General features: G+C 37.5%; 101 protein-coding genes and 1 pseudogene (2 of these 102 cut by a window edge). 77 read left to right on the top strand and 25 right to left on the bottom strand.

What is annotated here, in order from left to right; translation table 11 throughout:
* Both NSQ59_RS26720 and NSQ59_RS26715 read right to left on the bottom strand, forming a co-directional pair.
* Nucleotides 1-585, bottom strand: partial view of a sigma-54-dependent transcriptional regulator gene (locus NSQ59_RS26720; RefSeq protein WP_055741570.1) — the 5' portion only. It extends 780 nt beyond the left edge of the window; 585 of the gene's 1,365 nt are visible here — the first part of the coding sequence; the start codon lies at nucleotides 583-585; its stop codon lies beyond the left edge, outside the window.
* Entirely contained in the window at nucleotides 582-2,507 is a 1,926-nt protein-coding gene (locus NSQ59_RS26715) for a transporter substrate-binding domain-containing protein (RefSeq protein WP_340833078.1), read from the bottom strand. Before NSQ59_RS26715 ends, NSQ59_RS26720 begins: the two co-directional genes overlap by 4 nt.
* 243 nt (nucleotides 2,508-2,750) lie before the next feature.
* Between NSQ59_RS26715 and NSQ59_RS26710 the strand changes: the two genes are divergently transcribed.
* The 3 genes from NSQ59_RS26710 to NSQ59_RS26700 all read left to right on the top strand — a co-directional run bounded on the left by NSQ59_RS26710 (nucleotide 2,751) and on the right by NSQ59_RS26700 (nucleotide 5,702).
* A complete protein-coding gene (locus NSQ59_RS26710) occupies nucleotides 2,751-4,271 on the top strand; it encodes a multicopper oxidase family protein (RefSeq protein ID WP_126648535.1) in 1,521 nt (506 codons plus the stop codon).
* Nucleotides 4,272-4,427: 156 nt separating this feature from the next.
* Nucleotides 4,428-5,423, top strand: coding sequence for a hypothetical protein (locus NSQ59_RS26705; protein WP_055741567.1), 996 nt, complete (start codon nucleotides 4,428-4,430; stop codon nucleotides 5,421-5,423).
* Nucleotides 5,424-5,438: 15 nt separating this feature from the next.
* On the top strand, nucleotides 5,439-5,702 hold the full coding sequence (locus NSQ59_RS26700; protein ID WP_055741566.1) for a helix-turn-helix domain-containing protein: 264 nt from the start codon (nucleotides 5,439-5,441) through the stop codon (nucleotides 5,700-5,702).
* Between the two features lie 64 nt (nucleotides 5,703-5,766).
* Here NSQ59_RS26700 and NSQ59_RS26695 read toward each other — a convergent pair whose 3' ends face one another.
* Entirely contained in the window at nucleotides 5,767-7,242 is a 1,476-nt protein-coding gene (locus NSQ59_RS26695; protein ID WP_340833077.1) for a methyl-accepting chemotaxis protein, read from the bottom strand.
* A gap of 295 nt (nucleotides 7,243-7,537) precedes the next feature.
* Between NSQ59_RS26695 and licT the strand changes: the two genes are divergently transcribed.
* The 13 genes from licT to NSQ59_RS26630 all read left to right on the top strand — a co-directional run bounded on the left by licT (nucleotide 7,538) and on the right by NSQ59_RS26630 (nucleotide 21,280).
* Nucleotides 7,538-8,386, top strand: coding sequence for a BglG family transcription antiterminator LicT (gene licT, locus NSQ59_RS26690; RefSeq protein ID WP_055741883.1), 849 nt, complete (start codon nucleotides 7,538-7,540; stop codon nucleotides 8,384-8,386).
* A 315-nt stretch (nucleotides 8,387-8,701) separates the two neighbouring features.
* Nucleotides 8,702-10,642, top strand: a complete 1,941-nt coding sequence (locus NSQ59_RS26685) for a beta-glucoside-specific PTS transporter subunit IIABC (RefSeq protein WP_340833076.1) — start codon at nucleotides 8,702-8,704, stop codon at nucleotides 10,640-10,642.
* A 76-nt stretch (nucleotides 10,643-10,718) separates the two neighbouring features.
* A complete protein-coding gene (ascB, locus tag NSQ59_RS26680) occupies nucleotides 10,719-12,155 on the top strand; it encodes a 6-phospho-beta-glucosidase (RefSeq protein ID WP_340833075.1) in 1,437 nt (478 codons plus the stop codon).
* A gap of 61 nt (nucleotides 12,156-12,216) precedes the next feature.
* Nucleotides 12,217-13,002, top strand: coding sequence for a histidine phosphatase family protein (locus tag NSQ59_RS26675; protein ID WP_183102015.1), 786 nt, complete (start codon nucleotides 12,217-12,219; stop codon nucleotides 13,000-13,002).
* 94 nt (nucleotides 13,003-13,096) lie between these two features.
* The gene (locus tag NSQ59_RS26670; protein ID WP_340833074.1) at nucleotides 13,097-14,539 is read left to right on the top strand and encodes a glycoside hydrolase family 1 protein; all 1,443 of its coding nucleotides are present in this window, start codon (nucleotides 13,097-13,099) and stop codon (nucleotides 14,537-14,539) included.
* A 287-nt stretch (nucleotides 14,540-14,826) separates the two neighbouring features.
* The gene (locus NSQ59_RS26665) at nucleotides 14,827-15,159 is read left to right on the top strand and encodes a PTS lactose/cellobiose transporter subunit IIA (protein WP_055741561.1); all 333 of its coding nucleotides are present in this window, start codon (nucleotides 14,827-14,829) and stop codon (nucleotides 15,157-15,159) included.
* Nucleotides 15,156-16,109, top strand: a complete 954-nt coding sequence (locus NSQ59_RS26660; protein ID WP_183101887.1) for an isoaspartyl peptidase/L-asparaginase — start codon at nucleotides 15,156-15,158, stop codon at nucleotides 16,107-16,109. Before NSQ59_RS26665 ends, NSQ59_RS26660 begins: the two co-directional genes overlap by 4 nt.
* A gap of 33 nt (nucleotides 16,110-16,142) precedes the next feature.
* Nucleotides 16,143-16,862, top strand: a complete 720-nt coding sequence (locus tag NSQ59_RS26655; RefSeq protein WP_200915632.1) for a GntR family transcriptional regulator, LSA1692 subfamily — start codon at nucleotides 16,143-16,145, stop codon at nucleotides 16,860-16,862.
* Nucleotides 16,863-16,977: 115 nt separating this feature from the next.
* On the top strand, nucleotides 16,978-17,304 hold the full coding sequence (locus tag NSQ59_RS26650; RefSeq protein WP_055741880.1) for a PTS sugar transporter subunit IIB: 327 nt from the start codon (nucleotides 16,978-16,980) through the stop codon (nucleotides 17,302-17,304).
* Between the two features lie 34 nt (nucleotides 17,305-17,338).
* Nucleotides 17,339-18,694 (top strand): PTS cellobiose transporter subunit IIC, encoded by a 1,356-nt coding sequence (gene celB / locus NSQ59_RS26645; protein WP_340833073.1) that lies wholly within the window; start codon nucleotides 17,339-17,341, stop codon nucleotides 18,692-18,694.
* Nucleotides 18,695-18,705: 11 nt separating this feature from the next.
* Nucleotides 18,706-19,224: a GrdB-related putative oxidoreductase gene (locus NSQ59_RS26640; protein WP_126647238.1), complete on the top strand. Its 519-nt coding sequence runs from the start codon at nucleotides 18,706-18,708 to the stop codon at nucleotides 19,222-19,224.
* Between the two features lie 19 nt (nucleotides 19,225-19,243).
* Nucleotides 19,244-20,542, top strand: a complete 1,299-nt coding sequence (locus NSQ59_RS26635; RefSeq protein WP_340833072.1) for a Sapep family Mn(2+)-dependent dipeptidase — start codon at nucleotides 19,244-19,246, stop codon at nucleotides 20,540-20,542.
* Between the two features lie 90 nt (nucleotides 20,543-20,632).
* Nucleotides 20,633-21,280: a copper homeostasis protein CutC gene (locus NSQ59_RS26630; RefSeq protein WP_055741556.1), complete on the top strand. Its 648-nt coding sequence runs from the start codon at nucleotides 20,633-20,635 to the stop codon at nucleotides 21,278-21,280.
* Nucleotides 21,281-21,343: 63 nt separating this feature from the next.
* Here the strand turns inward: NSQ59_RS26630 and guaC are convergent, their stop codons facing one another.
* On the bottom strand, nucleotides 21,344-22,327 hold the full coding sequence (gene guaC / locus NSQ59_RS26625) for a GMP reductase (protein ID WP_340833071.1): 984 nt from the start codon (nucleotides 22,325-22,327) through the stop codon (nucleotides 21,344-21,346).
* Between the two features lie 145 nt (nucleotides 22,328-22,472).
* The gene (locus NSQ59_RS26620; protein ID WP_126647236.1) at nucleotides 22,473-23,099 is read right to left on the bottom strand and encodes a TetR/AcrR family transcriptional regulator; all 627 of its coding nucleotides are present in this window, start codon (nucleotides 23,097-23,099) and stop codon (nucleotides 22,473-22,475) included.
* 129 nt (nucleotides 23,100-23,228) lie between these two features.
* On the opposite strand from NSQ59_RS26620, the gene NSQ59_RS26615 reads away from it, so the two are divergent.
* Nucleotides 23,229-25,445 carry an MMPL family transporter gene (locus tag NSQ59_RS26615; RefSeq protein ID WP_126647235.1) on the top strand — a complete coding sequence of 739 codons (2,217 nt, stop codon included), beginning with the start codon at nucleotides 23,229-23,231 and terminating at the stop codon, nucleotides 25,443-25,445.
* A gap of 386 nt (nucleotides 25,446-25,831) precedes the next feature.
* On the opposite strand, the gene NSQ59_RS26610 is transcribed toward NSQ59_RS26615, so the two are convergent.
* On the bottom strand, nucleotides 25,832-26,902 hold the full coding sequence (locus NSQ59_RS26610) for a sulfite oxidase (RefSeq protein ID WP_055741552.1): 1,071 nt from the start codon (nucleotides 26,900-26,902) through the stop codon (nucleotides 25,832-25,834).
* Nucleotides 26,903-27,049: 147 nt separating this feature from the next.
* Between NSQ59_RS26610 and NSQ59_RS26605 the strand changes: the two genes are divergently transcribed.
* From NSQ59_RS26605 to NSQ59_RS26590, 4 genes are all read left to right on the top strand, one after another.
* Entirely contained in the window at nucleotides 27,050-28,216 is a 1,167-nt protein-coding gene (locus NSQ59_RS26605) for a M20 family metallopeptidase (RefSeq protein WP_340833070.1), read from the top strand.
* Between the two features lie 194 nt (nucleotides 28,217-28,410).
* Complete coding sequence (locus NSQ59_RS26600; protein WP_055741550.1) at nucleotides 28,411-29,181, top strand: basic amino acid ABC transporter substrate-binding protein; 771 nt, start codon at nucleotides 28,411-28,413, stop codon at nucleotides 29,179-29,181.
* A 60-nt stretch (nucleotides 29,182-29,241) separates the two neighbouring features.
* Nucleotides 29,242-29,901 (top strand): amino acid ABC transporter permease, encoded by a 660-nt coding sequence (locus NSQ59_RS26595; RefSeq protein ID WP_055741549.1) that lies wholly within the window; start codon nucleotides 29,242-29,244, stop codon nucleotides 29,899-29,901.
* Nucleotides 29,894-30,616: an amino acid ABC transporter ATP-binding protein gene (locus NSQ59_RS26590; protein ID WP_055741548.1), complete on the top strand. Its 723-nt coding sequence runs from the start codon at nucleotides 29,894-29,896 to the stop codon at nucleotides 30,614-30,616. Before NSQ59_RS26595 ends, NSQ59_RS26590 begins: the two co-directional genes overlap by 8 nt.
* 201 nt (nucleotides 30,617-30,817) lie before the next feature.
* Here the strand turns inward: NSQ59_RS26590 and NSQ59_RS26585 are convergent, their stop codons facing one another.
* Nucleotides 30,818-32,422 (bottom strand): FMN-binding glutamate synthase family protein, encoded by a 1,605-nt coding sequence (locus NSQ59_RS26585; protein WP_340833069.1) that lies wholly within the window; start codon nucleotides 32,420-32,422, stop codon nucleotides 30,818-30,820.
* A 280-nt stretch (nucleotides 32,423-32,702) separates the two neighbouring features.
* On the opposite strand from NSQ59_RS26585, the gene NSQ59_RS26580 reads away from it, so the two are divergent.
* The 5 genes from NSQ59_RS26580 (at nucleotide 32,703) to NSQ59_RS26560 (ending at nucleotide 38,604) form a co-directional block, all read left to right on the top strand.
* On the top strand, nucleotides 32,703-34,337 hold the full coding sequence (locus tag NSQ59_RS26580) for an acetolactate synthase large subunit (protein ID WP_340833067.1): 1,635 nt from the start codon (nucleotides 32,703-32,705) through the stop codon (nucleotides 34,335-34,337).
* 19 nt (nucleotides 34,338-34,356) lie between these two features.
* Nucleotides 34,357-35,790 (top strand): aldehyde dehydrogenase family protein, encoded by a 1,434-nt coding sequence (locus NSQ59_RS26575; RefSeq protein WP_340833066.1) that lies wholly within the window; start codon nucleotides 34,357-34,359, stop codon nucleotides 35,788-35,790.
* Between the two features lie 360 nt (nucleotides 35,791-36,150).
* The gene (locus NSQ59_RS26570) at nucleotides 36,151-36,573 is read left to right on the top strand and encodes a DUF4064 domain-containing protein (protein ID WP_055741544.1); all 423 of its coding nucleotides are present in this window, start codon (nucleotides 36,151-36,153) and stop codon (nucleotides 36,571-36,573) included.
* Between the two features lie 252 nt (nucleotides 36,574-36,825).
* Nucleotides 36,826-37,275, top strand: coding sequence for a CBS domain-containing protein (locus NSQ59_RS26565; RefSeq protein WP_055741543.1), 450 nt, complete (start codon nucleotides 36,826-36,828; stop codon nucleotides 37,273-37,275).
* An 87-nt stretch (nucleotides 37,276-37,362) separates the two neighbouring features.
* Complete coding sequence (locus NSQ59_RS26560; protein WP_055741542.1) at nucleotides 37,363-38,604, top strand: MFS transporter; 1,242 nt, start codon at nucleotides 37,363-37,365, stop codon at nucleotides 38,602-38,604.
* A gap of 391 nt (nucleotides 38,605-38,995) precedes the next feature.
* Here the strand turns inward: NSQ59_RS26560 and NSQ59_RS26555 are convergent, their stop codons facing one another.
* Nucleotides 38,996-39,268 carry an acylphosphatase gene (locus NSQ59_RS26555; protein ID WP_055741541.1) on the bottom strand — a complete coding sequence of 91 codons (273 nt, stop codon included), beginning with the start codon at nucleotides 39,266-39,268 and terminating at the stop codon, nucleotides 38,996-38,998.
* Nucleotides 39,269-39,367: 99 nt separating this feature from the next.
* On the opposite strand from NSQ59_RS26555, the gene NSQ59_RS26550 reads away from it, so the two are divergent.
* From NSQ59_RS26550 to NSQ59_RS26540, 3 genes are all read left to right on the top strand, one after another.
* Entirely contained in the window at nucleotides 39,368-39,853 is a 486-nt protein-coding gene (locus NSQ59_RS26550; RefSeq protein ID WP_055741540.1) for a PaaI family thioesterase, read from the top strand.
* A gap of 348 nt (nucleotides 39,854-40,201) precedes the next feature.
* Complete coding sequence (locus NSQ59_RS26545) at nucleotides 40,202-41,383, top strand: ParM/StbA family protein (protein ID WP_055741539.1); 1,182 nt, start codon at nucleotides 40,202-40,204, stop codon at nucleotides 41,381-41,383.
* A 9-nt stretch (nucleotides 41,384-41,392) separates the two neighbouring features.
* Nucleotides 41,393-41,971 carry a hypothetical protein gene (locus NSQ59_RS26540; protein ID WP_055741538.1) on the top strand — a complete coding sequence of 193 codons (579 nt, stop codon included), beginning with the start codon at nucleotides 41,393-41,395 and terminating at the stop codon, nucleotides 41,969-41,971.
* A gap of 46 nt (nucleotides 41,972-42,017) precedes the next feature.
* Here the strand turns inward: NSQ59_RS26540 and NSQ59_RS26535 are convergent, their stop codons facing one another.
* From NSQ59_RS26535 to NSQ59_RS26485, 11 genes are all read right to left on the bottom strand, one after another.
* The gene (locus tag NSQ59_RS26535) at nucleotides 42,018-42,386 is read right to left on the bottom strand and encodes a VOC family protein (RefSeq protein ID WP_055741537.1); all 369 of its coding nucleotides are present in this window, start codon (nucleotides 42,384-42,386) and stop codon (nucleotides 42,018-42,020) included.
* A gap of 175 nt (nucleotides 42,387-42,561) precedes the next feature.
* Entirely contained in the window at nucleotides 42,562-42,684 is a 123-nt protein-coding gene (locus tag NSQ59_RS26530) for a DUF4023 family protein (RefSeq protein WP_340833064.1), read from the bottom strand.
* Between the two features lie 89 nt (nucleotides 42,685-42,773).
* Nucleotides 42,774-44,048 (bottom strand): MFS transporter, encoded by a 1,275-nt coding sequence (locus tag NSQ59_RS26525; RefSeq protein WP_340833063.1) that lies wholly within the window; start codon nucleotides 44,046-44,048, stop codon nucleotides 42,774-42,776.
* Nucleotides 44,049-44,077: 29 nt separating this feature from the next.
* On the bottom strand, nucleotides 44,078-45,382 hold the full coding sequence (locus NSQ59_RS26520; protein ID WP_340833062.1) for an alkaline phosphatase family protein: 1,305 nt from the start codon (nucleotides 45,380-45,382) through the stop codon (nucleotides 44,078-44,080).
* A gap of 214 nt (nucleotides 45,383-45,596) precedes the next feature.
* Nucleotides 45,597-46,613 (bottom strand): fatty acid desaturase, encoded by a 1,017-nt coding sequence (locus NSQ59_RS26515; protein WP_055741534.1) that lies wholly within the window; start codon nucleotides 46,611-46,613, stop codon nucleotides 45,597-45,599.
* 676 nt (nucleotides 46,614-47,289) lie between these two features.
* Nucleotides 47,290-47,700, bottom strand: a complete 411-nt coding sequence (locus tag NSQ59_RS26510; RefSeq protein WP_055741532.1) for a permease prefix domain 1-containing protein — start codon at nucleotides 47,698-47,700, stop codon at nucleotides 47,290-47,292.
* The gene (locus NSQ59_RS26505) at nucleotides 47,697-48,026 is read right to left on the bottom strand and encodes a PadR family transcriptional regulator (protein WP_055741531.1); all 330 of its coding nucleotides are present in this window, start codon (nucleotides 48,024-48,026) and stop codon (nucleotides 47,697-47,699) included. Before NSQ59_RS26505 ends, NSQ59_RS26510 begins: the two co-directional genes overlap by 4 nt.
* Before the next feature lie 259 nt (nucleotides 48,027-48,285).
* Nucleotides 48,286-49,518, bottom strand: coding sequence for a peptidase T (gene pepT, locus NSQ59_RS26500; protein ID WP_055741530.1), 1,233 nt, complete (start codon nucleotides 49,516-49,518; stop codon nucleotides 48,286-48,288).
* 82 nt (nucleotides 49,519-49,600) lie between these two features.
* A complete protein-coding gene (locus NSQ59_RS26495) occupies nucleotides 49,601-50,956 on the bottom strand; it encodes an MATE family efflux transporter (protein ID WP_055741529.1) in 1,356 nt (451 codons plus the stop codon).
* A 372-nt stretch (nucleotides 50,957-51,328) separates the two neighbouring features.
* Complete coding sequence (locus NSQ59_RS26490; protein WP_055741528.1) at nucleotides 51,329-51,727, bottom strand: DoxX family protein; 399 nt, start codon at nucleotides 51,725-51,727, stop codon at nucleotides 51,329-51,331.
* Between the two features lie 149 nt (nucleotides 51,728-51,876).
* A complete protein-coding gene (locus NSQ59_RS26485) occupies nucleotides 51,877-52,920 on the bottom strand; it encodes a hypothetical protein (protein WP_340833061.1) in 1,044 nt (347 codons plus the stop codon).
* Between the two features lie 416 nt (nucleotides 52,921-53,336).
* Between NSQ59_RS26485 and NSQ59_RS26480 the strand changes: the two genes are divergently transcribed.
* Nucleotides 53,337-55,052 carry an ABC transporter ATP-binding protein gene (locus tag NSQ59_RS26480; protein ID WP_055741526.1) on the top strand — a complete coding sequence of 572 codons (1,716 nt, stop codon included), beginning with the start codon at nucleotides 53,337-53,339 and terminating at the stop codon, nucleotides 55,050-55,052.
* Nucleotides 55,053-55,257: 205 nt separating this feature from the next.
* On the opposite strand, the gene NSQ59_RS26475 is transcribed toward NSQ59_RS26480, so the two are convergent.
* The gene (locus NSQ59_RS26475) at nucleotides 55,258-55,839 is read right to left on the bottom strand and encodes a GNAT family N-acetyltransferase (RefSeq protein WP_126647217.1); all 582 of its coding nucleotides are present in this window, start codon (nucleotides 55,837-55,839) and stop codon (nucleotides 55,258-55,260) included.
* A 158-nt stretch (nucleotides 55,840-55,997) separates the two neighbouring features.
* Between NSQ59_RS26475 and NSQ59_RS26470 the strand changes: the two genes are divergently transcribed.
* The 7 genes and pseudogenes from NSQ59_RS26470 (at nucleotide 55,998) to NSQ59_RS26445 (ending at nucleotide 65,020) form a co-directional block, all read left to right on the top strand.
* Entirely contained in the window at nucleotides 55,998-57,725 is a 1,728-nt protein-coding gene (locus tag NSQ59_RS26470; protein ID WP_126647216.1) for an ABC transporter ATP-binding protein, read from the top strand.
* A gap of 1 nt (nucleotide 57,726) precedes the next feature.
* Nucleotides 57,727-59,586: an ABC transporter ATP-binding protein gene (locus tag NSQ59_RS26465; protein WP_340833060.1), complete on the top strand. Its 1,860-nt coding sequence runs from the start codon at nucleotides 57,727-57,729 to the stop codon at nucleotides 59,584-59,586.
* A 550-nt stretch (nucleotides 59,587-60,136) separates the two neighbouring features.
* Nucleotides 60,137-62,554 (top strand): immune inhibitor A domain-containing protein, encoded by a 2,418-nt coding sequence (locus NSQ59_RS26460; RefSeq protein WP_055741522.1) that lies wholly within the window; start codon nucleotides 60,137-60,139, stop codon nucleotides 62,552-62,554.
* A gap of 105 nt (nucleotides 62,555-62,659) precedes the next feature.
* Complete coding sequence (locus tag NSQ59_RS26455; RefSeq protein ID WP_055741521.1) at nucleotides 62,660-62,839, top strand: small acid-soluble spore protein H; 180 nt, start codon at nucleotides 62,660-62,662, stop codon at nucleotides 62,837-62,839.
* A gap of 91 nt (nucleotides 62,840-62,930) precedes the next feature.
* A pseudogene (locus NSQ59_RS28045) lies at nucleotides 62,931-63,027 on the top strand (molybdate ABC transporter substrate-binding protein); the annotation flags it as partial.
* A gap of 108 nt (nucleotides 63,028-63,135) precedes the next feature.
* On the top strand, nucleotides 63,136-63,801 hold the full coding sequence (modB, locus tag NSQ59_RS26450) for a molybdate ABC transporter permease subunit (protein ID WP_055741520.1): 666 nt from the start codon (nucleotides 63,136-63,138) through the stop codon (nucleotides 63,799-63,801).
* Nucleotides 63,802-63,823: 22 nt separating this feature from the next.
* On the top strand, nucleotides 63,824-65,020 hold the full coding sequence (locus NSQ59_RS26445) for a class I SAM-dependent rRNA methyltransferase (protein ID WP_055741519.1): 1,197 nt from the start codon (nucleotides 63,824-63,826) through the stop codon (nucleotides 65,018-65,020).
* Nucleotides 65,021-65,200: 180 nt separating this feature from the next.
* On the opposite strand, the gene NSQ59_RS26440 is transcribed toward NSQ59_RS26445, so the two are convergent.
* Nucleotides 65,201-65,668, bottom strand: coding sequence for a hypothetical protein (locus NSQ59_RS26440; RefSeq protein WP_055741518.1), 468 nt, complete (start codon nucleotides 65,666-65,668; stop codon nucleotides 65,201-65,203).
* Between the two features lie 93 nt (nucleotides 65,669-65,761).
* Between NSQ59_RS26440 and NSQ59_RS26435 the strand changes: the two genes are divergently transcribed.
* From NSQ59_RS26435 to NSQ59_RS26385, 11 genes are all read left to right on the top strand, one after another.
* On the top strand, nucleotides 65,762-67,249 hold the full coding sequence (locus NSQ59_RS26435; protein WP_055741517.1) for an amidase: 1,488 nt from the start codon (nucleotides 65,762-65,764) through the stop codon (nucleotides 67,247-67,249).
* A 38-nt stretch (nucleotides 67,250-67,287) separates the two neighbouring features.
* Nucleotides 67,288-67,779 carry a hypothetical protein gene (locus tag NSQ59_RS26430; RefSeq protein WP_055741516.1) on the top strand — a complete coding sequence of 164 codons (492 nt, stop codon included), beginning with the start codon at nucleotides 67,288-67,290 and terminating at the stop codon, nucleotides 67,777-67,779.
* A gap of 167 nt (nucleotides 67,780-67,946) precedes the next feature.
* Nucleotides 67,947-69,020: an NAD(P)/FAD-dependent oxidoreductase gene (locus tag NSQ59_RS26425; protein ID WP_235950802.1), complete on the top strand. Its 1,074-nt coding sequence runs from the start codon at nucleotides 67,947-67,949 to the stop codon at nucleotides 69,018-69,020.
* A 224-nt stretch (nucleotides 69,021-69,244) separates the two neighbouring features.
* Nucleotides 69,245-69,787 carry a bifunctional transcriptional activator/DNA repair enzyme AdaA gene (locus NSQ59_RS26420; protein WP_055741878.1) on the top strand — a complete coding sequence of 181 codons (543 nt, stop codon included), beginning with the start codon at nucleotides 69,245-69,247 and terminating at the stop codon, nucleotides 69,785-69,787.
* A complete protein-coding gene (locus NSQ59_RS26415; RefSeq protein ID WP_055741515.1) occupies nucleotides 69,774-70,691 on the top strand; it encodes a DNA-3-methyladenine glycosylase family protein in 918 nt (305 codons plus the stop codon). The genes NSQ59_RS26420 and NSQ59_RS26415 overlap by 14 nt, the downstream gene beginning before the upstream one ends.
* Nucleotides 70,675-71,157 (top strand): methylated-DNA--[protein]-cysteine S-methyltransferase, encoded by a 483-nt coding sequence (locus NSQ59_RS26410; RefSeq protein ID WP_055741514.1) that lies wholly within the window; start codon nucleotides 70,675-70,677, stop codon nucleotides 71,155-71,157. Before NSQ59_RS26415 ends, NSQ59_RS26410 begins: the two co-directional genes overlap by 17 nt.
* Nucleotides 71,158-71,593: 436 nt before the next feature.
* On the top strand, nucleotides 71,594-72,628 hold the full coding sequence (locus NSQ59_RS26405) for a SepM family pheromone-processing serine protease (RefSeq protein WP_055741877.1): 1,035 nt from the start codon (nucleotides 71,594-71,596) through the stop codon (nucleotides 72,626-72,628).
* 115 nt (nucleotides 72,629-72,743) lie between these two features.
* The gene (locus NSQ59_RS26400; RefSeq protein WP_340833059.1) at nucleotides 72,744-74,507 is read left to right on the top strand and encodes an ABC transporter ATP-binding protein; all 1,764 of its coding nucleotides are present in this window, start codon (nucleotides 72,744-72,746) and stop codon (nucleotides 74,505-74,507) included.
* A gap of 21 nt (nucleotides 74,508-74,528) precedes the next feature.
* Nucleotides 74,529-75,203, top strand: a complete 675-nt coding sequence (locus tag NSQ59_RS26395) for a response regulator transcription factor (RefSeq protein ID WP_055741512.1) — start codon at nucleotides 74,529-74,531, stop codon at nucleotides 75,201-75,203.
* Nucleotides 75,200-76,255 carry a sensor histidine kinase gene (locus NSQ59_RS26390; protein ID WP_055741511.1) on the top strand — a complete coding sequence of 352 codons (1,056 nt, stop codon included), beginning with the start codon at nucleotides 75,200-75,202 and terminating at the stop codon, nucleotides 76,253-76,255. Before NSQ59_RS26395 ends, NSQ59_RS26390 begins: the two co-directional genes overlap by 4 nt.
* Nucleotides 76,256-76,415: 160 nt before the next feature.
* Nucleotides 76,416-78,086, top strand: a complete 1,671-nt coding sequence (locus NSQ59_RS26385; protein WP_126647205.1) for a methyl-accepting chemotaxis protein — start codon at nucleotides 76,416-76,418, stop codon at nucleotides 78,084-78,086.
* Nucleotides 78,087-78,145: 59 nt separating this feature from the next.
* Here NSQ59_RS26385 and NSQ59_RS26380 read toward each other — a convergent pair whose 3' ends face one another.
* Both NSQ59_RS26380 and NSQ59_RS26375 read right to left on the bottom strand, forming a co-directional pair.
* The gene (locus NSQ59_RS26380; RefSeq protein ID WP_340833058.1) at nucleotides 78,146-78,964 is read right to left on the bottom strand and encodes an HAD family hydrolase; all 819 of its coding nucleotides are present in this window, start codon (nucleotides 78,962-78,964) and stop codon (nucleotides 78,146-78,148) included.
* A gap of 26 nt (nucleotides 78,965-78,990) precedes the next feature.
* Nucleotides 78,991-80,505 (bottom strand): sensor domain-containing diguanylate cyclase, encoded by a 1,515-nt coding sequence (locus NSQ59_RS26375; protein WP_055741508.1) that lies wholly within the window; start codon nucleotides 80,503-80,505, stop codon nucleotides 78,991-78,993.
* A 489-nt stretch (nucleotides 80,506-80,994) separates the two neighbouring features.
* On the opposite strand from NSQ59_RS26375, the gene dltX reads away from it, so the two are divergent.
* The 20 genes from dltX to phnE (NSQ59_RS26275) all read left to right on the top strand — a co-directional run bounded on the left by dltX (nucleotide 80,995) and on the right by phnE (NSQ59_RS26275) (nucleotide 102,732).
* Nucleotides 80,995-81,141 (top strand): teichoic acid D-Ala incorporation-associated protein DltX, encoded by a 147-nt coding sequence (gene dltX, locus NSQ59_RS26370; protein WP_083489482.1) that lies wholly within the window; start codon nucleotides 80,995-80,997, stop codon nucleotides 81,139-81,141.
* Nucleotides 81,142-81,159: 18 nt separating this feature from the next.
* Complete coding sequence (gene dltA, locus NSQ59_RS26365; RefSeq protein ID WP_055741507.1) at nucleotides 81,160-82,680, top strand: D-alanine--poly(phosphoribitol) ligase subunit DltA; 1,521 nt, start codon at nucleotides 81,160-81,162, stop codon at nucleotides 82,678-82,680.
* Nucleotides 82,677-83,843, top strand: coding sequence for a D-alanyl-lipoteichoic acid biosynthesis protein DltB (gene dltB, locus NSQ59_RS26360; RefSeq protein ID WP_055741506.1), 1,167 nt, complete (start codon nucleotides 82,677-82,679; stop codon nucleotides 83,841-83,843). Before dltA ends, dltB begins: the two co-directional genes overlap by 4 nt.
* A gap of 98 nt (nucleotides 83,844-83,941) precedes the next feature.
* Complete coding sequence (dltC, locus tag NSQ59_RS26355; RefSeq protein WP_055741505.1) at nucleotides 83,942-84,175, top strand: D-alanine--poly(phosphoribitol) ligase subunit 2; 234 nt, start codon at nucleotides 83,942-83,944, stop codon at nucleotides 84,173-84,175.
* A complete protein-coding gene (gene dltD / locus NSQ59_RS26350; RefSeq protein WP_055741504.1) occupies nucleotides 84,172-85,359 on the top strand; it encodes a D-alanyl-lipoteichoic acid biosynthesis protein DltD in 1,188 nt (395 codons plus the stop codon). The genes dltC and dltD overlap by 4 nt, the downstream gene beginning before the upstream one ends.
* A 361-nt stretch (nucleotides 85,360-85,720) precedes the next feature.
* A complete protein-coding gene (locus NSQ59_RS26345; protein ID WP_055741503.1) occupies nucleotides 85,721-87,166 on the top strand; it encodes an amino acid permease in 1,446 nt (481 codons plus the stop codon).
* Between the two features lie 273 nt (nucleotides 87,167-87,439).
* Complete coding sequence (locus NSQ59_RS26340) at nucleotides 87,440-88,627, top strand: serine hydrolase domain-containing protein (RefSeq protein ID WP_055741502.1); 1,188 nt, start codon at nucleotides 87,440-87,442, stop codon at nucleotides 88,625-88,627.
* A 252-nt stretch (nucleotides 88,628-88,879) separates the two neighbouring features.
* A complete protein-coding gene (locus NSQ59_RS26335; RefSeq protein WP_055741501.1) occupies nucleotides 88,880-89,347 on the top strand; it encodes a MarR family winged helix-turn-helix transcriptional regulator in 468 nt (155 codons plus the stop codon).
* A gap of 9 nt (nucleotides 89,348-89,356) precedes the next feature.
* Nucleotides 89,357-91,084 (top strand): ABC transporter ATP-binding protein, encoded by a 1,728-nt coding sequence (locus NSQ59_RS26330; protein WP_055741500.1) that lies wholly within the window; start codon nucleotides 89,357-89,359, stop codon nucleotides 91,082-91,084.
* Nucleotides 91,081-92,970, top strand: a complete 1,890-nt coding sequence (locus NSQ59_RS26325) for an ABC transporter ATP-binding protein (RefSeq protein ID WP_055741499.1) — start codon at nucleotides 91,081-91,083, stop codon at nucleotides 92,968-92,970. The genes NSQ59_RS26330 and NSQ59_RS26325 overlap by 4 nt, the downstream gene beginning before the upstream one ends.
* 186 nt (nucleotides 92,971-93,156) lie before the next feature.
* The gene (locus tag NSQ59_RS26320) at nucleotides 93,157-93,468 is read left to right on the top strand and encodes a helix-turn-helix domain-containing protein (protein ID WP_055741498.1); all 312 of its coding nucleotides are present in this window, start codon (nucleotides 93,157-93,159) and stop codon (nucleotides 93,466-93,468) included.
* Nucleotides 93,469-93,542: 74 nt separating this feature from the next.
* The gene (locus tag NSQ59_RS26315) at nucleotides 93,543-94,421 is read left to right on the top strand and encodes an IS3 family transposase (protein ID WP_244885895.1); all 879 of its coding nucleotides are present in this window, start codon (nucleotides 93,543-93,545) and stop codon (nucleotides 94,419-94,421) included.
* Between the two features lie 770 nt (nucleotides 94,422-95,191).
* A complete protein-coding gene (locus NSQ59_RS26310) occupies nucleotides 95,192-95,947 on the top strand; it encodes a threonine/serine exporter family protein (RefSeq protein ID WP_055741496.1) in 756 nt (251 codons plus the stop codon).
* 39 nt (nucleotides 95,948-95,986) lie between these two features.
* A complete protein-coding gene (locus NSQ59_RS26305) occupies nucleotides 95,987-96,430 on the top strand; it encodes a threonine/serine exporter family protein (protein ID WP_055741875.1) in 444 nt (147 codons plus the stop codon).
* A 190-nt stretch (nucleotides 96,431-96,620) separates the two neighbouring features.
* Entirely contained in the window at nucleotides 96,621-98,468 is a 1,848-nt protein-coding gene (asnB, locus tag NSQ59_RS26300; RefSeq protein ID WP_340833057.1) for an asparagine synthase (glutamine-hydrolyzing), read from the top strand.
* 128 nt (nucleotides 98,469-98,596) lie between these two features.
* Nucleotides 98,597-99,844 (top strand): DEAD/DEAH box helicase, encoded by a 1,248-nt coding sequence (locus NSQ59_RS26295; RefSeq protein WP_083489478.1) that lies wholly within the window; start codon nucleotides 98,597-98,599, stop codon nucleotides 99,842-99,844.
* A gap of 71 nt (nucleotides 99,845-99,915) precedes the next feature.
* Entirely contained in the window at nucleotides 99,916-100,053 is a 138-nt protein-coding gene (locus tag NSQ59_RS26290) for a hypothetical protein (protein ID WP_163258634.1), read from the top strand.
* Between the two features lie 338 nt (nucleotides 100,054-100,391).
* Complete coding sequence (gene phnC, locus NSQ59_RS26285) at nucleotides 100,392-101,162, top strand: phosphonate ABC transporter ATP-binding protein (RefSeq protein WP_055741494.1); 771 nt, start codon at nucleotides 100,392-100,394, stop codon at nucleotides 101,160-101,162.
* On the top strand, nucleotides 101,162-101,938 hold the full coding sequence (gene phnE, locus NSQ59_RS26280) for a phosphonate ABC transporter, permease protein PhnE (RefSeq protein WP_055741493.1): 777 nt from the start codon (nucleotides 101,162-101,164) through the stop codon (nucleotides 101,936-101,938). Before phnC ends, phnE (NSQ59_RS26280) begins: the two co-directional genes overlap by 1 nt.
* Entirely contained in the window at nucleotides 101,935-102,732 is a 798-nt protein-coding gene (gene phnE / locus NSQ59_RS26275; protein WP_055741492.1) for a phosphonate ABC transporter, permease protein PhnE, read from the top strand. The genes phnE (NSQ59_RS26280) and phnE (NSQ59_RS26275) overlap by 4 nt, the downstream gene beginning before the upstream one ends.
* Nucleotides 102,733-102,831: 99 nt before the next feature.
* Here the strand turns inward: phnE (NSQ59_RS26275) and NSQ59_RS26270 are convergent, their stop codons facing one another.
* The gene (locus tag NSQ59_RS26270) at nucleotides 102,832-103,758 is read right to left on the bottom strand and encodes a phosphate/phosphite/phosphonate ABC transporter substrate-binding protein (protein WP_055741491.1); all 927 of its coding nucleotides are present in this window, start codon (nucleotides 103,756-103,758) and stop codon (nucleotides 102,832-102,834) included.
* Between the two features lie 291 nt (nucleotides 103,759-104,049).
* Here NSQ59_RS26270 and NSQ59_RS26265 point away from each other — a divergent pair, with 291 nt between their 5' ends.
* From NSQ59_RS26265 to NSQ59_RS26250, 4 genes are all read left to right on the top strand, one after another.
* Nucleotides 104,050-105,624 (top strand): bifunctional metallophosphatase/5'-nucleotidase, encoded by a 1,575-nt coding sequence (locus tag NSQ59_RS26265; RefSeq protein ID WP_083489477.1) that lies wholly within the window; start codon nucleotides 104,050-104,052, stop codon nucleotides 105,622-105,624.
* Nucleotides 105,625-105,788: 164 nt separating this feature from the next.
* Complete coding sequence (locus NSQ59_RS26260; protein ID WP_055741489.1) at nucleotides 105,789-107,177, top strand: L-cystine transporter; 1,389 nt, start codon at nucleotides 105,789-105,791, stop codon at nucleotides 107,175-107,177.
* A 144-nt stretch (nucleotides 107,178-107,321) separates the two neighbouring features.
* Entirely contained in the window at nucleotides 107,322-107,834 is a 513-nt protein-coding gene (locus NSQ59_RS26255) for a GNAT family N-acetyltransferase (protein ID WP_340833056.1), read from the top strand.
* Nucleotides 107,835-107,845: 11 nt separating this feature from the next.
* Nucleotides 107,846-108,028 carry an SE1832 family protein gene (locus NSQ59_RS26250; protein ID WP_055741487.1) on the top strand — a complete coding sequence of 61 codons (183 nt, stop codon included), beginning with the start codon at nucleotides 107,846-107,848 and terminating at the stop codon, nucleotides 108,026-108,028.
* 141 nt (nucleotides 108,029-108,169) lie between these two features.
* Here the strand turns inward: NSQ59_RS26250 and NSQ59_RS26245 are convergent, their stop codons facing one another.
* Nucleotides 108,170-109,009 carry an alpha/beta fold hydrolase gene (locus NSQ59_RS26245; RefSeq protein ID WP_161809296.1) on the bottom strand — a complete coding sequence of 280 codons (840 nt, stop codon included), beginning with the start codon at nucleotides 109,007-109,009 and terminating at the stop codon, nucleotides 108,170-108,172.
* A 170-nt stretch (nucleotides 109,010-109,179) separates the two neighbouring features.
* Between NSQ59_RS26245 and NSQ59_RS26240 the strand changes: the two genes are divergently transcribed.
* The 5 genes from NSQ59_RS26240 to NSQ59_RS26220 form a co-directional block, all read left to right on the top strand.
* Nucleotides 109,180-110,268: a PRK06851 family protein gene (locus NSQ59_RS26240; protein ID WP_055741486.1), complete on the top strand. Its 1,089-nt coding sequence runs from the start codon at nucleotides 109,180-109,182 to the stop codon at nucleotides 110,266-110,268.
* Between the two features lie 569 nt (nucleotides 110,269-110,837).
* The gene (locus NSQ59_RS26235; protein WP_340833055.1) at nucleotides 110,838-112,016 is read left to right on the top strand and encodes a MalY/PatB family protein; all 1,179 of its coding nucleotides are present in this window, start codon (nucleotides 110,838-110,840) and stop codon (nucleotides 112,014-112,016) included.
* A gap of 350 nt (nucleotides 112,017-112,366) precedes the next feature.
* The gene (locus NSQ59_RS26230) at nucleotides 112,367-113,215 is read left to right on the top strand and encodes a MurR/RpiR family transcriptional regulator (protein ID WP_055741484.1); all 849 of its coding nucleotides are present in this window, start codon (nucleotides 112,367-112,369) and stop codon (nucleotides 113,213-113,215) included.
* Between the two features lie 133 nt (nucleotides 113,216-113,348).
* A complete protein-coding gene (gene murQ / locus NSQ59_RS26225) occupies nucleotides 113,349-114,233 on the top strand; it encodes an N-acetylmuramic acid 6-phosphate etherase (RefSeq protein WP_055741483.1) in 885 nt (294 codons plus the stop codon).
* Between the two features lie 16 nt (nucleotides 114,234-114,249).
* Nucleotides 114,250-115,343, top strand: the 5' portion of a protein-coding gene (locus NSQ59_RS26220; protein ID WP_126647192.1) for a PTS transporter subunit EIIC. The gene runs 280 nt beyond the window's last position; only the first 1,094 of its 1,374 coding nucleotides appear in the window; its start codon is at nucleotides 114,250-114,252; its stop codon lies off the right edge, out of view.

Raw genomic sequence — 115,343 nt, 5'->3', positions numbered from 1 at the left:
GACAGAAAACGCACTTTTTTGGCGATTTCCTTGAAAATGAATGGCACGGGCCACCAGTTCTTTTCCAGTTCCGCTTTCTCCCATAATCAGAATATTGGAGGGAATATCCTTTACCTTTTCAATCAATTGGAATACCTTCTGCATGCTCTCACATTTACCAATTAAACCTGCATAGGTTTCTTGCTGACGAACTGCTTGACTTAACACTTGGACTTGATGGTGCAGGTGTTGAAAAGTAAGAGCTTTTGTTAAAAGGAGTTTTACCTCCTCGAGATTCAGCGGTTTGGTCAGATAATGATAGGCACCTGCTTTAACTGCCTCAACAGTAGATTCAATCGTTCCATAAGCGGTCATGATAATCACAACTGTTTCTGGCTTCTTTTCTTTTATGTTTTTGAGGAGGTCAATTCCATTTGTCTTACCTAGATTAAGATCTAGTAAAATACCATCTATATTCTCGGTTTCTAGTATTTTTAAACCCTTTTCAGGATCCGTTTCAGTCCAAATCCTGTATTCATCCTCAAGAGCGAATGAAAGAGAGGAACATATTGCCTTTTCATCATCAATGATAAGAATATTCTTCATGATGCATCTCCTCCGTTAATAAAAAATAGGGTAAAAGTGGTACCTTTATATTTCGTACTATTTACTTCTATATGTCCGCCATGCTCTTGCATAATTTTTTGACATATATATAGACCTAAACCAATCCCTTGACTCTTTGTGGTATAAAATGGTTGGAATAAATGGGGAATGTCCTGTTCTTTTATTCCAACTCCAGAATCAGTAATATCAACCTGAATTAATTGTTTATTTATTGCTGCATGAAATCTCAATTGCTTTTTCTTCGATTCTTTCATTGCCTGGGTGGCATTTAGAACCAGATTGATAAGAACTTGTTTGATACGATTTGGATCCATTAACACATTTATGGTCGTAGGGATATGAATCTCTGTCTCTATCCCTTCATTATGGAACTGCTTCTTAAACAGCCCTGTAATGGATTGAACCAACTCGTTAAGATTTATCCATTCCAGATTCATAGATTTTTCCCTTGAATAATCCAGTAAATCCTCGATAATTCGGTTCATCCTCTCCACTTCCTCAGGTACATGCTGGACAAGCTCAGACTGGAAGCGTGGGTCATTAATTTTTCTTGGAAGCATTTCCGTAAAGGTTTTTATAGCAGTAAGCGGATTGCGGATTTCATGGGCAATACCGGCGACAAGTTGGCCGAGTGCCCGCATTTTTTCCTGTGCAATTAGCCGCGCCTGCAAGTGTTTTTGTTCCGTTCGGTCTTGTATACAAAGTATGCCTCCCACTATTTCTCCAATTCCGTTTTGTAAGGAAGCAATATAATATTGAAGAATACGATCTGTACCATCATCAAGATGAATCTCTCCATGAAGCATACGCTGTTCACCTATTTCCATCACCTTTTGCAGAGGGAGCTGAGGCAGAAAATCAAAGATGTTTGTTTCCGAAGGGTTTCCTCTAATTCCTAACAGGTTACTGGCAATATGATTGATTAGGATAATACTACCTCTAGGATTAAAGGAAAGAATTCCATTATCTACACTATCTAACACCTTTGATTGAAAAGCATAACTATCTGCCAATGCAGCTGTCTGCCTGTTAACTTCCTTTTTTAAACGTTTATTCCAATAAAAAATTCCTACTAGAATAGCAAAAATCACTCCTGTTAGGATAAGCAATATGTAGACTAATTTTCGCCACCAGCCAATTTCCAACGCACCGTATGGCTCTAGATATTGGGAATATAAGCGTTCATAAGTACCGTTACGATGAAGCGCTGCCAATCCATTATTTAAATCTTTTAATAGTTTATAATTCCCTTCACGTACAGCAAAGGCATAATCCGATGGCGGGATTAATCCTGTACGAACTCTATAATTCATTCGGTTTTTGGTGTGCTGAAGGATATACTCAACTGTCGGGCGGTTTCCTAAAAATACATCTGCTCTACCTAGAAACAGCATGTCCATTGCGTCCAATTGGTTAAAGGTCTCCAGCATTTCACTTCCTCTAATATTCTCGAGTTGGGAAATAACAGTGTCATCTCGCTGAACCGCTACAACTTTGCCCTTCAAATCATTTACACTTGAAATGTCCCGAATAGAGGATGGGATGACCACTGTTTTTGGTATTGTCAGGTAAGTGTCACTGAAATCAAAAAACGTGTCGCGAGTACTTGTATATTCTAATCCGGCTATTAAATCAAGTTTTCCTTCTTTTAACATTTCGATGGCATCATCCAATTCAAGGGGAAAAAACTTAATCTTGTATCCTTGTTGCGTGGCAATATTCTGAATAAGTTCGATTTCGAATCCCGATGCTTCCCCTTTTGGGCCTAAGTAGGAAAGGGGAGGAGCATCCTTGTCAAAGCCGACACGAATAACATGAACCTCTTTTGCTTTTGCATCGAGAGAAAAGCTTGGGAAAAGAAGTACTGTAATAAAAAGCAAAATTAAACATAAATATCGCAAAAAAGGGACCTCCCATTTCAAATGGAAAACCTATTGAAAATACTATAAATTTATATTTTTAGAATAGTCATACCCTATATTTTAACATGCTTCTCGGAAATCAAACAGGGTTGGGACGGTAGGGTAAACGGAGGTGACATTCATGTTTACCTAAAAAACAACTTAATTGGAAAATACGCCCACCCCTAAATGGGTTTGTGTGCATCTAATATTAAGAAGAATGATGGAGTGGAGTTGAGGATGATGACACGCAAGCTCGAAAAATTTGTTGATCAGCTTCCTGCTATTAATACAATTAAGCCTTTAGAGGTGAAAAATAAAAGAGCTTTTTATGAGATTAAAATGGAGGAATTTACGCAGAAGCTTCATAGGGACCTGGAACCGACTCGTTTATGGGGATATAATCGTCAATTTCCGGGCCCGATGTTTGATGTTAACAAAGGAGAACCAATAGACGTAAAATGGATGAATAACCTTCCAGGAAAACATTTGCTTCCGCTTGATGAATCAATTATCCACCATGACCCGGAGGTAAGAACGGTGACTCATCTGCATGGAAGTGAGACAAGGTCGGACAGTGATGGTTATCCGGAGGCTTGGTTTACGAAGGATTTTAAGCAAGTGGGTCCATTTTTTAAAAGAGAAATTTACCATTATCCCAATCGACAGCGTGCTGCAACTTTATGGTATCACGATCATGCTATGGGGATTACACGCCTCAACGTATATGCCGGACTTGTTGGGATGTATATTATTCGCGATCAGGAGGAGCGGAGACTAAAGCTGCCAACAGGGGATTATGAAATTCCACTCATTATTACCGATCGCTCTTTTAATGAGGATGGTTCCTTATTTTACCCTAGTCAGCCCAATAATCCTTCAAGGAATCTGCCAAATCCGTCGATCGTTCCATTTTTTTTGGGAGACACCATTTTAGTAAACGGTAAAGTATGGCCATATATGGAAGTGGAACCTAAAAAGTATCGGTTTCGTGTCTTGAACGCGTCTAATACAAGAGGATATCAATTATACCTTGATTCAGGTCAATCCTTTTATCAGATTGGAACAGACGGAGGATTATTGCCTAGGACGGTAAAATTAGACAAATTGGTAATGGAACCGGCGGAACGAGCGGATTTAATTATTGATTTCTCGAAATATGAAGGAAAATCAATTATATTAAAAAATGATCTAGGATCTAATCCAGATCCGAATGATGAAACGTTTGATGTTATGCAGTTTCGAGTTACTAAAACACTCACCAAGGAAGATACAAGTAAAATTCCTAAACGATTGAGTACAATTCCTTCATTAAAAACGGGCATGGTAGCGGGGTACCGGAATTTAAAACTGATTGAATCTAATGATCCATTAGGGCGTCCTATGCCATTATTAAATAATAAAAAATGGGAAGATCCTGTGACGGAAAAACCTAGGTTAGGTACAACAGAAATTTGGTCTTTCATTAATACCATGCCATTTACTCATCCCATTCATATTCATTTAATCCAGTTTCAAATATTAGACCGGCGTCCATTTGATTTGGATTTTTATAATAAAACAGGACAGATCCGATATACAGGTCCTGCAAGACCGCCGGAACCAAATGAAAGAGGGCTAAAAGATACAGTGGCTGCACCAGCCGGGGAAGTGACCCGTGTAATAGTCCGTTTCGGTCCTTATTCAGGCCAATATGTTTGGCATTGTCACATTTTAGAGCATGAAGATCACGATATGATGCGTCCGTTTATTGTTAGGGAATAGGGGATAGGTCTTCTCCCACTTTAGTGGGAAATGGGACCTGTCCCTCTGTTTGTTTTTTCTAAATTATCTTAACTTTATAGTTGGTTTTTGTTATGATTAAATCGTAAGTAGTAAGTAATAAGTAGTTAGTAAAATTTAATCCAGGAGGGTCAAGTTATGAAGGAACTTAGTTTTGCTCAAAACTTTTCTTTGATAGCACTTAACGCTCAGGAAAGTACCCGTTTAACTAATTCAAAGAAGGTGTCCTTGCGTTGTATGGCTGCTGCTGCATTATTAGAAATTTATTTGGATAAGGGTCTAAGTGAAAAGGGAGAAAACCTTACTTTTGAATTAGAGACCTTGAATAATACTTCGATGCCTTTATATCAACAAACTGTCCTTAAAATCTTGCTTAGCAGAGATAAATCCTTATGTGAGACACTCCCGAAATATCTATTAAAGGTTCTTAAATTTTCTAGTAAACAATTAAAGGAAGTGGAGGATGCTTTTGCCTTTACATTAACAAGGGAAAATGTAATGGAGGAAATTCCTGCTCTCTTAAACAGTGATTTGGAGTTTGTCACAGCAGGTATTGAAATGAGAGAATACCGCAGTAATGCAGAAATATTCACAAGACTGACGGAAAGTATTCGTGCTGAAATTTTAGAAGATGGGCCAATAACAGATGAGGCCATCATTATGATTTGGTTATTGAGGGAAAGCGGTTGTATATACGACCTTTTCTCAAAAGAAGAGTTAAAACATGTAGCTGCTCGCATTTATGAATTATATGATAATACCTCTTTAGGAAGAGTAATTTTCCCAATTAATATTCATAAAACAGTCGAATATGCAGTGAAAAATTTCCTAAAGATGAAAAAGGAAATGATGTCTACTCCATCAGGATCAGGAATTAACTTTGTTTTTCCGATTATCGAGAGATCCCAGTCCATTTTTATCGATACGGAGTCCTACTTTTCTAACAAGGAGGACCGTTTACGTGATGTAAAGCAGAGACTGGAAAGTAATGGCCACAACATTACAGTCATTCGTGAGGGAGAAATTCCGCTTATTAAAATAGATAATGTTCTATACGAAGCGGTCCCTCATGCAAAGCAGTATAGATTTCCTGTTCATGGTGTTCGTTTGATAAAATATCCATTATCTTTATAGTAAGGAGGAAAGGAATTGTCCCGTCAACGTTCTATGGATAAAATACGTGCATCTGATTTCGTATCGATTGGGGAATTGGTACGTCTAACCGGATCCCGTTATAGTACTCTAAAATTCTATACAGAAGAAGGGATGCTTCCTTTTGAGCAAGAGGAGGAAAATAGAACAAGGAGATTTCCCAGAGAAAAGGCGATTTCCAGAATAAATGAAATAAAGGACTTGAAAAAACAGGGGCTTAGCATTCCAGAAATAAAAGAAAGATTAACTAGCAAGGATTGAAATTAGGGAACAAACCCCTTGTCCCACTTTAGTAGGATAAGGGATCTGTTCCTTTGTGCCATTTTTAAAAGCTGTTTTTAATATTTTCTGCGCTATTTGCGGTATCTTGAATATAGGCAGCGATGGAGTGATTATCCTCGGTCATGCTTTCTATAGAGGCACTGACTTGTTGTATGCTGGCAGTTGCTTCTTCGATAATTGCAGCAAATTCCGTTGTGGAGGATTCTACATTTACGCTGTTTTTTCCTACTTCATTAGAGTGATCTTCAAATTTCTTGAATTGAGTATTTAACTTTTTCAGCATAATATCAAGTTGGGTAAAGTAAGAATGCACTTCTTTTGTCGTATTAACACTTTGATCTAAACTATCACTGCTTGTTTGCATATTAGCTTGTGCTAATTCATTGGAAGTATTTACTTGACTTAAGTTGTCCGTAATTTTCGTTGTGATATCTTTAGTTAGATCAGCTAATTTTCTAATTTCCTCTGCCACAACGGAGAATCCTTTGCCTGCTTCACCAGCACGAGCAGCTTCAATAGAGGCGTTTAAAGCTAGTAGATTGGTCTGCTCTGTAATTTGTTTAATATCATTAGCAAACTGATTTGTTTCTTCAATTTTTTGCGTTAAGACGGTAAAGTTTTCATTGAGCTTCGCAATCACATTTTGAAGGTGGTCCATTTCATTCGTTAGGTCCATTGCCGTCGCTTGCCCTTTGCTTGCAAGAGAACTAGACTTTATGGAATCCTCTATTAATTCCTTCGTTATTTTATTCATCTCATTTATTACAAGTAGATTTCTTTGTGCATTTTCAGCAATTCCAGATATTTGTTCACTTTGCACTTGACTCCCTGCCGAGACTTCACTCATGGCTATTTTCATTTCCTCTTGTGAAGTAAGGCTAAATTGTACTTTTTCGCTAATTTTCGTAATACTCTCGGCAATATTGGCTATTTCCATTTCAAGGCGATTTTTTTGCTTTTCTTTTGTTTTATTATCCTCTTCCGCAAGATGGATATATTCTTGCAGTTTTTTATATTGCTTTTGATTCAAAAATATAAGCATCCCTAATATAACGCCAGAGAATAAGTAGATAATAACAAAGGAACTTAGCTCTTCTGTTAAATATGCGTATCCTTTTGCCGGATATAGATTATTCATAATAAGAGTTATAAAGCCTAAAACATAACCAATGCCAAATATTTTTCCATTAAACTGTACGGCAGAAAAAACAGAAAAGAAAAAAATAGTCATAGCCGTGGATAATGAACCACCGTCTTTCCATAATAAACTTAAGTTAAATAGATTCATTACAATGACTATTGTATATGGGAAGATAATTTCTTTTTTATACTTATGTGCTAAAAAGAATACTAAAGGGTAGAAAATGATTTGAAAGATGTAGAAATAAATACTCCAGGTATTTTGCCCAGAGGTTAGTAAGCTGATGGAACCTAAAATAGTCGTAATTAAATACATAATAAGCATTAGTTTATTTCTGTTTCTCATATCTAAAACTTTTAATTGCTGAATTGCCGTCATGGTGTCCTCCTATAGTCATTAGTTTTTACTATTTATATCGGTAGAAATAATTGATTTTTAAAATTTTTTAAAAAAACGTTCTTAGTTATTTATATCTAGTAAACTGGCAGCTTGACAGGTCTATTAACCTATGGTAAAAAGAAAGTAATCGTTTACATGAATGGATTGTTACTGCTCGGCAGGCAAAACCTAAATTTGTAAAGGGAGTATCTTATGGTATTCTATGTACAAATTTAGGTTTTTTTATTTGGTTTTAGGAAGATTTACAAAATACTTCAATCAAGGGCGAGTGGAAATGGAGATTAAAAAGATATTAAACAATAATGTTGTCGTATCAACAAATGAATTAAATCAGGAAATAGTTGTAATGGGGAGAGGGCTTGCTTTTCAAAAGAAGGTCGGCGAGTCCATTGATGAATCTAAGATTGAGAAAACCTTTGTGCTAGAGACCCGTGGAATATCTGAAAAGCTTGCAAAATTATTAAGAGATACTTCCGAGGTATATTTGAACATTTCCGCCAAAATTTTGGATTATGCACAAACCCATCTGCCATTTAAATTAGATGAATATCTTTATGTCGCATTAACAGATCACATCAGTTTTGCGATTAGCAGGCATAAGCAGGGTATCCATTTAACAAATCCACTATTATGGGAGATCAGGAAATATTATAAGCAGGAATTTCAAGTTGCCCTCAAGGCTCTTGCCATTATTGAAAAGGAAACAGGAATCGCCCTTGGGGAGGATGAAGCAGCCTCCATTGCATTGCATCTAGTAAATAGCCAGATTTCCGGCGAGAATATGGCAGCTGCTGTGCAAATCACAGAGATGGTAAATACTATTTTGAATATAGTTAAATACCATTTTAAAATGGAGTTGGATGAGAACTCAGTTAATTACGAAAGGTTTCTAACACATCTTCGTTTTTTTGCTGTCCGCTTTGTTCGCAAGGAAAAACTAGAGGAAACGGTGGATCAGTTTTTTATTGAACAGATTCAGCTAAAGTATCCTGAGGCATATTCATGTACCCAAAAGATTGCAACTTATTTAGAAAATCAATTTAATTGGGGTGTGACAAAGGACGAGGAAATATATTTAACTGTCCATATCCATCGCGTTACAAATCGCCATAAAATGAAGTAATTTTTGCAAAAAATCCCATTAAGAAAGCGTTGACAATTCATGAAAGCGCATGCTAAAGTAAAAATACAAAATTCAATATTGAATTCATTAGGATTGTTACTGATTACGCAGGCAAAACCTAAATTGTATTGTCAAACTTCTTGGCATGCAGTTTAGGTTTTTTTGTTTTTATAAGGAATTAAATAGGATTGTGAAGGAATGTTACCTTTTTGGGCATAACCTGAACTGATCTGTACGAGGCTCTATTTTTACCTGTACAGATTGGCTCAGGTTTTTTTATTACAAAAATAAATAAAGGAAAGAAGGGGTAAGGGTATGAAGTACGAACAGCTCGCAAAAGACATTATTAAAAATGTTGGTGGCAAGGAAAACGTTAACAGTGTTGTACATTGTATTACTCGCTTACGCTTTAAGCTAAAAGACGAGAGCAAGGCTAATACCGATGTATTAAAAAATATGGATGGTGTCGTAACCGTTATGAAAAGCGGGGGTCAGTACCAAGTGGTTATCGGTAACCATGTGCCTGATGTCTATAAAGATGTAGTGACAATTGGTGGGTTTCAATCCGAATCACCTGTAGACGAAGAAGAAGACGGAAAAAAACAAAATTTATTTAATAGATTCATTGATATGATTTCCGGTATTTTTGCGCCGACACTTGGTGTATTAGCCGCAACAGGTATGATTAAAGGCTTTAATGCCTTATTTATGGCATTAGGCTGGTATTCAGATAAAACCGGGACTTATCAAATCTTAAATGCTATAGGGGACTGCTTGTTCTATTTCTTCCCCATCTTTTTAGGGTTCACAGCTGCTAAGAAATTTAAAGGAAATCAATTTATAGGAATGGCTATTGGTGCTGCATTAGTGTATCCAACACTATCCGGTTTAACGGCAGGTAAGCCGCTATATACCTTATTTGCAGGAACAATGTTTGAATCGCCTGTCCATATTACCTTTTTGGGAATTCCAGTAATATTAATGACCTATTCTTCATCGGTTATTCCAATTGTGATTGCCGCATGGGTTGGTGCGAAATTAGAAAAATGGTTTACAAAAGTAATTCCAGATGTAGTGAAGACATTCTTAGTTCCATTCTTTACATTGCTTGTTACTGTGCCACTTACATTTATTGTAATTGGACCGATTGCTACATGGGCAGGACAGCTTTTAGGACAACTAACTCTTTGGTTAATCAGTTTAAGTCCAATCGTTGCTGGTATCTTCCTTGGCGCGTTATGGCAAGTCTTTGTTATCTTCGGGCTGCACTGGGGGCTTATTCCGATTGCGATTAATAATATTGTCGTGATGCATTCAGACCCAATTCTAGCACTGATTTTTGCCGCATCTTTTGCCCAAACAGGTGCCGTGCTTGGTGTTTGGCTTAAAACGAAAGACAAAAAGTTAAAATCATTAAGTATTCCAGCGTTTATATCCGGTATTTTCGGGGTTACTGAGCCGGCCATTTACGGGATTACCCTTCCGAAGAAAAAACCATTTATTATCAGCTGTATTGCAGCTGCAATTGGCGGAGGCCTTCTCGGTGTATTCGGTTCAAAAATTTATATGATGGGGGGACTTGGCGTTTTTGGTTTCCCAAGCATGATTGATCCAAAGGCCGGAATAAATATAGGGTTCTGGGGCGCAATCATCGCTGTTGTCACTGCTTTCATCCTTGGCTTTATCTTAACTTATTTATTTGGCGGAGCAGGAAAAGAGAATAAGAATGCAGATGCATCTGAGACTAAAATTCCGGAACAAAAGCAAACGGATGTGAATGTAAAAAGCGAAGTTATTTCAAGCCCATTTACAGGGGAAATAAAGTCTTTATCCGAATTGAAAGATGCCGCGTTTGCATCCGGTGCACTTGGCAAGGGTGTGGCAATTGAGCCATCAGAAGGAAAGCTTTATTCTCCGGTGTCAGGGACTGTTTCTGCATTATTCCCAACACATCATGCTATTGGGATTACATCTGATCGAGGTGCTGAAATATTAATCCATATTGGTATGGACACAGTTCAGTTAGAGGGTAACTATTTCTCTGCTCATACAACACAAGGTGCACGCGTAGAAAAAGGGCAGTTATTAATAGAATTTAATATAGAAGGAATTAAATCAGCTGGTTATGTGGTGACAACACCAGTGGTTGTAACAAATCATGAGAAATATACACTCGTTCCAACAGAAGAACAAAATATCCAAGCGGTCGAGCGTTTAATCGAGTTACAAGTTAAATCAAATTCAGTGGCTGTTTAAATTAATCTAAAGAATGTTGAAGAAGGGAATCCAATATTTTTCCTTCTTCAACTACATTAGAAAGGGAGAGGTTAATATGAAGAAGTTTTCATTTCCTGAAGGTTTTTTATGGGGTGGCGCTATTGCTGCCAACCAATCAGAAGGTGCATATTTAGAAGGTGGAAAAGGATTAACAACGGTAGACTTAATGCCAACTGGTAAAAATAGATGGGATATAGCGACAGGGACAGTTGATTCCTTTAAACCAAAGGAAGAAGAATTTTATCCATCCCACGAGGCAATAGATTTTTATCATCGTTATAAAGAGGATATTGCTCTATTTGCGGAGATGGGGTTTAAAGCACTGCGTATTTCAATTTCTTGGGCGAGGATATTCCCTAATGGGGATGACGAACAACCGAATGAGGCAGGGTTAAAGTTTTACGACGATTTATTTGATGAGCTTTTAAAACATGGGATTCAGCCGGTAGTGACCATTGCCCATTTTGATGTTCCTGTACATTTGGTTGAAACGTATGGAAGCTGGAGAAACCGCAAACTTGTACACTTTTTTGAAACCTATGCAAAAACGATTTTCAAACGTTACAAAGATAAAGTCAAATATTGGATGACGTTTAATGAAATCAATATGCTTTTACACCTGCCGTTTGTAGGTGCTGGTCTTGTTTTTAAAGAAGGGGAAAATAAGCTGCAAATTCAGTATCAAGCAGCACATCATCAGCTTGTTGCAAGTGCATTGGCAGTAAAAGCATGCCATGAGATTATTCCTGATGCAAAAATTGGCTGTATGTTGGCAGCTGGAATGACCTATCCTTATACGTGCAATCCGGATGATGTTTATAAAGCAATGGAAAAAGATCGTGAATCGTTCTTCTTTATCGATGTGCAGTCACGAGGAGCATATCCGGGGTATGCTATTCGATTCTTTAAAGACAATCAATTATCCATCGACATGGAAGACGGCGATGAGGAACTTTTGAAAAATGGAACTGTTGATTATATCGGTTTCAGCTATTATGGCAGCCGGGCGACAAGTACCGATCCTGAAATATTAAAGCAAATTGGCAGCGGAAATGTATTTGCTTCTGTTGAGAATCCATATTTAGAGAAATCTGAATGGGGCTGGCCAATTGATGCCAAGGGCTTCCAGATTACTGCTAACCAGTTGTATGACCGTTATCAAAAACCATTGTTTGTTGTGGAAAATGGGCTTGGTGCAGTGGACGAGGTTACTCCGGAAGGGGAAATTAAAGACGACTACCGAATTGATTACCTCAGAAAACATATTGCTGCAATGGGAGAAGCCATTCAAGATGGTGTAGAAATTCTCGGCTATACAAGCTGGGGGCCAATCGATATTATTAGCGCCTCTACAGGTGAGATGAAAAAACGATACGGCTATATTTATGTTGATAAAGATAACGAAGGTCATGGAACACTGAGCAGAATGAAAAAGAAAAGTTTTTACTGGTATAAGGAAGTGATTGCGTCAAATGGGGGAAACCTTGACTAGTAGAGCGATGGTATCCAAAACATGATCAGATAGAAATAGTTAATAGATGGAGATGGATGAAATGAAAAAGCTTCTGGCTGCATGTGTATCCTTAATGGTTATCCTATCATTGGCAGCTTGTAATCAATCAAAAACTTCTAGCGAAACAACCGTGAACAAGGGTAAGGATAAGACAGTTACCTTTTATATAACACGACACGGGAAAACAATTTTTAATACCAATGACCGAGTTCAAGGCTGGTCTGATACACCATTGACAGAGGATGGGGTTAAGGTAGCCGAGAATTTAGGTAAAGGTTTAAAAACAGACAAGGTAAAATTTAATGCTGCATATAGCAGTGATAGTGGAAGAGCAATTGAAACGGCAAATCTAGTATTAAAAAATAGTGGTCAACAAAATCTAGTGCTAAATCAAGATAAAAATTTGCGGGAAGTGTACTTTGGCAAATTTGAAGGCGATTTAAATGAAAATATGTGGGGCCAAGTAATGAAATCATTGAACATGAATTCAATGGATAACCTAATGAAATTGGGGATGCCGAAATTAATAGATACCATTTCCAGTATTGATAATACTAAACAAGCGGAAAATTGGGACCAAGTTTCTAACCGTGTTAAATCTGCAATAGATAAAATTGCAAAAAAACAAGCAAAACAAGGAGGCAATGTTCTCATTGTAAGTCATGGCATGACAATTGACGCCTTTCTTTCCATCATTGCACCGGATCAGCCACTGGTTCAATTAGATAATGCAAGTGTTACTAAGGTAGAGTACCGTGACGGGAAATATAAAGTAAAATCAGTGAATGACTTGAGCTATGTTAAAAAAGGGGAAAAAGAAGATTAAGCTTTTTTCCGTGTCTTACTTACTCGAAAAATCTTTGGCGGTTATTTTTATAACTGCCATTTACTTTTAATAAATTTTTACGGAGGTAATCTGAATGGCAAACACAAGTAAAAGATTCCCACAAGGCTTTTTATGGGGAGGGGCTACGGCTGCGAACCAATTAGAAGGCGGTTTTCATGAAGGAAATAAAGGATTAAACATTGCCGATGTTCTGCCTGGAGGAAAAGAACGTCTGAAAATTTTACAATCACCAGGCTTTGATTTTGAAATTCACGAAGATAAATATACTTATCCTAATCATGAAGCAATTGATTTTTATCATCGCTATAAGGAAGATATCGCCTTATTTGCAGAAATGGGTTTCAAGTGCTACCGTATGTCCATCGCTTGGACAAGGATTTTTCCTAACGGAGATGAGTTGGAACCAAATGAAGAAGGTTTAGCATTTTATGATAGAGTGTTCGATGAATTGCATAAGCATGGAATTGAACCGGTAGTTACGATTTCTCATTATGAAATGCCCGTATACCTTGTAAAAAATTATGGTGGTTGGAGAAGCCGCGAGGTAGTTGCATTCTTTGAAAAATACGTAAAAGCGATTTTTTCACGCTATAAGGATAAAGTGAAATATTGGTTAACTTTCAATGAAATTAATTCTGGTCTTGCCATGCCAATTATGGGTCTTGGTTTTTCCATTCATAATGAGGAAGATAAATACCAAGGGACATTCCAGGCATACCATCATCAATTTATTGCAAGCAGTTTAGCGGTGAAAGCTTGCCACGAAATGATTCCTGATGCAAAAATCGGCTGTATGATTCTTTATGCACCAACCTATTCTTATGATTGTAACCCTGAAAATGTCATGTATGCCCTTCAAGAGGGACGTATTTTTAATAATTTCTGCGCGGATGTTCAAGTAAGAGGGGAATATCCTACCTTCATTAAGCGTTATTTTAAAGAACATAATATTAATCTTGATATTCAACCGGGTGATTTAGAATTGATTAAACAGTATCCGGTCGATTTTATCAGCTTTAGTTACTACATGTCCCGTACTGAAAAGAAACACAAAACAGCGGCTGAGCAAGGGGACGGAAATATTATTGGAGGAATAAAAAATCCATTCCTTAAAGCAAGTGAATGGGGATGGGAAATTGATCCTATCGGTTTAAGAATTACATTAAACGAATTCTATGATCGCTACCGTAAACCACTTTTTATTGTGGAGAATGGTTTAGGAGCGAAGGATACGGTAGAAGCAGATGGCTCCATTAACGATGATTATCGAATTGAATATTTACGTGAGCATATAGAACAAATGCGCGAAGCTATTGAAGATGGCGTTGAATTGATGGGTTATACGCCTTGGGGATGCATCGACTTAGTTAGTGCGTCCACAGGAGAAATGTCGAAGCGCTACGGATTCATTTACGTTGATAAACATGACGATGGCAGCGGAACGTTAGAACGGAAGAAGAAAAAATCCTTCTATTGGTATAAAGAAGTAATTGCTACAAATGGAGAAAATTTATAAATAAAAATAGGGAACATGATCCTTTTCATCATGAGACAAGAGACATTGCGATTATCGGGCAATGTCTCTTAATTTTTAGTAGAAAAGCGGAAGGATTTCCTAAATCAGGTAAATTTCATTGAAACTTTTTGGAACTTTCACTTATAAATCCTCTAATTAGCAATAAATAATAGATTTCCATATTTAAATATAGTCCAACAATTAAAATAGTTTAATAGATTGGCTATTGAATAGTATATACAAAATGGTATATACTATTTTTAATTTCAGAATAAAGGGGAGTTATTATGGATGAGATGAACTTATTTGCCTTTCAACTTATTTCCAAGGCAGGAGATAGTTTTTCTATGATGATGGAGGGGCTAGAAAATGCAAAGGCCGGAAATATTGTAGAGGCTAAAAAATTGATGAAAGATGCAAAAGATACTTTAAATGAAGCTCATAAAATTCATACTGAATTATTAGTGAAAGAAGCTCAAGGTGAAACTATTACATACTCACCAATTCTGGTACACGCTCAAGATCATATGACAAAAGCATCTTTGGCGGATATTTTTATAAATGAGCAGATCAATCTTTATCAAATAATATTTGAAATGAAGGAGGGAAAAGTCGTTTGAAGTGGGGAATCATTGCAACTTGGCGTATGGCATATGAAGGAATAATGGGTGCAGCCGAAGACTTAAGCCAAGGCTTAAGTGCAAAGGATGCATTAGAGAATACAATCAAAGCGGTAGAAGATTACCCTTTTTATAAGTCGGTCGGATATGGCGGATTGCCAAATGAGCAAGGAATTGTGGAATTAGATGCAGCTTATATGGACGGTGATAATTTTAATATTGGCGCAGTCGCAGGAATACAAGATGTGAAAAATCCAATTTCAGTTGCCCGAAAATTAAGCAACAATCGTTTTAATAGTTTCCTTGTTGGAAGTGGAGCTACTGCATATGCGCAAAAAAACAATTTTGAAAGAGTCAATATGCTTACGGAGCGTGCCAAAAAGATTTGGGAGAACCGTTTAGAGGAAATGAAAAATAGCAATTTAAGCCCTTATGATGGACATGATACAGTTGGAGCTGTTTGCTTAGACAAGAATAAATCGATGGTTGCTGGTACATCGAGCTCAGGTTTATTTATGAAAAAGCAAGGACGTGTTGGTGACTCACCATTATCCGGTTCCGGCTTTTATGTAGACAGTGAAATCGGTGGTGCTACAGCAACCGGATTAGGTGAAGATTTGATGAAAGGCTGTTTGAGCTATGAAATTGTTCGTCTAATGGGTGAAGGGCTGTCACCGCAAGCCGCTGCTGACAAAGCGGTTTATGAGTTCCATGATAAATTAACGAAACGCAAAGGAAAAGCAGGAGCATTTTCATTGGTCTGTATGAATAATAAAGGGGAATGGGGCGTTGCAACAAATGTAGAATTTTCTTTTGTTGTAGCTACTGATAAGGAATCACCAAAGATTTATTTAGCGAATAAAGGCGAAGGCCATACAACAATTATAGAAGAAGCATCACAAGAATGGCTTGATGCATATGAAGAAAGAATTAAAAGACCCATTCAATAATAATAAGGTCTTTAAAACTAGGAGAGAAAAGAGATGACGATGCCGAAAGCAGTTTATTTAGAAGTGGCAGAACGTTTAATAGAAGAAATTGAAAAAGGAAAGTATGGTGTGCATCAAAAATTGCCGTCTGAATATGAGCTTGCCAAGAAATATGATGTAAGCCGGCTTACTGTTCGAAAATCAATTGATCATCTGGCTCAATTAAATTATGTCGTAAAGCAAAAAAATAAGGGTACCTATGTCATGGCTAAAGCGAAAATCTTAAGCGGTGGATCAGGATTGGTTGGTTTTTCCGAGGCTGCAAAACTTTATGGTATGCAAACCAAGACAAAGGTAATTGACCTGACGGAAACCAGCAATTATTCAGATGCTGTAAGAAGTTCCCTGCATTTAGAAAAAGATGCACCAATACACCATATAGAGCGGATTCGCTATGCAGATAATGAGCCGATGACGTATGAAGAAATTTATTTGAATAAATCAGTTGTCAGTGAAATAACAAAAGAAGAAGTGGAAACATCTTTATTTGAGGCGATAGAAAAACATATAAAAATTGGCTATTCTCATCAGGATATCGAGGCAGTTCTTATTGATGAAAGGTTGAGTGAACTGTTACAGGTACCTATTGGCAACCCTGTTTTTTTAGTTCATTCTGTTACCTTCTCTATTGATGGGTATCCAATATTATTTGACACCTCTTATTATCGAGCAGACAAATACAAATTTAAAAATATCTTAAATCGTAATCAATAATAAGATTGCACTTATAAGTGAAAAGCCCTTTTTAAAGGTTTTCCTGTATAAATAATTAACAGAAACTTTCCAAATGATTAAAAATATGAATGCACCTGAAATGGAGGAAGCAAAAATGGGAAAAAAGAAAATCTATTTGTTTTGTGATGCAGGGATGTCAACTAGCATAATGGTAAATCAAATGCAGGGAATAGCAGACAAGCACAATATGCCGCTTGAGATATCCGCTTATCCGATTGCTAGAGCACAAGAAACGGTAGAAAAAGAGAAACCAATCTGTATCTTACTTGGGCCACAGGTCAAATTCTTGTTGAAATCAACACAGGAAACATTCGAGCCGATGGGTATCCCAGTTGCGGCAATTGCACCGGAAATCTATGGAGCTATGGATGGGGAAAAGGCATTAAAAGAGGCGTTAAAATTAATCAAAAATAAAAAATAGGTTAATGGACAGCAGGAAGGGAGAAACGATCAACGTGAAAAAATTCATAAGCCTAATGGAAAAGTTCTTAATGCCGCTTGCTAAGGCGATTGGGGAAAATAAATATTTAATTGCCATCAGAGATGGCTTTTTAATCTCAACACCAATGTTGATAATAGGTTCTATTTTTCTATTAATTGCAAACTTCCCAATTCCAATTTGGAATACGTGGATGACTCATCTTTTAGGTGATGATTGGGCGACCAAAATGAGTATGCCTGCCTCAGCAAGCTTTGATGTCATGACAATACTTGCTGTTGTAGGGATAGCCTATAGCTTAGGAAGGCTATTAGAAATCGACGCAATAGCAGCAGGGGTTATGTCGCTTGTGTTATTTTTTATCGTGACACCATTAACGATTGATTTTACACCAGAAGGAACAGATAAACTCTATCATGTTGCCGGACTGCCAATGCAGTGGATGGGATCAAGAGGTTTATTTTTAGGAATTATTGTAGCTCTTTTAGGGACAAGACTGTTCGCTATTTTTGTAAAAAAGGGTTGGGTCATCAAAATGCCTGCGGGAGTTCCGCCAACTGTAGTGAAATCCTTTGAATCTCTTATTCCGGGATTCTTAGTGATTACGATTTTCTTTATCATCAGCTGGCTCTTTTCCATTACTCCATTTGGCAGTGTACAAGATTTTATTTATCAATTTTTGCAATATCCATTAGTAAAACTGGGAAATACTCTTGGAGCTATGATCGTAGCTTATTTATTCTTACACTTTTTCTGGTTTTTTGGTATCAACGGATCCAGTGTAGTAGGGGCTGTATTTAACCCAGTTCTCCGTGCTCTATCACTGGAAAATTTAGATGCTTTTAAACATGGAGAAAAACTGCCGAATATCATTACCGGTGATTTTCAAGATATGTTTGCAACATTTGGCGGTGCGGGTTCTACACTTTCCCTTATTGTTGTAATGCTGATTGTTTGTAAGAGTCAAAGAACAAAAAAATTATCTCAGCTCTCTTTAGTTCCCGGAATATTTGGTATTAATGAACCGATTATTTTTGGTCTGCCAATTGTATTAAATCCAATTATTTTAATACCTTTTGTCATTGTTCCGACCATCAATATTATTATTACTTATTTTGCCATGGATTGGGGTCTTGTCCCATTTACAAATGGCATTCAGCTACCTTGGACAACGCCAATTATTATTTCAGGTCTTCTGGTCAGTGGTTGGCAAGGTGCGGTTTTACAAGTAATCTTATTTGTTTTAGGAATGTTCATTTATTATCCATTTATAAAAGTTCTTGATAAACAATATTTAGAAGAAGAGAAAAAAGCAAACGAAAAAGAGGATGAAGATATTTCCTTTGATGATATCGACTTTGAAAGCCTATAGGAGATGAGGTAATGAGAAAGATAATATTAGTTCTAAATCATGTTCAAGCAGGCTTTGGCAGTGATGAGAACGCGATGCTGCCACCGGGTGGAAAAAAGTCGGCAATTGGTCCTGGAAAAACACTAGAACCATTCCTTGCAGAGCTGGATGCGAAAATAATCGCAACACTCTATTGCGGTGATCAATATTTTGCCTCCAATCCTTTAGAAGTCCAAAAGAAATTTGTTGGTTTTGCAAAAAAGTTCGAAGCGGATGCTGTTCTTTGCGGTCCAGCCATGCACTATCCTCTATTTGGAGAAATGTGCGGTAGCTTAGCAAAAGCATTTAATGAACAAGGAATCCCGGCTATCGCAGCAATGTCCTTGGAAAATCCGGCAACGGAAAAATACAGCAAAGATTTTCCGGTTGTGAAAATGCCAAAAAAAGGTGGAATTGGATTGAACGATTCCCTTCAGAATATGGCAAAATTAGTAGTTGAGAAAGCAAATGACCATGATACAAAAGAGCTGGAAGAAAAAATATGCTTCTAAATAAGCGGGGTGTTCCTTCATGCATGAAAAGATAATAGATGCAGTTAAGGCAAATAAAGAGATTTTCCTGTCTGGACTTCGACAAATCATGCAGATTGAAAGTGTGGAAGAAAAGCCAAAGCCAGAAGCCCCATTCGGTGAAGGGCCAAAGCAGGCACTGAACCAAGTATTATTGCTCGCTGAAAATATGGGCTTTCAAACAGGAGTAGTAAATCATGCAGTTGGTTATGCGCAGCTTGGTGAGAACAATCAAGACTATATCGGTGTACTAGGACATCTGGATGTTGTTCCGGCAGGTGACGGTTGGAATTATCCGCCTTTTGATTTAACGTTGGAAAATGGAAACCTATATGGTCGTGGCATATTAGACAATAAAGGTCCAATCATCAGTTGTTTGTATGCGCTTTATACATTGAAAATGCTAAATATTCCACTTTCAAAAACCATACGGGTTATATTTGGAACAAATGAGGAAAGCGGATGCCATGATATTCCCCTTTATCTTGAAAAGGAACATCCGCCTATGTATGGTTTTACACCTGACTGCAAATATCCAGCTGTATATGGGGAACGCGGCTTAATCGATGTTACAATTAAAACGGGAATAACAGATGGTTCACATGCTTCAATTGAAAAAATCGAAGCGGATTTTACAAAAAGCAGTGTACCGGATCATATGAAGATACAATTTTCAGATGGTCAATGGAAAGAACTATTCGGTAAAAGATCTCCAAGCAATGCACCTGAATTAGGAGAAAATGTCATTACAATATTTGCTAGAGAAGCAGGAGTATTTAATGGCCAATTTGCCTATTATCTAAACTGGCTGGAACAAGGATTTCATCTTAAGCATAATGGTGAAGGGCTGAATTTGGAGTACGCTGATGAAGCTTCGGGCAAGCTATTGCTTACCCCCTATAAATTGGAGATAGAAGACGAAGCGGTGCTCCTATCTGTTTCCATGAGGTATCCGATTTCCATAAAAGAAGAAACGATCCTACAAACACTAAAAGCAAATCTGCCTGATAACAGTAAGATTATTATTAATCGAAGAATGCCATCTACCCAATTTGATTTAAATCATCCTATGTTATCGGTGATGAAGAATATTTATGAAAAATGTACTGGAATGGACGGTACCCCTGTTACAACAACAGGAGCCACATATGCCCGGTTTATGCCAAATACGATTGCATTTGGACCGTCATTTCCTGGACAAAAGGGGATTGCCCATAATAAGGACGAGTATATGTCTCTTAGTGATTTAATGAAAAATATGGAGATTTATGCTCTTACCATATATGAGCTTGCCAAATAAAGTCCCTTCAAAAATGGTAAACTTGTAATAAATGGTCAGTGAGTATAGTAAGATTTTCTCACTGATCCTTTTTTGTTGGGAGGATAGAAGATGATTAAAGAGGTTTGCGTAGAAAATTTTACGGTTGTTCCCGAGGCCATTGCAAGAGGGGCTAATCGCATTGAGTTGTGTGACAATCTGTCAGTCGGGGGAACCACAGTCAGTCATGGTGTTCTTGTTAAAACGATTATATATTGCAAAAGCAAAAACGTAAAAGTAATGACTATTATTAGACCTCGTGGAGGAAACTTTATCTACAATCAAGAAGAATTGGATATGATGTACGAGGACATCATCCATTGCAAACAATTAGGAGGAGATGGGGTTGTAATCGGATGTTTAGATGAGAATGGCTGGATAGATGAGATTGCAATGAAACTCCTACTAGATGCGGCAAAAGGTATGGACATTACCTTCCATATGGCATTTGACCACATAAAAAGTGAATCCCAATTTCGTGCTATTGATTGGTTGGCAAAGCATAATGTTCATCGTATTTTGACACATGGAGGACCGAGTCATACATCAATTGAAGGCAATTTAAATAGGTTAAAAGAATACGTTGATTATGCTGGAAATCGAATTATTATTCTGCCTGGCGGTGGAATCACGGATCAAAACTCTGCCTTCATCTCAAGCACATTAGGTGTAAAGGAAGTACACGGAACCAAAATAGTGGGAAGTTTTGAACGGGTATAACATAATGAGGGGATAGTTTCCTTTTCCCACTTAAGTGAAAAGGAACTTGTCCCCCCGCCCATTTTAATATACTTTATCCCCATTAAATATAGAGTTTTTTACAATGACATAATCCACATTACGAATCGCATCTAATTTATTGCCGCCTGCGTAAGAAATAGAGGATTGAAGGTCTTGCTCCATTTCGATTAAGGTATCGATTAAATGGCCTTTGTGCTCTACAAGCATTTTTTTGCCTTCTACATTTTTTCTTTCCCCTTTTTGGAATTCAGAAGCGGAACCGAAATATTCTTTAAATAGCTTTCCATCCCTTTCAATCGTTTCCCCAGGTGATTCTTCATGTCCGGCAAATAAGGATCCAATCATGACCATTGTTGCACCAAATCGAATTGATTTTGCGATATCACCATGTGTGCGAATGCCACCATCGGCAATGATTGGCTTGCTTGCGGCTTTAGCACACCAGCGAAGAGCAGCTAGCTGCCAACCGCCTGTCCCAAATCCAGTTTTAATTTTCGTGATACATACTTTTCCTGGTCCGATACCGACCTTTGTTGCATCTGCACCGGCATTTTCTAATTCTCTTACAGCCTCAGGAGTACCAACGTTTCCTGCAATAACAAAGCTTTTAGGTAAATGCTTTTTAATGTGCTGAATCATGTTGATTACTGCATTAGAATGACCGTGTGCAATATCAATCGTAATAAATTCCGGTACTAGCTTTTGTTGCGCCAATTCTTCAATGAATTGATACTCTTCCTCTTTCACCCCAACGCTGATGGATGCAAATAATCCTCGGGACTTCATATCCTTAATAAAGGCAATTCGCTTCTCTGGTTGGAAACGGTGCATAATATAAAAGTAGCCGTTTTCTGCTAGAAAAATGGAGTTTTTCTCATCCATAATGGTCTGCATATTTGCGGGTACAACAGGCAATTTAAAAGTGTGACCTCCCAAAGTTACAGTTGTATCACATTCAGAACGGCTATTAACAATACATTTATTAGGAATTAATTGAATATCTTCGTAATCAAATACATTTTCCATGGATTTCACCTCAAAACACGAATATTTAGCGTGTGTTATTTTTAAACGTTCGTATATTTTTAATTTACCTTATTTTATTCATTATGTCAAAGTTTTTAAAAATTTATATGAAACGTAAAAATCCATGGTTCATGTAGTAAACGAATTATTTACCAAAAAAACCTTTCCAGAATACATTCAATATATTTGTAGCTGTTTCCTCGACAGTTGCAAAAAAACTAGTTCCATCCGATTGTTTATAATTCCCCACTTTCACTAAAGCAATGTAAGAATGAGCAGCGAATTTTGCGTTAATATTAGGTATCTCTTTAGCTCCACCAGCTGCTATAAATGCATCTTCAATGCTGCTATACATTTTTTCTTCGGCTATTTTCATTGCCTGTATTTGTTCATCGGATAAAGAAGATCTGGATTCTCTCATAAATCCATCTAAATCAAAGGAGGTTGTTGCTTGTAAATGGGCGATGGTAACATCAAATAGCCTTTCATATAAAGGTTTATCTGTGCTAAGTATTTGAATTATTCGTTCACGTATTCTACCCATCAGTGAAACGATCGTTTCTTTAAAAAGCTCTGCTTTTGTATCGAAGTAGTAGTAAACAGTTGCCTTTGTCATTCCAGCCTCAGAGGCAATATCGTCAACAGATACCTTTTGAAATCCATTTTCAAAAAATAGACGTGTCGCTGCTTGTAAAATAACGTCCCTTGTGGGTAATGTTTTGCCTTTACTTTTTGGTCTGCCAAGTGTTCGACCTTGTTTTTGCTCTGCCATCTGTATCTTCTCCCTGCTAAAAGTTCAAAATAATTTCTTTTGAAAATTAACTAACCAGTATATATAATTAATTTTATTGTATATATATTTTAAATCAAAGTTGGTATGTATTTTCAAGGGGGGAGAGCAATGAAGTTTCTCGTTCGTTTTATAGAAGCAACCTCAAGCCGAAAAGGGAGATGGATAACACTTCTTATATGGGTTGTTTTAGTCGGCCTTCTTTCTTCTATTTTCCCAAACGTAAATAAAATGGCGGATAATGGGGCAACTAATTTGCCTAAGAATACAATGTCCGTCCAGGCAGAACAAGTGGCGAAAAAACAGTTTCCGAATAATTCAGGAACACCGTTGCTGTTAGTTTGGTTTCGAGAGGATGGTTTGACAAACCAGGATTTACAACAAGTAACAAAATTATATAAGCATTTAAAAACTAGCCCTTTGCCGGAACAAAGCTTTATTCCTCCTTTGGGAAATCTTCCGGCAGAAGCTTTAAAGTCTTCTGTTTCAGAAGACGGCACATCCCTTGTAACACCGATCTTTTTGGATGAAAAGGCTAGTTCCGACGATATAGCAGAAAATTTATCAAAGCTTAAAAGTTATATGGGTAAAGAAATATCGAAGGATCTTTTGGATAAAAAGATTAATGAATCCGGATTACATGTGCGTTTTACCGGACCAGCGGGAATTTCAACGGATGCTGCCGCGCTATTTAGTAAAGCAGATATTACATTGTTAATTTCGACGATTCTTTTGGTGTTAGTTTTGTTAATCGTGTTATACCGTTCACCGATTCTCGCAATTGTGCCCCTTATCGGCGTTGGATTTGCGTACGGGTTAACAGGACCTATTCTTGGATTTTTAGCGAAGAAAGGCATTATCACCGTAGATTCTCAAGCTATCTCGATTATGACTGTATTGTTATTTGGTGCAGGAACCGATTATTGTTTATTTTTAGTCTCTAAATACAGGGAGTACTTATTAGAAGAGCCCGATAAATTCACGGCATTGAAAAAAGCGGTGAAGCATTCTGGAGGGGCAATATTCGTAAGTGCCATTACCGTTGTTTTGAGTTTAAGCACATTGTTATTAGCACATTACGGATCTTTTCAGCGGTTTGCCATCCCTTTTAGTTTAGTTATTCTTATTATGGGAATCGCTGCATTAACCTTGCTTCCAGCATTACTTGCGATTTTCGGGAGGATATCATTCTTTCCATTTGTCCCTAGAACAGAGGAAATGGTAAAAGAATTAGAATGGAAAAAGGGAAAGAAAATTCGCCGGCCATCTGGAAATTGGAGCAAAAGGTTTGGCAATTTTGTAGTTGGAAAACCCTGGACTGTCATTATATTAAGTGTTGTTTTACTAGTCGGGCTAGCAGCCTTTTCACCTCGAATCCAATATACACAAAATTTAATTGATTCGTTTCCAAAGGATATGCCATCACGAGAAGGATTTACGATAATGGCAGATCATTTCTCAGCGGGTGAACTTGCACCTATGAAATTGATAGTAAACAGTGAAGGAAAGGATCTTCCAATAAAAGAGCAATTAAGTAAACGCTCTTTTGTAGAAAGTGTTTCAGAACCAACAAAAGGGAAGAATGAAAACTATTTATCATATAATGTTATTTTAAAAGGAAATCCATACAGCACCCAATCAGTAGAATCAGTACCTAAAGTTACCAAAGAAGTTTCCGGAATTTTACATGACGCAGGGATTAAAGCAAAGGGGCATTATTGGATTGGCGGGGAAACCTCGAAGCTTTATGATACGGAAAATATAACGGATCGTGATACCAAAGTAATTGTTCCAGTAGTGATAGCAATTATAGCAGCACTTTTACTTTTATATTTACGTTCCATTGTAGCTACTATTTATCTAATCATAACAGTGTTGCTTTCCTATTTTTCTGCTTTAGGCGCAAGCTGGCTTCTGATTCATTACGGAATGGATATTCCGGCGATTTCCGGATTGATTCCGTTATATTCCTTTGTTTTCTTAGTGGCCCTCGGTGAGGATTATAATATCTTTATGATCTCAAGCATTTGGAAAAACAGGCGAACCCAGCCGCACCGTCTTGCAATCGCAAATGGAGTTAGTGAAACGAGCAGTGTTATCACCTCTGCAGGTCTTATATTAGCGGGTACATTTGCAGTATTAGCTACCTTGCCGATTCAAGTATTATTACAGTTCGGTATTGTTACAGCAATAGGTGTTTTACTAGATACATTTATCGTTCGGCCACTATTGGTTCCTGCAATCACTACTGTGCTTGGCCGCTATGCCTTTTGGCCGGGGAAATTGTGGAAGACAGATAAATGGGAAAAGGAAAAGATAGACTCATAGGTTTAATCAGAAGACCAAATCATATTTTTGATTTGGATCAAATTGTTGGAACTTGGCGGACACTAAATCCGTTATTTGTGACAAAATGGGCTTTTTCCTCTTTTTTGCGGACTGAGGTTCCGCTATTTTGTATATAAGCTGTGTTTTCCACCTATTTTTTCATAAATAACGGAATAAGTGTCCGTTAAACTCTTAAATTAGGGGCATTTTATAGAAATAACGGATCCTAGGTCCGCTTAAATTGATTGTCTTGTGAAAGCAGCCCCCGGCTAGCCTAGTGAATATCCATATCATAAATAGGCATCATACTTCACTGTTCTTCCTAAATCTTGCGTCGAAGTCATGAAACCCGTACGTTAGAGCTTCGTCACTTGCGCTTTTCTAAATTATTCAACCTTCACACGTATACAATCCGCTGCATTATATCCATACCCCTTTCGATTCCAAAAAGGGCTCATTGGCTGAGTTTGGTGATACGAATCGGTAGCCTTTGACATAATGGTATATTCACCTTTTTCCGATACAACCCATTCATAGGACCAAGAAACCCATTCATACTGGGACCGGTGATCACTTTTGATAGTAGCATAAGACCATGTTTGCCCATTATCTGTACTAATTTCAACCCTCTGTATTGTACCCTTTCCAGTCCAGGCAATTCCTTTAATAGTATGTCTTCCTGCATTTAGAATTTGCATATTATTTGGTTTTTGGATGGTTGAGTTCACGTTTATGTTGGTGACAGGAAAAGAATCATTATTGTTATCTTTATGTGGGTAATAAACATAATCAATAGACTGAAATGGACCATTGAAATGCGAATCAATTACGGTTATTTGTCTAACCCATTTTACTGATGCCATAGCATACCAACCCGGAACAATCAGTCTTAAAGGATACCCATGCTTAAACGGAATCGGTTGATGATTATATTCATAGGCAATAATGGTATCAGGATGGAGTGCTTTTTCAAGCGGGAGGCTTCTGGCAAACCTATGGATACCATCGATACCAGGTTGTTTGCCATAGTCGTAACCTTCTACTATAACCTCCTTTGCATCATCCTTTAATCCGGTTTGTTCAAGTAGTGCTTTTAAAGGTACACCCTTCCAATAACCTTGACTTATTCCACCATTACCCCACTGTTCTCCATATACTTTTGGCTCAAAAAAGCTTCGTTTATCTCCTGCACATTCAAGGACTACTTTTAACTTCTTTGCAGGAAACTGAATGAGTTCCTGCATCGAAAAGAGTTTAGGCTCTTTGACAGCGCCATTTATAGGGAGCCAATAGAAGGAGGAAGAGAGCATTGGATAGGGAAAATGATTGCGTCTATAAAATAATGGATTTTCCACAATATCTTTTTTTATAAAAGCTATAGGTGTTTCCTGATTTTCAGGCATTAAACTATGTGTTTTCAAGTATGGCTTTATATCAGGGAATCGTTGATTGTACATAATTACCTCCTATAACAAAGTAGGTAATAATAAATATGTTCATGAAAGTTCGATTAGAAATATTGTTGAACGGTTATTTTTGATGTATATTTATAAAATATAATAAATATTTAACAATTTGTATAAAAATACAGGAGGATCATGAAAATGAAGGACCTTTTAAAAACATATGTACAATCGATACAAAGCAAGCTTTGGGAGATGAGCGATTATTTATACCATCATCCAGAGTTAGGTGACCACGAATATAATTCTATGAAACTATTAGTGGAGTTTTTGGAAGAACATGATTTTACGGTCGAAACAGGGATTGTCGGCAGACCTACTGCATTTAAGGCAGTATACGATAGTAAAAAGCCTGGACCGACCATTGCATATTTATCCGAGTATGATGCATTGCCGGGAATCGGGCATGGATGCGGCCATAATATGATCGGTACAATGGGCGCTGGAGCAGGGGTATTGTTAAGTAAAGTGCTGGATGAAATTGGCGGCCGAGTTGTCGTGCTGGGAACACCAGCAGAAGAAACCAATGGTGCAAAGGTTCCGATGGCAGAGCAAGGTATTTTTGAAGATATTGATGCTGCGATGATTTTGCATCCTTCTGATGAATCCTATGAAAGCGGTGAATCATTAGCAATGGATGCGATTCAGTTTGACTTTAGAGGTAAATCCAGCCATGCCGCTGCTTCTCCTGAAAAAGGCATTAACGCACTGGATGCAGCAATTCAGCTATTCAATGGGATTAACGCTCTCCGTCAGCATGTTACTTCTGACGTTCGCATTCACGGGATTATTAAAGAAGGCGGGCTAGCCGCTAATATTGTGCCTGATAAAGCAGTTGCGCAATTTTATGTGCGTGCAAAGGACCGCAATAATTTAAATGAGGTAGTGGAAAAGGTAAAAAATATTGCAAAAGGTGCGGCATTAATGACAGGTGCGCAAATTTATATCGATAATTATGAACTAAGCTATGATAATATGGTCACTAATCAAACATTATCAAATCTTTTCACGAATAATCTTTTATCGACTGGTATAGCGGAAATTAAAAAATCAAAAGAATCCTATGGTTCAATTGATATGGGGAATGTAAGTCATGTTGTCCCTGCCATTCATCCATATATTGGCCTTGATTCCCCTGGTTTAACCGCCCATACACAGGAATTTGCAGATACCACTATTACGGAAAACTCTCATAATATCCTGGCAAAAGGTGCTTTGGCTCTTGCTCAAACTGGTTATGATTTAATTACGAATAAAGAAGTCTTTGAAAAAATGAAAGAAGAATTTTATGAAAAAGTAAATGCTTAATATCCAGAGGAAGCACCCCTTATTCATAGGGGTGTTTCTTTATGAATGTATAAAAATGCTTTTTTAAAGGTGAAAAATTAATAAAAATACACTTTGCAAGATTAATTATATGTGTTAAAATGCATTATGTTGAATAAAAATACAAATCTATTAATAATAATGAATTCAAATATACAACAAATGGAGGCAAAGACATGAAGAAATACATGTTATTATTTGTAGTTATTATCACAGCAGTATTTATGGGAGCTTGTGGCCAAAGCAAAGCGAATGGAAGCAATGGCGATGACTCCAAAAAAGGGAAAGTTTTAATCATGGGGACCTCAGCTGACTTTCCGCCATTTGAAACAAGAGATACAGCAGGGAATGTAGTAGGATTTGATGTTGATCTCGGTAATTATATTGCGAAAAAGCTAGGGTATAAGCTTGAGATAAAAGATATGAAGTTTGATGGATTAATAGGTGCTTTACAATCCAAACGTGTCGATATGGTGCTTTCCGGAATGTCCGCTACAGAAGAAAGAAAGAAGAACGTAGACTTTTCTACTCCATATCATCATTCAGGTGAAATGTTTGTTACAAAAAAAGGTTCTTCGATTAATACGGTTGATGATTTAAAAGGCAAAACAATAGGTGTTCAACTAGGTTCGATTCAAGAAGAAGGGGCCAAAAACCTTCAAAAAACGGTTAAATTTGATACAAAGGCGATGGATGACTCCACAACGCTGATTCAAGAACTATTATCTAGTCGGATTCAGGCAGCATATTTAGATAAATCCGTAGCAGAAGGCTATATTAAAAATCAAGGATTAACAGGCTTTGATGATCCAACAACTAGCTCTCCGGGAATGGGAATCGCGTTCCCTAAAGGTAGCAATCTTGTAGACAAAGTCGACAAAATTTTAAAAGAAATGCAAGATAACGGAAAAATGGATGAATTGAAGGCAAAGTGGATTAAAAAATAATGAATGTATATGTAATGAAGAATTACCTTCCAAGATAATTATTGAAAAGAGGTGTAAGGCATGAATTTGGACTTTAGCCAAATTGTGCCTTATATTCCTTTTATAATAAAAGGAATATGGGCTACGTTAAAATTTGTTATTGTTTCTATTATTTTTGGGTTTGCATTAGGTACATGTTTAGCATTATTTAAGATTTCCAGAATAAAAGTTTTAAAATGGTTTGCAGATTTTTATACGTCTATTTTTCGTGGGACCCCATTAATATTGCAATTAATGATTATTTATTTTGCAGTTCCACAATTAACAGGATATGATATCTCCACATTTTTATCGGCAATTTTAGCCTTTGGCTTAAACTCTTCTGCATATGTTTCAGAGATTATTAGAGCAGGAATTCAAGCGGTTGATAAAGGACAAACAGAGGCGGCTCAAGCATTAGGCATCCCGTATCGTTTAATGATGAAGGATCTTATCATGCCCCAAGCCCTTAAAAATATATTACCCGCATTAATGAATGAGTTCATTTCTTTAACGAAAGAATCTGCTATCGTATCAACCATTGGATATTTAGATCTAATGCGCCGAGCTACGGTAGTTGGTTCAAAAATCTACCGAAATTTTGAACCGTTAATTTTCGTTGGTTTAATCTATTGGGCAATGGTTTTAATTTTAACGCTGCTAGGTAAGCTGCTAGAAAGGAGAATGAAATACAGTGATTAAAGTAGAAAACCTTTCTAAAACATTTGGGAAAAACGAGGTATTGAAAAACATTTCTACGAGTATTAATACTGGAGAAGTAGTCTCTATCATTGGGCCATCCGGATCGGGAAAGTCTACTTTACTTCGCTGTATTAATCTTTTAGAAAAGCCGACAAAAGGCAGAGTTCTTGTATATGATCAGGATATAACGGATCCTAAGACAAATATAAATAAAGTCCGTGAGCAAATCGGAATGGTTTTTCAGCATTTTCATTTATTCCCGCATATGACGGTATTGGATAACTTAACCTATGCACCGATGAAAGTAAAAGGTGAATCTCGTCAAGTTGCAGAAAAGAAGGCTAGGGAATTACTGTCGCGAGTAGGTTTAACAGAAAAAGAGAATGCCTATCCCAATAATCTTTCGGGTGGCCAGAAACAGCGTGTTGCCATCGCTCGCGCTCTGGCGATGGAACCGAAGCTAATGCTGTTTGATGAACCGACATCAGCACTGGACCCGGAGATGGTCAAGGAAGTACTGAATGTTATGAAGGATCTCGCCCAATCTGGGATGACGATGGCGATTGTGACACATGAAATGGGATTTGCGAAGGAAGTGGCGGATCGCGTTCTGTTTCTCGATGATGGGGTACTTCTGGAAGAAGGAAAACCAGAGGAATTTTTTAATTCCCCTCGGACAAGCAGAGCGAAAGACTTTTTGGAGAAGGTTTTATAGAGATAAATATGATGAGTGTGTGCACAAAGTCCTGATTCGCGAGATTAAGGATAAAATTGACGAGATTAAGTTCGATTTTCGCGTGATTAAGCACAAAATTGACGAGATTATGCTTCATTTTTTCGATGTTAAAAACCGCAGGATTATAAATCTGAAATAAATAACAAAAAACAGTGGTTTGGAAGCTCCAAGCCACTGTTTTTAACCCGCATCAATTTGTTTTTGTATATCCTTTAAAATACTTTCCAGTGAATAGACAACCCCTTTATCATCTTTATACATAATATTTTTTGGTGAGAAATGAACAGGTGATTCCAGTCCTGCAGCTGCTGAAATTCGGAACAATCCTTTTCTTAATGTGATTAGATAGTTTGCTACTCGATATTTTTTCTCATCAATTACTAGGGCTTTTTGTAAAGCAGGATCGGTCGTAGCAACCCCAACAGGACATGTATTGGATTGACATTTTAACGTTTGGATGCACCCGACTGATATCATGAATCCTCGTGCGATATTAATAAGATCTGCCCCCATTGCCAGTGCAATTGCTACCCGATCTGGAGTGAACAGCTTTCCGGAGGCAATAATTTTAACCCGATCACGGACTCCATATTTTTTTAGGGTAGACACAAGGATGGGAAGCCCGGACCTTATCGGCAATCCGACACTGTCCATTAATTCTTGGTAGGAAGCACCGGTTCCGCCTTCACCTCCATCTACCGTAATAAAGTCTGGACCTTTACCGGTTTCTTTCATGTACTTTGCCAATTCCTCCGCACTGTCATTGCCTCCAACCACCATCTTCAATCCAACTGGTTTGCCGGTAGCTTCCCGAATTTTCTCCATAAATTCACACATTGCAGGCACATCACTGAATTGTTTAAAACGGTTTGGGCTGTCTACTGATTTATATGGTTCCACCTTACGAATTTCTGCGATTTCCGGATTAACCTTTTCCGCATCAATATGACCACCGCGTGCTTTTGCACCTTGGGCAAGTTTGATTTCGAACGCTTTTATTTGAGGAATTTCGCTTTTCCTTTTTAGCTCGTCCCAATCGACGTCCCCTTCTTTATTGCGAATTCCAAATAAGGCAGGACCGATTTGCATAATAATATCCACTCCACCCTCTAAATGGTAAGGGGAAAGCCCGCCTTCTCCTGTATTCATCCATGTTCCTTTTGCTATACCTAATCCTTTCGATAATGCGGTAATCGCATTTTTTCCTAGTGCACCATAACTCATGGCGGACATTCCAATCAGTCCTTTTAGAACGAAGGGATGTCTTGTATTTGGTCCAATCACAATGGCATCGTCATCGTGAAGCAAGTAGGCAGATGACTCATCCTCTTCGAGTTTTTCTTCTCTTTGGGAAAAAAGCGGATCCTTAATAAGTAAGTATCTTTGAGTTAACGCCATTGTTTCCATGTCAACTTTCAACTCTTCTGTTAGCTTTGGAAACATATCATTACGGACATAGTACCCTTCCCCTTCGAAATCACGTTTTGAACCAAAGCCAATAACATCACGTTTATATTTGGCGCTTCTTACAATATGTTCGTAATCATCCCTTGAAAAAGGTTTTCCTTCTGTATCGCTATTAAACCAATATTGACGCATTTCTGGCCCGATTTTTTCAAAGAAGTAACGGACCCTTCCAAGAGCAGGATAATTTCGCAAAATAGAATGCATCTTTTGGTTACGGTCAAAAATTAATAGATAAATGATGAAAATAGCAAGGATGATGATTACTAATGCGATGAAAATAAACCCGATGATGATGAAGAGATTTGCGGCAAAATTCATGGCTTTCCTCCTATTAAAAAAGCGTAAGCTCCTTGCTCATCCGCTAGCCTAAGGCTGCTTGCGCTAATCATGGTTTAACTTTTATTTGATGCGAAACTTATAAATCCTTATATAAAAATTGTCTACGGATAATATAAGCAGACTAATACAAATTTATACAGTAGTCATGGTTAGTCTCCAATTTATACATAATTTCCTTTTGCATCGGAAAACTAGAACGAGCAAAGCAAACAAAGATCATCTAAATAAAAGAGATATGTATAAAGGAGGGAATAGTTTCTTGAAAGCTTCTGATTTATTCGTGCAATGTTTGGAAAATGAGGGAGTGGAATATATATTTGGTATTCCCGGTGAGGAAAATACAGATTTAATTGATTCCTTAATCGGCTCCAAAATTGAATTTGTATTAGTTCATCACGAACAAGCAGCTGCATTCATGGCAGATGTGTATGGTCGATTAACGGGGAAACCCGGAGTCTGTCTTGCTACTCTTGGCCCAGGAGCAACTAATTTATTGACCGGAATTGGTGATGCCTACTTAGATCGTTCCCCAGTTGTAGCGATAACTGGGCAGGCGGGGCTTGATAGAATTCATAAGGAGTCTCATCAATATGTAGATATTATCGGCGTGTTTGAGAAAGTTACAAAATGGAACCAGCAAATACGAGTGCCGAAAACCATTCCGGAAATAATAAGGAAGGCTTTTAAAGTAGCTGTTTCCGAGAAACCGGGTGCTGTTCATATTGAGCTTCCAGAAGATATTGCGATGGCAGATACAGAAGGGAAGCCATTACAAGTGACACCTATCCCGCTTTCATGTCCGGACGTAGCGGAAATCAAAAAAGCGGCTGAGATTATTAATCGTGCTTCTAAACCAATTATTTTAGCAGGAAATGGAGTTATACGTGATAAGGCGAGTGAAAGCTTACGCAAATTTGCGGAAGAGAAGAATATTCCGGTTGTGAACACATTTATGTCAAAGGGTGTATTGCCTTCCGACCATCCATTAACCCTTTTCACGGTTGGCATGCAGGCAAAAGACTATGTTTTATGTGGATTTGATCAAGCGGATCTCATTATAACAATTGGGTACGATTTTGTAGAGTATCTGCCTAAATACTGGAATGATGAAGCAATGAATCTAATTGTTCATATTGATAGTCTTTCAGCGGAAGTGGATGAATATTATCCGCTTGCGGCTGAATTAGTCGGAAATGTTGGAAGGGCAGTTGAACTCCTTAGTCCTCATGTGGAGAAGAAAGAGCTTTGGCCGGGAGTAAAAAAATTAAAAGCCCAGTTAGATGAAAAACTGCATGCAGACGATGAAGTTTCTGGAAGCCCGGTCAAGCCGCAGCGCATATTAGCGGATATAAAAAAGGCAGGGAAAGAGGAAGCGATTATCATTTCAGATGTTGGGGCCCATAAAGTCTGGGTCGCCCGCATGTATCAGCCTGATCAGCCGAACCATACCATCATTTCAAATGGATGGGCATCAATGGGAATTGCCGTTCCAGGTGCCATTGCAGCAAAGCTTGCCTATCCAGATAAACCGGTTATAGCAGTAACTGGTGATGGAGGATTTCTGATGAATGGAGTGGAATTAGCAACGGCGAAACGATTAGGACTTGCCTTTGTTGTTGTGATTTTCCATGATTCTAAATTCGGTTTAATTGAGTGGAAACAGTTAAATAAATTTAATCGAACAAATGATATTCAATTCAAGGACCCTGATTTTATGGAATTTGCCGAAAGCTTTGGAGCTAAAGGGGTAAAGGTAAAGCATTCCGACGAATTGTTGCCTGCATTGAAAGATGCCCTTAATAGCAAAGAGATTGTCCTCATTGATGTGGATGTCGATTATTCAGAAAATGTAAAGCTTTCTAAAACGCTAGGCGATTATATTTGTAAATTATAATACATTAGGAGGAGCGATAATGAAGAAAAAGTGGCAATTATGGATTGGCGGGAAGTGGAGAGAGGCTAAAACTTATGAGCCTTTGTATAATCCGCATACAGAGGAGGAAATAGCTCAAATCGGACAAGCAGAGCCCGAGGATGCGGTGGAGGCAGTTGTGGAAGCCCATGCTGCATTCCAAAAGTTTCGCCATTATCCGGCACATGCCCGTGCCAAAATATTAGCTCGTGTTGCTACGATTATGGAGGAGCGTGGAGAGGAATGCGCCATGATAATGGCAACGGAAGCAGCCAAATCCATAAGGAATGCTCGGGAAGAGGTAAGTCGTACGGTTCAAACCTACCGTTTTGCAGCAGAAGCAGCAAAAAGTAATTATGGTACACAAATCCCAATGGATGCAGCAGAAGGAGGAGAAAAACGTTTTGGTTTTACCGTTCGTAGCCCGATCGGGGTAGTTACGGCCATCACTCCTTTTAATTTTCCTTTTAATCTTGTTGCGCATAAGGTTGGCCCTGCAATCGCTGCCGGAAATTCAATCGTGTTAAAACCGGCAGAACAAACACCGTTAAGCTCACTCTTTTTAGCGGAGGTTTTTAAAGAGGCCGAACTTCCGGATGGGGTCTTAAATATTATTCCCGGCAAAGGAGATGTCTTGAGCGAGGTTTTAACAACTCACCCACATGTGAAAAAGGTTACCTTTACTGGAAGTGTGGAGGTAGGGCATATTATTCAGCAGCAGGCAGGTTTTCGTAAGCTGACGCTCGAGCTCGGCTCGAATTCTCCTTTCATTATAGATGAAGGAGTAGATATTGATAAAGTGATTGACCGGAGTGTACAAGGTGCGTTTTCTTACAATGGGCAAATATGTATTTCCATTCAGCGTATTTATGTACATAAATCCCTCTATGAGCAATTTTTAGCACGATTTGTTACACGGACTAATCAGTTGGTCATCGGCTCACCTTTTGATGAAAAAACGAATATTACAGCGGTAATTAACAAGAAATCCTTGGAACGGATCAAAAGCTGGATTGATGAGGCGGTTCAAGAGGGAGCTAAGATTGAGTGCGGCGGTAAGGTAGAGGGAAATGTGTTAACACCGACCGTATTAACGAATGTAAATCGAGAATCTAAGGTATTCCGTTTCGAGATTTTCGGGCCAGTTGTTTGTATTTTTCCATTTGATACATTAGACAACGCCATTAAAGATGCAAATGATTCCCGATATGGATTAAATTCCGGAATTATAACCCCAAGCCTGGAGCGGGCATTCTATGCTTCGGAGCGTCTAGAAACGGGTGGCGTTATTGTCAACGATATCCCAACCTTCCGAATTGACAATATGCCTTATGGCGGATGGAAAGATAGCGGTGTAGGCAGGGAAGGGGTTAAATATGCAATGGATGAAATGATGGAGCAGAAGTTTATTAGCTTTAAGATTGGAGATGAGTAAATGAGAAAGGTGCCAGGCAAATTCCTGGCACCTTTTTTAAGAATTAAAAGGTCTGTCTAGTGCAAGCGGCTGCCTTCTCCTGATTAATTAAGGCGTTTGGGATATTATTACTGTGGGAGTTGGACATGTCTGGCACAGGAGGATGTAGGTAAAAAGAACTGAATCATGCCGTTCATAGGCAGTTTCGTGCGATTGACCCTCTATTTTGTGCCATTTATTCAAAAAGTCGTGCTGTTCACCTTATATTTCGTGCGGTTTAGCAAATTTAGCTTTGAAAAAAGTCTTCCCTTTTCATTTAACATGAAACTTTGGGAGAATCTTATCGTAAGTATAGATATAAATACCAAAGGGGGAAAACTGATGAAGCGAACAGCCGAGATTACATTAACGATTATTGGAGTTATTATTAATGCACTTGTAGGGGGCAGTGTGCTATTAATAGCCTCATTATTTAAGAATGAGACTTTTCAAGAACAAGTAAAAAATGAACTTGCCAACGACCAAAAGTTAAATACAGTGGATCCATCAGAGGTTTTAAATGCTATTGGTAATGGAAGCTGGTGGGTTGTTATAGCTTCATTGATTGGACTAGTATTAGGAATTATCGCAGCTGTTTGCCTTAAAGGAAATAACAAACCGAAGCTTGCAGGTATTTTATTAATCATTGCAGCGGTTGTATCCGTTCTATTATCAGTGGGTGTTGACTGGCTGCCAGGTATATTGTTCTTGGTTGCAGGTATTTTAAGCTTGGCTCGTAAACCTAAAAAAGAAATAATGGATTGATAGGGACTTGTCTTATTGGCAAGTCTTTTTATATTTCTAAAATTAGTGGAGAGATAAAAACGCTGTAATAAAATAACCATTTAGCGAATATTTTTCTTTGATATATTCGCTGTTTTTAAGAAAAAACAACCATTTATGTATTGACAACTGAAAAAATCGTTGTATGATACAATCATAAGGTTGTATTATGCAATTAATTTTTTTGAGGAGGGAAGACTGCTTTAAAAGTAAGAAATTTATGGGGGGCTGAATTTGCAGGCGTATGAAATCATGATTAACCAAGTTTATAAGGTAAAAGAAAATGACACTGTCCGTTCCGTTATTGAAAAGTTTATCGAACATGGTATTAGCGGTCTCCCGGTGGTAAACGACAGAAATGAAATTGTCGCTTATATCAGTGATGGAGATATCATGCGTTATATTGGCAAGACAAAGGACATAGTGGTGGATTCCTTTTATTATATCAATGTGATAAAAGGAGAAGAATTTGAAGAAAGAGTAGAGCAAATTCTTGACTTGAATGTTATGAAGATTTCGAAAAATAAAGTAATAAAAGTCGCTTGGAATGCAGAAATTGAAAAAATTGCAGGGATATTAGGAAAGAAACAAATTAAAAAGCTGCCGGTAGAACGAAATGGTGTTTTAGTTGGAATCATTAGCCGCGGAGATGTAATTCGAAATATATTTAAATCCATTCTTTAATTTGCTTCCTGAAATTGCACTTATATTAGATTCATATTCTCCCTCGAAAAGAAAATCAAAAACAACAGAATAGGAGTTTTGCATAAAATGTCATCTGTATCACAAAAAGCAGTATCCGTTAGCGCCCCTTCACTACAGCCGGAACCTAGTCTTCTTAAACAGCCAAAGGCAGTTTGGGCAGTCTTTTTCGCGTGTATTATTGCCTTCATGGGGCTTGGTCTTGTTGACCCAATTTTGCCGGCTATTGCTAAAAATATGAATGCTACACCCAGTCAAGTAACATTGCTTTTTACAAGCTATAATGCCGTAATGGCCATAGCCATGCTTATAACGGGGTCCATATCCTCCAGACTTGGAATTAAGTGGACATTATTATTAGGTATTGTCGTAATTGCTGTATTTTCAGCGTTAGGTGGAGCTTCAAATAATATTTGGGCACTTGTTGGTTTACGAGGTGGCTGGGGGCTTGGAAATGCATTGTTTGTAGCCACAGCATTAGCTGCTATTGTATCCCTTTCAAATAGCGGCACAGCAAAAGCAATTATTCTATATGAAGCTGCCATAGGTCTTGGAATTTCGGTAGGACCATTACTTGGAGGATGGTTAGGCGGTATGTCATGGAGAGGTCCATTCTTTGGTGTTGCTACCTTGATGGTAGTAGCCTTTATTGGTCTAATCTCTTTAATGCCTAAACAACATTCAGGTGGTCAAACAAAAGGTAAGAAAAAAACATCCTTATTAGATCCATTCCGGGCGTTGAAACACTATTCTCTTTTAGTTTTCGGTATTGCAGCCGCTCTATATAACTTTGGATTTTTTACCTTATTGGCATATGCTCCTTTCGTTATGGGATTAGACGAACATGGATTAGGGTTTGTCTTCTTAGGATGGGGGATTCTTCTTGCCATTACATCCGTTTTCATGGCTCCAAAGCTTCAACAATCGTTTGGTACCGTTAAATCAATGTGCTTGATGTTATTCTTGTTTGCCATTGTACTATTAGCGATGGGAATTTGGACATCAACACAATGGGTGATTATTGCAGCTGTTATTTTCGCAGGTGCATTACTTGGAAACAACAATACATTGATCACAACAGCTGTCATGAATGCAACAAATGTAGAACGATCAACAGCTTCTGCTGCTTATAGCTTTTTACGCTTCTTAGGAGGAGCAATAGCACCATATATGGCTGGTAAGCTTGCAGAATTATATAATCCACATGTTCCATTTATAGTAGGGGCAGGATTTGTTCTAGTTTCTGTATTGTTTATTTTGGCTAATGCAAAGCATGTGAAGCATGTTGACGATGTAGAAGCAGGGCATTAAGAAGATAGAAATTAATATAGACTGTACTAACTTAATTGTAAAAGGTTAGTACAGTCTTTTTTCATTTCCTCATTATTTTACTGTCAAAAAGCAATATAAAACCGTTTTAATATCCTAAATTTCCCCTTGCTCCTATAGTTTTTCCTGCTATTTCAATAGAGTTAAAGTGCGTTTTTTGTTTCTTTGTGTCGAGCAGTTTAGCCATTTTTGTAGAAATTTCCCGAGAAATAGATTTGTAGTGATTTAAAAAAAATAATTCTATAACTCTAATTAATGATTACTAAGCTATTGGTGGAGATCCTTAAATAGAAAAGTAGGGTGGAACTGGTTCATTAGGAAGTACAGAAAATTATTTAGTGTTTTTTCACAAATGTTATGATGTAATCTAATTTCAATAAAGTACTCTAAATTTCTTATATCCCTTTAACACATCTTTCACTTCAATATGAAGGTCTTTTATTTTTACAAAAGGATTTAATTCCTTTTTCAAGCTTTGGATAAAAATATTTAATTGCTCACTTGTACCCTCCGCTTCTATTTCTACGGAGCCATCTTCCAGATTTTTGACCCAACCGGTAATTTCAAAGGATATCGCTTTTTGCTGGACGGTAAAGCGAAACCCGACTCCTTGCACTTTACCAGTGGCAATTATATGCGCAATCATTATGTAGCCTCCATTTGCATAAATACAATAATAAGTTTGTTTATTCCATCATACAACATATCGATATGTTATACTATTCTGAAAAGGGGAGGGGATTTAATGGAAGAAATAGTAGTGAAGGCTATTCAGGATGATTATCCTGATGATTTTGCATGGTGTTATGGATGTGGTCGTCTCAATGAGGAGGGCCATCACTTTCGAACAGGCTGGAATGGAGAAAATACACTAACGGTTTACACACCACGACCAGAGCATACAGCTTTACCGGGATTTGTGTATGGTGGTTTGATTGCCTCCTTAATTGATTGCCATGGAACCGGTTCGGCTGCATTAGCATTACATCGAAAAAATGGGAATGTGCCAGGTGAAGGGGCTGAGCCTCCGCGTTTTGTTACGGGCTCTTTAAAAGTAGATTTTATAAAGCCTACTCCTCATGGGGTTCCGTTAAAAGCAGTTGGAAAAGTCGAAGAAATTCACCCTAAAAAATGGAAGGTAGATACTGAAGTGTATGCTGGCGATACACTTTGTGCTCGCGGTGAAGTGATAGCCGTTGTGATGCCAAGTACATTCTTGAAAAAAGAATAGATTCTAGAAAAAGCAGGGGAGGCTCCTGCTTTTTTTATAGGGGATTTTTAAGGGTAGCAGCTCTTGTATACAATTTGTATTCAATTGTTTACAAAAACGTACACATGTTTACAAAAATGTATACATGTGTACAAATGCGTGTACTTACTTATTTATCAGTGTTTATCTACAATGTCCAGCTCCAGCGCCTATCGGCTAGCGGATTTCGTTATTGTTTACGGATTTGTATACAGGATTACAAATTCATGTCTATTGATAAGTATTCATGAAAGATTCCTTAACTCCATTGACCAAGCCTTGTGGTTTCTATAACCTTTTACACATCAATAGTGAAAGGGATGATTTTTTTTGACAAACTCACGTATTGCAGCAATTGATGTAGGTAATGACTCCCTTAAAGGGATTTTTGGAGAAATGGAATACGACATGAATATTCCAAATGTCATTGCCAGAGATATAGAAGACCGTCCTATCATAGGATTAGAGGAATTAAATCAACAAAATCCAATTGACGGCATACATATTCGGGTTCATTCCCCTATATTAAAAGATAATAATTCTATTTACCGTGTAGGTCATTTAGCAACCAAAAGTACTAATTCGACCGAATTAGATCCAGGAAGCAGCAAGTCTGAGGAAGACCAGACTCTTATCATGTTATTTGCAAGCTTGGCCTTAGATGCAGTAAGAGACGAAAATAAGCAAATGTTTAAACGTTCTAATAACGTAATAGAAGCAACCTATACATTAGGAACAGGCCTCCCGCTCAGAGAAGTAAAGGAAGGCAAGGATGTTGGCTTCCGTTCGAGATTGCTTGGATCCGTTCATCAAGTAGAGTTTTTAGTAACACCAAAATATCAGGGTCAAAAGGTAAACATTCGATTTGATGAGGTAAAAGTGTATCCCGAGGGCTTCGCAGCATTCATTAACTTAGTCATGGATAAGAATTTAAATATCATCAATAAAGAATTAATCGATAAACGCATTATTATCCAAGATATCGGCGGTTTATCAACAGATATTGCAGTCATCAAGAATCGTAAAGTAGATGATGACAAGGCACAAGGATTTAACCTGGGTGTTTCAGAGTCCCTTGAAAATATAAGAGAAGAAATTCGCTCCAAGCATGGAGTGGAGCTAGATAGTAGACGCGATGTGGTGGAAATTATTACGAAGAAAAATGATCGTAATCATATTATGGTAAAAGGAAGTAGGACAAGCGTTCACGATATTGTAGATAGAACTCTATTTGAGCTGGCAAAAAAACAATATCGAATTCTTCGTAATATTTGGCAGAAGAACTCGCAAACGGAGATTTGTTATTTTATCGGCGGCGGTTCGATTATTTTAAAGGATTATCTTAAAACAATGAATAATAACCTTGATGGATTCAATATTGACTTCTTTGAGGATGAGAGAGAAAGTATCTGGATGATGGTTAATGCTTACTATAAATTGATAACTGATTTTAACAGAAGGAATAAGAAAGATAAGCAAATAGAAGAGCAAAAACTGGTTAAAAACAAATAAGGTGATTAGATGGAAAAATCAGAGATAAATAGGGGAAAACCCATTACATTTCGCATTCCTTCGGATACCCCTGATCATATTTTGCAATATTTAGGAAAGCTGAAGGAAACAGAAAGGCGAAATTTTTCCAGCAAAATTGCCGAATATGTCATAAATGGTGTTGGACAATCTATATCCAAGAAACGGGAAACTCTAACGATTCCTCTTCCAAAAGGATTGGATAAAACGCAGCGAAATTGGCTTAAACATGAGCAATCACTAGCTTTATTAGGGAGCATTGTCTATCAATTATTAACAGACCCTGTTAAAACAGCTTCCCTTATAGCCTCTTTGAATACAAGTATGGTAGATGTGGAGGATTATCCGTATCCGTTGGAGGAGCCAACCCAAGATGATAATGTAGACTTGATTTATCCTGATACTGACCCAATAAAAGAGGATGAAAGTCACAATACAAGAACAGATCAAGTTGATGATCTTGATAACTTCGATTGGGAGTTGCCTATTCCAGATGAAAATTCCGATGATGAGAAAGAAGAAAGTATGGAGGATCTATTAGGAGATTTTCTGGCACAGATGAATAAGTGATTATAATAAGGATACCCTTGCTTGCAAAGGTATCCTTACATTTCTATTACACTACTACTTCACTCATCAGACTAAGGATGTTGTCCTCCGTGTCTTTGAAAAACACCATCCAAGTTTCTACCTGTCCCATTTTTGCTACTACATGGGGCTCATCAATAAATTGTACTCCTTTGTCGAGGAGTTGGTTATAATGTTCCTTAATATCCTCGACCTGATAATAAATCACAGAACTTGTCTTCGCGAACTCTTCCGATTCAGGCAGGCTAAGCAGGAGTCTAACTCCATTACAATCAAAAAATGCTAATGAATCTGTATTAAATAATAGTGGTAATTCTAAAACATCCTTATAAAATTGTACCGCTCTCTCGAAATCTTTTGCATTTACCCCAATTTGCCCAATTTTTTGGATTCCCATCACGTATCACTCCACTCCAAATGTTTCAATTACAATTATTATACATATATTTCTAAAGATTTTGGTATTTATATAGAAAAATATCAGAATAGGGGGAGAACTGACAGTTTTTTTCAGCTTAAACATTTCAAAATAAAAAGCCATGATTTATAGAAAATCATGACTGAATTACGTATTAATTATGCTGGTTATTTGGAAGTTGTTTATCAGGGTGTCCTTTGCCTTGCTTCTTTTTATTCTCTTTATCCTTCTTTTGTGTATCGTGAAGCTTTTCTACAAATTCATGTGTGTTTTCCAATCTGTTTCCTCCTTGTAATGGGACTTCGGTTGTACTTTTTCCATTCAAGAAAGAAATAATACATTAAAAACTAGGCACTTCGAAAAGATCTATCCAATTTTCTTGCTTGCTGCAATATCATTTTTTTCGTTTGGCACTTTTATGAGAATAATCGCGCCAATAATAAATAGAAGGATAAGACTAAATACTCCGCTGTTTGATTTCCCAGTAATTTGTGCAGTAACTCCTACTAAAAGAGGTCCCATGATGGAGGCAAAATTGCCAAATATATTGTAGAATCCAAAAAATTCGTTGGCATTTTGTTTCGGAACAAGCTTTGCGAAATAGGATCGACTTAATGCTTGAATTCCCCCTTGGGACGATGCAACAAGCATAGCTAATATCCAGAAATCTAAGGTTGTTTTTAAAAAGTAGGCATACGTACAAACAATCATATAGACAATAATGCCGACAAACAGCATCGTTTTACCTGAGAATTTCTCTGCCAATTTCCCATATAAAATAGCAAACGGTGCTGCGACTACTTGGGTGACAAACAAAATAATTAATAGACTTTGAGAGCTTATGCCTAAATCTGTTCCATAGGCAGTCGACATTGTTATAACAGTGCCAACCCCGTCGATATAGAAAAAATAAGCCAGCAGGAATAGGAACAATGAGCGGTATTTACGAATTTCTTTTATCGTCTTTCCTAAACGCCTAAAGCTATTCACAACGGGATTTGGTTCACGTTCAATATAATAACGTTGAAAAACGTTTCGAAACATTGGGATGGAAAAGGATGCCCACCAAATTGCGGTGATTAGGAATGCGATCTTGCTTGCAAGTGTTACAGAGATAGGCAGGATCTCTTTCTGGGCTAAAATAATGATCGCAATACTGATGATAAAGGGAATCGTGCTGCCGATGTATCCAAAGCCGAAGCCGCGAGCGGAAACCTGATTCATTCGTTTTTCTGTTGTGACATCTACGATAAAGGCATCATAAAATACGTTTGCCCCTGAGGCTCCAACGGCAGCAATCGTATAAGCAATTAATAAAAGCAGCCACTGATCACTGGGGATGAATGCCAGAAGCGCAGTAAAGGATATCCCGATAGTAAAAAAGAAAGTAAAAAAGCGTTTTTTAAATCCTTGATAATCGGCAATGGTTCCTAAGACAGGACCAAGTATGGCTAAAATAAATGTAGCAATGGCGACCGTATACCCTAGATAGGCGGTAGAGTTAGCGGCACTTATACCGGCTTTTGTTGCTGCGGCTTTATAAAATAGCGGAAAAACGGCAGTCGAAATAATAATAGAGTATGCAGAATTAGCCCAATCATAAAAAACCCAACTATTCTCTTCCTTCGTAAAACGTTTCATTCTCTAAAACCCCCCTTTTGTAATTTTAATCAAATTAACATTTCTCGTATGATTCTGCCGTCTGTATCTCCAAGATCTAGACCGAGCAATCTTGCAAATGTCGGTCCTTCATCGACAAGATGCATGGACGGGATTATTGCGTTTGAACGAATTCCTTTTCCGGAGGCGATTAGAACAGTGGTGTAATTCTTTTTGTCCGGAGAGTAGCCGTGTGAGGCAACCGTGTATTTTTTGGATTTGACATCCTTGGCTGTAATGGTATCTATTAGTTCTCCATTTAATCCCTCGGTAAAGTAATAACCTTGGTGAGCTTCCACCATGAGGTAGGCATTGGGGTCTGCCCCCTTAGGACAAAGTTCTTCGTTTGTTAACAGCTTCTCAATGCCATTTCGGTCATCCTTTGTTAACTCGTTGAGAAGCTTTTTTAAAATGGACTTGGTTTCGTGGTCATTATCATTCTTTACATAAAGATAAGCGGAGCCGTCACAGCTTTTACAATATGCCTTCCAATCAACTACCTTTCCACGTTTATTTACTTTTATCAACCCAGTTTTTCGAAGTAACACATTTAACTTGATGGCTTTGGACTCATCCAAGGCGCTATGGTCACCTAATACAATAACGGTGGAGTTATTATATATTCCACTCTGTTTTAAAGCTCCGATGATCCGACCAAGACGTTCATCATGCCGCCGTAGTGCCTCATGTGCTTGCACTGATGAGAATCCGTAGAGGTGGCGTTGTGTATCAAGATCCGTAAAATGGACAAGCAATAGGTTAGGCTTTTTCGATTGTATCGTTTGAACGGTGGATTCCAGCACAAAGTCATCTAGCTCGGGCTGGCTTAACCCTTTCCGAATGTTGCCAAAACGGCGATTCATGTCTAATTGATAAAGAGGACTGCCGCTTAGTAAAGAGACGGTAACTTGATTTTGCCAAGGGCGATTTGCAAAAATCTCGGGCATGTTGTAATCGATATTTGCTTTAGCGGTAACCGGCCATAATAATGCAGCTGTAGTTAAGTTGGCTTTTTTTGCTTCATCATAAAGGGTAGTTCCTTTTACATAACGACGGTACCAATACCAATCCGGTGATGGATTCCCGGGCTGCAACAATGTATTATTAATAACACCATGCCGATTTGGAAGTTTTCCGGTTACAATGGTTGCATGGCATGGGTATGTTACGGACGGATAAATCGTTTTAACATTTTTACAATAAGCTTTATGGTTCAAGAGCTCTTGAAAATGCGGAAGCTCCACAAGTGTGGGAAAATCGAGTGAAGATAAACAGTCAAATGATATGACAATTAAGTGGTCTGTTAAGCGTTCCATAACGACCTCCTTTAAATGAGCCGTATAGTATTAAATATAATGGAAAATTTAGAATTTAGGAACATTTATTTACATTAGTAAATGGTAGTTTTATGTAAAAGGAAAAGACAGGTATATCATCAAATATACCTGTCTCTTTTAAAGGATATGAAAGTAAAATAAATTATTTATCCGTTATAGTTCTGTCTAGCTCCTGCGCATATCGGATTTCTTATTAGGACTGGCTTCGCAGGAAATTCCTTATATCACGATTTCCAATGAATTTTTTTGACTGCTCATCCCATAGCTTGAAGGTCAAGGATTTTAAACTTGTCCAAAGTGTTAAGGTTGGAACTTCTTGAAGGCGTATATCACTTTTATGTGCCTTTTCAAGTTGATAATTTGGAACATTGGAATTTAAGTGATGAACATGGTGATACCCAATATTACCGGAAAACCATTGCAATATCTTCGGAAGCTTATAGAATGAACTTCCTTTTAATGCAGCTTCAACATAATTCCAGTTGTCGCCATTTTCAAAATAACCATCTTCAAACTGATGTTGTACATAAAATAACCAAACACCAGACAATGCGGCAATATAGAAGAGGGGTAATTCAACTAAAAGAAATGCCTTCCAGCCAAGGGTGAATCCTAATAATAAAACGATGGAAGTTAATATAATATTCGTCATCCAAACATGTCTTTTTTCTTTTTTTGTAGCATTTTTTCTATTAAAACGATAAGAAATTAAGAAAATATATAATGGTCCAAATATAAACATGACTATCGGATTTCTGTATGTCCGGTATAATAATCGTTTGATCCAAGAGGCTTGTGCGTATTCCTGCAAAGTTAACGTCCAAATATCACCATCACCGCGTTTTTCTAAATTTCCGTTTGTTGCATGGTGGAGATTATGTTCATTTTTCCACTGTTCATAGGAACAAAAGGTAAGAATTCCCGTAATCATACCGACAATCTTATTGGCTTTTCTGTTTTTGAAAAAGGAATGGTGTGTACAATCATGGAAAATAATAAATGTCCTTACTAAAAATCCGGCAGCAGGTATGACGCATAATAATGTTAACCAAAAGGAGACTCGAAGACTAAAATAAGCTAAAACCCATAATAGTAAAAATGGTCCTACGGAATTAATAAGCTGTCTTACACTAGCTGAGATACGTGGTTTTTCAAATGTTTTTAATTTTTCTTTCCACTCGCGAATACTATTTTTGGATTGTTTTTCCATTGTACCTTCACCTCGTTTTGATTTTAACGGACGATTCTTTTCTTTTAAAATAGTAATAATACATGCTTAAGGGCCACCATAATACTGCAAAAATGGGGTACACTGCCCAAATTTCGTTTGGGGAAGACACCATGTTTACAATGATAAAAAATACACTTATAAACAAGCTTGATGAGATTGAAAATTGAAAAAACTTTTTATGTTTTGCATGATATAAAGCCAAAGGCCACCATAACACTATAAAAGCAGGGTATATTGCCCAAGGATAGCCGGACGAAATAACTAAGTTCAAAATGGAATAATACACAATCGTGATGAAACTCCCTATGAGACCTAAGGAAATGGTTTTTCTAGCATTCTCAAATATCACCATAATTGGCCACCAAATGATTGGGTAGAATGCGTATAATGCCCAAGGATGGCTAGGGGAGTATAGAAAATTTGTTAAAAACAGGTACAAGATTATGATGATACTAATACAGAGAGAATGAATTTTATACTCCCTTTTTTTTATAAAATAAACGCTAACCGGCCATAAAAGGAGAAAAAAGACTGGATAGATAAACCAAATATGACTAGGACTTGTTAAGTAATTTACAAGAATAAAGAATAGTATGCTAATAAGGCTACCTATGGAGGCAAAAATCAGATCATACTTATGCATAGAAATCCTCCTTTATTTTTGACGTATACGCAGCCATCTGTAGAACATGCATAGAGGCCACCATAATACACCAAAGGTTGGATATACGAACCAAATAATGTGAGGGGTGTAGTAAAAATTAATAAACACTACTAATGCAATGATTAAGGCACTGCCCCAAATGGAAAAGCCTAAATCTATTTTTGACATATTTTTCTTCTTAGGTGAAGGCAGTTTTACTCCAAGTTCTTTTTCTATCTCATCAATATCCCCAAAATCGACAATTGCTTTATTAATTGCATCCTCTTCTTCTTTTCCTTGTGCCATTAAATCAAAGACCTTTTCCTCGAGATTTTCTACAATCTCTTGCTTAATCTGTTCCTTTTGTTCGCTGTCTGGAACATTTTTAAATAAGTCATCTACATGGTTTTTAATCTTCTTCATTCTAATTCCTCCATAAATAGATCAATTATTTCTTTTGTTTCTTTCCATTCTTTTACGGTTTCCTTTAAGTAAGCTTTTCCCAAGGTAGTGATTCTGTAGTATTTTCTTTTCCCACCATGAGAAATTTCTCCAAAATAGGATTCAATCAATTCCTTTTTCTCCAGCCTCTGAAAGACTGCATAAAGGGTAGCTTCTTTTATCTGAAACCGATTATCTGTCCGCAAGCTAATTTGTTTCGAAATTTCGTATCCATATTGATCCTTATCCAGTATCAATCGCAGAATAATCGAATCTAAATGCCCGCGGATAATATCACTTCTTATCATGGATTCACCTTCCATAACCGATTATTCTATCTGATAGAGTAATATTAACGCAGATTACTCTATCTGTCAAAGTAATTTTTTGATTTTATTTGTTTTGCCTGAATTTTTGTGTGAAATGCCTGAATTATTTTCTAATTTGCCTGAATTAAATTGTGATGACGAAAATGTAAGGTGTTTTGTGGAGAGAACCACCGACAAATTCAAAAGAACCAAAAAAAAACGAACCCGAAAATCTCGGATTCGTTCATTTTCCACCGTATTAAGCTCTTTCCTCAAACAATTTTACAATTTCAATCACAACATTTGTTGCCTTGATCATATTATCCACGGAAATGTATTCGTATTTACCATGGAAGTTTTCTCCGCCTGTAAAGATGTTTGGAGTCGGCAGTCCCATGTAAGAAAGCTGAGAACCGTCTGTACCGCCGCGAATTGGGGCGATGATTGGTTCAATGTCTAAGTTTTTCATTGCTTGATATGCGATATCGACAATTTCTTTAACGGGCTCGATTTTTTCCTTCATGTTGTAATATTGATCGTTCATTTCTAGAATTATGTTGTCTTTGCCATATTTGTCTTGTAATTCATGAACGATTTTTTCAAGATTAACCTTTTTGGCATTAAATTTTTCTCTGTCATGATCTCTGATGATATAGGCAAGCTTTGTAAGCTCAACATCCCCATTCATGGAGAGAAGATGGTAGAAGCCATCATAGCCATCTGTATATTCAGGAGCTTCCTCAGCTGGAAGTTTCCCTTGTAATTCCATCGCAATTTTCAAAGAATTAATCATTTTGCCTTTTGCTGAGCCTGGATGAATATTGTTTCCTTTTATAGTGATTTTTGCGCCGGCAGCGTTAAAGCTTTCGTATTCTAATTCGCCAAGCGGTCCGCCATCTACTGTATAAGCGAATTTTGCATTAAACGCAGAAACATCAAATTTATGAGGGCCTCTGCCGATTTCCTCATCAGGAGTGAAGGCAACTCTTACTTTTCCATGCTTAATTTCCGGATGTTTGATTAAATATGCCATTGCTGTCATGATTTCTGTAACACCGGCTTTGTTATCAGCCCCAAGAAGAGTGGTACCGTCTGTAGTTACTAAGGTATGTCCTTTATATTGCTCAAGGCTTGGGAAATCCTTTGGTGATAATACAATATGTAAGGCATCATTCAATACAATATCGCTTCCATCATAGTTCTCTACGATTTGCGGTTTTACGTTTTTGCCTGTAAAATCAGTAGCTGTATCAACGTGAGCTAAAAATCCAATAGTTGGTACATCCTTATCTGTGTTGGAAGGAAGGCTGGCCATAACATATCCATTTTCATCGATTGTTACTTCTTCCATTCCGATAGACTTTAATTCCTCTACGAGCATGTTGAGAAGTGTCATCTGACCAGGTGTAGAAGGACATGTGTTGCTTTCCTCATTTGATTGAGTATCCACCTTGACATAAGAAGTAAATCTTTCAATGATTTCATTTTTCATGAATTCCAACTCCTTTTTTATATTTATCATACCATTAAAAAAAGACTCCCACACGTTTTAAGAATGGGAGTCTAAGAAAATCCTACGCACTGATTCTTACTTTTCCTAATCGTTCCCAAGGCTTTGTCGTCCAGCGTTTAAGTGCGAAACAGCCGCGCAGCCATTCATCCGCACCTTGGGCTATCCATACACCTAATAAGCCAAGCTCAAAATGAACACCAAGTAAATAGCTGAGGGATACGGCAACTCCCCACATCGAAATAATTCCGATGATGACAGGGAAACGGACATCTCCTGCAGATTTTAGGGAACTCATTAAAACTATATTCATTGCTCTACCGGGTTCGATAAATACGATGGCCCAAAGCACAGGCAACCCGATTGCTATAATACTAGGATCATTGGTGAATATTTTTAAAATAGGGGAGCCGACTAAAGCAATGATTAACGATGTAATAAAGGAAGCACACATCGATATTTTAAGTGTTCGAATGCCGCGATGTAGTGCTCGGTCATACTGTTTGCCGCCAATATAACGCGCGACAAGCAACTGTGTTCCTTGTGCAATAGCAAGCGTAAACAAATAACAAATCATATTTATATTTAAAATATAGACTCTTGCTGCTAAGGCGGAAACGCCGATCGTTGCTATAAAACCTGTAATGATAAGCTGTGAAAATTGATAGGACAGGTTTTCGCCGGCTGACGGTATTCCGATGGACAATAGTCCGCGAATATCGTCTCTTTTTAGTTTAAATATATCGCTTATTTTTAATTTCAATGAAAGTCTATGATAGACTAACAGCAATAGTGCCGAGACGCTGAATACACGAGCAACAACCATTGCCCATGATACTCCTGTTACCCCTGTAATCGGCAAACCGAAGATGCCGGAAATGGCAATCACATTTCCTCCGACACTAATAATATCCATAATAATGGTTACAACCATTGACTCCTTTGTATATCCGTGGCTGCGCAGGACAGCACTTAAGGCGAGTGCAATGGACTCTAGAAATAGAGATATTCCGCATATATGAACATAGGTAAGGCCGTAACGAAATACATCTCCATGAATGTCAAACATGCCTAGAAGATATTTTCCGAATAAAGCAATGAAAAGGGCTATTCCGACCCCAAACCAAAAGTTTAATCCGAAAGCCGAACGGGCAAGCTGCCTTGCATGTTTAAATTGGCCGGCACCAAGCTTCTGACCAATTAAAATAGTTGCACCAACAGAGGTGACATTGAAAATTAAAATAAACATGTTTAACAATTGATTGGCGACGCCAACTCCTGCAGCTGCATCATCAGAATAATGACTGAGCATAAGAGTTGCAATAATCCCCATTCCCATATGCAGAGCCAGCTCGATAAAAAGCGGCCATGATATATTAAAAAGCGTTTGCTCCTGATATTTATTTGTATTTGTGTCCACGAAAATATCCCCTTCATAAAAATAATACAAATTCCATTGTAAACCTATGCGAATGAGAAAGAAATTAGAAATTCCTTCACGACATGAATTATTTTGTTAATAGTTCTCCATAAAAAAAGGAGCAAGCTATATATGCTTACTCTAAAATAGAATGAAGGATGCTGATAATTTTTTTTACACAAAATTTAATGATGACAAATGTCCGTTTTATTTTCCAATCAATCGTTTACGTATTGAATTTCAATCTATACACTTTAAACAACTGGGGATGTTTATGGAATTTTATCTGGGAAGAAAATAAATAAGCAATTTACTAAAATAAAAAAACCCAAGTTAAAGATCAAACGATCATTAACGTTTGGGTTTGAGGAATTAAGGTTGATAAAAAAGTACGTACTTTCCTGGACCGATCATTGCTACACCGATTGTTACTGCTATCAATACAAAACAATATTCAAATCCATTTTTCTCAACCCAATATCCATTTTTAATATGTACAGAAAAAATAGCATCAATCATAATAATGACGATTAAACCGGCTCCGATTGGAGTAAAAACACCTGCTGCGAAAAGCAGTCCTCCAACCAATTCAAATAATCCCGCACAAATTGCCCATATTTTACCGCCTGGGCGTATTCCAATGGATTCAAGCCATTCTCCAAAATTACTTGCACCTGGACCGCCAAACCATCCAAATAATTTTTGGGCGCCATGTCCGATAAAGGTAAGGCCAATTACAAGCCGGATAATTAATAGCCCAAGGTCTGCCAACATTTGTATCCCTACTCTCGCAAAAGTAAATCGCATAGATAAGCTTAGTATAAGCTTATGTACATATTTTATACCTCTTACCGCTTTCTACCTATAGTAAAAATGGATTATTATAGCATTAAAAAACACCCGATATGGGTGCTTTTGGATTACATATTGACGGATTCTGGAATTTTAGAGGCGGTAGTTCTTCCAGTTAGAGCAATAAGAACCTCCACTACAAACAGAATTACCACTATATATGGGCCTATTGAAAGAACAAAACTTTTCGTATTCACAAAATGCGTTAAGATGCCTTGTTTGGGTAAATGCATAGAAAAGGCTAGAAGCATTCCAAACGTAAAGTTTCTTGCCCATTGACTGGTATCATAAATCCACATGCCCTCTTTCCAGCCATATCTTTTAATTCTTTGCATGGATCTCGCTATTTCGATACCTTCCACAATACAAAATGCTATCATAACCCAAATCCACACCATAACAAGTATAGCAGGTGAAACCACATCCATTGTTGCACCAACTAAACCGCTGATTGACATGGCTCCATGGATGATGCAATTTGTATTCTTCCAATTTTGCGCAAGATTTCTATCTTCAGAACGAATATATCGATTTAGGATTAGAACAAAACCCAGACCATATAAAAGACATCCAGTCCACCATAGCCATGTTCCAAATACGGCAACAAAAGGTTTTCCAAATACTGATTGGCCGGCTGCAATAATGGATTGGATGGCAACAGATGCCAATAACAGGATTCCATGGACTTTTTTTCGAAGCCGTGACCCATTTGATTTAAATAAAAGTATATAATTACGAACAATGATTGCTATATAACTAATTGTCAGTATACAGTTCAAAAGAAATAGAATGAGTGCAATTGGTCTTAAGAATAGCGCAAAGTTCATGATCACCAATATGGAGACGGATGTTGCCGCAATCCAGGTTCCAACTCCGAAACTTGATATTGGATCACAAAAATGACGTTCCCACATGACACCAAGAATCATATCGCGCACGAAAGCTATATATAGAATAAATAATAATAAGAGTACTAGTGTAGTAGAAATAATTGCTAATTCTTTATGCTGAAAAACAACCTTTTGCATAGCACCTAAGAGTAATATACCGGTTGCCATTACAATAGCGCCTGCAGAGGTTGGTACTTGTTGTTTAAGAACACGTGACAGCATTGTAATCCCTTCTTTATACTTTCTTCATACTATCCGAGTATAAAATTAATGATAGTTGAAGTAAACCAAAAGTTATTTCCTGTTTTATGGTATATGTATTTGAAAAGGGGAAAGCATTGCTTCTCATCAATGGTAATGGATAATTCCAATTGAAAATGCGTGGTAGGAATAGGTAGAAATTGACGGCTGCAATCCCCTCGTTTTTTCTAAATAATGTAACAATTCGCTTGATAAAAATATCCATTCACCATATAATCCAATTATATTTTCAGGTAGGTTGTTTTCGCGATAAGTATTGCTTTTCGTCATGGACTATAATTCTAGGGGGTTATTCACTTTTAACCCAAATAAGCTTTTTATTTCGTATTCAAAAGCAACAAAGTTCAAGAAAAGAGCCTTCAGATAAGGAGTTTTTTATGATTCGACGTTTTTTTTCTTACTATGTTCCACATAAAAGGCTATTTATGATGGACTTTAGCAGTGCGGTTGTAGTTGCCATTTTAGAATTAGCTTTTCCGCTTGCAGTTCAGTGGTTTATTGATTCGTTATTGCCAACCAAAAACTGGTCCTCTATCGTGTCAGTCAGCATTGGATTATTATGTCTTTATTTGATAAGTACATTTTTGCAATACATTGTAAACTATTGGGGACATAAACTTGGGATTAATATTGAAACGGATATGCGCCAGCAACTGTTCCAGCATGTGCAAAAGCAATCGTTTCGTTTTTTTGACAATACGAAAACAGGCCATGTTATGAGTCGCATCACGAATGATTTATTTGATATTGGGGAGCTTGCCCATCATGGACCGGAAGATTTATTCATTGCAGTGATGACATTTTTCGGAGCATTCCTAATTATGTTTACGGTTAATATAAAATTAGCCCTTCTTACCATAGTGATCGTTCCATTTTTAATTTGGTTAATTATTGTTTGTAATTTAAAAATGAATCGAGCATGGAAACAGATGTATAGTGATATTGCAGATGTAAATGCCCGTGTAGAGGATAGTGTCTCCGGTGTAAGGGTAGTTCAATCCTTTACAAATGAAGAATATGAGATTAATAGATTCAGAACGAATAATCGAAAATTCAGATCTGCAAAGCTTGGCGGATACAAGGTCATGTCCTTTAGTAATTCAGGAATTTATATGATGACCCGTTTTATTACCCTGGCTGTTCTGATTTATGGTGCTTGGCTATGCTTTAATAATCAGCTTACAAACGGCGAGCTTGTTGGATTCGTACTTTATATCAATGTGTTGTTTAAGCCGATTGATAAAATTAGTGCGTTAATGGAGCTTTATCCGAAAGGGATGGCCGGTTTCAAAAGATTTACGGAACTAATCGATACAGCACCAGATGTTGTGGATGTAGAGGATGCGGTAGAGGTTCCCTTCCTGAAAGGAGACATCCAATTTAAGAATGTTACTTTCGGATACGACGAGCATAAGTTAGTGCTAGAAGATGTTGACTTAAAAATTAAAGCTGGAGAAACAGTAGCGTTTGTTGGTCCTTCCGGTGCCGGTAAAACCACTATTTGCTCCTTGATTCCAAGGTTTTATGATGTGGATAGCGGAAGTATTACGATCGATGGCATAGATATTCGGCAAATGACCAAGAGCTCCCTAAGATCCCAAATTGGAATTGTGCAACAGGATGTCTTTCTTTTTACGGGAACATTGCGGGAAAATATTGCATACGGGAATCTCCATGCGACAGAGGAAGAAATACAAGAAGCTGCTAAACGGGCTCATCTTGAGGATTTTATTGCTTCACTTCCTTTTGGATACGAAACACAAATTGGGGAAAGGGGCTTGAAGCTTTCCGGAGGACAAAAACAAAGGATCGCTATTGCGAGAATGTTCCTTAAAAATCCGCCGATTTTAATTTTGGATGAAGCGACTTCTGCATTAGATACAGAAACAGAAATGATCATTCAACATGCATTGTCGGAGCTTGCGAAAGACCGAACAACCTTAATTATTGCCCACCGCTTAGCAACGATTCGTAATGCAGATCGAATTGTTGTTGTAAATGAAACCGGGATAGCAGAAGAAGGAAAGCATGATGAATTGCTGCAAAAAGACGGTATCTTTGCGAGACTGCATCGCGTTCAATACCAAAGATGAAACAACTTGGCGGACACGAGTTCCGTTATTTGTGACAAAATGGCTTAATTTCCTATGTTTGCGGACAGAGGATCCGTTATCTTGCAAAAAAGCAGTGATTTCCTAGTGCTTTTGCGTGAATAACGGATCCTGTGTCCGCTTAGTCCTTAAATTAAGGTCGTTTAATCAAAATAACGGATTCTCTGTCCGCTTAGGATATGAATTTTTATTTTCCCCCGCTTAATCCAACCCTATATTCCGATTTCAACATCGAATAAACCACGGTATCATAAAACCTTTCGCCATCAAAATCTGTCTCACGAAGAACTCCATCTTTATGAAAACCAAACTTCTCCATTAACCTTTTCGAACCTTCATTATCTGCAAAAATATCGCCAACGATGCGATTTAATCCAAGGGTGTTAAATCCGAATTCCAGTATTTCCGGTAAAATTTCCGTCATTACTCCTTTTTTCTGAAAATCCTTATGGATGACGACACCCATTTCCGCTTTTTGGTGCCATGTATGTAATTTGTGAAATCGAAACATCCCTACAACTTGGTTATTTTGCTTATGAACAATAGACCAGGGAATCTCCTTTTTTTGTTTGAAATTCTCCAAGTTCCTTAATATAGACGCTTCCAATTCCTTAATGGTTCTCACTGGATGAGGAGTAATATACTTCATGGTTTCATGGTCACTCATGAAAGGAAACATATTTGCTGCATCTTCCAATGTCAATCCCCGGAGGTAATAATTATCTGTTTCAATGACAGGAATCTCCGTAAGTTCTAATACATTACTCATTTTTTTCACCTCTGCGAAAGGTATTCGCGCCAACCCGAATAAAACCCTTTAGAAAATATTTAGGAAAGCGAAAAAAATAGTGACTATTTTGAATATGGATAGTATCTTTGAATTAGTAAATTCGCATTGCGAAATAAATGTCAAGGATGGAAATTAGGATGAGCTTCTTAAAAAAATACGCGAAAAAATACTGGCTGCCTTTTTTAATAGGGGTTATATTTGTCGCCATTGAAGCGATTTGCGACCTTATGCAGCCTACCATTATGTCCAAAATAGTGGATATTGGGGTAGCTAATAAAGACATGAATTATGTTATGCAAAAAGGGGGGCTTATGCTTCTTATTACAGCCTTCGGGGCGATAGCCGCCTCCACTCGGAATATTGTATCCAGCATGGTATCGCAAAACTTCGGTGCGGAGCTTAGGTCTGACTTATTTAAAAAAATTCAGGGTTTAACCTTTGAGAAAATTGATAAGTTTGATCGTGCGTCCTTAATTACCCGGTTAACGAACGATGTCACACAAGTTCAGACGTTTATGAACGGGTTAATGAGAATATTTGCGAAGGCGCCAATTCTGTGTGTCGGCGGTCTAATTATGGCTACACGCTTAAATCTTCACTTAGCCGTTGTACTAGCCGTTGTGGTGCCAATGGTGGCGATTTTAATCGTGATGAACATGAAGTTCGGCTTCCCTTTATTCATTAAAGTACAAAAAGCGCTTGACCGTGTGAATGGGGTAATGAGGGAATATTTATCCGGAGTTCGGGTTGTTAAGGCATTTAATCGGTTTGATTATGAGATGACGAAATTTAATGTCGCTAACGAGGAGTTCCAGGCTAAATCAATGTCTGCCATAAGGTTAATGTCCGTTTTCAGCCCTGCAATTATGCTGACCGTTAATTTAGGTATTATCGCGGTGCTTTGGTTAGGGGGGAATGGGGTTGAATCAGGAAATATTCAAGTCGGCCATGTAATTGCATTTATCAATTATATGACGCAAATCCTTTTTTCCTTAATGACGATTTCCATGGTTTTTAATATGTTTGTAAGGGCTCGTGCTTCCGCGGGTCGTATAGGGGAAGTATTTGCAGAAGAGAACGAAGTCACTTGGAAAGAGGGTGCAGTGGGAGACGCCAATATAAAAGGAAGAATTGACTTCGAAAATGTTTGTTTTTCCTATAAAGGAGCATCCGGAGAGCCTGTTTTGAAAAATATTAATCTTACATGTCTACCTGGAGAAACAGTAGGGATCATTGGATCAACAGGTTCGGGAAAAAGCAGTCTTGTTGGACTGATCCCGCGCTTTTATGAAGTCACATCAGGCTGTATAAAAGTAGACGGTGAGGACATTCGTAATATTGATCCAAAAAAGTTAAGAGAGAAAATCGCGATTGTCCCGCAAAAAACAACTCTATTTACCGGTACAGTGGTGGAAAATATTCGTTGGGGAAAAGAGGATGCGACCATTGAAGAGATCGAAAAATCAGCGACAATGGCAGGGGCACATGACTTTATATCAGCTTCACCGGAAGGATACTATACCCGTATAGGGCAGGGCGGAGTGAATTTTTCCGGGGGTCAAAAACAACGTGTTTCCATCGCAAGGGCGTTGGTGAAGAACCCAGAAATCCTTATTTTAGATGATAGTACAAGTGCTGTTGACGTGGCGACGGAAGCTAGAATTAAAGAATCACTGAAAAAGTATGCAAAAGGCTTAACATGTCTTTTAATCGCACAAAGAATTACGTCCATTATGGATGCTGATAAAATTATTGTTTTAGACAATGGGGAAATAGCGGGAATTGGCAAGCATGAGGAATTAATGAAAACATGCAGGGTCTACCAAGAAATCTTCCAATCGCAAGTGGGCAAGGAGGTGCGTTAGAATGTCGCAGGAAAGAAATGAAAATAGAGGACAGCAGGCACCGCCTCTTAGGCCGGGAGGAAATTTCAGACGCGGGAGAGGAGCACCGGTAGTAAAGCCGAAGAATTTTAAAGGAACCCTGAAAAGATTATGGTTTTATATTGGGAAGGAACGAAAACTATTATCAACGGTATTTCTGTTTATTATTATTGATTCCGCCCTTACACTGTCGGCTCCGTATCTGCTTGGAAAATCAATTGATGCTATGTCCGCAAAAGGTGGTAAGGTTGATTTTGGACTGCTGGAGATTATGATTCTCGTTCTATTGGTTACGTATATTGCAGATGGTGTTCTTACCTTTTTGCAAAGCTGGCTAATGGCCGGGGTGTCCCAACGAATTGTAAAAGGCTTAAGGAGATCTTTATTTGAAAAACTGCAGAAACTCCCAGTTGCGTTTTTTGATAATCGTACGCATGGGGAATTAATGAGCAGACTCTCGAATGATATAGATAATGTAAGCAATACCATTTCTCAGTCAACAACTCAATTAATGTCCGGTTCCATTGTTATTTTGGGTTCTTTCATTATGATGCTTGTATTGAGTCCCATTTTGACAATAGCCAGTCTTATTACCGTGCCATTAGTCTATTTATTAACCAGGTCTATTGCTAAAAGGACAAGTATCTTGTTTAAAAATCAGCAAGCACAGCTTGGAAAATTAAACGGTCATATAGAAGAAACTATTTCCGGTATTCAAGTAGTAAAAGCATTTAACCATGAAGAAAAGGCAATAGAGGAATTCGAGGAAGTAAATACAGCGTTACGAAAAGTTGGTCTGAAGGCACAAATTTTTTCGGGATTTTTAATGCCAATCATGAACGTAATTAATAATATTGGATTTGCTGCGGTTGCCATTGTCGGCGGTATTTTAGCGGTGAAAAGCATGATCACAGTAGGGGTAATTGCCAGCTTCTTAAGCTATTCTAGACAGTTTGTCAGACCGCTTAATGATCTTGCTAATATCTTTAACGTCCTTCAATCAGGTGTTGCCGGCGCAGAACGAGTTTTTGAAATTTTAGATGAACAAGAGGAACCAGAGGATTTACCGAATGCAGTCGAATTAAAAAATCCAAAGGGTCATGTTGTATTTAAGGATGTCAGCTTCGGTTACAGACCTGATGTGCCTATTCTAAAAAATATTAATTTCGATTCCCAAGTGGGCACTAGCACCGCGTTAGTAGGCCCAACTGGAGCCGGTAAAACCACCGTTATAAATCTTTTAACCAGATTTTACGATGTGACGAGCGGGAGTATTTACATTGATGGCCGTGATATAAGGGAGTACACAAGAGACAGTTTAAGAAGATGCTTTGGTATTGTTCTTCAGGATACGTACTTGTTTTCAGGAACGATTAAAGAAAATATTATGTATGGAAACCCGGATGCTACCGATGAGGAAGTGGAAAGGGCAGCAGCAATGGCGAATGCCGATCTGTTTATTAACAGGCTACCATTGAAGTATGACACGATGTTATCAGAGAATGGGGGAAATCTAAGCCAAGGTCAGCGACAGCTACTCGCGATTGCAAGGGTTATTTTATCTAAACCTTCTTTGCTCATCTTAGATGAAGCGACAAGCAGTATTGATACTCGGACAGAGCTCCATATTCAAGAGGCATTATTGAATATCATGCAGGGTCGTACGAGCTTCATTATCGCCCATCGTTTGAATACGATTAGGGATGCGGACACCATTATGGTCGTGGATCATGGGGAAATTATGGAGAAAGGAAACCATGATCAGCTGATGGAGAAGCAAGGAAGATATTATAGTATGTTTTTCAATCAATTTAAAAATATGGAAAATGCGATCGAATCATAAAATATAATCTCCTGGAAAGGGTGCAATATTACTTTCCGGGAGATTTTTTTTGTTTTGAGGCGCTTCATTAAAATGAGTAGTTTTTAGGAATTCTACAAAACTTTCTAGCGAAAAGGGACCTTTTACTTATGCCTAACAGGACCTTGGAATGAGATTGATAGAAATAGGTCAAATACTATCGAATCATTTTCTTCTTGTGACAAAATTCGATGAAGGATTTTTCCTCATAAATTCTGAATTGTATAACATATAAATTTTATTTTTTAACGGAGCATTGGAGGGAATGTTCAGATCCGTCTGGGACGATTATTTTTAGAGTTAAAAAAGTATAAGTTTTTTATTTCAAAGATCATTTAACAAGTCTAGACTCTGTCTAGCTTCAGCGCCTATCGGCTAGCGGATTTCTCCGTCTCCTCCCTACGATAAGTCAACATCAGCTCGTGAACTACCTCGCTGTGTTTCCTTTATCTCAGTCGAAGACTACGAAATCCGTACGCCGATGAGCAAGGCGCTTGCGCTTTTATTATTATCATGATGGGGGGAAGTAGTTTTGGGAGACTGGAAGAAGAAATTAAGTGTTCCATTGTTATCAGCAGGGCTTGTAATTAGTTCATTTGCTGTAGGAATCCATGCGGAAAAGGCAGCAGCACCAAATGTAAAAAGTTCTGTGGCTAGTGATGTAGCGCCGATTGATTTAGGAGTTGCCAATAGTGATCGTCTAATTGAGATGCTAAAGAAAAATGGCACTATTGCAAAGGATGCATCACCTGCGGAAGAAGATAAGGCACTGCAGAAGTATTTGCATAATATGGCGTTAGCTGCAGGTTCTTCGAAGGAAACAAATTCGTTTGCCAGAAATGCTGCAGCTGTTAAAGAAGCAATGAAGCAAAAAATGGATAGTAATGGGATTTATAAAGGGAAGGGAAATAAAAACGGGCAGGCAAAACAATCGGTTGTAGCACCTGTTCAACCAGAAAAATGGGACGGGAAAGAAAGAAAGGATGAAGTTCTCGTTCTATTAATCGATTTTCCTGATTTACCGCATGGGCAATTAACGCCGGAAGAAACGGATATGTATTATAGCGGGCAGGATGCATATTCGCATCAGCATTATCAGGATATGATATTCGGCGACAATGGTTATGTAGGACCAGATGGTAAAACGAAAATTTCTATGAAGCAATTTTATGAGCAGCAATCAGGCGGCAGCTATACGGTGGATGGAGCGGTTGCAGGTTGGTATACTGCGAAATATCCAGCAGCTTACTATGGCAAACATAGCGCATCTGGTGGTAATGATGCTAATCCTAGGGCTTTAATTAGAGAAGCATTAGCTGCAGCTGCAAAAGATCCTGCAATAGGTGATTTGAGCAAATTCGATAAAGAAGATCCATATGATCTAGATGGTGATGGGAACACAAGAGAGCCAGATGGTATTATTGATCACTTAATGGTCATTCACTCTGGTGTTGGGGAAGAAGCCGGCGGAGGGAAAATTGGTGGAGATGCGATTTGGTCTCATAGCTGGGATCTAGGCGGTGTTTCTCCGATTCCAAATACAAAAACGGATGTGCCATATTGGGGCGGACAATTAGCTGGATATGCCTATACTGTGCAACCGGAAGATGGGGCAGCAGGCGTTTTCGCTCATGAATTCGGACATAACCTAGGCTTACCGGATGAATATGATACTTTATACAGCGGTTCGGGTGAGCCTGTCAGCAACTGGTCTATCATGTCAAGCGGAAGCTGGACCGGTGCAATTCCAGGTACAGAGCCTTCAGGATTTAGCCCGTATGATAAGGAATATTTACAGACTTCCATGACAACTCCTGATTTTACGCCAAACTGGCAAACAGGAACAGAGATGGATTTCAAAGATGTAACTTCAAAAGGTACGGAGCTTCTTCTCGATGAAGCAAGTTCAAAAGGTACAAATAACGATGTAGTGAAGATTAATCTGCCTGATAAAAAGCAAGCGATTAACAAACCTACAAGCGGAGCAGCGGAGTATTTTGGTGGAAGTGATAATAATCTGGATACGAAGATGACCGCAACAGTTGATTTAACCAATGCCAAAAGTGCCGAATTATCCTTTAAAACATGGTACTCTATTGAACAGGATTTTGATTATGCCTATGTAGAAGTGAACGGAAAGGGTGTAGAGGTTCCTTCCATTTCAACAAAGTCTAACCCTAATGGGGCAAATCTAGGCAATGGAATTACTGGTGATTCTAACGGATGGAAAGATGCGAAAGTCGATTTAACTTCTTATGTCGGACAAAAAGTTCAAATAAGCTTCCATTATAAATCCGATCAATATGTAGCTGAACCAGGGTTTTTTGAGGATGATATCAATGTTACGGCGGACGGGAAAAATATATTATCAGATGATGCTGAAGGAACACCGAAATTTGATTTAAGTGGCGGCTTTAAAAAGTCAGACGGTAATAAATATACGAAACATTATTATTTGCTTGAGTGGAGAACACATAACGGTTCCGACTCCGGTCTTGCACATATTAACAAACGAGGAACCATGCTTTCGTTTGATCCAGGTTTAGTGGTTTGGTATGTAGATAATGCATTCGATAACAACTGGACAGGACCGGGTTACCATCCTGGCGATGGATTCCTTGGTGTTGTAGATGCCGATCAGCATAATAACGTGTGGCATGATAAATTGGGGACAGTTTGCGACGCGAATAAATGCTTAGCTTCCAATAGCTATCAGGTTCATGACGCAGCATTTAATACAGAGAAGGGAACTGATGTGACAATTGGTGATAAATCATTCTATCTAAAGGACAACTTCACTCAAAAGAATGCTATATTTGATGACAGTCAAAATTATTCGAATCCGGAAAATCCTGATGTTGGACGAAATATTACAAGCTATGGCTTGAAGGTCCGTGTTACGGGGCAAAGTTCGGATGGAACTGTTGGTAAGATATTAGTTTATAAATAAGATTTTTAACCCTCCTCAGTGCCTGATGAGGGTTTTTGTCTGATAAAGGAATAATCCTTCTTCTGTAATGAGAGGATAATACCTAGAAAAGGAGGCTTAATTAAAATGAATAGACAACGTGCTCAAGAAATAGCAAGTTCCCCCGTGATGGCAAATGTTACATATAATGGAACCCCAGTCTATATCCAAAATGTCGATGAAAAGGGGGAAACCGCCCGAATTTATCCCCTCGATCAGCCTGAGAATGAACAAGAGGTTTCTGTAAATGAATTAATAGAGCATTAGAAAGGAAGAGGATCAGTTCTTTTTTAAGAGCTGATCTTTTTTCTTTAATAAATTCGAACAGATAAATGTTACTATATAGTAAATAAGTTTTGTTAGGCAAGTATTGAACTATGTGGAGTCTTGCCAATGACGATGCGGGGATCGTTTACAAAACGAATGCACTTTTATCTAAAAAGGTAAGGATTGTTACGACTGTTTGCAGGAATCGTGAAAAATATTAAGCATTATGAACAAGTTTGACTATCTATAAGAATCTGGAAGTGTTGAGAAAATATAGGTTTAAAGGATTGTAGAGAATGGTCCATGATTTTTGGTCACCAGTTAAAGTATCCATTGAGGTAGCAATTATATCTGGAATCATCGTCCTTATAGTTGGAGTATGCTTGGGAGCTATGATGGCGGGTAAAAAGTTCAAGGGGAAGAGTGTGGTGGAAACGTTGTTTTTGCTGCCGCTAGTTTTACCGCCATCCGTAGTGGGATTTTTATTAATTGTCACTTTTGGCAAAAATAGTCCTATCGGAAAGCTTTATGAGTGGGTTTTTCACCAGTCTCTTATATTCACATTCAGTGCGGCAGTGATTGCAGCAGCGGTTGTGGCGTTTCCGCTCATGTATCAATCCGCTAAAACGGGATTTGAAGCAATTGATTCGGACATTGTGGGAGCCGCGAAAGTAGATGGGGCAAATAGAAGAGTTATTTTTTTGTTTGTTTTGCTTCCGCTTGCATTTAAATCCATTATTTCCGGAGGAATTCTTAGCTTCGCACGCGCACTTGGAGAGTTCGGAGCTACCTTAATGTTTGCTGGGAATATTCCCGGCAAAACCCAAACGCTTCCAACGGCAGTTTATCTTGCTATTGATGCGGGGAATATGAAGCTTGCCTGGGCATGGGTTGGATGTATAATCGTGATTTCCTTTTTTATGTTAATGATCATTAATATAAATAGGAAATCGGAAAAATAATGTTGTAGATTGGACGGTTTTCATGAATAGAGAGGTAAGCGTACAAGTAAAAGCAAAATATGTAAATCAATATAAAAAAGGATATCCGCTCATTATAAAAGATTCATTGGCAAATATTAGTGGATTAGATAACGAAGGGATTATCATTAAACTGGTAGATGAGCGCAAACAGTTTATTGCGAAGGGGTATGTTGGACGGCAGAACAAAGGATATGGATGGGTACTAACGCAAAAAGAAAAAGAGGAAATAAACGAGAGTTTTTTTGAGAAGAAATTAAGTGCCGCATTTAAGAAAAGGGAGCATTTCTTCGAAGATTCCGAGACGACTGCATTCCGAGTCTTTAATGGCGAGGGCGATGGAATAGGCGGTCTGATTATCGATTATTACGATGGCTATTATGTGATTAATTGGTATAGTAAAGGAATCTATCATTTTAAGACATTCGTTCTACAGGTATTGGAGAAACTTGTTGAATTTAAAGGTGTTTATGAAAAAAAGCGCTTTGACACAAAAGGTCAATACATAGAAGATGATGATTTTGTCATGGGGGAACGGGGCAATTTTCCAATCTTAGTAAAAGAAAATGGGGTCAACTTTGCGATCTATTTGAACGAGGGTGCAATGGTTGGGGTATTTTTGGATCAGCGTGAGGTTCGAAAAACCATTCGTGATCAATATGCTAAGAATAGGACGGTCCTTAATCTCTTTTCCTATACAGGAGCATTTTCTGTGTTTGCTGCTGTGGGCGGTGCTTCAAAAACAACTAGTGTTGATGTTGCGAATCGAAGTAAAGCGAAAACCACTGAGCAGTTTACAATAAACGGAATCGATGCTGAAAAGCAAGATATTATAGTGGAAGATGTTTTTCATTATTTTAAGTATGCGGTTAGGAAAGGATTGCAATTTGATATGGTAATCCTTGACCCTCCAAGCTTCGCTAAATCAAAAAAACATACATTTAGTGCCGCAAAGGATTACAAAAATCTATTAAAAGATGCGATTTCGATTACAGAAGACAAGGGAATCATTGTGGCATCAACGAATTGCAGTACGTTTGATATGAGGAAATTTAAGGGATTTATCGATGCAGCTTTCAAGGAATCTGGTGTGAAATATAAGTTGAGAGAGGAATTCTCTTTGCCGGAAGATTTTCGGACAATACCGGAGTTTAAAGAGGGTAACTATTTGAAAGTTGTATTTATAGAAAAGTTAGGATAAAGTAAAACCCCTTATGTTAGAATAATTCAACGTAAGGGGTTTATCATTTGGTTCAGTTTTTCATTATTCGTATAGGTATATAGTCCTGTTTCGGTCCATTCGAGGGTAATTTCGGTCCGTTCGAGCAACATTTCGGGCTATTCCGATAAAAATTCGGTCCATTCAGGAAAAAACACTGCTCTAAGCTCGTTCGAATCCCTCTTCATGTAAGTATTCTGCTGCCTCCCCATAGGAATTAAACGTCCCATCAAGGTTCAACCCCGCATAGACATTCCACATATCATCCTCATTTACGAGGATTAATGTATGTCCTTCATCATTTTTCCACTTTTCTTCAGGATAATCCTCCACAATCGCAGCTTCCTCGAGCGTTCTGGACAAGGACAAAATGGACTTTTCAATGATAGTCCGCAGCTCATCTTCGGAAAAATCTCGAATATTAACCATTCCTCGTTCATCAGTGTCATATTCGCTTAAAAATTCCCCATATACAAATCCATTTCCGTTTGGATGAAGATGATAGACAACATTTTTCTTATCGGAAACACTTTCTTCATAGTGAAAATTCACTCGTCCCAAGGACACGTTCTTTCTTTGTAATTCTGGAAATGATTCCGCAATCGCTAGTTTTTCTTCAAAAGTTAACATTATTCCTCCATCTTTTTTAGGCAAATTTGTAAAATACATTGTATCATATAATCAATGAAGAATTCATTTCGTGAAAAGTTAAGGAGAATTTAAATGGATACGTATTCAACTTATGATGGATTAGGATTAGCAAATTTAATAAAAACTAAACAAGTTTCTCCACAGGAATTAATAGATGCGGCATTTAAACGCTTGGAAGAGGTGAACCCGACATTAAATAGTGTGATTCGTACGAGGAAAGAAAAAGTAATGAAAGAGGCGGAAACCGTTTCAATTGAAGATCAGCCTTTTGCTGGGGTGCCAATCGTACTCAAAGATATCTCTCAAGCAATCGAAGGAGAACCTTTAACAGCAGGCGCAAAGCTCTTAATGCAAAATATCGCAAAACGTGATTCCAATTTTGTATCACGTCTCCGTAAAGCAGGATTCTTATTTATTGGACAAACCAACACACCAGAGTACGGGCTTAAAAATATTACAGAGCCGGCTGTATATGGACCAACAAGAAATCCTTGGAATACGGATTACTCTGCGGGTGGCTCGAGCGGCGGCTCAGCGGCAAGTGTAGCGTCAGGGGTAGTTCCAATAGCAGGTGCAAGTGATGGAGGTGGCTCTATCCGAATACCGGCATCCTTCACAAGCCTTTTCGGATTGAAGCCTACGAGAGGCCGAACTCCGGTCGGCCCGGGTGTAGGCCGACAATGGCAAGGGGCATCCATTGATTTTTGCTTATCAAGAACGGTCAGGGACAGTGCGGCGATGCTCGACCTTTTACAAACAATCCAGCCGGAAGCTGCCTTTCAGGTGCCATTGTTTCCGGGAAGCTATCTGGAAGAAATACAAAAAAATCATAATCGAAAATTCAAGATTGCATTTACGACGGAATCTCCTGTCGGCACACCGGTGAGCGATGAAGCGATGCAGGCTGTCCACAATGTTGCAAAATGGCTTGAAGAACAAGGGCACGCTGTCGTGGAACAATCCAATTCAGTGGACGGCATCCGCTTAATGGAAAACTATTATTTAATGAACAACGGAGAAATCTCCGCTATGGTTATTGATATGGAAAAAGCTCTTGGCAGACCGATTACAGCAAATGACATGGAAATTGTCTCATGGGTTATTAATGTTGCAGGTAAATCTGTCACTGCAGCGGAATTTACTAATAGTTTAGCAGAATGGGATATTGCAGCTGCCCAGATGGCTAAGTTCCATGAAAACTATGATTTTTATATAACACCAGCAACAGCGTTTCCTGCTCCAAAAGTGGGTGAGCTTACTCAAAATCAGCAAGAAATAGAAGAGCTAATGAAAGTTACAGACCTTATCAAAACAGAACAGCAAAAACTTGTTTATGATATGTTTTTACCAAGCTTAACTTATACACCGTTTACGCAATTAGCTAATTTAACCGGGCAGCCGGCTATAAGTGTGCCAACGCATCTTACTTCTAATGGTCTTCCTCTTGGTGTGCAATTTATCGCGCCTAAAGGGAGGGAGGATTGGCTACTCTGGATGGCAGCACAATTAGAACAGTCTGATTTGTGGGTAGGTATGGAAGGGAATCCATTGTTTAAATAATAAGTTAAACTTAAAAAAGTAACAAAGGATGTGTAACCTTGAAAAAAATCGGATATATTTTTATTGCCTTTTTCCTTTGTTTTGCCGGAGTCGCTGGATGTTCGAACAAAACAAGTGAAGAAAAGCCACAAAAAGAGTCCGGAATTGTTGTATTAGATAAAGATACAATAAACCAATTTAAAATGGGTACAATTAAAGGAATCCCCTTTAAACAAGACGACCGCACTCCTATTGATGAAATAACAAAAAATTGGGGAAAGCCAGATAAAATTATCGACAACGAAGACATCAAAGATTACGTGTATGTTAAAAAAGGACAAAAAATCACCTTTGTCGTAGATGAAACCAATATCGCCTATATCACTTTGGTTGAATTAAATATGTCTATAAAAGAAGCGAATAAAAGGCTGGGCAATCTTCACAAGGTAAAAATGACGACGAAGATTCTCCAATATCCAGAGGGTAACTATATCGTTCAAATTGAGTCCCTATCTAATAACAAAATTTGGCTAAGCTTGCGAAAAAAATAAAGGGAAAACCGTTTCTATTGGCAATATCATTAGAAACGGTTTTTTTTTGCAACTATTTCCTATTATGAAAGTCGTCTTAGTGGTTATCATTTGGGCAGTCAACTAATACTCTTTAATAAAATATGATAAAAAATTAGCACAAAAATACCTTTCTGGAGGGAAATACAATGGAAAGCCTCAAGGTAATGGATATTATAACACCTACTAATAAGGGATATAATGTTAAAAAGGTAATAAGTAGAGGTGCTGCTATGGATCGTGATGAACGTTACAATAAATCTGACAATTTATTTTCTGATGAATTATTTGTTGCATCTAACAGAAAAAAAGAACCTGAAGTCCATGATTGCATCGTTGTTGGCGGCGGAATTGCGGGACTGCAAGCGGCTATTCAATTGGGAAGGTATTGTCACAATGTGCTTGTGATTGATTCCAATTACGGACGGTCCAATCTGTGCCATGCTTATCACAATATTTTAGGTTGGCCAGATGGTGTAAGCGGACGAATTCTTAGAGAAACAGGAAAATCACAGGCGGAACAGTTAGACGTTCAATTCATCGAAGAAGAAGTTGTAGAGATTGAAAAACAGGGCGGGCAATTTATTCTTTACTCTAAAGCTAGCAAACCCTTTTATGGAAAGAGAGTATTGATCGCAACAGGAGTAATGGACAGGCTGCCGCCATTTCCAAATTTGTATCCTTGTCTTGGAATCAGTGTCTATGTATGCCCGGATTGCGATGGTTATGAAGTGAAGAATAAGCGTGCACTTGTCCTGGGTTCGGGAAATGTAGGAGCAAACATGGCGCTAACGCTAACCTATTGGACAGACGAACTCATCTATATTAATCATGAAAAGAAAGCAATAGATGCAAATATATTGCAACAATTAAAGGATAAGAAAATTGAATTATATCAAGAAGAAATAAAAGAAATCATTGCAGATGGTTCCGCCATACAAGGAGTTCATTTAGAAAATGGTAAAAAAATAGCGGCAAATCGGGCGTTTGTTGCATTCGGAGGTAATGCAGTCCATTCTTCTATTGCAGAAAAATTAGGTGTGGAGCTTCACAAAAACAAGCATATTCTAGTTGACCCTAGAACGAAAATGACGAATATTGAACATGTATGGGCGGCTGGTGACGTGGTGGCGCACTCTGAGCAAGTAACGATTGCAATGGGGGAAGGCCTGCAAGCGGCGATTTGGATACATAAGAGTCTATTAAAGGATAAGGGAATTTAGAAGAGCTATAAGGCTCTTCTTTTTTTGACATAAATTCTTAGACCATAACAGCAAGAATGAGGACGAAATGAATGTAAATTCCTTGTTAAAATGGGGTACAACAAAAGTATGGGGCAATCCCTTATAACAATAGGATGAAGTATAATGGAAAAAGAACATTTGCCTTGAAATGAGGTCAGAAAGGAGTTTGGATAGTGGAAACCATCAATCTTTCTTTTGATGAAATGTGGGAAAAAATCATGGAATGTGATTATAAATACGATGGATTATTTTTTACCGCGGTTAAGACAACGAAAATATACTGCAGACCATCTTGTCGATCAAGAAAGCCGAAAAAAGTGAATGTGGAATTCTATCAAAACATCGAGGATGTTGAGAAAGCTGGGTTCCGGGCTTGCAAGCGATGCCAGCCAGAAGTGGAACATTCCCCGCATATCGGCCTTGTCAGAAATGTTATATCTTTCTTGATTAATCACTATAAGCAAAAAATCTTGCTGCAGGATATTGCAGACCATGTTGGGGTTAGCCCGTATTATCTTGAGCGTCTCTTTAAACAGGAAACATCAGAAACCCCACGAACGTATCTAGAAAAGATAAGAGTAGATAAAGCAGCACATTTACTAAAAAATACGAAGCTCACAAATCTTGAGATTTGTTATGAAGTTGGATTTCAAAGCCCATCTAATTTTTACAAGGTGTTCCGTAATGTAAAGCAATGTTCACCTAGTGAGTATCGAAATAGGGAGCTTCAATATGAGATGGGTTGATCAAGAAACTCACCTCGATATTTTCCCTCCTAAGGAATTTAACTATGAGGAGTGTCTAGTGTTTTTGGGGAGATCGGAACAAGAAGTGCTGCATCAAATACAGGGTCAGCATGTTTTTAAGCTACTCAAGATAGAGGAAGAACTGATTTTGTTTAAAATAGGTGGCAACTCGCGCTCACTCCGAATTGAATTTCCTAATGGAGTTCCTTCTAAAAATATCCGTGAACAAGTTGCCATATTCGTATGGGAATGGTTTGATTTAGATAAAGATCTAACGCACTTTTATAAAATGTCACAAACAGATAAAATTCTAGAGCCGATTGTTCAGAAGTATAGCGGTTTGCGTATTATGGGCATACCAGACTTATTTGAAGCATTAGTTTGGGCTATTATCGGACAGCAAATCAATCTAACCTTTGCCTATACATTAAAGAAACGATTTGTGGAGCAGTTTGGAGAAAGCATTATCTTTGAAGGGGAGACCTTCTGGGTCCATCCACCTTTTCAAAAAATTGCTTCTTTAGAAGTAGAGGATCTTAGAAAACTGCAGTTCACCATGAGAAAAGCAGAATATGTAATTGGTATTGCCGAAGCGATGGCCAGTGATGAATTGAGCAAGGAAGCATTGCTTAAGGAGCAGGATTTTCAAGAAATGCACAAATCTTTAACAGCGATTCGCGGAGTGGGTGCATGGACGGCAGATTATGTTATTATGAAATGTCTGCATCATCCAGCTGCCTTTCCAATCGCAGATGTTGGGCTTCATAATGCATTAAAACTTCAATTAGGATTAGATCGGAAACCATCCATTGAGGAAATCAAAGAATTGGCAGTAAACTGGGAAGGCTGGCAAGCGTATGCCACTTTCTATTTATGGAGGTCTTTATATGAACAAGCTATATAAATTGGAGTATCCTTCACCCCTTGGAGTCCTTGAAATAGCAGGAACGGAAGAAGCTATTTATTCGATTTTATTTCTGGAACAAGATAATGTTGTTCATAAACTTCAAGAAGACACACCAGAATTATTAAAGGAATGTTATACACAGCTTGATGAATATTTTAAAGGGACACGTCAGGAATTCAATATTCCATATATCTTTGAAGGAACGGATTTTCAAAAAACAGTTTGGAATGCTTTAACGCAAATCCCTTTTGCAAAAACAGGTTCTTATAAGGATATCGCTGTTTCAATAGGGAATGAAAAGGCAGTTCGAGCAGTAGGCAGTGCAAACGGAAAAAATAAGTTAAGTATTATTGTTCCTTGCCACCGGATTGTCGGGTCAAATGGTACTTTAACTGGCTATGCGGGCGGATTATGGCGTAAAGAGTGGCTTTTAAAGCATGAAAAAGCTTTAGAAAATAAATAGATGTAATGAAGAGGCCATTTTTTTGAGGAATGGTCTTTCGTTTTGTATAAGTCAAATTGCGAAACGGCTTGACTTCTGCGACCAACGGCCCGAAATCAACAAAAACGACCTGTTTTAGGTAAAAATACCTATATGAATGTAAATACCACTCTCCCCAAAGTGTCATATTTCTCTCATCATCCTTTAATCATCCTATGATAAAATTTTTAACAAGACTAAAAATAAAAGGAACTTCCGCATAATTGCACGAATGTATTAAACAGGTATCGTATACCCTTTTAAAAAGGCTATTTTAGCAGTGAATTTTGCTTTCCGTAATTGTTGTAAAACCTAAGCAGACTTGGTTTAGGGGCATATTTTCTTACTAATTAAAGCAACAAGTTTTAGAAAAGAGCCTTTGAAAGAGACAGAAATTTTAACTAGAAAGGAACGTACAATGAACAAATCCCTAAAAAGAAAATCAACACTTGCGTTTTTTATCATTATTATCGTACTTATTATTGGTTTATTTATTCCAACGCCATATTACTTAGAGCAACCTGGCTCTGTTGAGAAATTGTCTCCGCGGGTAACTGTTCAGGATGGGCATAAGGATGAGAAAGGAAATCTATATTTAACTACTGTTCTTTCCACAAAGGCAACAAATGTATATATCTATTTATATGGACTAATGGCTCCTCATACGCAAATGGAAAAAGCACAGGATGTAAAAGGCGATATGAGTGATGCCGAATATGATCGTTTATTAGAGCATATGATGAGTTCATCTCAACAAAATGCCATTACTTCAGGCCTAAAAGCAGCTGGCCAAAAGGTGAACGTTCAGAATAACGGGGTATTCGTATATGCGGTGCTTCCAGACTCGAAAGCAAAAGGAACTATAAAGGTCGGAGATATCATTCATTCAGTAGATGGGCACCCAGTCAAAAAATCCGTGGACTTCATTCATTATTTGTCTAACAAAAAAGCTGGAGATACAGTCCAACTGGGATGGACACATGACGGGAAGAATGAAACAACAACCATTCCACTAGTAACACTTGATAAGAAAACAAAGAGAGCTGGAATAGGGATTGTCCCAGAAGACGAATTTACCATTCAGCCATCGAAAAAAATCAATATTAATGCATCAGATATTGGCGGTCCATCTGCCGGTCTTATGTTTTCATTAGAGATTTATAACCAAATAGTTCCTGGGGACTTGACGAAAGGATATCAAATTGCGGGAACAGGAACGATAGATCAGAATGGAAATGTAGGGCAAATTGGAGGTATCCGCGATAAAATTGTCGCCGCACACAAAGCGGGTATTGATATCTTCTTCTGTCCGGCAGATATACAAAAAGGCGATACAAATGAGAAGGATATTAAGGATGAAGCGCATAAGCTGGGATATAAAATTAAGATTGTACCAGTAAAAACAATGAAGGATGCCATTCATTACTTAGAAAAATTACCTCCAAAAAAATAAGAGAAGCAAAAAGGGCCTCGGGGCCCTTTTTGATTTGTAAATTTATGTAGTTCATATTCAGTTCACATAAAAATCATATACTCAATATACAGAAAAAACGTAAAGGGTGTAGATAATGAAAAAAGGTGAAAAGGAAAAGAAGGTCGATTGGAGACCATTTATACAACTTATTTCTGAGGCTAAACCATCAAAGATAGTTCTCTTCATTGCATTATTATTAAGTGTCAGCACAACGGTTGCAGGATTGGTTGTGCCGCTTTTCACAAAAAATTTGATCAATCATTTTTCCTTCCATTCAATGGGAACCGGAAAAATAGCTTTGCTTGTTGGAGCCATTATTGTTCAGGCTATAGCCGGAGGAGTTTCAGTCTACTTATTAAATCATGTTGGTCAAACCGTTGTTGCAGGAATAAGGGAAAGACTATGGAAAAAACTTCTCGTTCTTCCGGTTTCTTATTACGATGAGCACCAGTCAGGGGATACGGTAAGCAGAATGACCAATGATACAGCGGTTGTGAAAAGTTTGATTACAGACCATCTAACTGGTTTTTTGACTGGGATTATTTCTATTGTAGGTTCCATGATCGTGTTATTTCTTTTGGATTGGAGAATGACGTTGCTTATTTTCATTGCTGTTCCTCTGGCGCTTGCAGTATTAATGCCTCTTGGAGGGAAAATGCATAAGATTTCTAAAGGAATGCAGGATGAAACGGCTCGTTTTACGTCCATATTAAATCAAGTTTTATCCGAGGTTCGACTTGTAAAAGCCTCAAATGCTGAAAATAAAGAATATAAAAGTGGAAAAAAGGGGATTGTCCAATTGCTTCAATTTGGACTTAAAGAAGCCAAAATCCAAGCATTGATTACACCGCTTGTTTCCTTAGTGGTTATGGTTTTACTTGTTGTCATACTTGGTTATGGGGGCATGAGAGTATCATCAGGTGCATTAACGGCAGGGGATTTGGTTGCCTTTATTATGTATCTTTTTCAAATTGTCATGCCAATGGGACAATTAACCATGTTCTTTACCCAATTTCAAAAAGCATTGGGGGCGACTGAACGGATTATCTCTATTTTAAACGAAGAAGAGGAAGAAGATGTATCCAGCCAAACAGTGCAAAATGTGGATCAATCAATTAAAGTAAACAATATACAGTTTTCTTATAAAGAAGGGGAAGAAGTTTTAAAAGATATAACGTTTGAAGTAGAGGCCGGGAAAGTCACAGCGATAGTAGGACCTAGCGGAAGCGGGAAAACAACGCTGTTTTCGTTATTAGAAAGATTTTATCGGCCACAAAAGGGGTCGATAACACTTGGAAACCAATCTATTAATGATTTTTCGCTGCAATCATGGCGGAGTCAAATCGGCTATGTTTCACAGGAAAGTTCACTTATTTCAGGAACAATTCGCGACAATATATGTTACGGATTAGGTAGAGAAGTCAGTGAGGAAGAATTAAAAAATGCTGCAAGAATGGCCTATGCAGATCAATTTATAGAAGAACTACCAGCCGGATTTGATACCGAGGTAGGAGAAAGAGGAATCAAGCTATCGGGAGGTCAGCGGCAAAGAATCGCGATTGCGAGAGCACTTCTCCGTAACCCCAATATACTAATGCTGGATGAGGCAACCTCAAGCTTGGATAGCAAATCAGAAATTGTGGTTCAAAAGGCTTTGCAAAATTTAATGAGCGGCAGAACTACGCTTATTATTGCGCATCGTCTTTCAACAGTAGTCGATGCAGATAAAATATTGTTTTTTGAAAAAGGTAGAATCACGGGCAGCGGTACTCATGATGAACTTTTCAGGACTCATAATATGTATCGTGAATTTGCCAAACAGCAATTGAGAATTCATGAACCCAGTGTAAATATCTAAAAGGGGAGGGATATAGATAAAATGGCGAAGATAATGGTAGTAGATGACGACTCACATATTCGTGAATTAGTAGCGTTATTTTTAAAAAAAGAAGGCTTGGAAATCTATGAAGCTTCGGATGGATTGGAAGCTCTCAAAATCCTAGAAACGGTGAAAATCGAATTAGTAGTTCTGGATATCATGATGCCCAATATGGATGGCTGGCAGGTATGTAGGGAGCTTCGAGAATTTTATGATATCCCTGTTCTGATGTTAACAGCAAAAGGTGAGACCACCCAAAAGGTGAAGGGCTTTGACCTTGGAGCGGATGATTATTTAGTGAAGCCGTTCGAGCCGATAGAGCTGGTAGCAAGGGTGAAAGCATTGCTTAAACGTTACCACATCTCATTATCGCAAACAATTGAAATAGGTAACTTGAAATTAAACCGAAAAACTTATGAAGCAATAGTTGACGAAAACAGCTTAACATTGCCGCTTAAGGAGTTTGATCTTCTTTTCAAATTAGCAAGCTACCCTGGTAAAACATTTTCCAGAGAACAGCTAATTGAAGAAATATGGGGATATGATTATGAAGGGGATGAACGTACGGTAGATGTTCATATTAAAAGATTACGCGAAAAGTTTCCAGAAAATCAAAATGGATTTAAAATCAAAACCATTCGCGGCCTTGGTTATCGCTTAGAGGTTCAATCATGAGACAACCGAGAGTGTGGGAAATTATATTATTTATTCTCGGTATGTTTGCAATGGTAATGGTCATGAATTCGGCTGCCTATTTCATCACTTTATATTTTTTTCGTATGCAGCATATTCGGCCATCCGGATATTTGTTCCAATTGGTAACCGATATAATAGGTATTGTACTGTTTACGATAACAGTGTATATCATTTCAAGAGCGACGAGAAAAAGACATCTTGTCTTATGGGAAGCAATTATTGATGCATTAAGAAAAATTGCAAGGGGAGAATTTAACATCCATTTAAATTTTGAAAAAGGAGATCATCAATTTTTAAGCCTCGTTGAAAATATAAATCATATGGCAAAGCAGCTCCAACAAATGGAAGAGATGCGTCAGGAATTTATTTCGAATGTCTCCCACGAGATCCAGTCACCGCTAACGTCCATTAGTGGCTTTGCCCGTGCTTTGCAGGAGGAAGATTTAACCCGGGCAGAACGACTTCATTATTTAGAGATTATCGAAGGGGAGAGTAATCGGCTTTCTAAAATAAGTGATAATTTATTGAAGTTAACCTCATTGGAATCGCAGAATCATCCCTTTGAACAGAGAAACTTTCGGCTGGATAAACAAATTAGAAAGATAGTACTAGCCAGTGAACCGCAATGGACAGAAAAAGAATTGGAAATGGACGTCTCATTAGAGGAAGTTACTATCTTTGCGGATGAGGATCTGCTAAGCCAAGTATGGATTAACTTAATTCATAACAGTATCAAGTTTACACCTTCAAAGGGCAAGATTCGTATTCAGTTAACTAAAAAGCAGGACCATCTCTTTGTTCATATTTCAGATTCGGGTATTGGTATTTCTGCCGAAGACCAAATGCATATCTTTGAACGTTTTTATAAAGCGGATAAATCAAGAACAAGAACGGCGGGTGGCAGCGGGCTTGGACTTTCCATTGTCAAAAAAATAATTGAGCTCCATAAAGGGGAAATATCAGTTAAAAGCCAAGTTGGGAAAGGAACTACTTTTACCGTCACATTTCCTGTATTAAAAGATAAAACATAAGTGTCCGAGGTAATCGGGCATTTTTTATTGCACATAAATACAAAAACAAAATCTTAATCATTCATAAATATTTCCTTAATATTGATAGTTTTAAATAGATTGTAATAGTTCAAAAGACACATAATGAGATCGTGAATTTATGATGAGAGAGTGAATCGGGATGAGAAAACAAAGGGGTTTTGATTTGAAAAATATGAAACTGCGATCCATTTTAATTTTACCAATTATAGCAGTCATTATTTTGTCTTCCTCTGTTATTGCATTCGTAAGCTATGAAAAAAACAAACAATTAAAACAGCAAGCAATCGAGCGGCAATTGATTTCATCTGCAGAGGTCATGACGGAAAAAGTGACCATGTTAAAAGCAACGGTACCGAAGGGGGATTTTGATCGAAAGCTTGCTTATGCCTTAACATTAACACGAAATAATTATAAAGATAGCGATCTAACACCTATTCAATTTAAACTTACAAAGACGGATGAGGTAGAAAATTTCAGTGGCTTTAAAAACGATATTCCCAAACTTCCTGAAATGGTTAAAAAGCAAATACATAAGCAAGGAAAAGGAATATATCATTATAAGGGTTTAACATTAGCTATTGCGAATCAAGTGGAATTAGATGATGCAATATATATCATTGCTTTAAAAGATAAAGAGTATTTACAGCCGGTTACTCAGTACAGGAATTTGTTATTCGTCATTACCTTTATTACCATTTTTCTTGCCAGTACTGTTGGATTTTTTACCATTCGAAATGTCACAAATCCCATCATTAAATTAAAAGAAACAATGGAGGATGTATCAAAAGGAAATTTGCATATTAGGTTGGAAAAAACACCTATAAGCAAAGAGCTACAAGCACTCACCTATGGTTTTAATCAAATGATTCATAGTGTAAATACATTAATTGCACATATTGAAGAGAGTGCTAAGCATATCACTCTTTCTTCTGAAAAATTAAGTGTCACATCCTTATCGACTAAAGATGCTTCCGAACAAATTACATTAGCCATTAGTCAGGTAGCTAGCGGTACTGATGTACAGGTGGAAGCTGCTTCTCAGGCATCTACGAACGTTTTAAGGATATCGGAAGGGATGGAGATGGTAGGGAGGTCCATTGAAAAAGTAGAAAAATCTTTGGATAGGGCTAGTGAAAAGGCAAAGACAGGAAATGAATGGATAGAGGAAACTGTTGCACAAATGGGGCTCGTACAGAAATCAATTGGTGAAACATCCGAAAGAATTGATGCATTAGATCAAATTTCTAAACATATCGACCAAATCGTAAATATGATTAGCGAGATTGCTCATCACACGAATTTACTATCCTTAAACGCTACTATTGAGGCTGCCCACGCTGGCGAACATGGGAAAGGATTTGCTGTTGTGGCGGGTGAGATTAGGAAATTGGCTGATCAGTCAGGAAATGCGGCAATGAGCATTAAAGAACATACCGACGAGATTCGAAAAGTAATCATTCAAGCAATTGATTCTATGACAAATGGAGGAATTGTATTAAAGGAAGGTATGTTAAAGGTTCAAGAAACGGAAAATGCTTTTGCGGAAATTGTACATGCAATTTCAGATGTATTTAATGAGTCTAAAGGGGTATCAGACATTGCAATAGACGTAAGAGAGCAGATGAAAACGATGATTGAAAACATGAATCAAATTTCAGATACCTCCGAACAATTTGCTGCAAGCATGCAACATATTAAGGCGGCCGCTGAGCATCAGAAAATTTCAATGGATGATGTGGCGATGGAAGCAGAAGCATTTCATAATCTAGCGATGGATTTGGTGAAGGTCATAAAAATGGTAAAGGTATAATATTAAGGAGCTTATTAGATTCAAAGCTCCTTTTCTACTCTATCAATGTGAAGACAATACTATACAAGACGTTTCAGAACACTTAACATTTCTGAAAGATTTCCTACAATAACATCTGCATCAGAAGGTTTGCTAATTTCATGAGGATCAATCAAAAGAGTTTTACAACCTAACTCTTGTGCTGGAAGTATTTCATTAATCGCATTATCCCCTATACATAAAATATTTTCGTAACCTAATTTATATTTTTCTTGTATTTGCTGGATATGCTGTTTGGTTTGAATAGGCTTTTGACCATTGAAAATTTTATCGGTGAAAAAATGGGAAAAACCTAGTTTCGTTAGAATAACTTCGCTGTCCTTTTTGGGAGAATTGGTTAACAGCACCAGCTTTTTATTTAGAGATAGTTCTTCCAGTGTCTCCTTAAAACCATTTAGTTCATCCAATTTATATTCTGGAGTCATCATGTATTCACGTGTTTCGAGAAAAGATTGCTCTGCCATTTCATTAGATAATCCATAATGTCTCGCAACCGCAGCAGGCACCCACCAAAGATCTCCGATATGAAGGAGAGAATGGAAATCATCTTGAAGGGAATGGTTGTTTTGGTTAGCTAGCTTCGTGCCGTCCCATTGGTATGTTTCTATTATTTTTCCATCACGGTGCTTTAAAATCACATCATTCACAACATCATAAGCCATTCCCATTTTCAAGGGATGTTCTCCATTTAATATTGCTTTATAATCGGCTGTAAATGCTTCTTGTTTATATGATGGCAATTTATCGCAAAGTTTTGTTGCGTAAAAATCAAAATGATGAGTATCCTCATAGAGTGTACCATCGAGGTCAAAAATAAGTACTTCTATATCCTTATACAATACAAAAATCCCTTTCTATTTAACTATTATTTAAAATCTGGTACAAGGGACCCGTCCCCCAAGCCTTTCATGATAGCCTTTTCTTTATACATTTCCTTATCAGCATAATTGATTATTTCCTGGAGGGAAATGCTTTGGGCAGAGTTGTAATAGAACAATCCATGGCTGACAGAAATACTATATGGCTTTATTTTCTTAGAGTTTTCCTCTTCTAATAATGCTACTATTTCACTCCAAATTCTTTCTGCATGATTCGTGTGTTTATCTAAAAAGGCGATAATAAATTCGTCACCGCCATATCGAAAAATAATGTCTTGGTTATCTAATCTGGACTTAATTACATGGCACACTGTTTTAACAAGATAGTCTCCTTCTGGATGTCCATAGTGGTCATTAACCTGTTTTAAGTTATTAATATCGATAAATAATAATACGAATGGAATGGTCGATGTTTCTGTGATTTCTTGTAAAATTTCCATGCCTTTTCTTCTATTTAAAACGCCCGTTAACATATCGGTCGTTGCATACATTTCAAGCTCCGCTTCAATTTTTTTAAGATCCGTTATATCGGTTGTCCCTGTAAGGACGCATTTTTGATCCATATAATCTATCAATTTATAATTAACCAGGACCCACTTTTTCGAACCATCAGATGTTTTTTGTTCCAATACATAGTTATCTAAATGTCCGTGCGTTCTTAATTCCTCCATAATGGAAGTCCTTTCTTCCTTATTTGTATAAAAATGATTTACGTCCAATGAGGCCACATTCTCTGTTGTAACATGATAAAATTCAAGTGCTTTATTATTAGCCAGTAATATTTTTCCGTTATCTAAACTAGTCAGAATAAGAGGATATGGATTGACATTAAAGAGATGAAGCAGATTTTGCTCACTATTTTTTATTATTAGCTGATTTCGAAAGTCTCTTTTTCGAAAAGAATATAAAACGAAACAAATGATAAAGGAAATAACTGCTGTCCCTGTAGAGTTAATCTGATTAGAAATGAAATCATACTTATTACCATCGCTAAAATAATATAGTCCGACAAGAAAAATAATGTGGGTAAAGAAAAGAATAAAAAAGAAATGCCTTGGGCGCACAGGGAAAAGAGAAACTACACCAATTAGAATGACGATGTATGCATAAATATTACCGTTTAACTGTTGACTATTTATGGATGCCAATGCACCACCCATAACATAGGTGAAAATATAAAAGTTAATGGTAACCGTTGGCCATACGGTATGATAAATGGTGTCATGTTTAAACAACTTATGTATAAATAAAAAGGCGATAGAGGCAGTGAAACCAAGTAAATGGATGCACGTTAAAATGAGTCGATAGCTGTTTTCCGGTATGCCTTTATATAAATAAAAATCTGCATAAAAACAATAAATATAGAGGAAAAGTAAAATGATAGAAGCATACCTTATTCTAGTCAGTAAAAGAATGTTATTGGACGTGGTGAATTCAATATTATTATTATTAACATGTATATTTAATATCTCTCGAAAATTACTCCACAAAAATTTCCCCAACTACGTTCCATCCCTTATCTTTTTATCAAATGTAGTTCATGTTGTCCCAAGCATAGTATATGTAACTGTTTTTGGAAAAGCAATTTATTTAATAGTGAGTAAACCATGGAGTTTTTTTCATTTTACAATATTTCTGAAATAGGAAAATGAAAAATTTTTAAGTCCATGAATATTGCAAGAAGCCACGCTTTGAGGCATTAATCTGGGAAGAGGGGCCTTTCCTCTCTACCCACTAATGTACATTTTGTGACAAAAGTTTAATTTTAAAAAATATATCTTAATTTATTCTTAAAATGAATGAACTTTTTTAATGATTTTTTCATCCTTTTTTCATGAAACTATTTTATGATGAATTACGTCTAAAAGATGTTGTAAAAAAACTGTAATACAAAATTACAGTTACTTACAAATTTATTTGACACTTATCTGGATATCATAAATAATGATTTATCTAGGTTGGGTATATTAAGCACGAAAGGGTGCCTTTTTATGAAAAAGCAAGACAAGAAGATAAAAAATCCAGTGGCATGGTGGAGTCTTCGTACTTTTTATTATTTGCTCATTCTGATTTTGCTAGTATTAATTTACGGATTTCATGATATGAGTGCAGGGCCATTTATTTATAGTGAGTTTTAATGATCAGGAGGAGTAATCATGAATTTAATAAAATCAATGGAACAGTTGGCTGCAAACGATCCAAATCGAGTTTCCTTTAAAAATCGTGATGATTCCATCACATATGGGGATTTATGGAGCCAGTCCAATCGGTTAGCATCCTATATTGAAAATAATTCAGAGAAGCAGCACTCTCCTATTATCGTTTATGGTCATATGGCTCCTGAAATGGTTGTTTCTTTTTTAGGAAGTGTAAAAGCAGGGCATCCATATATCCCAGTGGATGTTTCGATTCCAATAGATCGTATTAAAAGAATTATAGAGAGTTCGAAAGCGGAATTTTTCTTTGCGACTGAGGAAATGGATGTTAGCCATTTTGAAAACTACCCAATCAAAATGGTTCAAAGTGAAGAGCTTTATCATATTCGAAGCTCCCATGAAGATGTAGCCTCTGAAGAAAAGTGGGTAAAGGAGGAGGATACCTTCTACATTATCTATACTTCGGGTAGTACAGGAAATCCAAAAGGCGTGCAGATTACAGCAAATAATCTTCAAAGCTATGTGAGTTGGATGCTTTCGGATTTTCCAATTGAGAAACAACAGATCTTCTTAAATCAAGCGCCTTTTTCGTTTGATTTATCTGTAATGGATCTTTATCCATCCCTCTGTACAGGTGGGACTTTGTTTGCCATTACAAAGGATATGATTGCGAATCCAAAAATGCTTTTTGCGGAATTAAGTGAATCTAATATTCAAGTTTGGACATCGACCCCATCATTTGCGCAAATGTGTTTAATGGAACCGTCCTTTTCGAAGGAAATGCTTCCTAATCTTGAAGTATTCCTGTTTTGCGGGGAAGTGCTTTCTGCCGATGTAGCTCGTCAGTTAAAGGAACGGTTTCCGGGTGCAAGAGTATTTAATTTGTACGGACCAACAGAAGCAACTGTTGCGATCACGATGGTTGAGGTTACAAATGAACTATTAGCAGCACATTCTATTTTGCCAATTGGATATTGTAAAGATGATACACAGTTATTAATTGTGGATGAAAATGGTAATCAACTTCCGGATGGAGAAAAAGGGGAGATGATAATCGTTGGACCAAGTGTAAGTAAAGGGTATTTAGGAGAAAAAGAGCTAACGGATAAGTCTTTCTTTGTAAAAGATGGAGAAAGAGCCTATCGAACAGGTGATGCAGGATATAGGAAAAATGGATTGCTGTACTATCAGGGTCGCCTTGATTTCCAAGTAAAGGTACACGGATACCGGATGGAACTTGAGGAGATTGAGTACAACATTGCAAAGTCCCAATACGTGGATGCATGTGTGGTTGTACCTGTCTATAAAGATGGGAAAATCGATTATTTATCTGCGTTCATTGTGCCGGCTAAGCATTCCTTTGAAAAACAGTATCAATTAACAGGTGCGATAAAGAAAGAACTATCGGAACTTCTGCCATCCTATATGATTCCAAGGAAGTTTTCCTATACTGAAACTCTGCCTATGACACCTAATGGTAAGGTTGATCGTAAGAGATTATCTGCTGAGGTAATGGCATGATACCGTACGAAAAATTTATCTTTTTCTTGATTATAGCTATTCTTTTACTACCTACGATTATTCTTGGACTTAGAGGCAGACTATCGAAAACCTATAATATGATTATTACGGTAATCATGTTAGCCATTATTTTTGCCCACAGCATTATGGGAGTTGTCTCCCTCATTGTATTTACAATATGGCAGTTACTATTAGTCAAAGGCTATGCAATATATAGGCAAAAAGAAAATAAAACATCCATCTTTGTATGGGCTGTGGTAGCATCCATCCTACCACTAGCCCTTGTTAAAATTTTCCCCTTTTTAGGGATTAATCATTTGATTGGTTTCTTAGGAATTTCTTATTTAACCTTTAAAGCAGTTCAAATGATTATGGAGACTAGAGACGGACTTATAAAAAACGATATCCCAATAATAGAATTTCTCTACTTTCTATTATTCTTTCCAACCATCTCATCTGGTCCAATTGATCGCTGGCGCAGATTTGAAAAGGATAGTAACGTTGTTCCAACAAAGGAGCAATATGTGGAGTATTTATATTTAGGGATAAATAAGATATTTAAAGGATTCCTATATAAATTTATTATTGCTTATTTACTTCACCATTACTTTATTGCGTATTTGCCAAGAAATCCTTATGTGTATATACCACCTTCCTTGGCAAATTTAATGTATATGTATTCTTACAGTTTGTACCTGTTCTTTGATTTTGCAGGATACAGTGCATTTGCAATTGGAGTAAGTTATTTTATGGGAATCAAAACTCCGGAAAACTTTAATGCTCCATTCATAAGTCGAAATATAAAGGATTTCTGGAATCGTTGGCATATGACATTGTCGTTTTGGTTTAGGGATTATATTTACATGCGTTTTGTTTTATGGATGACTAAGAAGAAATGGATTAAAGATCGTTACACCGTTTCCAATATTGGTTATTTATTATTATTTTTAATTATGGGTTTCTGGCATGGAATTGCCCTACAATATATTGTTTATGGTTTATACATGGCAGCTTTAATGATTGGGTATGACTTTTTCGATAGGTGGAATAGACAGCATAAATTTTGGCCGAAAAACAAGTTTACACATGTAGTTTCCGTGATCATAACATTTCACTTTGTTTGTTTCGGTTTATATATCTTTTCAGGACAAATATTTCGTTAAAGGCTCTTTTCTTAAACTAAGCAGTTTATGATGAAGGAATAGCCTTTTAAGAAATGTAACACCTATACGAAAAATACTATTAAAGGAGAATGATTATTATGGAAAAACAAGATATTATCAATTTATTAGCAGAGATTTGTCAGGATGATGTTGTAAAGGAAGATCCTAATATTGATCTTTTCGAAACAGGGCTATTAGATTCATTTGGTACTATTAACTTTTTAGTTGAGGTGGATGAGCGTTTCGGTATTAATATACCGATTACAGAATTTAATCGTGAGGAGTGGAATACTCCGAATAATATAGCTGAGAAATTAGCTGAACATCAATGAAAAAGTACACTTTTGGTCCACTTATTTTAGCGATTGTGCTATTTTTAGTGTTTTTATTTATCCCGAATGCTTGGATAGGACATTTAATTTCTAATAAGAAGATTGAAAAGGATGCTACAAGTCTAAGTCCATTAATGTTCCAAGGAGACTATATACAAAGCAGGATGTTGGATAACAAAAAGTATTTCCCTATGTATGGGTCATCAGAATTATCAAGGTTTGATCCTTTTCATCCATCTAATTATTTTAAAGCAAATCCACAGGGATTTACTCCCTTTTTAGTGGGTCGCGGCGGTACGCAATCTTTAATTGAGTTTATGAACTTGGCAGCACATTCCAATCAATTAAAGGGGAGGAAAATGGTTTTAATTATTTCTCCCCAATGGTTTCACAAGAAAGGAATTAATAGCGTCCATTTTGATCCAAACTATTCAATGTTACAGGCATATGATCTCGCATTTAACCATAACATTGATCCAAAGTTAAAGAAGGAAGCTATTCATAGGCTGTTAAAGTTTGATGTTGTAAAAAGGGATTATATGCTTTCGACTATGTATCGTTCGGAAATTGGTCGTGCTAATCCATTAAAGGCAACTATCATAAGACCACTAGCGTTTTTGAATTGGAAGCTGCTTGAAAAGAAAGATTTGTATTATTCTCTTTACAATGGTTATCCACGTAAACGATATGAAAATCCTTCGCTAGTTAAAGGCAAATCGTGGGAAGAATTGAAACGTAATGCCAGCAATTATGGGAGGAAAGATGCAAAGAGAAACCCTTTTTATATTTCACATAGTGTTTATAAAAAGAAAATCCGTCCAATTGAACATAAGATGAAGAATTATAATGTAAACGGATCCTATGGTAAATCTGTAGAGTATAAAGATTTACAGATGATTTTAGATCTTTTGAAGGAAAAAGGTGCCGAGCCATTATTTGTTTCGATTCCTGTTAACGGAAGATGGTACGATTACACTGGATTTCCAAGAGAAGGACGCGAAGTTTATTATAAGAAGCTACATCAGCAAATAAGAGCTGCCGGATTTCCAATCGCCGATCTATCTGGCCACGAATATGACCCTTACTTTTTAAAAGACACCTTGCATATAGCTTGGAAAGGGTGGGTCTATGTAGACAAAGCGATGGAACAACACTGGAAGACTAAAAACCCACACGTCGATTGACTTGTGGGTTTTCTTCATCATAAATTACTAAAATTTCACTTATTTGAACGCTAGAACTGCGGTGCTAGCAGATTTGTTCCTATCTACCAAACTTCATTAAGTTTACTTATATTTACCACTGATGTTTTATCGTATTATCACTTTACCAAAGTAGAGAATTGAAGTATACTTAACCCATGAACTCAATGATTGGCTCTATTAAATATATTGTTGATTAGTTTAAAACTCCTTTGGCGTGCATGGTCATTAGCTTATTTCATAGAATAATCTATTCGCATGACATACCAAAGTCAAAATCAACAACGAACATAAAGATTGCCTAGCGATTAAATGATGACATCTCAGGAAAAGGTGATATAGGATGGAAACGAAAAAATGGGGGTTATGGATTTTAACCACATTTGTAATTGGTAATATGGTAGGCGGCGGTATTTTTATGCTTCCAGCTAATCTAGCACATGTAGCTAGTCCAACTGGGTCTACACTTGCATGGTTAGCAACTGGACTTGGTGTATTTATGATTGCACTAGTATTCGGTAATCTAGCAACGAGAAAACCGGAGTTAAAGGCGGGGCCGCAAAGCTATGCTCAAAACTTATTTCCTTCTCCAAAGGCTGGAAAAGTAGCTGGATACAGTATGGCATGGGGATATTGGGCGGCTAATTGGGCAGCAACGGCATCCGTTATCATTTCATTTGCAGGGTATTTAACAACATTTTTTCCTATAATGCAAAGCAAGAAAATCCTATTTTCAATCGGAAACTTTCAATTAGAGTTTGGTAAATGCCTAACTTTCATAATATGTACTATCATGCTATGGGGAATTCAATTCATTCTATCTAAAAGTTTCAATGCAGCCGGAAAATTAAATCTTACGGCTACTATTACAAAGGTAATTGGTTTTCTGCTATTTGTCATTGTAACAGTATTTGTGTTTGATGTAGCAAATTTAGGAAATGCAAAGGCATTTGTGGATGCAACAGGTAACAAAGTTGGTCTTGGGGGACAAGTGAATGCAGGGGCGATTTCTACGCTTTGGGCGTTCATCGGAATAGAATCGGCGGTTATGCTATCCAATCGTGCTAAGTCACAAGGCGATGTAAAGAAAGCAACAATGATTGGTTTAGTCATTTCTCTATTAATCTATGTGGGTATTACTTTGTTAACGATGGGGGCACTTCCGCAAGATCAGCTCAAGGAATCACAAAAGCCCCTAGTTGATGCATTAGGTATGGTTATTGGGCACAGCGGAACTTATATTATGGCATTATTAGCACTTATTTCTTTATTCGGTTCTACAGTAGGTTGGATTGTCGTAAGCTCTGAAGTGCCATATCAAGCTGCGAAGGTAGGACTATTCCCGAAATTCTTTGCTAAAACAAATAAATCCGGCAGTCCGATTAAATCATTATCCATTACAAATATAATGACGCAAGTATTTCTTTTTTCTACCATTTCAGGTACAGTGACACAAGCATACAATTTTGCTATTGTAGTTGCGACCTTAGCCTATTTAATTCCATATCTAGTTTCTGCTTTGTATCAATTAAAACTAGTTATAACCGGTGAAACATATGACAAGGTAAAAGGGTCAAGAAAACTTGACGGCATCATAACTACGCTAGCCATTGTTTACTCTGTTTGGGTCATTAAAACGGGTACAGCTGATATGAAAACATTTTTCTTAGGAATTGGCTTATTTGTAGTAGGTTTAGTTTTCTATCCGTTTATTATGAGGAAAAAGTTTATAGAAAGAGATTTGGAGAAAGAATCTACAACAATATATCCACAAAAAAGCCAAGTTTGATGCTTGGCTTTTTTGTTTGTGTAATAAGGTGTAGATTCAGTTTATCTAAAACATGTTATGAAGGGTAAAACAAAGTAGAACGGATTATTTTAAGGATTTTTGAGAATAAATAAGGAGGTATTCTACCTTCTATTGCATTTGTAATTGAAGTTGATATTTTTTTTGTTTTATAAGAACCTTTAAGCCGAATTGAACGTCTATTATATTGGTAAGAAAAGATTGATATTAAGAATTGTTTAGACTAAGTATTTTACCTATATGAGGAGCGAGAATATGCATAATAATTCCAGATATAAATCAAGACATAGAGGAAAGAATTCCTTGCGAATTCCTGTACTTATTTGTCTGATATTCTTGGTTGTGGCAGGGGCTTTTTTTCACTATCGTTCTTCTTTCCGATTTTTATATACGACGGATCCCCAGACTGTAAAGAGCGTTTTAACTTCTGGGAAAAAATATAGTCCTCCCAAAAGGATTCCTAGTGAAGGTGTTTCAACTGATAAAAAAATAGATCATTATCTGAAAAAGATTCATTTTAACGGAACTGCCCTAATTGTGAAAAATGGGAAGGTGATAATAAATAAGGGGTATGGGTTTGCTAACCAAAGTAAGAAAGTGCCAAATAATCCTGATACTGCTTACTATATCGGCTCTATAACTAAATCCTTTGTTGCTACAGCCTTTTTACAACTGCAGGAAGCGGGGAAAGTGAATATTAATGAACCATTGTCAGATTATCTTCCCAATTTCCCGCATGCAAAGGAAATAAAATTATATCACTTACTGACTCATACTTCTGGTATTCCCGTTCGTAATGAGTCTGGTGGAAAAGTATCAAGAGAAGAGTTAATGCAAAGTATTGGGGAAACAGCGGTGCATCTTAAATCTATACCTGGAACTAAATGGGGATACTCAGATGCAAATTATTCCCTTCTCGGATATGTAATTGAAAAGGCAAGCGGAATGCCTTTACATGAATATATTAAAGAACACATTTTTAATGTAGCAGGGATGACTCATTCAGGCTTTGGAAGTGATTTGAAGAAGGAAAAATATCCTTCCATTGGCTATAAATTAAAAATGGGGATGATCTATATTCCGAAGATGCAAGATTTTTCGCAAGTGTTTGGCTGTGGAGATATTTATTCTACTCCATATGATTTATATAAATTTGATCATGCTTTACAAGCTGGGAAACTGATTTCCCAAGAAAGCTATAAGCAGATGTTTACGCCCCATAACATAGCAAGATATGGATATGGATGGTATATTAATCGAAAAGGCTGGTCTGTTCCACCGGGAAACTATTCAAGCCATGGTGTATTGCCAGGTTGGAATGGTATGAATAGTTTTTCAAAAGGAGGAAATGCTTACGTCGTGTTAATTTCCAATATACAAAACAGTGTAAAATCCTATGCGCCAATTAGTAAAAAGATTTATAATCAACTAGCTAATATTTAATAAAAATAATCTCGGGCTTTTTTCCTGAGATTATTTCTTTTTTGAAGGTATTTTTTTTAATCAAAATACTACTTTCACTTGCTAATGAATTTAATAAAAAATGCCTCGAACCTAAGTCTATCCTAGGATTTAAAATAAATTACGAAAACACTCTTTATGAAATCTTATTTATTGACGATAAACCGTTAAGGAAATATAATTAGTTTACTTAATTATTTATTAACTAAACTAATAAAAATGGAGGTGGGAACAGTGGACAAAAACGATCTAATTGCTAAAGAACTTTTTCATTCATTGATGCAATTTCGAAGTCATTTTCGACCGAAAGCATATAAAGGGGTAAAACCCGGTGAATATAAACTGTTGTTCACGATTAAATCGGCGAAGAAGCATCATGGAGTTGACTTAACAGTATCCTGTCTAAGTAAGTATCTTCAGGTTACTGCACCCTCTGTTACTCAATTAATTAACCGTTTAGAGGCAGATGGGTTAGTTGAGCGTCGTATAGATCCCAATGATAGAAGATCTGTCAAGGTAATGCTAACGGAGAAAGGAGAACAGGTAACCGAAAAAGTGGTGGATGCCTATTTACAAAAACTTCATGGATTAATTGGCCACTTAGGGGAGGAAAAAAGTAAGCAATTTGCAGAGTTACTTTCCGAGACGATTGAGTATTTTGCAGAAAATGATGTTAGTTCTAAACGGGATGAATGGAGATGATGATGTAATATGATACGTTTGTTCAGACATTTGAAGCCATATCGATTATTAATTGGCCTCGTGATCATTTTAGTTTTCCTCCGCTCCCTTTCCGACCTATATTTGCCTTCTTTAATGGGTGATATTGTTGATAAAGGTGTTGTCCGGGGGGATGAGCCTTATATTTTAAAAATTGGCGGATGGATGCTGTTAATAGCAGGCATCGGGGCTGTTTGTTCTATTGCTGCAAGCTTTTACTCTTCTAAAGTAGCGTCGAGTTTTGGTAAGAACCTTCGTACAAAGGTTTTTTCTCATGTTGAAAGCTTTTCACTTAATGAATTTGATCAAATTGGAACAGCTTCCCTTATTACAAGAACTACGAATGATATTAATCAGGTCCAGCAAGTACTCATTATGATGCTGAGGATGATGGTTATGGCACCGTTAATGTGTATCGGTGGGATTATTATGGCCGTTTCAAGGGATGCAAAGCTTTCGTTGGTTCTTGTTGTTTCATTGCCAGTTTTATTTATTGCTATTCTCCTTGTTCAACGAAAAGGAATTCCATTATTTAAAGCAATGCAGAAAAAGTTGGATAAATTGAATCTTGTATTGCGTGAAAATCTAACTGGTATTCGAGTGATCCGTTCGTTTAACCGCATCGACTACGAAAAGAAACGCTTTGAAGAAGCAAATGCTGATTTAACTCAAACAGCCATTAAAGTAAATAAAATTATGGCCACCTTAATGCCAGTTATGATGCTTATTATGAACTTCTCGACCATTGCAATTATATGGTTTGGCGGGATCCGAATTGATCACCAAAATATGCAGGTTGGGGATCTTATGGCATTTATCCAATATGCAATGCAAATTATGTTTTCTCTCATCATGCTATCAATGATGTTTATCATGATACCCCGTGCATCTGTTTCAGCAGTACGTATTAATGAAGTTTTAGATATTAAACCAAATATTAAAGATGCTGAAAATGTTCAAAAAGCAACGGATAAAAGCGGATATATTGAATTTAAAAATGTTACCTTCAGCTATCCGGGTGCGGAAAACCCTGCTATTTCGAATATATCCTTTAAAGCTAATCCCGGAAAGGTGACAGCTATCATTGGCGGTACAGGTTCCGGAAAGTCAACGCTTATTAGCTTAATACCAAGGTTTTATGATGTTAGCAGCGGGGAAGTCCTGGTCGATGGTGTTGATGTACGTAGTATGTCACAGGAGCATCTTAGGGAAAAAATCGGATTCGTTCCGCAAAAGGCAGTTCTTTTTACCGGAACGATTACAGATAATATTAGTTATGGAAATGAAAAAGCAACAGTCGAGGACGTCAAACATGCCGCGGAAATTGCGCAAGCTACTGAATTTATCTCTGAATTAAAAGATGGATATGATTCGGTTATCGCACAAGGTGGTACGAATGTATCGGGGGGACAAAAGCAAAGGCTTTCCATTGCAAGAGCACTTGTGCGAAAACCGGAAATTTATATATTTGATGATAGTTTTTCAGCACTTGATTTTAAAACGGATGCTAAATTGCGTGCCGAGTTGAAAAAGGAAACAGGGGATTCGACTGTTTTGATTGTGGCTCAAAGGGTTAGTACGGTTATGGATGCTGACCAAATTATAGTACTAGATCAAGGAAAAACGGCCGGAATTGGCACTCACAAGGAATTAATGGAAACATGTGAAGTATATCGTGAAATTGTATCCTCACAGTTATCAGAGGAGGAGATTGCATGAGCGAAAGAGATAATCGAAATGTCCATCAAGCCAGAAGAGGACCAATGCGAGGGCCAGGACATGGGCACGGATTTGGAATGCCTGTTCAAAAGGCAAAAAACTTTAAAGGTACGTTTAAAAGGTTAATCGGATATTTAAAGCCGCATCGAGTACGATTAACGGCAGTATTTTTGATGGCAATTTTAAGTACTGTTTTTACTATTATTGGCCCGAAATTAATGGGGAATGCTACGACCAAGTTATTCGAAGGCATGATGATGAAAATAAAAGGTGTGCCTGGTGCAAAGGTTGATTTTGATTATATTTTACACATCCTAATAGTTTTAGCAGGGCTTTATATTTTCAGCTCCTTATTTAGTTATTTTCAGCAATATGTAATGGCAGGGGTGGCTCAGAAAACAGTTTATGATTTACGGAAAGAAGTAAACGAAAAATTGACGAGGCTGCCACTGAAATTTTATGATTCCCGTACACATGGGGAAGTATTAAGCCGAGTTGTGAATGATATGGATAATATTAGCAATACTTTGCAGCAAAGCTTAACACAGCTGATTACGTCGATTGTTACACTGGTTGGTGTAATTGTGATGATGCTTACAATAAGTCCTTTGATGACATTGATTGTTATTTTAACTTTGCCTTTAAGTATTTTGGCAACAGCCGGAATTGCAAAGAAATCCCAAAAGTTTTTCATGGGACAGCAAAAGGCACTTGGGGAATTGAATGGACATGTGGAGGAAATGTATACTGGTCATCAGATTGTGAAAGCGTTTGGCAGGGAAGAGAAATCGATTTCCGATTTTAACACCATTAATGAGCGCCTTTATGAATCCGGAAGGAAAGCACAATTTATTTCCGGTATTATTATGCCTTTAATGGCTTTCATAAATAATATAGGCTATGTGCTTGTATCGGTTGTTGGTGGAATTCTTGTAACAAAAAGAGCCATTACGATAGGAGATATTCAAGCGTTTATCCAATACGCAAGGCAATTTTCACAGCCAATCACGCAAACAGCCCAAATTGCAAATATCATTCAATCAACCATTGCATCCGCAGAGCGTGTGTTTGAACTTTTAGATGAGGAAGAAGAAGTACCGGAAGTGGTTGATGCAAAGGTAATCAAACTACCTAAAGGTGACGTTGCATTTGAAAATGTGGTCTTTGGCTACAAGGAGAATGAGACGATTATAAAAGGAATGAATATCGATGTGAAAAAGGGGCAAACCATTGCAATTGTTGGTCCTACCGGAGCAGGTAAAACAACTCTTATTAATTTGTTGATGAGATTTTACGAAATTAATGAAGGGAAAATTACCATTGATGGCGTTGATATCACCGAGCTAAAAAGAGGAAATTTACGCAGTATGTTCGGGATGGTTTTGCAGGATACATGGCTTTTTAACGGAACGATCAAGGATAATATTGCTTATGGACGTGAAAATGCTACAGACGAAGAAATTATACGGGCTGCAAAAGCGGCAAGGGCTGATCATTTTATCCGGACCCTTCCGGATGGATATGAGACCATTTTGAATGAGGAAGCATCGAATATTTCGCAAGGCCAAAAACAATTGCTCACAATCGCCCGTGCCATCCTGGCAGATCCAACTATCCTTATTTTGGATGAAGCAACAAGCAGTGTGGATACAAGAACCGAAGTCCTTATTCAACAAGCAATGAACGAATTGATGAAAGGAAGAACAAGCTTTGTCATCGCACACCGTCTATCAACGATCCGTGATGCGGATTTAATTCTAGTTATGAATCATGGAGATGTAGTAGAAAAAGGAAATCATGAAGAGCTCCTTGCTAAAGGCGGCTTTTATGCGGATCTTTATAATAGTCAATTTGCACAGAATAAGGGGAATGCAGAAGTTATTTAGCTTCTGCATTTTTTTATTATTTTGTTGATAAGATCCAAACACTAATGCTGTGGTGCCTCGCGTTTTTCTTATGACTGAATTATTCTATGTAGCTTTTTAGCCCCCTTAATCATTTAGACACGATAATACCTTAGGTTTACACTTAATGTATAACATACAAAATGATTCATAGGGAGGTGAAGACCCATGCCTGGAAAGAAAATTGATGTAATTGAAGATGTAAAAAAGAAATATGTTCGGCTTGCGTTAGAAACGGGTAACCATTCTTCTATTGCCCGAAAGGCGGGAATATCAAGAGATACCTTTAGAAGGTGGATGAATGAATATAAAGATGAAATGCTTGATCTAATGGAAAATGAGGGTACAACCATATTATCTGATAACCCCACTAAAGGCGAACTACTAGAAAAGTATGAACAAGCGATGAAATTGCTTGGAGAAAAAGAACTGGAAGTTGCCATGTTAAAGAATTTAATAAAAAAAAACGAATCTCTATAAATTCAAAATTAGATGAAGTGAATCTTTGGGTTGCGGAAGGTTTTCCTGTAAAACAAACGATGAAGGCATTGGAGGTGAGTCGCTCTTTGTACTACTATCATCAGGATATTGAAACAAATGAAAAAATAGTAACGAAGCGAGGGCGTCCTAGTCCAGGTTATTCATTAAGAAAAGATGGATCTATGGTTTCCGACGAACAAATTGAAGAGCTTTTAATGGAAGGCATAGAAGGAGAAGAAGGAATCTATGGTTATCGTAAGTTAACCAATTATTTAAGGGTGGAACATAATCTAGTGATTAACTTTAAAAAAGTGTACCGATTATGTGATAAGTTAGGCATTCTACTGCCAAAGCGCAACGTTTCTCCTTCCTATCCAAGACGACTAGCTAAGCAGCACTCAATTACCGGACCCAACCAATTATGGCAAGTAGATATTAAATATGGTTCGATAGAAGACAGTGGCCGGTTCTTTTTTCTGGCAAGTGCCATAGATGTATTCGACCGTTGTATTGTAGGTTATTATCGAGGATCAACATGTAAAGCCGAGAACATTAATACAATGCTTCAAGAAGCCATTATACGGCGTCAGGTTCATTTGCCACAAGATGAAAAGGAATATAGTATCATTATTCGAACCGATAATGGTCCACAATTTGTAAGTAAAGACTTTGGGGAATTTTGTGAACTCCATAAAATTTATCATGAACGTATTCCCCCAAAATCACCCAATTTAAATGCGTATATAGAATCATTTCACAGTATCATCGAACGGGAGTGTTACCAACGGTACACCTTTGAGTGTTTTGATGAAGCGTATTACCGAATAGATGAGTATATGGAATTTTATAATCACCGAAGATATCATGGGAGTCTTCATTATCTTTCCCCTACTCAGTTCCATAAGAAATTTAACGAGGTAGGTAGTATGGAAGAAATGGTTATTAATTTGTAGTGAGAATAGGATGAGAGGAAATTGGCCCCTTATTTGGTATAAAAGCAGAACGAATTAGGAGCACGACTTGATATGGAGCAGCGCATGATAACCTAGTTGGTGAATACAGCTTCTTAAGAGGCTGGGTTCCTGGATAGAGAATCATGCGCGAAGAGGCTCCATGTCAAGTCGATATGATACTATCACAAAATTAGGCAAGACAGAGGGGGCAATTTCCATCTTAAACAAAAAAATAAAATACTGCGAAAAAGAAAGATAATAGGAGTATGTGTCTAAAATAAGGGGGCCAACTCGGTAGTGACCGAATTATTTGTAGTAGCGACTGAATTATTTCTCCAAACGCCTGAATTATGTCTGAAACTACCTGAATTATTTATTTCAGAAGCAGGATTTCTACCTTTGAGGGTTATTATTAGACTTAGAACTTCCAAATTCAGGTACGACAAAAGGGAATCATTCCGTGACAAAGGTATACATTATCCACGGGGCCTCGTTTTTACTTGTAAAAAACTGTATAGTAGCATTAAGAGGGCTCTTTTCATAAACTTTGTTGCTTTTATATACAAAAATTTAGGTAACAGCCGTTAAAAAGTAGTAAATCTTATAAGAAAAAATGCTCCCAAACCAAGCTCGCTTATGATTTACATCAAATGGCGAAAGGTAATAATTAATTCAAAAAACAGCATTAAAAAAAAGGTATTGATAAATAGCTTGTCTTTCTTTTAAGATGATATAGGATTTCTTGAATATGAACCGTATAGGAGTAAAAAATGGAACAGGAAAATAGCAAAACATATAAAATTGTGGAAGTATGTTTACTTGCGGGTAAAATCATGCTGCAAAGCGGCGGAGAGACATACCGTGTAGAAGATACAATGACCAGAATTGCAAACGCATTTGGCATTTATGGTTCCCATTGTTTCGTAACACCGACCGGTATTATTTTTTCCATTGATGGTGTAGAACCAACGAAGCTTGTGAGGATTGTAGAACGATCCACAGACTTAAAAAAGGTTACGGTAGTCAATAGTATATCACGGAAAATAGCGAGCGGTGAATTAGAGCTGGATGAAGCCTATCAAAGGCTAAAAGCGGCGGAAAAGGCGGATTATAAATTTCCGATTTGGATTCAAATTGCGGCTGCCTCTCTGGCAAGCGGTTGTTTCCTTATCATGTTTCAAGGACAGTGGAAGGATTTCATCCCGGCGATGATTACAGGTGGAATAGGCTATCCTTGTCTGTTGTATTTTGACAAGCTTGCCAGAGTTCGTTTTTTTGCTGAATTTTTATCTTCCTTTATCATGGGATTGATTGCGGCCTTATTAATAAAAATAGGCATAGGTACCGAATTGGATAAAATCATTATCGGTTCTGTAATGCCATTGGTACCGGGGTTATTAATAACGAATGCTGTTAGGGATTTAATGGCGGGACATCTTGTTGCAGGTTTGTCAAAAGGAGCAGAAGCTTTTTTAACTGCATTTGCAATAGGGGCGGGAATTGCCGTCATACTTTCCTTTAGGTAGAGTTGTTTAGTTTAGACTAGAGAGGAGTGAATAGCTTTGATGATGATGCTTGGGCAGCTTATAACCAGTTTTATTTCTACCGCAGCGTTCGGAGTTATTTTTAATGTGCCGCGGAGCAAGCTTTTGTTATGCGGGCTAGTTGGGATGCTTGGATGGATTGTATATATTGCTTTTTCTGTAAACCTCCATACAGATTCCGTCATTGCAACGTTTATTGCGGCTTTTATAGTAGGAATAATTAGCCAAACTTTTGCACGTATATATAAGGAGCCGATTATTATTTTTAGTGTGTCGGGTATTATCCCAATGGTCCCCGGCGGACTAGCCTATGATGCAATGAGGCACTTTGTAGAAAATGACTATAATTCGGCTATTCAATTAGCAGCAAAAGCTTTTATGCTATCGGGAGCCATTGCAATCGGCATTGTTTTTTCAGAGGTAGTGAAGCAATTAATTAGAAAACCGAAGTCTACATCAAATTAGTAAACACCCTTCTCCTAAGTGGGTGTTTTTTGTTTGAAAGTTTGTGGGTATAAAGATCTAAAACGAGCTGTTTAAATCCAATTTCGTGCCGCTTCCCTTTCTTTTCCTCTCAGGGACAACTTTCAATCTGGGCTACCCGCCCATATGATAAGTATGGTTTTTCAAAAGATAATTGGAAGGATGGTCCTTTATGTGTGGTATTACTGGATGGATTGATTATCGAGATGATTTTAGCAACAAACACACTATTTTAAACAAAATGACAGAAACATTGGCAAAGCGTGGTCCTGATGACACGAATATATGGGTAACGCCACATGCAGCATTTGGACATAAGCGATTGGTTGTTGTGGATCCTGAAGGGGGCATTCAACCTATGACGCGTATAAAAGGAGACCACTCCTATACGATTTGCTATAATGGGGAACTTTATAATACAGAGGATATAAGGAAAGAGCTTATTAAGAGAGGTTATCCATTTCAAGGGCATTCTGATACGGAAGTGCTGCTTACATCCTATATGGAATGGAAAGAAGACTGTGTTCAATACTTAAATGGTATTTACGCATTTGGAATTTGGGATGAAGAAAGACAGCAATTATTTATGGCACGTGACCGTATGGGGGTGAAGCCATTATTTTATTCTGAACAAAATGGGAGATTTCTATTTAGCTCAGAAATAAAGGCCATTTTGGCACATCCAGCCATGAAAGCAGAGATTGGCATGGATGGATTGGCGGAGGTGTTGGGACTTGGTCCGTCCAGAACCCCTGGGCATGGGATTTTTATAGGGATCCATGAAGTTCGGCCTGCCCATGCTTTAACTTATTCAAAAGACGGATTGAACATTTGGAGATATTGGAATGTGAAAAGTGAACAACACACAGATAGTGTGGATGAAACGGCGGAAAAAGTGAAATCCTTATTTACGGATGCTGTAACAAGACAATTAGTTTCAGATGTTCCTGTATGTACCTTTTTATCAGGCGGTATTGATTCTAGTGCCATCACTGCTATTGCATCGAATCATTTTAAAACAGAAGGGAAAGGGCCGCTGCACACCTATTCCATCGATTATGAGGGAAATGACCAGTATTTTAAATCAAATGATTTTCAACCTAATGCGGATGGACATTGGATTGACCTTATGACAAAAACATACGGAACCATCCACCATCATTGTGTCATCAGCCAGGAAGACCTTGCCGAATATTTAAAGGAAGCAGTTCTCGTTAGGGATACACCTGGGATGGCAGATGTAGATTCATCCCTATTATGGTTCTGTAGAGAAATTAAAAATGATTTTGTCGTAAGTTTATCTGGAGAGTGTGCAGATGAAATCTTTGGCGGCTATCCTTGGTTCCATCGTAAAGACGACCTAGAGCGAAATGGATTTCCTTGGATGCGTTCCTTGGATGAACGAGTAAGTCTTTTAAAGGATAATTGGAACGAAAGACTTCATTTAAAGGATTATGTTATGACTCAATATGAAAACACCATCCAAGAAACTCCAGTGTTAGAAGGTGAAAGTCCTTTAGAAGCTAAAAGACGGCAATTGTTTTATCTAAATCTAACATGGTTCATGACGACTTTATTAGATCGCAAGGATAGAATGAGCATGGGAGCAAGCCTGGAAGTTCGTGTCCCATTCGCAGATCATCGTCTAGTAGAATATGTGTGGAACATTCCGTGGGAAGTCAAAATGTATGAAGGTCGTGAGAAAGGTATTTTGCGTAAAGCTTTGGAAGGAACATTACCTAATGAAGTTTTATATAGAAAGAAAAGTCCATACCCGAAAACACATAACCCTGTATACACAAAAGTAGTGAAAAACTGGTTAAATGAAATATTAGAAAATAGAAGCTCTATTCTTTATGACCTGTTTAAAACAGAAAAATTGCAGGATATCATCGAGTCAGAGGGGAAAGCTTTTCAAGTACCTTGGTTTGGTCAATTAATGACAGGACCACAATTACTTGCCTACCTTGCCCAAATTCATTATTGGTTTGAAGAATATGGGATTAATATAAAAGCATAGAGAATCTTTGGAGAGATCGCTCATTATTGGAGCAATCTCTTTTTGTTTTTTTTGACAAATAACAAGAAAGTTTTATTAAAAAGGAAATGATATGATATAAGCAAGAATTATTTAAGGGTGTGAACGAGTTGTCAGATTTTGTAAAGCTAGGTGTGAGTTCGAATCTTAACCAGGTTCTGCGTTCCTTTGGGATTTTGGAACCTACTCCTATTCAGGAAAAAACCATTCCCCTCCTTCTTGAAGGAAAGGATATGGTTGCACAAGCAAAAACAGGTACAGGAAAGACATTCGCTTTTATATTACCAATACTTGAAAAGGTAAATGCAGAAAGTCCTTATATTCAAGCATTGATTGTTTCTCCTACGAGGGAATTGGCTCTCCAAATTACAACAGAATTAAAGAAACTAGCGGAAAAACTAGAGGGGGTCCATGTGTTAGCTATATATGGTGGACAAGATGTGGAGCAGCAATTGAGGAAATTAAAAGGGGCTATCCACATTGTCGTAGCAACCCCAGGAAGGCTGCTCGATCATATGCGTCGCGGTACAATTGAGCTATCAAATGTTTCAATGTTAGTTCTTGATGAGGCAGATCAAATGCTCCATATGGGGTTTTTACCTGAAATAGAGGACATTATTGGGGCGTTATCTACGAATAGGCAAACCATGTTATTTTCAGCGACGATGCCAAAGAAAATTAGGTCTATTGCAAAAGATTACATGAAAGATCCAATTGACATACAGGTAAAAAGCCCAAGAATAACGGTAGATGATATTAAGCAACTTGTAATAGAAACAACCGATCGTGCAAAACAAGACACGGTTTGCCAGTTGATCGATCAGTATCGCCCATTTCTTGCGATTATATTTTGCAGGACGAAAAGAAGAGCAAGCAAATTAAACAACGCATTAAAGGAACGTGGATATTTGTCAGAGGAGCTTCATGGAGATCTTTCGCAAGCAAAGCGTGAGAAGGTGATGAAACTATTTAGAGATGCAAAAATTCAATTATTGGTGGCAACAGATGTTGCTGCGCGTGGGATTGATGTGGAAGGGGTAACACATGTTTTTAATTATGACATCCCAGAAGATGTGGAAAGTTATATTCACCGAATTGGTCGAACAGGAAGAGCAGGAGGAACTGGCCTGGCACTAACACTAGTAGCACCAAAGGATCGTTCTTATCTGGAGATGATTGAGAAAGGAATTCATCTTCAAATTGAAAAAAAGGTGTTACATGCTCAAAAGAAGCCTTCGAATCCATCTCCTAACAATAAACTGAAGGAGATGAAAAAGGAGCATATTTCATCTGCTGAAAAGAGGAAAAGTAACCATAGGCGGAAAAGGCAGAAATCGAAAAATGCTTATAAAAGGTAGTTCCCTTGTATAATAATTTGTATTTTCATCAAACTACAAAATGAAGCCGATGAAAAAGAGGGGTGAAGGTTGTGGGAAGAACAAAACACGGAAATGCGAATGCACAGCGAAACAATAATGTAAAATCACAAAATGTTATGAGCGATGAATTAGTTGAATTTAATACTCATAAAAGAATCCAAAAGGGAAATGAATCTGGTAAAAAATAAGGCTGGCGTATGCCAGCCTTTCATTATTTTACATATGGGAAAAATTACATACCATACTATTTAATAAACTAAGTATATTTAAGAGTTTTATTATATAATAAATTTAGAAACATTTTCGTCACAAAATTGAAATTAAATAAAATCTTAACTTGAGTTTACTAGAGTTCTTTAGTAAATTTAATGTTGTAAATTGTTGTTTTTTGTATTTTTTTCTTTAGCTTCCATTAAAATAGATAAAAAATTGGGATGACACCCCCACCGTAGCAACATGCTTAGTGGGGGTTTACTGCCCATCACGGTCAAACAATAACTTTAAGAGAAGGGGAAATCAAGAGGAAATGATAGAATTTAAAAATGTTTCAAAGGTATATCCGAATGGGACAAAGGGCCTTAAAAATGTAAACCTTAAAATAAATAAGGGAGATTTTGTTGTTATTGTAGGACTTTCTGGTGCTGGTAAGTCTACGCTTCTTCGTTCTATTAATAGACTTCATGAGATTTCAGAAGGCGAAATAATGATTGATGGTAAATCTATCACTGCAGCTAAAGGAAAATCGCTTCGTCATATTCGTAGGGACATTGGTATGATATTCCAGAATTTTAACCTTGTTAAACGTTCAAGCGTTATTCGGAATGTTTTATCTGGAAGGGTAGCTTATCATTCCACTATTCGTACATTGCTTGGATTATTTCCAAAGCAGGATGTTGAATTAGCGTTAAATGCTTTAGGGCGTGTAAATATTCAAGAGAAAGCGTATTCACGTGCCGATGAGTTGTCGGGTGGGCAACAGCAGCGTGTATCCATCGCTCGTGCTTTAGCACAGGAGGCAAAAATCATTCTTGCCGACGAGCCGGTAGCGTCCCTTGACCCATTTACAACAAGACAAGTAATGGATGATTTAAAGAGGATTAACCAGGAGCTTGGAATTACAACGATTGTCAATCTTCACTTTGTGGATTTAGCTAGACAATATGCTACTAGAATCATTGGTATTCGTGCAGGAGAGGTTGTATACGACGGTCCTGTTGAAGAGGCTACAGATGAAGTTTTCTCTCAAATTTACGGACGTGAAATCAAGAAGGACGAGCTGTTAGGAGAGACGGAATAATGGAAACAGTAAAACCGAAGAAAACAAAAATCAAACCTCTCTTAACGATAGTTTTAATTATTGCAATTATTTGGGCGAGTATTATTAATACAGGTATCTCTTTTACTACTCTTTGGCAGGGGTTTCCTAATATTATTGAGCTGATAAAAGAAATGTTCCCGCCGGATTGGAGTTATTTCGGCTCCATTACAGATCAAATGCTTGAAACGATTAGGATGGCAGTATTAGGAACAACTTTAGGAGGAATTGTTGCTATTCCGTTTGCACTTTTATCTTCTAGTAATGTGGTGAAAATTCCAGTAGTATACCAAATTTTTAGATTCATAATGAACTTAATTCGTACGATTCCAGAGCTTTTATTGGCCGCACTCTTTGTACCTGTGTTTGGAATTGGGGAACTACCAGGTATTTTCGCAATCGCTGTATTCTCTTTTGGAATAATTGCAAAGCTTTTCTATGAAGCGATTGAAGCGATTGACCCTGGTCCGCTTGAAGCGATGACAGCCGTAGGTGCAAATAAGATTCAGTGGATATTCTTTGGTGTTATTCCGCAAGTTACCGCGCATTATATGTCCTTTTTCTTATATAGCTTTGAAATCAATATTCGAGCAGCAGCTATTTTGGGATATGTAGGTGCGGGTGGTGTTGGACTAGTACTTAATACTGCGTTAGGTTTCTTCCAATACGATCGTGTACTTACAATCATTATTTACACATTGGTTGTGGTTGTCATTGTGGATGCCGTTAGTAATAAGATACGGGAGAAGTTGCTATGAACCAAATAACAATAAAAAAGCCATTAAGAAAACGTTTGATGAAATGGGTTATTCTTGCGATAGTGGTAGCCATTTATGTATGGGCATTTTGGGGTGCACCGCATTTAGAAATTAAGGATTCTGCCAAACAAGCTATTAAAGGTATACTAAATGGTTTTGCACATCCGGATTGGGGATATGTATATGATCCAGAAGGTGAGGACTTATTAAGATCCTTACTTGAAACATTAGCAATTGCCGTTTTGGGAACGTTCATTTCGGCAGTATTATGTGTACCATTTGCATTCTGGGGTGCACGTAATATGAGTAAGAATCGTGCTATTTCGAGCGTTGGTAAATTTGTTCTAAGTTGTATTCGAGTATTTCCGGAGCTCATCATGGCGTTAATCTTTATTAAAGCTGTTGGTTTAGGACCATTTGCTGGGATTCTTGCTTTAGGATTTCACTCCATAGGAATGCTGGGGAAACTCTTTGGAGAATCTATTGAAAATACGGAATTTAGCGCTAGAGAAGCATTAATTGCTTCTGGAGCAAATAAACTTCAAACATTGTGGTTTGCCATTATACCGGAAGTAATGCCGGCGTTTTTATCCTATACTCTGTATCGCTTTGAAATTAGCGTCCGTTCTGCGACCATTCTTGGTATCGTAGGTGCGGGGGGAATCGGTGCTCCGTTAGTCTTTGCTTTAAATGGACATTCATGGAGCCGTGTTGGTATTATTTTATACGGAATCATTATTATGGTTACGATTATAGATATTATTTCGGCACAGATTCGAAAAAGAATTGTCTAAATTAAAAGAGGAATGGAGAATCTCAAGGTTCTCCATTCCTCTTTTAGATTATATAAAAATGAAAGCACCGCTATTTTGCGGTGCTTTCTACAGAATTATTTACTTACCAATCTTATCTACTTGTTCTTGATATTTACGCACTGTATCAAAGTTAGAATCCTTAGATTTTACATAACCTTCATGTGTGTAGATAGATTCAATGATTTTCTTACCTTCTGAATCTTTACCGATTTTAATGAATGCATTAGCAATTTTATCTGCCCAATCTTTTGAAATATCAGGACGAATACTAATGGTATCATTAGGGATTTTTTCTGTTAAGAATAGATAATGTGTATCTTTATAAATGTTAGGATATTCTTTTGCAACGATATTACGAGCATCTACGAATACTGCTGCCGCATCAATGCTTTTATCCATAACACCCATAACGCCTTTGTCATGTCCTTGAAGTGTAACAGGTGTAACATCTTTTAGAGCATCAATGCCATGCTCTTTTAAGTATACTGCAGGCCATACAAAACCAGCTGATGATGTAGGTGCTTGATAGCCGATTTTCTTACCTTTTAAATCATCTACGGTTTTAATGCCAGAATCATTTCTTACAAGAACACCAGAATAATAGTAATCAACTAGATCGCTAGTTTGTTTACCAGTTTCAGGGTCAACACCGTAGCGTTGCGCTTGAAGAAGTACATTTGCAGCTTTTTGTTTATGTGCAAGAACGTAATCTGTTGGTGGTAAGAAACCGATTTCTAGTTGTTTAGATTTCATTGCTTCCACAACAGCGTTATAGTCAGTTGTTACAGTAACTTTAACTTTAATACCAAGTTCTTTTTTTAGTAATCCTTCTAAAGGCTTCGCTCTTGCTTCCAATGTTTCAGCATTTTGAGACGGTACGAAACCGATTCTTAATTCTTTTAAATCACCATTTCCATCTTTTGCTTTATTGGAGCTTCCACATCCAGCCAATGCAACAGCAGCAAGAGAGAGCGCTAACAATAATACAGCAAACTTTTTAAGCATACTTTTACCCCCGTGTTTATATTTTTTAGAACACGAAATAAGCATATAATATTTTTCTGTGAAAATAAACAAAAAATTTGCATTCTGGTAAAATATTTTGAAGGTATTTGACAATTATTAAGAGGGTATTAATAAAGGTTTAAAAGCTTGTTAAAACCGTGTAAATATTCTTTATACTGAAATAGGTTTTTCAGTATCTATCTTCAATTTTGATGGTAGTTTGAAAGTGGTTTGTGTAAAATATAGGTTAGAATAGTTTATAGAATAGTTCGTCTAGAAAGGAATTTTATAATGGATAAAATGGAACTGGTCATCCTTGAAACGAGTGATGTTCATGGAAATATATTTCCTATCAATTACGGAAATAATAAACCCTTTGATGTTGGACTTGGAAAGGTAGCAACTTTAATAAAAAAGGAAAAGGCAAAGCATGCACATGTATTATTAGTAGAAAATGGCGACCTCATTCAGGGAACACCTCTGACGTACCACTATGCACGGATCCAATCTGAACGCCCAAATCCGATGATTATTTTAGCCAATGAACTGAACTATGATGCTGCGGTTTTCGGAAATCATGAGTTTAATTACGGAAAAGAGCTGTTAGCATCGGCAGTGAATGAATCTAGTTTTCCATGGCTTTCAGCGAATATTATAAGTAAGGAGACCGGAGAACCATACTTTGGAAAGCCTTATATCATTAAAGAATTAGATTCAAACTTGCGAGTTGGTATTTTGGGCCTCACGACTCCTTATATCCCAAATTGGGAGCAGCCGCAGCATATTGAAGGAATGGAGTTCGAGGATGCTGTTGTGACAGCAAAGAAATGGGTTAGCCTATTAAAAACGGAAGAAAAGGTAGATATTGTTGTGGTTGCTTATCATGGCGGCTTTGAATGTGATTTAGAGACCGGAGAACCGACTGAAACATTGACTGGAGAAAATCAAGGGTACCAGCTTTGTATGGAGGTAGAAGGAATCGATGTTCTTTTAACCGGGCATCAACACCGTCAGATTGCCGGGAATATGATTAACGGTGTTATCGTTGTTCAGCCAGGCAACAATGGAATTGCTCTAGGAAAGGTAACATTAAAGTTAGAAAAAGATGAAAACGGATGGAATTGTGTTGGGAAGTCTTCCGAATTACTATCCGTAGCAGATGTAGAAGCTGATAAGGCTCTACTAGAAAAGGTAATGGAATATGAAAACGATACACAGGAATGGTTGGATCAGCCAATTGGAAAAATTGAAGGGGATATGCTCGTACGGAACCCGATGGAAATTAGAACAAAGGATAATGCATTGATCGAGTTTATTAATCGTGTTCAGATGGAAGTAGCTGGAGTAGATATTTCTAATACTGCTTTATTTGATAATATATCACCAGGATTTCCAGAAAATGTGACGATGAGAGATGTTGTATCCAATTATATTTATCCGAATACCTTAAAGGTTATCCGAATAACTGGACAAGATATGAAAGATGCATTAGAAAGGTCCGCTTCCTATTTTAAACAATATGAAGGTGGGGAAATAGAAGTGAATCCTGCCTTTTCAACACCAAAACCGCAGCACTATAATTATGATATGTGGGAAGGTATTGACTATTTGATTGATATTTCAAAGCCAATTGGCGAAAGGATTGTCAAATTGGAATATAAGGGACAGCCAGTTCGTTTCGAGCAGGAATATGACGTGGTGATGAATAATTATCGCGCTGGTGGCGGCGGAGATTACTTCATGTATAAAAACAAGCCGGTGATAAAAGATATTCCGACGGATGTATCGGAATTTATTGCAAACTATATTTTAGAGAAAAAGAGAGTCAAAGCAACGGTTAATCATAATTGGAAGGTTATTTATTAAGGATGGGATAAATCAGTCTTGAGGGCTGATTTTTTTCTTTTTATATTTAATCATTATCTGAAATCCGCATTCATATAATAAAGTGTTAATCCGACTTGACTGATTGGATTAATTATATTATAGTATGAACTTGTATTTCTTATTAATTTTTAGGGGGAAAAACAGTGAACTCGTTACTTATTATTATTAATATAGTTGTTTTGCTTTTACTCATTGTCGGTTTGGCTGTGATGCAGAAAAAGCATGTTTCTTTTTCAAAGCGTGTCTTTACTGGTCTTGGGTTAGGTATCGTATTTGGCTTGTTAATACATATCATCTACGGTACTGCCTCATCCATTACTACACATACTATTGATTGGTTTAGTATTGTTGGTAGTGGATATGTGAAATTATTGCAAATGATTGTTATGCCTTTAGTGTTTATTTCTATTGTAGGGGCATTTACTAAGCTAAATCTGACTAAAAATATCGGGAAAATTAGCTTCTTAGTTATTGGTATTTTACTAGGAACTACAGCAATTGCTGCGGCTATTGGGATTGGATCTGCTTTAAGCTTCCATCTTGACGGTGTGCATTTAGTTCAAGGGGATATGGAAAAAGCCCGAAACGCAGAATTAGCACAAACAGTTGGTACGGTAAAAGATGCTACGATACCACAGCAAATACTTCAGTTATTCCCAAGCAATCCATTCCAAGATTTAACAGGATCTCGCCCAACTTCTACGATTGCTGTTGTTATTTTCTCAGCTATTGTAGGGATTGCTTATCTTGGGGTTAAACGAAAAAATCCTGAGCAAGGTGAATTTTTTGCAAAGATTATAGATACGTTATACGCCATTGTTATGAGGGTGGTTTCTCTTGTTCTCCGCCTTACACCGTATGGAATTTTAGCTCTAATTACAAAAGTAGCTGCAACAAGTGATTATGGTGCTATTGTAAAACTTGGAAAGTTTGTTATTGCTTCTTATGTGGCATTAATTATTATGTTTATTATTCATTTAATTCTAATATCACTTGCAAAACTGAGCCCTGTTCAATATGTACGCAAGGCATTGCCAACTTTATCCTTTGCCTTTACATCCAGAACAAGCGCAGGGACATTGCCATTAAATATCAAAACACAAACAGAGGATTTTGGAGTTTCAGAAGGCATTGCCAACTTTGCTGCTTCTTTTGGATTATCCATCGGTCAAAATGGCTGTGCGGGAATTTACCCAGCGATGTTAGCCGTTATGGTAGCACCGGCTGCAGGAATTGATCCAACATCTCCAACCTTTATTATTACACTGATATTAACAGTGGCTATTAGCTCGTTTGGTGTTGCAGGTGTTGGCGGTGGTGCAACATTTGCTGCCTTAATTGTATTGTCAACTTTAAATCTGCCAATCGCGATTGTCGGTTTACTTATTTCTGTTGAACCATTAATTGATATGGGCCGTACTGCATTGAATGTAAGCGGCAGTATGACAGCAGGAGTTTTAACTGGTAAGATAACGAAAGAAATTGATACGAATGTATTTCATGAACCAAAACAACAGGCGGTAGAAGCTTAATTATAAAACCCATCAGCAGGGAAATAGGCAATAAAGTTAGTGGAAACAGCTTATCTTATTTAGATAGGCTGTTTTTTGATTTTAGCATCAATTTTCTAATGCTATAATTCTGGTAATTAATCATTTGGAAATGGGGTTTGGGGGATGAAAATTAGGATTGGAACAATAGAAGATATAAAGGGGTTGGCAAGGGTTCATTATGAAAGCTGGAAGACAACCTATTCCGGTATATTTTCAGAAGAAACTCTAACAAATCGAACATATGAAAAAGTGTTAAGCAACTGGAGACCGCGTCTTGAGAATAGGAATGAAAAATACCAATGCTATTTAGCGGAAACGGAGGAAGGGGAAATCGTTGCATTTGCTGAATGCGGTGTCGAACGAACAAACAATTTCCAAATCGAGGGGGAATTATACACTCTTTATATTTTGGAATCGTTTCAGAAAAAAGGAATCGGTACGTTGCTTTTTAAAAAAGTAATAGAGCATCTATCAAACCATAATATCCACTCTGTAATGGCATGGGTTATTAAAGACAATGAATCTAGAAAATTTTATGAGCGTCATGGCGGCGAGGTTATTGGAGAGCAATTGATAGGAGATACTGGTATACTAGAAGTGGCATATGCGTGGAAAAATTTAAATGATTTTATTTGAGGTGTAAAAAAGTGAATCGAAAAGAACTTGAATATAAGATAGAAGATCTAAAGGCAGACTATGTAAGGCTGCAACATGATTTAGAAAAGCTGGAGTTTGTGAAAGGAAATCTATCTCCATTAGAAAAGCAACTGGAAGATATTGAAAAGGAATTAAGCAAGCTTAATAAACAATTGGACGAACTAGAAAAGTAACAATAAGCGGGGAATTGTCTCCGCTTATTTTTTTGGAAGATAAGTGTATAAAAGTGGGGCACTACCTCACTGTGTTTCCTTTATCTCGAGGTGAGCGACTACGAAATCCGTGCGCCGATGGGCAAGGCGCTTCCGTATTTCTTAATATCCCCACAAAAACTCCCCAATATATTGATCCACTATCGGGTGTTCATGTAAGCCGCTATGCGTTGCATGAGGATCGTAGATGATTTTTTTGTGAAAATTGCTATTTGGAACTATATCTTGAAGTCCTAGTGCACTATTTAAAGAAACAACACCATCCCCATCTTCAGGATCTTTTGCTACCCCTGCAATGGATAGAACCTGAATATGTCGGTTAAAAGTATTCCTATTGGAAACAAGAGATTGGAGAAATGGTGAATGGGACTTCAAATCGAAAATAGCAGGACCTGTATTATGGACATTTTGATAGTAAGTTTCTTTTTGAATCCCCTTAAAAGGGCTGCCTATGGTAATAAGCTTTTGCACTTCCGGATATTGCCCATTAGACTGCTCAATGAAATTAGTTAAAACAAGTCCACCCATGGAATGCCCAACCACATAGATTTCCTTTACATTATACCTTTGATTCAAGACGGTCATAATTTCCTTTAACCAATTGGTCGTATCCTGAATGCTGGCACGATTATTTTTAAACACAACTTGGATAAAAGGGTTTTTGGAATAGGTAGGTATTCCACCGTAAATATGGAGATGACCATTTTTATCCACCTCACAAACCATCGTCTTCTTGCCCCAATGGTACTGATTCTGAAATCGCTCAAGCATGAAATTAAAGGATCTTGGGCCACCCTTAAAACCATGCACAAACAGGGTTGGTGTCGATTGAGTATTATGCTGAGATTTCGTTGTATCCGGTTTGATAAATAAAAATATGAATAGCGCAAAGGCGACTATAACAATCGAAAAATAGAGCATCTTTTTCTTTTTTGTGTTCACTTTCTTTTTCCCCCTATAAATCTTCCACCTATAGTATAGGCCAATAAACATTGTACTATCAATGAATCTAATACAGTATTGGGCTAAGTAACCAATTTTTCAAAGTTGCATAGGCTAATGTGTAGTTATTTCTGATTTTAATCCGATTACTGTAAGAGGAGTGTAAAGGTATGACAGGAAAGGTTCTAAATTATTATGCAGGCGGAAATACCGGCAGAGGATTTTATAATTTATTCGATTCGAATTTAAAAGGCCTTGATCGTCTCTATATTCTTAAAGGCGGACCCGGAACAGGAAAATCCAGCTTAATGAAAAGACTTGCAGCAGAGTGGGGAGAAAAGGGGTATTCCATAGAGTTAATTCATTGTTCATCCGATAATAATTCGATTGATGGTGTCATTATTCCATCGTTGAAAGTGGGAGTTGTCGATGGAACAGCACCCCATGTCATTGAACCATTAGCTCCAGGAGCGATAGAGGAATACATTAATTTAGGTCGTGCGTGGAATAGCGCTTATCTTATGCAACACAAAGAGGAAATTGTAGACATTCAAAAGGAAATTAGCGGTAAATTCCAATCCGCTTATGATTCATTTTCACAAGGATTGCGGGAACACGATGATTTAGAGGAAATTTATATTAAAGAAATGAATTTTGAAAAAGCAAATCAGTTAACTATGGAACTAGTCGATAAAATTTTTTCAGACCATATAGGAGATAAAGAAGCCATTGTTCGCGATCGCTTCCTAGGAGCAGCGACACCAAAAGGGGCTGTAGATTTTATTGCAAATTTAACGGAAGGTTTAACGAAGAGATATTTTATTAAAGGTCGTGCTGGAACAGGAAAATCAACTCTATTGAAAAAAATCGCTGCGGTTTCGGAAGAAAGAGGGTTCGATACGGAAATCTACCACTGTGGATTTGATCCTCACAGTTTAGACATGGTGATTATAAGAGAATTAGGAGTTGCTATCTTTGACAGTACAGACCCTCATGAGTATTTCCCAGATCGCGAAGGGGATGAAATTGTTGATTTATATTTAGCAGCAGTAACCCCGGGAACGGACGAAAAATACGCGATAGAAATAAAAGATGTGCATAAACGATATAAAGATAAAATGAAAGAAGGTACTGCTTATTTAGCACAAGCAAAGGCCCTCCACGATGAACTGGAAAAATATTATATCGAGGCTATGGATTATTCTATAGTTGAAGAGATTTATGAAGAAATAAATGCTGGAATTCAAATGCTTGAATAATAATTGAGACAAGAGTGACTCCTAGTTCGAGTCACTCTTGTTTTTGCCTTATGTGTACACAAAATAAACGGTAAGAGAGCCAACAATTAAAGTGGGTTTTTACTAGTGACTGAATTAATTCTCGAACTGCCTGAATTATTTATTTTGGAAGCAAACGGGTGTCCATTGTCCACAATGTTTTCATTTACCGATTGAGAAAACAAGAAGGAAATGGAATTGTCCGCAATGTGGCCACATTTCCCAAATTGCACTTACAGAAACATTAAAAGACTTTTATCTATTATTCCAACCGACCATTACCAATAAAGAGGCGAGGGAATTCTTACAGATTTCTTCGGAATCAACCATTTGTCGGTTATTGCTAGACTTAGGGCTTCCGAATTCCGGCACAACAAAAAGGAAGTGTATATGATGTGCTTCCGTTAGATGATAGGGACTAACAAAAAAGAAAAAAACTCATCGGCATTCAAGTAATTAAATATTTTTAAATTAGTTCATTGAGAGGTTTCAAAATTCACACAACTATATTAAAGTAGAGGTAATGAAGACAAAGTATAGGAGGAACAGGTGTGAATTGGAATGATTGCATCGAGAGAACGAATACACATTCAGTAAAATGGTCAATGGCAGATGATGAAGTAATTCCAATGTGTATTGCAGATATGGATTTTCAGGTGGCCCCGGAAATTATTGAAGCCATGGAAAAGAAAGCAAAACACGGGATTTACGGATATACAACTTTTTGTGAAAATTATTATACATCTATCATAAAGTGGTGGAAAAAGCGATTTCAATTGCAAATTGAAAGGGACTGGATTTGTTTCAGCCCGGGAATTATACCCGGAATGAATCTGCTTCTTCAAGTATTAACGAAGCCCGGAGATAAAGTAATCGTCCAGGAGCCGGTATACTATCCTTTCTATAGCAGTATTGAAAACCACCAATGTGAAATCGTTACAAATTCACTTCTGTTTGTGGATGGGCATTATGAAATTGATTTTGCTGATCTCGAAGAAAAAGCAAGTGATCCATTGGCAAAGGCAATGATTTTATGCAGTCCGCACAATCCGGTAGGACGAGTATGGACCGAAGAAGAATTAAAAAAGATAGCAGAAATCTGTTTAAAACATGATGTCTGGATTATCTCGGATGAAATGCACGGAGATCTTGTCTATAAAGGAAACCGCCATTTGCCCTTATTTAGCGTGAATCCTGATATTCAAAACCGGAGCATTCTATGTGCAGCTCCTAGTAAAACCTTTAATATCGCTGGATTACAAACATCTATCATCATGATCCCTAACGACAAATTAAGGGAACAATATCAAAAGAAACTTTTTCAATTTGGAATGATGAGGCCGAATGTGTTTGGAGTAGAAGCAACTGTCGCAGCATACACATCCTGTGAATATTGGCTGGAAGACCTATTAAGATATTTAGAAGGGAATTTAACGTTTGTCGAAGAGTATTTCAAGACCAATATCCCGGAAATATCGCTTATTCATCCAGAAGCTACCCATCTCATATGGATGGACTGCTCGAAATTAGGACTTAAAGGTGAACAATTATTCCAATACTTTTTAAAAGAAGCTAAAGTTAAATTTGATGAGGGCTACAAATTCGGAAAAAGCGGAGAATCCTTTCTCCGCATGAACATTGCCTGTCCGAGAGAACGTTTAAAGCTTGCGGTGGAAAGAATTCGTGATGCAGTTCGGGAGATGCGGATAAAAGAACAAAGTTATCGATAATAATATAGAGTAAATGATATAATCCCACTAGAGTAATCAAATCGGACGAACCATTTGATCTACTTTAGTGGGTATTTTTTAAGGATAAGAAAGTATAAAATTTTCAACATCTAAATAATTTAAGAAGTTTAATCTTGTCTAGCTCCAAGTGAAATTGGCACTTCAAATTTCACCAGCGCCTATCGGCTAGCGGATTTCTCCGTCTCCTCCCTACGATAAGTCAACATCAGTTCGTGAACTACCTCACTGTGTTTCCTTTATCTCAGTCGAAGACTACGAAATCCGTACGCCGATGAGCAAGGCGCTTGCGCTTTTCTTATGAAAAATGTTTTATTACGGGGGTTGCACCAATGAATTCATTGCTAACGAAAATAGAGAATCAATTAAATCAACTTACGGAAGCAGAGAGACAAATAGGTAAATTTATTATAGAAAATGCAAAATTAGTTCCTAATATGACAACAAAGGATCTATCTGAAAAAACGGGAGTAAGTGAGGCAAGTGTAGTACGATTTTGTAAATCAATTGGAATGAAAAGCTTTAAATCTTTTAAGCTAGAACTAGTGAAAGATTTAACTTTGTCCGAAACAGACATTACAGACTTCTCCATTTTACAAAAAAAAGACTCTCCATATGATTTGTTTCATAAAGTAACCTATGTAAATAAACATGCTATTGAGTCCACATTAGCATCCTTAGATAAAAATGAATTAAACAAAGCAGTAGAATCCATCAAAGGTGCAAATAAAATTATCTTTTTTGGTGTAGGAGGTTCCGCTACAGCTGCATTCGATGGCCATTATAAATTCACAAGACTTGGTTTCCATTCGATTATGACTCATGATTTTCATTATCTAATTACGTTGATTCCTTACTTATCAAAGGGAGATATTTTTGTAGCAATTAGTATGTCTGGAAAAACGAAAGACGTAATAGAGCTTGCGCAATTTGCAAAGAAAAATGGTGCAACGTTAATTGCCATTACAAACATTGATAAGTCACCGCTTTATAAAGAAGCTGATATTCGCTTATGTACTCCAAATGTTGAACAGGATTTTCGAATAGGAACGATTGCCTCCCGGATGACGCAATTAAACATCATTGATACATTATATTTGAGTGTATTTAATAGTATTGGGGAGAAGTTAGTGAATCGTTATCATATGGCGAGGGAAGAAGCTGTTCGTCTCAGAAGGTAGCCCTTCATACAAAGGAGTTACATTTATTTTCCGATAAATGAAATTTTGATTCACGATAAATGAAAATTTCGTTGACATTTTATTTCGGTGCTATAAAATAAAAGTGTGAAATAAAATTTTAAAGGATGGTTTTATGCTTGAAAAACTGACAACAGAAAAGCGTAACAGTAGCACCATGGATCTTGATGTCATGTCGATTCATGAAATTTTGGAAGCGATGAATCGGGAAGACGTAACAGTACCTCAAGCAGTTGCTATGGAACTTCATAGTATTGAAGAAGCCGTTCAAAATGTAATCCAGTCTTTTCAAGAAGGAGGTCGATTAATTTATATTGGTGCTGGTACAAGTGGCAGACTAGGGATTTTAGATGCGGTTGAATGTAAACCTACATTCGGTTCACCATCTGAAATGGTTCAAGGTTTTATTGCCGGCGGCATGAAAGCGTTTACAGAAGCGGTTGAAGGTGCGGAGGATAATGAAGATTTAGGAGAAAGCGATTTAAAGAGTATTCATGTTTCAGAGAAAGATACTGTAATTGGAATTGCTGCGAGCGGACGTACTCCATATGTTATTGGAGCTCTTAAATACGCTGGTCATGTGGGGGCAAATACAGTAAGTATAAGCTGTAATAAGAACTCCGAAATTAGTAAATTTGCAAATGTAAAAATTGAAGTGGAAACAGGTCCGGAGGTTTTAACCGGGTCTACTAGATTAAAAGCAGGAACGGCGCAAAAGCTGATTTTAAACATGATTTCCACTGCGTCAATGATAGGGATTGGGAAAGTGTATAAGAATTTAATGGTGGATGTCCAATCTACCAATTACAAGCTAGTGGAGCGATCTAAGCGGATTATTATGCAGGCTGCGGATGTTGATTATGATACAGCTGAAAAGTATTTTGAAGATGCACAACATAATGTAAAAGCGGCGATTATCATGATTTTACTTCAATGTTCTTATAAGGAAGCATTAGAGAAATTAAAACTCTCAAATGGATTTATAAGAAAAGCTTTATAAGCAAGGGGGAGAGAGTATGAAGAAAGAACAACAAATTGCCGAAGGAATTTTAGAGCATGTAGGAGGAAAGGAAAACATAAGAAAGATCGCCTACTGCATGACACGTGTTCGTTTGGATCTTAAAAATGAGGGTAAAGCCGATATTCAGGGTCTGAAAAAGATAGACGGGGTTATGGGAGTAATAGAAGACGAGACTTTACAAATAGTTGTCGGACCCGGAACGGTAAATAAAGTATCGGATGTTTTAAGTAATATGACAGGATTAGCAATTGGCGAAGTAGCAGCTGCCAGTGACATGACGCTTGAAGAAAGAGCGCAAATAAATAAGGCTAGCATTAAGAAAAAAAATAATACTCCAGTTAAAAATTTATTGCGTAAAATAGGAAACATCTTTATCCCGCTAATTCCAGGGCTAGTAGCATCGGGTATTGTAAATGGTATTGCTAACTTTGCTAAAAATGCAGGGGTAGATCCGACTGCTACTTGGATGCAAATTCTCTTACTTCTTGGTAGCTGTATTTTTACTTATTTAGCAGTTCTAGTAGGATGGAATACAGCTAAAGAATTCGGCGGTACACCGGTTCTTGGTGCTATTGCAGGTATGTTGCTATTCAATCCGGGATTAGCAGATATTCATATTTTTGGTCATGCCTTAATAGTAGGACGTGGAGGTTTAATTGGAGTTATTTTTGCAGCATGGCTTATGACATTTGTGGAAAAACAAGTAAGAAAGATTATGCCTAATTCAATCGATATTATTTTCACACCGCTTATTACTATTCTGGTTGTAGCAATTTTATCTTTATTTGTCGTAATGCCTATAGCGGGTGTAATATCAGACGGAATTACTAGTGCAATTAACGCTATCTTAGATTTTGGCGGAGTTGTAGCGGGAGCCATACTATCTGGTTTCTTCCTACCGCTTGTTATGGTTGGTTTACATCAGGGATTAACACCAATTCATATGGAATTAATTCAAAAGACAGGAAGTACAGCACTTTTACCAGTATTAGCAATGGCTGGTGCAGGTCAAGTAGGTGCAGCGCTTGCTATCTTTGTTAAAACAAAGAATCGTAGATTGAAAAACATCATTAAAGGTGGTCTTCCAGC

The sequence above is a fragment of the Margalitia sp. FSL K6-0131 genome (assembly GCF_038008735.1).
Lineage (GTDB): Bacteria > Bacillota > Bacilli > Bacillales > Bacillaceae_C > Margalitia > Margalitia shackletonii.
This window is presented reverse-complemented; position numbering and strand designations above follow the sequence as displayed.

What these genes read in the sequence shown, in the direction of transcription:
- NSQ59_RS26710 (WP_126648535.1), top strand. Translation starts at nt 2,751, where the DNA reads ATGACACGCAAGCTCGAAAAATTTGTTGATCAGCTTCCTGCTATTAAT.
- NSQ59_RS26705 (WP_055741567.1), top strand. Translation starts at nt 4,428, where the DNA reads ATGAAGGAACTTAGTTTTGCTCAAAACTTTTCTTTGATAGCACTTAAC.
- NSQ59_RS26695 (WP_340833077.1), bottom strand. Translation starts at nt 7,242, where the DNA reads ATGACGGCAATTCAGCAATTAAAAGTTTTAGATATGAGAAACAGAAAT.
- licT (WP_055741883.1), top strand. Translation starts at nt 7,538, where the DNA reads ATGGAGATTAAAAAGATATTAAACAATAATGTTGTCGTATCAACAAAT.
- NSQ59_RS26685 (WP_340833076.1), top strand. Translation starts at nt 8,702, where the DNA reads ATGAAGTACGAACAGCTCGCAAAAGACATTATTAAAAATGTTGGTGGC.
- ascB (WP_340833075.1), top strand. Translation starts at nt 10,719, where the DNA reads ATGAAGAAGTTTTCATTTCCTGAAGGTTTTTTATGGGGTGGCGCTATT.
- NSQ59_RS26675 (WP_183102015.1), top strand. Translation starts at nt 12,217, where the DNA reads ATGAAAAAGCTTCTGGCTGCATGTGTATCCTTAATGGTTATCCTATCA.
- NSQ59_RS26670 (WP_340833074.1), top strand. Translation starts at nt 13,097, where the DNA reads ATGGCAAACACAAGTAAAAGATTCCCACAAGGCTTTTTATGGGGAGGG.
- NSQ59_RS26665 (WP_055741561.1), top strand. Translation starts at nt 14,827, where the DNA reads ATGGATGAGATGAACTTATTTGCCTTTCAACTTATTTCCAAGGCAGGA.
- NSQ59_RS26655 (WP_200915632.1), top strand. Translation starts at nt 16,143, where the DNA reads ATGACGATGCCGAAAGCAGTTTATTTAGAAGTGGCAGAACGTTTAATA.
- NSQ59_RS26650 (WP_055741880.1), top strand. Translation starts at nt 16,978, where the DNA reads ATGGGAAAAAAGAAAATCTATTTGTTTTGTGATGCAGGGATGTCAACT.
- NSQ59_RS26640 (WP_126647238.1), top strand. Translation starts at nt 18,706, where the DNA reads ATGAGAAAGATAATATTAGTTCTAAATCATGTTCAAGCAGGCTTTGGC.
- NSQ59_RS26635 (WP_340833072.1), top strand. Translation starts at nt 19,244, where the DNA reads ATGCATGAAAAGATAATAGATGCAGTTAAGGCAAATAAAGAGATTTTC.
- NSQ59_RS26630 (WP_055741556.1), top strand. Translation starts at nt 20,633, where the DNA reads ATGATTAAAGAGGTTTGCGTAGAAAATTTTACGGTTGTTCCCGAGGCC.
- guaC (WP_340833071.1), bottom strand. Translation starts at nt 22,327, where the DNA reads ATGGAAAATGTATTTGATTACGAAGATATTCAATTAATTCCTAATAAA.
- NSQ59_RS26620 (WP_126647236.1), bottom strand. Translation starts at nt 23,099, where the DNA reads ATGGCAGAGCAAAAACAAGGTCGAACACTTGGCAGACCAAAAAGTAAA.
- NSQ59_RS26615 (WP_126647235.1), top strand. Translation starts at nt 23,229, where the DNA reads ATGAAGTTTCTCGTTCGTTTTATAGAAGCAACCTCAAGCCGAAAAGGG.
- NSQ59_RS26610 (WP_055741552.1), bottom strand. Translation starts at nt 26,902, where the DNA reads ATGTACAATCAACGATTCCCTGATATAAAGCCATACTTGAAAACACAT.
- NSQ59_RS26605 (WP_340833070.1), top strand. Translation starts at nt 27,050, where the DNA reads ATGAAGGACCTTTTAAAAACATATGTACAATCGATACAAAGCAAGCTT.
- NSQ59_RS26600 (WP_055741550.1), top strand. Translation starts at nt 28,411, where the DNA reads ATGAAGAAATACATGTTATTATTTGTAGTTATTATCACAGCAGTATTT.
- NSQ59_RS26595 (WP_055741549.1), top strand. Translation starts at nt 29,242, where the DNA reads ATGAATTTGGACTTTAGCCAAATTGTGCCTTATATTCCTTTTATAATA.
- NSQ59_RS26585 (WP_340833069.1), bottom strand. Translation starts at nt 32,422, where the DNA reads ATGAATTTTGCCGCAAATCTCTTCATCATCATCGGGTTTATTTTCATC.
- NSQ59_RS26575 (WP_340833066.1), top strand. Translation starts at nt 34,357, where the DNA reads ATGAAGAAAAAGTGGCAATTATGGATTGGCGGGAAGTGGAGAGAGGCT.
- NSQ59_RS26570 (WP_055741544.1), top strand. Translation starts at nt 36,151, where the DNA reads ATGAAGCGAACAGCCGAGATTACATTAACGATTATTGGAGTTATTATT.
- NSQ59_RS26560 (WP_055741542.1), top strand. Translation starts at nt 37,363, where the DNA reads ATGTCATCTGTATCACAAAAAGCAGTATCCGTTAGCGCCCCTTCACTA.
- NSQ59_RS26555 (WP_055741541.1), bottom strand. Translation starts at nt 39,268, where the DNA reads ATGATTGCGCATATAATTGCCACTGGTAAAGTGCAAGGAGTCGGGTTT.
- NSQ59_RS26550 (WP_055741540.1), top strand. Translation starts at nt 39,368, where the DNA reads ATGGAAGAAATAGTAGTGAAGGCTATTCAGGATGATTATCCTGATGAT.
- NSQ59_RS26540 (WP_055741538.1), top strand. Translation starts at nt 41,393, where the DNA reads ATGGAAAAATCAGAGATAAATAGGGGAAAACCCATTACATTTCGCATT.
- NSQ59_RS26535 (WP_055741537.1), bottom strand. Translation starts at nt 42,386, where the DNA reads ATGGGAATCCAAAAAATTGGGCAAATTGGGGTAAATGCAAAAGATTTC.
- NSQ59_RS26525 (WP_340833063.1), bottom strand. Translation starts at nt 44,048, where the DNA reads ATGAAACGTTTTACGAAGGAAGAGAATAGTTGGGTTTTTTATGATTGG.
- NSQ59_RS26520 (WP_340833062.1), bottom strand. Translation starts at nt 45,382, where the DNA reads ATGGAACGCTTAACAGACCACTTAATTGTCATATCATTTGACTGTTTA.
- NSQ59_RS26515 (WP_055741534.1), bottom strand. Translation starts at nt 46,613, where the DNA reads ATGGAAAAACAATCCAAAAATAGTATTCGCGAGTGGAAAGAAAAATTA.
- NSQ59_RS26510 (WP_055741532.1), bottom strand. Translation starts at nt 47,700, where the DNA reads ATGAAGAAGATTAAAAACCATGTAGATGACTTATTTAAAAATGTTCCA.
- NSQ59_RS26505 (WP_055741531.1), bottom strand. Translation starts at nt 48,026, where the DNA reads ATGATAAGAAGTGATATTATCCGCGGGCATTTAGATTCGATTATTCTG.
- pepT (WP_055741530.1), bottom strand. Translation starts at nt 49,518, where the DNA reads ATGAAAAATGAAATCATTGAAAGATTTACTTCTTATGTCAAGGTGGAT.
- NSQ59_RS26485 (WP_340833061.1), bottom strand. Translation starts at nt 52,920, where the DNA reads ATGCTGTCACGTGTTCTTAAACAACAAGTACCAACCTCTGCAGGCGCT.
- NSQ59_RS26480 (WP_055741526.1), top strand. Translation starts at nt 53,337, where the DNA reads ATGATTCGACGTTTTTTTTCTTACTATGTTCCACATAAAAGGCTATTT.
- NSQ59_RS26475 (WP_126647217.1), bottom strand. Translation starts at nt 55,839, where the DNA reads ATGAGTAATGTATTAGAACTTACGGAGATTCCTGTCATTGAAACAGAT.
- NSQ59_RS26470 (WP_126647216.1), top strand. Translation starts at nt 55,998, where the DNA reads ATGAGCTTCTTAAAAAAATACGCGAAAAAATACTGGCTGCCTTTTTTA.
- NSQ59_RS26465 (WP_340833060.1), top strand. Translation starts at nt 57,727, where the DNA reads ATGTCGCAGGAAAGAAATGAAAATAGAGGACAGCAGGCACCGCCTCTT.
- NSQ59_RS26455 (WP_055741521.1), top strand. Translation starts at nt 62,660, where the DNA reads ATGAATAGACAACGTGCTCAAGAAATAGCAAGTTCCCCCGTGATGGCA.
- modB (WP_055741520.1), top strand. Translation starts at nt 63,136, where the DNA reads ATGGTCCATGATTTTTGGTCACCAGTTAAAGTATCCATTGAGGTAGCA.
- NSQ59_RS26445 (WP_055741519.1), top strand. Translation starts at nt 63,824, where the DNA reads ATGAATAGAGAGGTAAGCGTACAAGTAAAAGCAAAATATGTAAATCAA.
- NSQ59_RS26440 (WP_055741518.1), bottom strand. Translation starts at nt 65,668, where the DNA reads ATGTTAACTTTTGAAGAAAAACTAGCGATTGCGGAATCATTTCCAGAA.
- NSQ59_RS26435 (WP_055741517.1), top strand. Translation starts at nt 65,762, where the DNA reads ATGGATACGTATTCAACTTATGATGGATTAGGATTAGCAAATTTAATA.
- NSQ59_RS26425 (WP_235950802.1), top strand. Translation starts at nt 67,947, where the DNA reads ATGGAAAGCCTCAAGGTAATGGATATTATAACACCTACTAATAAGGGA.
- NSQ59_RS26420 (WP_055741878.1), top strand. Translation starts at nt 69,245, where the DNA reads ATGTGGGAAAAAATCATGGAATGTGATTATAAATACGATGGATTATTT.
- NSQ59_RS26415 (WP_055741515.1), top strand. Translation starts at nt 69,774, where the DNA reads ATGAGATGGGTTGATCAAGAAACTCACCTCGATATTTTCCCTCCTAAG.
- NSQ59_RS26410 (WP_055741514.1), top strand. Translation starts at nt 70,675, where the DNA reads ATGAACAAGCTATATAAATTGGAGTATCCTTCACCCCTTGGAGTCCTT.
- NSQ59_RS26405 (WP_055741877.1), top strand. Translation starts at nt 71,594, where the DNA reads ATGAACAAATCCCTAAAAAGAAAATCAACACTTGCGTTTTTTATCATT.
- NSQ59_RS26400 (WP_340833059.1), top strand. Translation starts at nt 72,744, where the DNA reads ATGAAAAAAGGTGAAAAGGAAAAGAAGGTCGATTGGAGACCATTTATA.
- NSQ59_RS26395 (WP_055741512.1), top strand. Translation starts at nt 74,529, where the DNA reads ATGGCGAAGATAATGGTAGTAGATGACGACTCACATATTCGTGAATTA.
- NSQ59_RS26390 (WP_055741511.1), top strand. Translation starts at nt 75,200, where the DNA reads ATGAGACAACCGAGAGTGTGGGAAATTATATTATTTATTCTCGGTATG.
- NSQ59_RS26385 (WP_126647205.1), top strand. Translation starts at nt 76,416, where the DNA reads ATGAGAAAACAAAGGGGTTTTGATTTGAAAAATATGAAACTGCGATCC.
- dltX (WP_083489482.1), top strand. Translation starts at nt 80,995, where the DNA reads ATGAAAAAGCAAGACAAGAAGATAAAAAATCCAGTGGCATGGTGGAGT.
- dltA (WP_055741507.1), top strand. Translation starts at nt 81,160, where the DNA reads ATGAATTTAATAAAATCAATGGAACAGTTGGCTGCAAACGATCCAAAT.
- dltB (WP_055741506.1), top strand. Translation starts at nt 82,677, where the DNA reads ATGATACCGTACGAAAAATTTATCTTTTTCTTGATTATAGCTATTCTT.
- dltC (WP_055741505.1), top strand. Translation starts at nt 83,942, where the DNA reads ATGGAAAAACAAGATATTATCAATTTATTAGCAGAGATTTGTCAGGAT.
- dltD (WP_055741504.1), top strand. Translation starts at nt 84,172, where the DNA reads ATGAAAAAGTACACTTTTGGTCCACTTATTTTAGCGATTGTGCTATTT.
- NSQ59_RS26345 (WP_055741503.1), top strand. Translation starts at nt 85,721, where the DNA reads ATGGAAACGAAAAAATGGGGGTTATGGATTTTAACCACATTTGTAATT.
- NSQ59_RS26340 (WP_055741502.1), top strand. Translation starts at nt 87,440, where the DNA reads ATGCATAATAATTCCAGATATAAATCAAGACATAGAGGAAAGAATTCC.
- NSQ59_RS26330 (WP_055741500.1), top strand. Translation starts at nt 89,357, where the DNA reads ATGATACGTTTGTTCAGACATTTGAAGCCATATCGATTATTAATTGGC.
- NSQ59_RS26325 (WP_055741499.1), top strand. Translation starts at nt 91,081, where the DNA reads ATGAGCGAAAGAGATAATCGAAATGTCCATCAAGCCAGAAGAGGACCA.
- NSQ59_RS26320 (WP_055741498.1), top strand. Translation starts at nt 93,157, where the DNA reads ATGCCTGGAAAGAAAATTGATGTAATTGAAGATGTAAAAAAGAAATAT.
- NSQ59_RS26310 (WP_055741496.1), top strand. Translation starts at nt 95,192, where the DNA reads ATGGAACAGGAAAATAGCAAAACATATAAAATTGTGGAAGTATGTTTA.
- NSQ59_RS26305 (WP_055741875.1), top strand. Translation starts at nt 95,987, where the DNA reads ATGATGATGCTTGGGCAGCTTATAACCAGTTTTATTTCTACCGCAGCG.
- asnB (WP_340833057.1), top strand. Translation starts at nt 96,621, where the DNA reads ATGTGTGGTATTACTGGATGGATTGATTATCGAGATGATTTTAGCAAC.
- phnC (WP_055741494.1), top strand. Translation starts at nt 100,392, where the DNA reads ATGATAGAATTTAAAAATGTTTCAAAGGTATATCCGAATGGGACAAAG.
- phnE (WP_055741493.1), top strand. Translation starts at nt 101,162, where the DNA reads ATGGAAACAGTAAAACCGAAGAAAACAAAAATCAAACCTCTCTTAACG.
- phnE (WP_055741492.1), top strand. Translation starts at nt 101,935, where the DNA reads ATGAACCAAATAACAATAAAAAAGCCATTAAGAAAACGTTTGATGAAA.
- NSQ59_RS26270 (WP_055741491.1), bottom strand. Translation starts at nt 103,758, where the DNA reads ATGCTTAAAAAGTTTGCTGTATTATTGTTAGCGCTCTCTCTTGCTGCT.
- NSQ59_RS26265 (WP_083489477.1), top strand. Translation starts at nt 104,050, where the DNA reads ATGGATAAAATGGAACTGGTCATCCTTGAAACGAGTGATGTTCATGGA.
- NSQ59_RS26255 (WP_340833056.1), top strand. Translation starts at nt 107,322, where the DNA reads ATGAAAATTAGGATTGGAACAATAGAAGATATAAAGGGGTTGGCAAGG.
- NSQ59_RS26240 (WP_055741486.1), top strand. Translation starts at nt 109,180, where the DNA reads ATGACAGGAAAGGTTCTAAATTATTATGCAGGCGGAAATACCGGCAGA.
- NSQ59_RS26230 (WP_055741484.1), top strand. Translation starts at nt 112,367, where the DNA reads ATGAATTCATTGCTAACGAAAATAGAGAATCAATTAAATCAACTTACG.
- murQ (WP_055741483.1), top strand. Translation starts at nt 113,349, where the DNA reads ATGCTTGAAAAACTGACAACAGAAAAGCGTAACAGTAGCACCATGGAT.